The 115,343-nt window shown below is 50.1% G+C and carries 109 protein-coding genes, 5 tRNA genes and 1 riboswitch (2 of these 115 cut by a window edge); of the genes, 42 read left to right on the forward strand and 72 right to left on the reverse strand.

The features are described 5' to 3' along the window. On the reverse strand, window positions 1-331 hold the 5' portion of the coding sequence (locus tag BCF53_RS05485) for a secondary thiamine-phosphate synthase enzyme YjbQ (RefSeq protein ID WP_132700504.1). It extends 89 nt beyond the left edge of the window; the window shows 331 of its 420 coding nt (coding positions 1-331); it begins with the start codon at window positions 329-331; its stop codon lies beyond the left edge, outside the window. A gap of 22 nt (window positions 332-353) precedes the next feature. On the opposite strand from BCF53_RS05485, the gene BCF53_RS05490 reads away from it, so the two are divergent. Continuing rightward, window positions 354-1,418: a class I SAM-dependent methyltransferase gene (locus BCF53_RS05490; protein ID WP_132700505.1), complete on the forward strand. Its 1,065-nt coding sequence runs from the start codon at window positions 354-356 to the stop codon at window positions 1,416-1,418. A 9-nt stretch (window positions 1,419-1,427) separates the two neighbouring features. Here the strand turns inward: BCF53_RS05490 and rlmKL are convergent, their stop codons facing one another. After that, a complete protein-coding gene (rlmKL, locus tag BCF53_RS05495; protein ID WP_132700506.1) occupies window positions 1,428-3,581 on the reverse strand; it encodes a bifunctional 23S rRNA (guanine(2069)-N(7))-methyltransferase RlmK/23S rRNA (guanine(2445)-N(2))-methyltransferase RlmL in 2,154 nt (717 codons plus the stop codon). Window positions 3,582-3,864: 283 nt separating this feature from the next. On the opposite strand from rlmKL, the gene rmf reads away from it, so the two are divergent. Next, window positions 3,865-4,080 (forward strand): ribosome modulation factor, encoded by a 216-nt coding sequence (gene rmf, locus BCF53_RS05500; protein ID WP_132700507.1) that lies wholly within the window; start codon window positions 3,865-3,867, stop codon window positions 4,078-4,080. A gap of 57 nt (window positions 4,081-4,137) precedes the next feature. On the opposite strand, the gene BCF53_RS05505 is transcribed toward rmf, so the two are convergent. Further along, on the reverse strand, window positions 4,138-5,151 hold the full coding sequence (locus tag BCF53_RS05505; RefSeq protein WP_132700508.1) for a quinone-dependent dihydroorotate dehydrogenase: 1,014 nt from the start codon (window positions 5,149-5,151) through the stop codon (window positions 4,138-4,140). Window positions 5,152-5,218: 67 nt separating this feature from the next. Then, complete coding sequence (locus BCF53_RS05510; protein WP_132700509.1) at window positions 5,219-5,458, reverse strand: DUF2835 domain-containing protein; 240 nt, start codon at window positions 5,456-5,458, stop codon at window positions 5,219-5,221. A 289-nt stretch (window positions 5,459-5,747) separates the two neighbouring features. Here BCF53_RS05510 and BCF53_RS05515 point away from each other — a divergent pair, with 289 nt between their 5' ends. Continuing rightward, window positions 5,748-7,130, forward strand: a complete 1,383-nt coding sequence (locus BCF53_RS05515; protein ID WP_132700510.1) for an OmpP1/FadL family transporter — start codon at window positions 5,748-5,750, stop codon at window positions 7,128-7,130. Window positions 7,131-7,188: 58 nt separating this feature from the next. Here BCF53_RS05515 and BCF53_RS05520 read toward each other — a convergent pair whose 3' ends face one another. Then, window positions 7,189-12,003 (reverse strand): NAD-glutamate dehydrogenase, encoded by a 4,815-nt coding sequence (locus tag BCF53_RS05520; protein WP_132700511.1) that lies wholly within the window; start codon window positions 12,001-12,003, stop codon window positions 7,189-7,191. 345 nt (window positions 12,004-12,348) lie between these two features. Between BCF53_RS05520 and BCF53_RS05525 the strand changes: the two genes are divergently transcribed. The 3 genes from BCF53_RS05525 to BCF53_RS05535 all read left to right on the forward strand — a co-directional run bounded on the left by BCF53_RS05525 (window position 12,349) and on the right by BCF53_RS05535 (window position 15,037). After that, on the forward strand, window positions 12,349-14,010 hold the full coding sequence (locus BCF53_RS05525) for a nitrite/sulfite reductase (RefSeq protein ID WP_132700512.1): 1,662 nt from the start codon (window positions 12,349-12,351) through the stop codon (window positions 14,008-14,010). Beyond that, on the forward strand, window positions 13,994-14,479 hold the full coding sequence (locus BCF53_RS05530) for a DUF934 domain-containing protein (RefSeq protein ID WP_132700513.1): 486 nt from the start codon (window positions 13,994-13,996) through the stop codon (window positions 14,477-14,479). The genes BCF53_RS05525 and BCF53_RS05530 overlap by 17 nt, the downstream gene beginning before the upstream one ends. Window positions 14,480-14,590: 111 nt before the next feature. Continuing rightward, a complete protein-coding gene (locus BCF53_RS05535) occupies window positions 14,591-15,037 on the forward strand; it encodes a hypothetical protein (protein WP_132700514.1) in 447 nt (148 codons plus the stop codon). A gap of 92 nt (window positions 15,038-15,129) precedes the next feature. Here the strand turns inward: BCF53_RS05535 and BCF53_RS05540 are convergent. From BCF53_RS05540 to BCF53_RS05570, 7 genes are all read right to left on the reverse strand, one after another. Further along, a tRNA-Leu gene (locus BCF53_RS05540) sits at window positions 15,130-15,216 on the reverse strand. 52 nt (window positions 15,217-15,268) lie between these two features. Further along, window positions 15,269-15,342: transfer RNA gene (locus tag BCF53_RS05545), tRNA-Cys, on the reverse strand. Window positions 15,343-15,485: 143 nt separating this feature from the next. After that, window positions 15,486-15,560, reverse strand: a tRNA-Gly gene (locus BCF53_RS05550). Window positions 15,561-15,651: 91 nt separating this feature from the next. Then, complete coding sequence (gene pgsA / locus BCF53_RS05555; RefSeq protein WP_132700515.1) at window positions 15,652-16,203, reverse strand: CDP-diacylglycerol--glycerol-3-phosphate 3-phosphatidyltransferase; 552 nt, start codon at window positions 16,201-16,203, stop codon at window positions 15,652-15,654. Window positions 16,204-16,266: 63 nt separating this feature from the next. Next, a complete protein-coding gene (uvrC, locus tag BCF53_RS05560) occupies window positions 16,267-18,102 on the reverse strand; it encodes an excinuclease ABC subunit UvrC (protein WP_132700516.1) in 1,836 nt (611 codons plus the stop codon). A gap of 18 nt (window positions 18,103-18,120) precedes the next feature. Continuing rightward, window positions 18,121-18,765, reverse strand: coding sequence for a UvrY/SirA/GacA family response regulator transcription factor (gene uvrY / locus BCF53_RS05565; RefSeq protein ID WP_132700517.1), 645 nt, complete (start codon window positions 18,763-18,765; stop codon window positions 18,121-18,123). 78 nt (window positions 18,766-18,843) lie between these two features. Next, window positions 18,844-20,235, reverse strand: coding sequence for a PhoH family protein (locus tag BCF53_RS05570; RefSeq protein ID WP_132700518.1), 1,392 nt, complete (start codon window positions 20,233-20,235; stop codon window positions 18,844-18,846). A 444-nt stretch (window positions 20,236-20,679) separates the two neighbouring features. Here BCF53_RS05570 and pabB point away from each other — a divergent pair, with 444 nt between their 5' ends. After that, window positions 20,680-22,026 (forward strand): aminodeoxychorismate synthase component I, encoded by a 1,347-nt coding sequence (pabB, locus tag BCF53_RS05575; RefSeq protein WP_279389127.1) that lies wholly within the window; start codon window positions 20,680-20,682, stop codon window positions 22,024-22,026. Between the two features lie 17 nt (window positions 22,027-22,043). On the opposite strand, the gene thrH is transcribed toward pabB, so the two are convergent. Then, window positions 22,044-22,661 carry a bifunctional phosphoserine phosphatase/homoserine phosphotransferase ThrH gene (gene thrH / locus BCF53_RS05580; RefSeq protein WP_132700520.1) on the reverse strand — a complete coding sequence of 206 codons (618 nt, stop codon included), beginning with the start codon at window positions 22,659-22,661 and terminating at the stop codon, window positions 22,044-22,046. Between the two features lie 225 nt (window positions 22,662-22,886). On the opposite strand from thrH, the gene BCF53_RS05585 reads away from it, so the two are divergent. Continuing rightward, entirely contained in the window at window positions 22,887-23,603 is a 717-nt protein-coding gene (locus tag BCF53_RS05585) for a phosphoadenylyl-sulfate reductase (protein ID WP_132700521.1), read from the forward strand. Here BCF53_RS05585 and cysB read toward each other — a convergent pair whose 3' ends face one another. Continuing rightward, window positions 23,604-24,578 (reverse strand): HTH-type transcriptional regulator CysB, encoded by a 975-nt coding sequence (gene cysB / locus BCF53_RS05590; RefSeq protein ID WP_132700522.1) that lies wholly within the window; start codon window positions 24,576-24,578, stop codon window positions 23,604-23,606. Between the two features lie 227 nt (window positions 24,579-24,805). Here cysB and BCF53_RS05595 point away from each other — a divergent pair, with 227 nt between their 5' ends. The 4 genes from BCF53_RS05595 to lexA all read left to right on the forward strand — a co-directional run bounded on the left by BCF53_RS05595 (window position 24,806) and on the right by lexA (window position 28,815). Further along, the gene (locus BCF53_RS05595; protein WP_341539407.1) at window positions 24,806-25,579 is read left to right on the forward strand and encodes a sulfite exporter TauE/SafE family protein; all 774 of its coding nucleotides are present in this window, start codon (window positions 24,806-24,808) and stop codon (window positions 25,577-25,579) included. A 140-nt stretch (window positions 25,580-25,719) separates the two neighbouring features. Beyond that, a complete protein-coding gene (locus tag BCF53_RS05600; RefSeq protein WP_132700524.1) occupies window positions 25,720-26,787 on the forward strand; it encodes a 3-deoxy-7-phosphoheptulonate synthase in 1,068 nt (355 codons plus the stop codon). A 116-nt stretch (window positions 26,788-26,903) separates the two neighbouring features. Beyond that, window positions 26,904-28,058, forward strand: a complete 1,155-nt coding sequence (locus BCF53_RS05605; protein ID WP_132700525.1) for a cation:proton antiporter domain-containing protein — start codon at window positions 26,904-26,906, stop codon at window positions 28,056-28,058. 154 nt (window positions 28,059-28,212) lie between these two features. Continuing rightward, window positions 28,213-28,815 carry a transcriptional repressor LexA gene (gene lexA, locus BCF53_RS05610; protein WP_132700526.1) on the forward strand — a complete coding sequence of 201 codons (603 nt, stop codon included), beginning with the start codon at window positions 28,213-28,215 and terminating at the stop codon, window positions 28,813-28,815. Between the two features lie 72 nt (window positions 28,816-28,887). On the opposite strand, the gene dnaQ is transcribed toward lexA, so the two are convergent. From dnaQ to BCF53_RS05625, 3 genes are read right to left on the reverse strand one after another with little or no spacing between them, the layout of a single operon-like run. After that, a complete protein-coding gene (gene dnaQ / locus BCF53_RS05615) occupies window positions 28,888-29,610 on the reverse strand; it encodes a DNA polymerase III subunit epsilon (RefSeq protein ID WP_132700527.1) in 723 nt (240 codons plus the stop codon). Next, a complete protein-coding gene (rnhA, locus tag BCF53_RS05620) occupies window positions 29,607-30,050 on the reverse strand; it encodes a ribonuclease HI (protein ID WP_132700528.1) in 444 nt (147 codons plus the stop codon). The genes dnaQ and rnhA overlap by 4 nt, the downstream gene beginning before the upstream one ends. Beyond that, window positions 30,047-30,781 carry a class I SAM-dependent methyltransferase gene (locus tag BCF53_RS05625; protein WP_165901819.1) on the reverse strand — a complete coding sequence of 245 codons (735 nt, stop codon included), beginning with the start codon at window positions 30,779-30,781 and terminating at the stop codon, window positions 30,047-30,049. Before BCF53_RS05625 ends, rnhA begins: the two co-directional genes overlap by 4 nt. Window positions 30,782-31,032: 251 nt before the next feature. On the opposite strand from BCF53_RS05625, the gene BCF53_RS05630 reads away from it, so the two are divergent. Continuing rightward, window positions 31,033-32,667, forward strand: coding sequence for a lytic transglycosylase (locus BCF53_RS05630; RefSeq protein WP_243645773.1), 1,635 nt, complete (start codon window positions 31,033-31,035; stop codon window positions 32,665-32,667). A gap of 49 nt (window positions 32,668-32,716) precedes the next feature. Here the strand turns inward: BCF53_RS05630 and sohB are convergent, their stop codons facing one another. Then, on the reverse strand, window positions 32,717-33,733 hold the full coding sequence (gene sohB / locus BCF53_RS05635; RefSeq protein ID WP_132700531.1) for a protease SohB: 1,017 nt from the start codon (window positions 33,731-33,733) through the stop codon (window positions 32,717-32,719). Between the two features lie 131 nt (window positions 33,734-33,864). Here sohB and BCF53_RS05640 point away from each other — a divergent pair, with 131 nt between their 5' ends. After that, complete coding sequence (locus tag BCF53_RS05640) at window positions 33,865-34,176, forward strand: SCP2 sterol-binding domain-containing protein (protein ID WP_132700532.1); 312 nt, start codon at window positions 33,865-33,867, stop codon at window positions 34,174-34,176. 47 nt (window positions 34,177-34,223) lie between these two features. Here BCF53_RS05640 and BCF53_RS05645 read toward each other — a convergent pair whose 3' ends face one another. Beyond that, complete coding sequence (locus tag BCF53_RS05645; RefSeq protein ID WP_132700533.1) at window positions 34,224-35,876, reverse strand: FimL-related protein; 1,653 nt, start codon at window positions 35,874-35,876, stop codon at window positions 34,224-34,226. 304 nt (window positions 35,877-36,180) lie between these two features. Here BCF53_RS05645 and dusA point away from each other — a divergent pair, with 304 nt between their 5' ends. The 3 genes from dusA to BCF53_RS05660 all read left to right on the forward strand — a co-directional run bounded on the left by dusA (window position 36,181) and on the right by BCF53_RS05660 (window position 39,105). Next, entirely contained in the window at window positions 36,181-37,176 is a 996-nt protein-coding gene (gene dusA, locus BCF53_RS05650; RefSeq protein WP_132700534.1) for a tRNA dihydrouridine(20/20a) synthase DusA, read from the forward strand. Window positions 37,177-37,224: 48 nt separating this feature from the next. Further along, a complete protein-coding gene (gene tal / locus BCF53_RS05655; protein ID WP_132700535.1) occupies window positions 37,225-38,151 on the forward strand; it encodes a transaldolase in 927 nt (308 codons plus the stop codon). A gap of 129 nt (window positions 38,152-38,280) precedes the next feature. After that, window positions 38,281-39,105: a DNA replication terminus site-binding protein gene (locus BCF53_RS05660; RefSeq protein WP_132700536.1), complete on the forward strand. Its 825-nt coding sequence runs from the start codon at window positions 38,281-38,283 to the stop codon at window positions 39,103-39,105. 2 nt (window positions 39,106-39,107) lie between these two features. Here the strand turns inward: BCF53_RS05660 and sthA are convergent, their stop codons facing one another. The 9 genes from sthA to BCF53_RS05705 are packed head-to-tail and all read right to left on the reverse strand — an operon-like array spanning window position 39,108 to window position 47,635. Next, window positions 39,108-40,502: a Si-specific NAD(P)(+) transhydrogenase gene (gene sthA, locus BCF53_RS05665; RefSeq protein WP_132700537.1), complete on the reverse strand. Its 1,395-nt coding sequence runs from the start codon at window positions 40,500-40,502 to the stop codon at window positions 39,108-39,110. A 32-nt stretch (window positions 40,503-40,534) separates the two neighbouring features. Continuing rightward, complete coding sequence (nqrM, locus tag BCF53_RS05670; RefSeq protein WP_132700538.1) at window positions 40,535-40,732, reverse strand: (Na+)-NQR maturation NqrM; 198 nt, start codon at window positions 40,730-40,732, stop codon at window positions 40,535-40,537. Window positions 40,733-40,776: 44 nt separating this feature from the next. Next, a complete protein-coding gene (locus tag BCF53_RS05675; protein WP_165901820.1) occupies window positions 40,777-41,781 on the reverse strand; it encodes an FAD:protein FMN transferase in 1,005 nt (334 codons plus the stop codon). Window positions 41,782-41,818: 37 nt separating this feature from the next. After that, window positions 41,819-43,045, reverse strand: coding sequence for an NADH:ubiquinone reductase (Na(+)-transporting) subunit F (nqrF, locus tag BCF53_RS05680; RefSeq protein WP_132700539.1), 1,227 nt, complete (start codon window positions 43,043-43,045; stop codon window positions 41,819-41,821). A 12-nt stretch (window positions 43,046-43,057) separates the two neighbouring features. Then, window positions 43,058-43,666, reverse strand: coding sequence for an NADH:ubiquinone reductase (Na(+)-transporting) subunit E (nqrE, locus tag BCF53_RS05685; RefSeq protein WP_132700540.1), 609 nt, complete (start codon window positions 43,664-43,666; stop codon window positions 43,058-43,060). Continuing rightward, window positions 43,666-44,325, reverse strand: a complete 660-nt coding sequence (locus BCF53_RS05690) for an NADH:ubiquinone reductase (Na(+)-transporting) subunit D (RefSeq protein WP_132700541.1) — start codon at window positions 44,323-44,325, stop codon at window positions 43,666-43,668. Before BCF53_RS05690 ends, nqrE begins: the two co-directional genes overlap by 1 nt. Before the next feature lies 1 nt (window position 44,326). Continuing rightward, complete coding sequence (locus tag BCF53_RS05695; protein WP_132700542.1) at window positions 44,327-45,100, reverse strand: Na(+)-translocating NADH-quinone reductase subunit C; 774 nt, start codon at window positions 45,098-45,100, stop codon at window positions 44,327-44,329. Then, on the reverse strand, window positions 45,093-46,295 hold the full coding sequence (locus tag BCF53_RS05700) for an NADH:ubiquinone reductase (Na(+)-transporting) subunit B (RefSeq protein ID WP_132700543.1): 1,203 nt from the start codon (window positions 46,293-46,295) through the stop codon (window positions 45,093-45,095). Before BCF53_RS05700 ends, BCF53_RS05695 begins: the two co-directional genes overlap by 8 nt. Window positions 46,296-46,297: 2 nt before the next feature. Continuing rightward, window positions 46,298-47,635, reverse strand: coding sequence for a Na(+)-translocating NADH-quinone reductase subunit A (locus BCF53_RS05705; protein ID WP_132700544.1), 1,338 nt, complete (start codon window positions 47,633-47,635; stop codon window positions 46,298-46,300). Between the two features lie 337 nt (window positions 47,636-47,972). Between BCF53_RS05705 and mfd the strand changes: the two genes are divergently transcribed. Then, complete coding sequence (gene mfd, locus BCF53_RS05710; RefSeq protein ID WP_132700545.1) at window positions 47,973-51,422, forward strand: transcription-repair coupling factor; 3,450 nt, start codon at window positions 47,973-47,975, stop codon at window positions 51,420-51,422. Window positions 51,423-51,433: 11 nt separating this feature from the next. Continuing rightward, entirely contained in the window at window positions 51,434-52,258 is an 825-nt protein-coding gene (locus BCF53_RS05715; RefSeq protein WP_132700546.1) for a CsiV family protein, read from the forward strand. A gap of 235 nt (window positions 52,259-52,493) precedes the next feature. Here BCF53_RS05715 and BCF53_RS05725 read toward each other — a convergent pair whose 3' ends face one another. Both BCF53_RS05725 and BCF53_RS05730 read right to left on the reverse strand, forming a co-directional pair. Next, window positions 52,494-53,243 carry an S-methyl-5'-thioinosine phosphorylase gene (locus BCF53_RS05725; protein WP_132700548.1) on the reverse strand — a complete coding sequence of 250 codons (750 nt, stop codon included), beginning with the start codon at window positions 53,241-53,243 and terminating at the stop codon, window positions 52,494-52,496. A gap of 35 nt (window positions 53,244-53,278) precedes the next feature. After that, window positions 53,279-53,355: transfer RNA gene (locus BCF53_RS05730), tRNA-Arg, on the reverse strand. A gap of 118 nt (window positions 53,356-53,473) precedes the next feature. On the opposite strand from BCF53_RS05730, the gene BCF53_RS05735 reads away from it, so the two are divergent. Further along, window positions 53,474-54,019: a YecA/YgfB family protein gene (locus tag BCF53_RS05735; RefSeq protein WP_132700549.1), complete on the forward strand. Its 546-nt coding sequence runs from the start codon at window positions 53,474-53,476 to the stop codon at window positions 54,017-54,019. Between the two features lie 21 nt (window positions 54,020-54,040). On the opposite strand, the gene BCF53_RS05740 is transcribed toward BCF53_RS05735, so the two are convergent. The 3 genes from BCF53_RS05740 to BCF53_RS05750 all read right to left on the reverse strand — a co-directional run bounded on the left by BCF53_RS05740 (window position 54,041) and on the right by BCF53_RS05750 (window position 56,713). Beyond that, window positions 54,041-54,337 (reverse strand): BolA family protein, encoded by a 297-nt coding sequence (locus BCF53_RS05740; RefSeq protein WP_132700550.1) that lies wholly within the window; start codon window positions 54,335-54,337, stop codon window positions 54,041-54,043. Window positions 54,338-54,417: 80 nt separating this feature from the next. Beyond that, window positions 54,418-54,924, reverse strand: a complete 507-nt coding sequence (locus BCF53_RS05745; RefSeq protein ID WP_132700551.1) for a 3'-5' exonuclease — start codon at window positions 54,922-54,924, stop codon at window positions 54,418-54,420. 109 nt (window positions 54,925-55,033) lie between these two features. Further along, entirely contained in the window at window positions 55,034-56,713 is a 1,680-nt protein-coding gene (locus BCF53_RS05750; RefSeq protein WP_132700552.1) for a protein-disulfide reductase DsbD family protein, read from the reverse strand. A 130-nt stretch (window positions 56,714-56,843) separates the two neighbouring features. Between BCF53_RS05750 and BCF53_RS05755 the strand changes: the two genes are divergently transcribed. After that, window positions 56,844-57,191 (forward strand): hypothetical protein, encoded by a 348-nt coding sequence (locus BCF53_RS05755; RefSeq protein ID WP_132700553.1) that lies wholly within the window; start codon window positions 56,844-56,846, stop codon window positions 57,189-57,191. 5 nt (window positions 57,192-57,196) lie between these two features. Here the strand turns inward: BCF53_RS05755 and BCF53_RS05760 are convergent, their stop codons facing one another. Next, on the reverse strand, window positions 57,197-58,003 hold the full coding sequence (locus tag BCF53_RS05760; RefSeq protein ID WP_132700554.1) for a YihY family inner membrane protein: 807 nt from the start codon (window positions 58,001-58,003) through the stop codon (window positions 57,197-57,199). Window positions 58,004-58,053: 50 nt separating this feature from the next. Between BCF53_RS05760 and arsC the strand changes: the two genes are divergently transcribed. Together arsC and BCF53_RS05775 are read left to right on the forward strand one after the other, a co-directional pair. Then, window positions 58,054-58,398 (forward strand): arsenate reductase (glutaredoxin), encoded by a 345-nt coding sequence (arsC, locus tag BCF53_RS05765; RefSeq protein ID WP_132700555.1) that lies wholly within the window; start codon window positions 58,054-58,056, stop codon window positions 58,396-58,398. Between the two features lie 240 nt (window positions 58,399-58,638). Then, window positions 58,639-59,040: a DUF2069 domain-containing protein gene (locus BCF53_RS05775; protein WP_132700557.1), complete on the forward strand. Its 402-nt coding sequence runs from the start codon at window positions 58,639-58,641 to the stop codon at window positions 59,038-59,040. Window positions 59,041-59,042: 2 nt separating this feature from the next. On the opposite strand, the gene BCF53_RS05780 is transcribed toward BCF53_RS05775, so the two are convergent. Further along, window positions 59,043-60,017 (reverse strand): GlxA family transcriptional regulator, encoded by a 975-nt coding sequence (locus tag BCF53_RS05780; protein WP_132700558.1) that lies wholly within the window; start codon window positions 60,015-60,017, stop codon window positions 59,043-59,045. Between the two features lie 98 nt (window positions 60,018-60,115). On the opposite strand from BCF53_RS05780, the gene BCF53_RS05785 reads away from it, so the two are divergent. Then, window positions 60,116-61,954, forward strand: coding sequence for a beta-ketoacyl synthase (locus BCF53_RS05785; protein WP_132700559.1), 1,839 nt, complete (start codon window positions 60,116-60,118; stop codon window positions 61,952-61,954). Window positions 61,955-62,147: 193 nt separating this feature from the next. Next, complete coding sequence (locus BCF53_RS05790; protein ID WP_132700560.1) at window positions 62,148-62,888, forward strand: CAP domain-containing protein; 741 nt, start codon at window positions 62,148-62,150, stop codon at window positions 62,886-62,888. Window positions 62,889-62,898: 10 nt separating this feature from the next. Here BCF53_RS05790 and hda read toward each other — a convergent pair whose 3' ends face one another. From hda to BCF53_RS05805, 3 genes are read right to left on the reverse strand one after another with little or no spacing between them, the layout of a single operon-like run. Continuing rightward, window positions 62,899-63,606 (reverse strand): DnaA regulatory inactivator Hda, encoded by a 708-nt coding sequence (gene hda / locus BCF53_RS05795; protein ID WP_279389125.1) that lies wholly within the window; start codon window positions 63,604-63,606, stop codon window positions 62,899-62,901. A gap of 44 nt (window positions 63,607-63,650) precedes the next feature. Further along, on the reverse strand, window positions 63,651-64,784 hold the full coding sequence (locus BCF53_RS05800; RefSeq protein ID WP_207902659.1) for an AI-2E family transporter: 1,134 nt from the start codon (window positions 64,782-64,784) through the stop codon (window positions 63,651-63,653). Between the two features lie 28 nt (window positions 64,785-64,812). Continuing rightward, window positions 64,813-65,913 (reverse strand): DUF2066 domain-containing protein, encoded by a 1,101-nt coding sequence (locus BCF53_RS05805; protein ID WP_132700562.1) that lies wholly within the window; start codon window positions 65,911-65,913, stop codon window positions 64,813-64,815. Between the two features lie 258 nt (window positions 65,914-66,171). Here BCF53_RS05805 and purM point away from each other — a divergent pair, with 258 nt between their 5' ends. From purM to BCF53_RS19380, 4 genes are all read left to right on the forward strand, one after another. Then, complete coding sequence (gene purM / locus BCF53_RS05810; protein ID WP_132700563.1) at window positions 66,172-67,227, forward strand: phosphoribosylformylglycinamidine cyclo-ligase; 1,056 nt, start codon at window positions 66,172-66,174, stop codon at window positions 67,225-67,227. Further along, on the forward strand, window positions 67,227-67,877 hold the full coding sequence (purN, locus tag BCF53_RS05815; protein WP_132700564.1) for a phosphoribosylglycinamide formyltransferase: 651 nt from the start codon (window positions 67,227-67,229) through the stop codon (window positions 67,875-67,877). The genes purM and purN overlap by 1 nt, the downstream gene beginning before the upstream one ends. Before the next feature lie 25 nt (window positions 67,878-67,902). Beyond that, window positions 67,903-68,649, forward strand: coding sequence for a DUF3108 domain-containing protein (locus tag BCF53_RS05820; protein ID WP_132700565.1), 747 nt, complete (start codon window positions 67,903-67,905; stop codon window positions 68,647-68,649). An 83-nt stretch (window positions 68,650-68,732) separates the two neighbouring features. Beyond that, on the forward strand, window positions 68,733-68,906 hold the full coding sequence (locus tag BCF53_RS19380; protein WP_243645774.1) for a hypothetical protein: 174 nt from the start codon (window positions 68,733-68,735) through the stop codon (window positions 68,904-68,906). On the opposite strand, the gene BCF53_RS05830 is transcribed toward BCF53_RS19380, so the two are convergent. Beyond that, window positions 68,879-71,050, reverse strand: a complete 2,172-nt coding sequence (locus BCF53_RS05830; protein WP_132700566.1) for a malate synthase G — start codon at window positions 71,048-71,050, stop codon at window positions 68,879-68,881. The two genes, BCF53_RS19380 and BCF53_RS05830, sit on opposite strands and share 28 nt — an antisense overlap. A gap of 110 nt (window positions 71,051-71,160) precedes the next feature. Beyond that, complete coding sequence (locus BCF53_RS05835; RefSeq protein ID WP_132700567.1) at window positions 71,161-72,111, reverse strand: LysR family transcriptional regulator; 951 nt, start codon at window positions 72,109-72,111, stop codon at window positions 71,161-71,163. A gap of 206 nt (window positions 72,112-72,317) precedes the next feature. Between BCF53_RS05835 and BCF53_RS05840 the strand changes: the two genes are divergently transcribed. Beyond that, window positions 72,318-73,925: an isocitrate lyase gene (locus BCF53_RS05840; protein WP_132700568.1), complete on the forward strand. Its 1,608-nt coding sequence runs from the start codon at window positions 72,318-72,320 to the stop codon at window positions 73,923-73,925. Between the two features lie 63 nt (window positions 73,926-73,988). On the opposite strand, the gene BCF53_RS05845 is transcribed toward BCF53_RS05840, so the two are convergent. The 3 genes from BCF53_RS05845 to BCF53_RS05855 form a co-directional block, all read right to left on the reverse strand. Beyond that, complete coding sequence (locus BCF53_RS05845) at window positions 73,989-75,356, reverse strand: (Fe-S)-binding protein (RefSeq protein ID WP_132700569.1); 1,368 nt, start codon at window positions 75,354-75,356, stop codon at window positions 73,989-73,991. Window positions 75,357-75,524: 168 nt separating this feature from the next. Next, entirely contained in the window at window positions 75,525-76,064 is a 540-nt protein-coding gene (locus BCF53_RS05850; RefSeq protein ID WP_132700570.1) for an NUDIX hydrolase, read from the reverse strand. A 98-nt stretch (window positions 76,065-76,162) separates the two neighbouring features. Then, window positions 76,163-76,588, reverse strand: a complete 426-nt coding sequence (locus BCF53_RS05855) for an Hsp20/alpha crystallin family protein (protein ID WP_132700571.1) — start codon at window positions 76,586-76,588, stop codon at window positions 76,163-76,165. 303 nt (window positions 76,589-76,891) lie between these two features. On the opposite strand from BCF53_RS05855, the gene BCF53_RS05860 reads away from it, so the two are divergent. Then, window positions 76,892-77,527: a TetR family transcriptional regulator gene (locus BCF53_RS05860; protein WP_243645775.1), complete on the forward strand. Its 636-nt coding sequence runs from the start codon at window positions 76,892-76,894 to the stop codon at window positions 77,525-77,527. Here BCF53_RS05860 and BCF53_RS05865 read toward each other — a convergent pair. The 3 genes from BCF53_RS05865 to BCF53_RS05875 all read right to left on the reverse strand — a co-directional run bounded on the left by BCF53_RS05865 (window position 77,510) and on the right by BCF53_RS05875 (window position 81,768). Then, complete coding sequence (locus BCF53_RS05865) at window positions 77,510-78,265, reverse strand: TSUP family transporter (RefSeq protein ID WP_132700572.1); 756 nt, start codon at window positions 78,263-78,265, stop codon at window positions 77,510-77,512. The genes BCF53_RS05860 and BCF53_RS05865 overlap by 18 nt on opposite strands. A 73-nt stretch (window positions 78,266-78,338) precedes the next feature. Next, complete coding sequence (locus BCF53_RS05870) at window positions 78,339-80,096, reverse strand: hypothetical protein (RefSeq protein ID WP_132700573.1); 1,758 nt, start codon at window positions 80,094-80,096, stop codon at window positions 78,339-78,341. Window positions 80,097-80,823: 727 nt separating this feature from the next. Further along, window positions 80,824-81,768, reverse strand: coding sequence for a DMT family transporter (locus BCF53_RS05875; protein WP_132700574.1), 945 nt, complete (start codon window positions 81,766-81,768; stop codon window positions 80,824-80,826). 140 nt (window positions 81,769-81,908) lie between these two features. After that, window positions 81,909-82,078, reverse strand: a riboswitch (FMN riboswitch). A gap of 203 nt (window positions 82,079-82,281) precedes the next feature. Between BCF53_RS05875 and BCF53_RS05880 the strand changes: the two genes are divergently transcribed. Together BCF53_RS05880 and nspC are read left to right on the forward strand one after the other, a co-directional pair. Next, entirely contained in the window at window positions 82,282-83,478 is a 1,197-nt protein-coding gene (locus BCF53_RS05880) for a saccharopine dehydrogenase family protein (RefSeq protein WP_132700575.1), read from the forward strand. Between the two features lie 101 nt (window positions 83,479-83,579). Beyond that, on the forward strand, window positions 83,580-84,746 hold the full coding sequence (gene nspC / locus BCF53_RS05885; RefSeq protein ID WP_132700576.1) for a carboxynorspermidine decarboxylase: 1,167 nt from the start codon (window positions 83,580-83,582) through the stop codon (window positions 84,744-84,746). A 38-nt stretch (window positions 84,747-84,784) separates the two neighbouring features. On the opposite strand, the gene BCF53_RS05890 is transcribed toward nspC, so the two are convergent. From BCF53_RS05890 to BCF53_RS05960, 15 genes are all read right to left on the reverse strand, one after another. Continuing rightward, window positions 84,785-85,846, reverse strand: coding sequence for an ABC transporter ATP-binding protein (locus tag BCF53_RS05890; RefSeq protein ID WP_132700577.1), 1,062 nt, complete (start codon window positions 85,844-85,846; stop codon window positions 84,785-84,787). Between the two features lie 6 nt (window positions 85,847-85,852). Next, a complete protein-coding gene (locus BCF53_RS05895; RefSeq protein ID WP_243645776.1) occupies window positions 85,853-87,520 on the reverse strand; it encodes an ABC transporter permease in 1,668 nt (555 codons plus the stop codon). Between the two features lie 6 nt (window positions 87,521-87,526). Beyond that, window positions 87,527-88,480 carry a Fe(3+) ABC transporter substrate-binding protein gene (locus BCF53_RS05900; RefSeq protein WP_243645777.1) on the reverse strand — a complete coding sequence of 318 codons (954 nt, stop codon included), beginning with the start codon at window positions 88,478-88,480 and terminating at the stop codon, window positions 87,527-87,529. Window positions 88,481-88,636: 156 nt separating this feature from the next. Continuing rightward, window positions 88,637-89,230: a YitT family protein gene (locus tag BCF53_RS05905; protein WP_132700634.1), complete on the reverse strand. Its 594-nt coding sequence runs from the start codon at window positions 89,228-89,230 to the stop codon at window positions 88,637-88,639. A gap of 338 nt (window positions 89,231-89,568) precedes the next feature. Continuing rightward, window positions 89,569-90,012, reverse strand: coding sequence for a methylglyoxal synthase (locus BCF53_RS05910; protein WP_132700579.1), 444 nt, complete (start codon window positions 90,010-90,012; stop codon window positions 89,569-89,571). 2 nt (window positions 90,013-90,014) lie between these two features. Further along, window positions 90,015-90,371, reverse strand: a complete 357-nt coding sequence (locus BCF53_RS05915) for a VanZ family protein (protein WP_132700580.1) — start codon at window positions 90,369-90,371, stop codon at window positions 90,015-90,017. A 27-nt stretch (window positions 90,372-90,398) separates the two neighbouring features. Further along, a complete protein-coding gene (locus BCF53_RS05920) occupies window positions 90,399-91,115 on the reverse strand; it encodes a YebC/PmpR family DNA-binding transcriptional regulator (protein ID WP_132700581.1) in 717 nt (238 codons plus the stop codon). A gap of 107 nt (window positions 91,116-91,222) precedes the next feature. Continuing rightward, on the reverse strand, window positions 91,223-92,335 hold the full coding sequence (locus tag BCF53_RS05925; RefSeq protein WP_165901821.1) for a 1-acyl-sn-glycerol-3-phosphate acyltransferase: 1,113 nt from the start codon (window positions 92,333-92,335) through the stop codon (window positions 91,223-91,225). A 104-nt stretch (window positions 92,336-92,439) separates the two neighbouring features. Then, on the reverse strand, window positions 92,440-93,666 hold the full coding sequence (gene manD / locus BCF53_RS05930) for a D-mannonate dehydratase ManD (protein WP_132700583.1): 1,227 nt from the start codon (window positions 93,664-93,666) through the stop codon (window positions 92,440-92,442). 71 nt (window positions 93,667-93,737) lie between these two features. Then, entirely contained in the window at window positions 93,738-94,040 is a 303-nt protein-coding gene (locus BCF53_RS05935) for a hypothetical protein (protein ID WP_132700584.1), read from the reverse strand. A gap of 6 nt (window positions 94,041-94,046) precedes the next feature. After that, window positions 94,047-94,709 carry an HAD family hydrolase gene (locus BCF53_RS05940; RefSeq protein ID WP_132700585.1) on the reverse strand — a complete coding sequence of 221 codons (663 nt, stop codon included), beginning with the start codon at window positions 94,707-94,709 and terminating at the stop codon, window positions 94,047-94,049. 14 nt (window positions 94,710-94,723) lie between these two features. After that, the gene (locus BCF53_RS05945; RefSeq protein ID WP_132700586.1) at window positions 94,724-95,422 is read right to left on the reverse strand and encodes an aspartate/glutamate racemase family protein; all 699 of its coding nucleotides are present in this window, start codon (window positions 95,420-95,422) and stop codon (window positions 94,724-94,726) included. 19 nt (window positions 95,423-95,441) lie between these two features. Further along, the gene (locus BCF53_RS05950) at window positions 95,442-95,696 is read right to left on the reverse strand and encodes a hypothetical protein (RefSeq protein WP_207902660.1); all 255 of its coding nucleotides are present in this window, start codon (window positions 95,694-95,696) and stop codon (window positions 95,442-95,444) included. A gap of 39 nt (window positions 95,697-95,735) precedes the next feature. Then, window positions 95,736-96,398: a HEPN domain-containing protein gene (locus BCF53_RS05955; RefSeq protein ID WP_132700587.1), complete on the reverse strand. Its 663-nt coding sequence runs from the start codon at window positions 96,396-96,398 to the stop codon at window positions 95,736-95,738. 96 nt (window positions 96,399-96,494) lie between these two features. Further along, on the reverse strand, window positions 96,495-97,907 hold the full coding sequence (locus tag BCF53_RS05960) for an aminotransferase class V-fold PLP-dependent enzyme (protein WP_132700588.1): 1,413 nt from the start codon (window positions 97,905-97,907) through the stop codon (window positions 96,495-96,497). Window positions 97,908-98,033: 126 nt separating this feature from the next. Between BCF53_RS05960 and BCF53_RS05965 the strand changes: the two genes are divergently transcribed. After that, a complete protein-coding gene (locus tag BCF53_RS05965; protein WP_132700589.1) occupies window positions 98,034-98,489 on the forward strand; it encodes an Lrp/AsnC family transcriptional regulator in 456 nt (151 codons plus the stop codon). Window positions 98,490-98,529: 40 nt separating this feature from the next. On the opposite strand, the gene hemG is transcribed toward BCF53_RS05965, so the two are convergent. Next, complete coding sequence (gene hemG, locus BCF53_RS05970) at window positions 98,530-99,069, reverse strand: menaquinone-dependent protoporphyrinogen IX dehydrogenase (RefSeq protein WP_132700590.1); 540 nt, start codon at window positions 99,067-99,069, stop codon at window positions 98,530-98,532. A 147-nt stretch (window positions 99,070-99,216) separates the two neighbouring features. Next, window positions 99,217-99,546, reverse strand: a complete 330-nt coding sequence (locus tag BCF53_RS05975) for a YqfO family protein (RefSeq protein WP_132700591.1) — start codon at window positions 99,544-99,546, stop codon at window positions 99,217-99,219. 104 nt (window positions 99,547-99,650) lie between these two features. Here BCF53_RS05975 and BCF53_RS05980 point away from each other — a divergent pair. Next, window positions 99,651-99,742 (forward strand) — tRNA-Ser (locus BCF53_RS05980). Between the two features lie 330 nt (window positions 99,743-100,072). Here the strand turns inward: BCF53_RS05980 and BCF53_RS05985 are convergent. Next, on the reverse strand, window positions 100,073-100,807 hold the full coding sequence (locus BCF53_RS05985) for an XRE family transcriptional regulator (RefSeq protein ID WP_132700592.1): 735 nt from the start codon (window positions 100,805-100,807) through the stop codon (window positions 100,073-100,075). Window positions 100,808-100,954: 147 nt separating this feature from the next. On the opposite strand from BCF53_RS05985, the gene BCF53_RS05990 reads away from it, so the two are divergent. Beyond that, the gene (locus tag BCF53_RS05990) at window positions 100,955-104,449 is read left to right on the forward strand and encodes an acyl-[ACP]--phospholipid O-acyltransferase (RefSeq protein WP_132700593.1); all 3,495 of its coding nucleotides are present in this window, start codon (window positions 100,955-100,957) and stop codon (window positions 104,447-104,449) included. Between the two features lie 78 nt (window positions 104,450-104,527). Here the strand turns inward: BCF53_RS05990 and BCF53_RS05995 are convergent, their stop codons facing one another. Then, window positions 104,528-105,241 carry an aspartate/glutamate racemase family protein gene (locus BCF53_RS05995; RefSeq protein WP_132700594.1) on the reverse strand — a complete coding sequence of 238 codons (714 nt, stop codon included), beginning with the start codon at window positions 105,239-105,241 and terminating at the stop codon, window positions 104,528-104,530. A 28-nt stretch (window positions 105,242-105,269) separates the two neighbouring features. Continuing rightward, entirely contained in the window at window positions 105,270-106,709 is a 1,440-nt protein-coding gene (locus BCF53_RS06000) for a Na+/H+ antiporter NhaC family protein (RefSeq protein WP_132700595.1), read from the reverse strand. A 282-nt stretch (window positions 106,710-106,991) separates the two neighbouring features. Here BCF53_RS06000 and BCF53_RS06005 point away from each other — a divergent pair, with 282 nt between their 5' ends. After that, complete coding sequence (locus BCF53_RS06005; RefSeq protein WP_132700596.1) at window positions 106,992-107,801, forward strand: helix-turn-helix transcriptional regulator; 810 nt, start codon at window positions 106,992-106,994, stop codon at window positions 107,799-107,801. Window positions 107,802-107,898: 97 nt separating this feature from the next. Here BCF53_RS06005 and BCF53_RS06010 read toward each other — a convergent pair whose 3' ends face one another. Then, window positions 107,899-108,261 (reverse strand): nuclear transport factor 2 family protein, encoded by a 363-nt coding sequence (locus BCF53_RS06010; protein WP_132700597.1) that lies wholly within the window; start codon window positions 108,259-108,261, stop codon window positions 107,899-107,901. Between the two features lie 116 nt (window positions 108,262-108,377). Between BCF53_RS06010 and BCF53_RS06015 the strand changes: the two genes are divergently transcribed. After that, on the forward strand, window positions 108,378-108,806 hold the full coding sequence (locus tag BCF53_RS06015; protein ID WP_132700598.1) for a CBU_0592 family membrane protein: 429 nt from the start codon (window positions 108,378-108,380) through the stop codon (window positions 108,804-108,806). Between the two features lie 174 nt (window positions 108,807-108,980). After that, complete coding sequence (locus BCF53_RS06020) at window positions 108,981-109,340, forward strand: MaoP family protein (RefSeq protein WP_132700599.1); 360 nt, start codon at window positions 108,981-108,983, stop codon at window positions 109,338-109,340. A 31-nt stretch (window positions 109,341-109,371) separates the two neighbouring features. On the opposite strand, the gene BCF53_RS06025 is transcribed toward BCF53_RS06020, so the two are convergent. From BCF53_RS06025 to rimK, 4 genes are all read right to left on the reverse strand, one after another. Next, window positions 109,372-109,809, reverse strand: a complete 438-nt coding sequence (locus BCF53_RS06025; RefSeq protein ID WP_132700600.1) for an ATP-dependent zinc protease family protein — start codon at window positions 109,807-109,809, stop codon at window positions 109,372-109,374. After that, window positions 109,799-110,314 carry a mechanosensitive ion channel family protein gene (locus BCF53_RS06030; RefSeq protein WP_243645778.1) on the reverse strand — a complete coding sequence of 172 codons (516 nt, stop codon included), beginning with the start codon at window positions 110,312-110,314 and terminating at the stop codon, window positions 109,799-109,801. Before BCF53_RS06030 ends, BCF53_RS06025 begins: the two co-directional genes overlap by 11 nt. 9 nt (window positions 110,315-110,323) lie before the next feature. After that, window positions 110,324-111,238, reverse strand: coding sequence for a succinylglutamate desuccinylase/aspartoacylase family protein (locus BCF53_RS06035; protein ID WP_341539408.1), 915 nt, complete (start codon window positions 111,236-111,238; stop codon window positions 110,324-110,326). A 92-nt stretch (window positions 111,239-111,330) separates the two neighbouring features. Continuing rightward, complete coding sequence (gene rimK, locus BCF53_RS06040; RefSeq protein WP_132700602.1) at window positions 111,331-112,236, reverse strand: 30S ribosomal protein S6--L-glutamate ligase; 906 nt, start codon at window positions 112,234-112,236, stop codon at window positions 111,331-111,333. A gap of 161 nt (window positions 112,237-112,397) precedes the next feature. Here rimK and BCF53_RS06045 point away from each other — a divergent pair, with 161 nt between their 5' ends. From BCF53_RS06045 to BCF53_RS06055, 3 genes are read left to right on the forward strand one after another with little or no spacing between them, the layout of a single operon-like run. Next, window positions 112,398-113,003 (forward strand): hypothetical protein, encoded by a 606-nt coding sequence (locus BCF53_RS06045; protein WP_132700603.1) that lies wholly within the window; start codon window positions 112,398-112,400, stop codon window positions 113,001-113,003. Beyond that, window positions 112,984-113,844 carry a LysR family transcriptional regulator gene (locus tag BCF53_RS06050; RefSeq protein ID WP_132700604.1) on the forward strand — a complete coding sequence of 287 codons (861 nt, stop codon included), beginning with the start codon at window positions 112,984-112,986 and terminating at the stop codon, window positions 113,842-113,844. The genes BCF53_RS06045 and BCF53_RS06050 overlap by 20 nt, the downstream gene beginning before the upstream one ends. Next, the gene (locus BCF53_RS06055) at window positions 113,841-115,100 is read left to right on the forward strand and encodes a mechanosensitive ion channel family protein (protein WP_243645779.1); all 1,260 of its coding nucleotides are present in this window, start codon (window positions 113,841-113,843) and stop codon (window positions 115,098-115,100) included. Before BCF53_RS06050 ends, BCF53_RS06055 begins: the two co-directional genes overlap by 4 nt. 31 nt (window positions 115,101-115,131) lie before the next feature. On the opposite strand, the gene BCF53_RS06060 is transcribed toward BCF53_RS06055, so the two are convergent. Next, window positions 115,132-115,343, reverse strand: the 3' end of a protein-coding gene (locus tag BCF53_RS06060) for an ankyrin repeat domain-containing protein (protein ID WP_165901822.1). Its footprint extends 292 nt past the window's final position; 212 of the gene's 504 nt are visible here — the last part of the coding sequence; its start codon lies off the right edge, out of view; the stop codon is at window positions 115,132-115,134.

A 115,343-nucleotide genomic window follows, 5' to 3' on the forward strand; every position in this document is an offset into this window, starting at 1 on the left:
CTAAAGAGCCGCTGGCGATAGGAATCGTTAAACTGACACCGTATACCGCACTCTTAATATGGGCAGGCATATCATCCATACCTTCGTAATCATGCAGGTACAGATTGTGCCCTTCCGGCGCTATTCGGTTGCTGGCAGTTTCCAGATCGGCCCGAACTGTCGGGTCGGCATTTTCATTTAAACTGATCGAAGCAGAAGTATGCTGCAGGAACAAATGCAGCACACCAACGTTCAACTGATTTATTTCAGGCAATTGCTCAATAACTTTGATGGTAATTAAATGAAACCCGCGCTCATAAGACGGTAAAATCAGCTGTTTTTGAAACCACATAAAATACCCCGGAGAATTCAGCATGTTGCAAAACCTAAGGTTATCCAGAATACCGGCAGATGACCAATTACAAGCCTGGAATGCAGCAGATGAGTTACTCCTGAACCGGCAGGAAGAAGTTCAGGGCAACAGCCTGATCGTTAACGACAGCTTTGGCGCTATTGCTCTTTCGCTGAACAACAAGCAGGTAAGCTGCTGGCTGGATTCGGCAACATCCGCTGAAGCGCTGCAGCACAACGCAAATCAAAACAATCTAGTAGCACCACCTCTGGTGTTTCCGCCATTCACCGATGGTCAATTTGAGACAATCGTTATTCATATTCCCAAATCGGCCAGCTATTTTTCATGGTTGCTGGAAACACTGAAACCCAGCCTCACCGGAAATAGAACAGTTCTTGCGCTAGGCATGACCAAGCATATAAACAATGCGCACATTAAGGTAATGAATGAACAGTTCGCTAACGTAAACCCCGGCAGAGCGGAGAAAAAAGCACGGGTCATCAGACTTACGGAACCGAGAGAACCCGCCACAACCAATAAAACAAACTGCTATGCGAACCCTCTAACCCATGAAGACATTACCGTACTGCCCGGTTGCTTTGCAGAGAAATCCATCGACCCCGGTGCCAGAGTTTTTATTTCATACTTTAATCAATTGCCAGAGGCTAAAAAGGTACTCGACCTCGGCTGCGGCAATGGCGTTCTGACTCAGACGTTTTTATCTGTGCAGCCATCGTCTGAGGTTCACCTGGCCGACGACAGCCGACAAGCAATAGACTCTGCAAAACTGAACCTGCAGGGGCAGCACAATTGTTTTTTTCATCACAGCAATGGATTAAACAACCTTAAGGCTGAAAATTTCGACCTTATTCTCTGCAACCCGCCCTTCCACCAGAATTCAACCGTGACGCTAACCGTTGCAGAAAAACTGATCAGCGATGCCGCAAACGTATTGTCAAAAGAAGGTCAACTCTGGCTGGTTGCCAACCGGCATCTGGATTACAGAAAAACACTAAAAGAGCACTTCAATACCCTAAACATTGTATCGAAGGATGCTCGCTTTAACGTTATCTGCTGCACGAAATGATGGGGTTAATCAGCCTGAAAACTTGTGGCGAACCTCAAAACAGCGATGGGGTTTGCTTCGCTTAAAGTCTAATGGCACTGAGCGGTTCGTAATGTCTTTAACGTCGTATTTTTCATACAGACTGTCAGCCATATGGAAGCGCTTGTAGTTGTTGGAAAATATCAGCACACCCTCTGCCGTCAGGCAATTCATTGCACTGTTCACTAAAAACTCGTGGTCACGCTGAACATCCAGAGTATCTTTCATACGGGCAGAGTTACTGAATGTTGGCGGATCAAGAACGATAATATCAAACGAATCCTTACAGTCTGCCAGCCACTGCATGCAATCTGCATGAATAAACTGATGACTCGGGCCTTCTTTTCCGCCGTTAAGCTTCAGGTTATCCCGGCCCCATTTCAGGTAGGTTTTAGACAAATCTACGCTGACGGTTTTTACCGCCTTGCCCACGAAAGCATGAGAGGTAAAGGCCGCCGTGTAACAAAACAAGTTTAGCACTCGCTTGCCATTGCAGTTCTGTTGCACCCATTGCCGCGAATTACGGTGATCCAGAAACAGACCGGTATCCAAATAATCAAACAGGTTTACCTTCAGCTTTACGCCATGCTCGGTCACTTCAAAGAACTGCCCCTGACTGGCGTTGCGCTCATACTGGCTCTGGCCACGCTGGCGCTCACGACGCTTTACAGCAATGCGCGATACCGGCATTTCAAACATATCGGACAAGGCTTCCAGAGCCAGCATCAATCTCTGCTCGGCTTTTTGTACCGGAATCGTTTTAGGAGGCGCGTATTCCTGAACGTGCAGCCAATCGCCATACTTATCAACCGCGACCGCGAATTCCGGTATGTCGGCATCGTAGATGCGATAAGCTTCAATACCTTCTTTTTGCTGCCATTTCTTCAACTGCTTTAAGTTTTTGGTGATTCTGTTCTTAAAGCCCTGAACCTGTTCATTGGTCTTAGTTGAACTTTCAGCGGATGCTGCACGGTCTTCACCGGCATCATACAGATACAGCGTGGTTTCAAGCGGGCCGTTATGGAAACGCTTTTTATCATAGGGCCGCAGGCCCACTTCACGAGCCAGAACATCATCGGATGTTAAAATGCCGATTCGCCAGTCAGCGAGCTTTTCACGCGCCAGCTCACCAATCTTCCGGTAGGTTTTCAGCAGCAAAGGCTTATCGCCCAAACGCTCACCATAAGGTGGATTTGATAGCCACAACCCCGGCTTAACCGGTCGGTGGGTTGGCATTTCCCATTCATCCAGCGATTTGTGATAACAACGAACCTGTTTCGACAGGCCGAGGCTATCAAGCGTTTCATTGGCCGCAGCGATAACCCCGCCATCGGCATCGTAGCCAATGACCGCAGGCATGGTTTCAATACCCTTTTCACGGCGTTGACGCGCCTCGCGCAACAGTAGCTGCCAGGCAACGTTATCGTGCTGCAGCCAACGCTCAAAGGCGTACTCCACCCGGCCGAGTCCGGGCGCGTAGTCGGCGGCTATCATAGCCGCCTCTACCACCAGCGTACCCGAACCGCACATCAGATCAAAAAAGGACTTCCGCTCTTTTGCCATTTCCGGCCAGCCTGCGGCCATAAGCAGCGCAGACGCCAGGTTTTCTTTTATCGGTGCCGGGCCAGTAAATTGCCGGTAGCCGCGCTTATGCAACGATTCGGAGGTGAATTCGAGGCCAACAAACATCTTCTTTCGGGCTACCTGCGCAAAAATTGACACATCGGGGCTCTTGGCATCGACATTGGGCCGCGAACCATGCTTATCGCGAATCTGATCGACGACCCAATCCTTCACCTTCTGAGCACCAAAGCGGGTATCTCGGATTTCCGGAAGGTGCCCGCTGAATTTAACCCGAAGGGTGCCGGTCGGGCGCAGATGTTCATCCCACTGAACAGAAGTAACCAGTCTCTGCAGTTCATCAAAGGAAACTTCGCTGGTTTCACCCAAAGCAAGATAAACGCGGTTTGAAAGCCGGCTCCACAGACAAACCCGGTAAGCATCCGCCAGTGAGCCGCTAAAGGTCACGCCTTTATGCCAATCTCCAACCTCAACTTCGGCAATCTGAGTAATTTCCTGCTTTAAAAGCCCATGAACACCTTGAGGGCAAGTCACCCAAAATCTATAAGTTTGTTCTGGATTCATTTTTAGACAAATTCTCTATAAAAAATTAATGTTTCTGTAACAAAAGCCTATAAAGCCTGAAGTGCGTTGAAACCCACCTGCTCTGTAGGGCCCGCAATTAGCTGCATGCCAATGTTTCCGATTTCTTATTAATAATGTTCATTAAAAAAAGCATTAATAGAAGTTTTTAATAATCGACATGCCCGTCCGCAATTATGTACAACTAGCTTAATCTTTAGTTGTTTACTCGGAGCGGAGCCAGTTTCCGTTCCACTCTCTGGCACTATAAGTACGAGGAAGACGTATGAGAAGACAAAAAAGAGACAAAATGGAACGAGCATTTCAAAAAGGATATCAAGCTGGTGTAGAGGGCAAATCCAAGGACCAATGCCCTAAGAATGAAGGTCCTGAACATCAACAGTGGGTCAACGGCTGGCGCGAAGGACGCAGCGACCACTGGGACGGCTACACAGGGGTTAGCGGCATTCATCGGGTAAACGAAGTCGTCATTCATCATTAAACCAACGAATTCATGCAGAAAAGCCGGTTAATAGCCGGCTTTTCCGTTTTAAGGCCATTATATTTTGGCCAGTAATGCCGCAATTTTCTTAACCAGTGATGGCCCAGAATAGATAAAGCCTGAATAAATCTGAACCAGATCCGCCCCGAACTTCATTTTTTCTTCCGCATCGTGCGCGCTCATAATGCCGCCAACCCCCATAATGGGAATGCTTTCATCCAGCTGCTCACGGAATTGCTTCAATACTAAATTAGACTGCTCACGCACCGGCGCACCGGAAAGCCCACCGGCTTCATCGGCATGTTTACACCCTTCGACAGCTTCGCGTTCAATGGTGGTGTTGGTTGCGATAATGCCGTCGACCTTCATCTCGTTGAATACAGCAGCCAGGTCAGCGACCTCTTCTTCAGTCAGGTCTGGCGCGATCTTAATAAAGATGGGCTTGTGGTCGAACTCTTTGTCCAGCTCCTGCTGGCGATCTTTCAAAGCCTTGATCAGGTTCTTCAGGTTATCGCCAAACTGTAAATTACGAAGGCCGGGCGTATTAGGAGAAGAAAGGTTTACCGCGACATAACCGGCATGTTCATAAACTCTATCCAGGCAGTACAGATAGTCGTTTATCGCCTCGTCTTCCGGTGTGACCTTGTTTTTTCCGATATTAATACCGATCACACCTTCATAATTGCTGCGCTTTACCCGCTCAACCAGGTAATCGACCCCTTTATTGTTAAAGCCCATTCGGTTGATCAGCGCTTCTTTTTCCGGAATTCGAAAACAGCGTGGCTGAGGGTTACCAGGCTGAGGTTTGGGCGTTACAGTCCCAACCTCAATAAAGCCAAAGCCAAACGCACCCAAGGCATCAATACAGTCGCCGTTCTTATCCAACCCTGCTGCCAGACCGACGGCATTAGGAAATTCAATCCCGCACACCGTGACCGGCTTTTGCTTGGTCAACTTCGGCATAAGCGAAATTAACTTAAGGCGTTGCGCTGCAGCCAACGCGTCCATAGTTAGATCGTGTGCGGTTTCAGCTGAAAGCAAAAAGATTACCTTACGGAACACTTGGTACATTGAACTCTCCTGGCCAGAATTTGGGGCGCGATTATACGTTCTTTAGCCATGGTGGATAGCCATAAGATCAAGAGATTTTATCTATTCCTGAAAACTTGTGATGTTTATCGAACCGAATCGCGAAAGTACCCTGAATTCCCTCGTGGGTAACGAATGGCTGAAGGATGCTGCTGGGGAACTGCACACGGCGGCCATCCCGGGCAACGGCCGAAACCTGAGAGACCTGGCCCTGGTAATGACGCAGGTAATCATCTGCAGAGATAAAGATATCTACGATAATGGAGTCAGCGAACTCATTAGCACTCAAAATAACCTACCCTTTTACTGTGTTTTGCGAAACCAGCTGAACGAAAACAACTATAAACCCAACCACTTAAAAAACGCTGAATTTAGTGAATTACAGCCCTTATTATTTCTTACACCATTAGATCATGCTTTAAATCAATCATTTATTAGTTGATGGTTGGTTTTTACGAAAATAAGAAAAATCTGATTACATCTCAACTATTTACTTTACGGAAATTCACAATTAACCCGTAATTCCTACCCTTTATTTACACCAAATCATAAAATTCACAAATACAAAGCATTTCCCAATGCCTTACAAACAGCTTTGCCTATACTCGGTTTTCGGCACATTAGAAAAACTTAATTTGCCTATTCCGATAAAAAGAAAAAGAGAGAGAAGCATGAAACTAAATAAGATCACCCTTGCTATAGCTGCTGCCGGCAGCCTGGCTGCTACCCCCTATGTAACCGCCGCAGGCTTTCAGGTTACCAACCACTCGGCTTCAGGCTTAGGCCGCGCTAACGCAGGCGATGCTGTTATTGCTGATAACTCTAGCGTCATTGCGAATAATCCAGCTGCAATAATGTTACTTGATCAATGGGAAATTTCGTTCGGAACAAACGCTGTGGCACCAAATACAGATGTAACTGATGTAACACTAAACAGCGCTTTATCATTAGAAGATGACGAAGATGTAACCAATACATCTTATGTTCCTTATTTGTACCTCGTTCGCCCTGTTAATGATCAACTGTCATTTGGCTTCAGCGTATATTCTGATTTCGGCACTAATGTTGAGTATGATGATGAATTCAATGAACAAGCAAGCGGCGTTACTGGTCTATTCGCTGGTTACACCAAAATCTGGTCAATTAACTACAGTGGCACCGCGGGCTATCGCGTAAATGAATCCTTGAGTATTGGTGGCTCAGTAAAAGCTCTAAACGGTGGTGGCACATTTGAACGGCCTGGACCAGATGCCGGTGCGGGTGAGTCTGGCGTTGATTTTGAAGGCTCCGGCTGGACTTTCGGATGGGATATCGGTGCAGTATACGAGCTTAGTGAAGCCCATCGCTTTGGCTTAAGTTATAAGAGCGCGATGGACCTGGAAGTCGATGCACACGGCTCAAGTACATTCTCCACTTATCACCCAACTTATGGGTACTTAAGCTATGATATAGACAACTTAGATATTAGCTTACCATCAATTGCAGAATTTTCAGGTTACCACGAGTTAAACGATAGGCTGGCAGTGCACTACAGTGCTATGTATATCGGATGGGGGGTATTCGAAGATCTGGTCTTTAACTTAGACAGCGATACCTATACCGAATACACCAAAGAATATAACTGGAATGACTCTTGGCGTTTCTCTTTAGGTAGTACCTACAGCCTTAATGAGAAGATAACATTGCGTGCAGGTATCTCGTACGATGAAAGCCCAATCTCAGAAGATGACCGTCTGTTCTCTATCGTAGATTCAAACCGCATGTGGTATTCAACCGGTGCTACCTGGCAGGTAAACGAAAATGCATCTGTTGATCTTGGCTTAACTTATCTTGTTGGTGAAGAAATCGAAATTACAGAAAGCATCGATACAGACAGCGATGGTACGTCAGATTACACTTTAGAGGGTACATCAGAAACCACAGCTTGGTTAGCCGGCCTGCAGGTCAACTACAAATTCTAAATCACTTTATCTAAAGCAAATAAAACCAGCCACCGGCTGGTTTTTTCGTTTTTCGGTATCAGAACTCCGCAACAGTCGCCTGCGCCAAATCGAGCAACTCACGAATCGCTACACTGTATAGACTAAACTCCGGCTCATTCACCGAGCGCACCTCATTCATCATGCGCAGCCAGCGATCAACCAAATCTTTATTGGTTTCCAGCCATTGCTCAACCTGGGCATTGATATCCAGATCACTTTTATCGGTCAGTAAGCCCTGAATAATCTTTCTCTGCTGCCATTTAATGTCATCACGGAAAGACTCGCGCGCCATCGCCTGCCAGTGCGTACTGACGTTGATCGCATTAAGCGTGGATATAAAAGATTCCAGCCCAAGCGCCTCACCAATACAGAAGTAAGCCTGAGCTGCAAGGTTTACATCCTGATTCAGGTTTTGAGCCGCAGCGATTATACCCAGCGCAGAATAAAGCATATCGACGGAAGCAATCTTTTCCGCCAGTGCTTCCGGCACACCGGCATCCATCAAATCCTGTTTTTCCTGCAGCCAATCATGGCGGGCATGATCAGGCAGCATATCTTTAAGCTTGGATTCCAGCTCTGCCAGCGGCTTCTTAAACAGCTTGATAATCTGCTGGGTATCCAACCCGGACCGGAAGTTCTTTATCACCCAGCGCGTAGCACGCCGAACCATGCGAGATGTTTTCAGCATAATGCTGTTTTGCAACTCGGAAGAAATCTTATGGTCCAGTGCTTCTATCTGCTGCCAGATATCAACCAACCCATACACCTCACGGCAAGCCATAAAGGCCTTAGCAATTTCTACGGCAGAGGCACCGGTGCTTTCCTGCAGGCGAATAAAGGCTGTGATGCCCAGGTAATTTACCAATTCGTTTGCGGTAAGCGTGGCGATTATCTCTTTGCGCAACAGATGCTTGTGGATATCAACACCGGGCTTGGTAACCAGCGCCTTAGGAAACTCCGCCTTAATGATCTGACTGACTTCCGGGTCACCGGCAAGCTCATCAGTGGCCATCTGCTCTTTCAAGTCACCTTTTACGTAAGAAATAAGCACGGCCATTTCCGGCCGGGAAAGACCAATGCCATCCGCTTTGCGCTCAGAAATGATGTCATTGGATGGCAGGAATTCCAGTGCTCGGTCGAGCTTGCCTTCAGATTCCAGCATGTTCATTAAGCGACGATACTCTTCCACGCGACGGTAAGACTCTGAATACGCGATACCCAGCGCCTGAGTTTGCCGGTAGTTGTTCTTGAGTACCAACGCAGAGACATCTTCCGTTAAAGATTCCAGCGTTTGGTTGCGCTGCTTCACGGTTAAATCGCCATTAGTGACCATCTCATCAAGCAATACCTTGATATTCACTTCGTGGTCCGAGCAATCGACGCCACCGGCGTTATCGATGAAGTCGGTAAAGCAGGCGCCGCCATTGAGGCTGAACTCAATACGACCAAGCTGGCTCAAGCCCAGGTTGCCGCCCTCGCCCACAACCTTGCAGCGCAATTCATTACCGTTAATGCGCAGGGCATCGTTTGCTTTATCGCCAATATCAGAATTAACCTCGCGACTGCTTTTAACATAGGTGCCGATACCGCCATTCCAAAGCAGATCGACCTTCGCCTTCAGCATGGAAATGATCAACTCTGTTGGCGTCACCTTAGCTTTGGTGATGCCCAGCACCGACTTCATTTCTTTGGTGACGGTGATCGATTTAGCACTGCGCGAATAGACACCACCGCCCTGCGATATCAGCTTGGTATCATAATCCGCCCAGGATGACCGGGTCAGGTTGAACAGGCGCTTACGCTCTTTGAAGCTCTCTTTAGCATCCGGCTCAGGGTCAAAGAATATATGCATATGGTTAAAGGCACCGATCAGTTTCACGGAATCGGACAGCATCAGGCCGTTACCAAAGACATCACCGCCCATATCGCCAATGCCGATCACGGTGATCGGGTCTTTTTGCACATCCACGCCCTGTTCACGGAAGTGACGCTGTACACTCACCCAGGCACCGCGGGCAGTAATACCCATTTTCTTGTGGTCGTAACCATAAGAGCCACCCGATGCAAAGGCATCGCCCAGCCAGAAACCGTATTCTGCGGCAACGCTGTTGGCTATATCTGAGAATGTGGCCGTACCCTTATCGGCGGCCACAACCAGGTAGGGATCATCCTCGTCGTAGCGCACCACGCTTTTTGGTGCAGAGATTTTCTTTTCTACCAGGTTATCGGTGATATCGAGCAAGCCACGAATGAAGATCTTGTAACATTCAATACCTTCAGCCATGACCGCTTCACGATCATCGGCCGCCGGCAGGCATTTGGCCACAAAGCCGCCCTTAGCCCCAACGGGCACAATAACGGCATTCTTAACCTGCTGCGCCTTAACCAGGCCCAGTACTTCGGTACGAAAATCTTCATTGCGGTCGGACCAGCGCAGCCCCCCACGGCTGACACTGCCACCACGCAGGTGAACACCTTCCACTCTGGGCGAATAAACAAACACCTCATACTTCGGCTTCGGTAACGGCAGCTCCGTAATGACATGCGGATTCAGCTTAAAGCTGATGTAATCCTTGCGCTGACCGGATGCCTCTTCCTGGTAGAAATTGGTCCGCAGCGTTGCATTTATTAACTCAACATATCGGCGGAAAATCCGGTCTTCGTTGATGTTGTTGACGTCTTCAAGCTGATCAACAATTGCCTTTTCCCACTTTTCCGTGGTTGCTTTCGACTGTTTCTTCTGCGGGTTAAACCGGGCGGAAAACAACTCTGAAAGATCATTGGTAATGGCAGAATAATGAATCAGGGTTTGCGACAGGTACTCAGTACTCAGGCTGAATTGAATCTGCTTCAGATACTTGGCGTATGCGCGGAACATCGCCACTTCCCGCCAGGTCAGGCTGGCCTTCAGAATAAGCTGGTTAAAGGCATCGTTTTCTGCCCGGCCCTGCCAGATATTAATAAACGCATTAGAGAAGCGCTCGCGGTGCTTCACCGGGTCTAAATCCGGTATTGGCTCGTAAATCAGATTGAAATCGTAAATCCAGGTACAGCCGTATTGCGGGTGCTCAATCTCAAACGGAAACTCATCGACAACCTTCAGGCCAAAATTTTCCAGCACCGGAATTAGGTCTGAAAGCAGCAGCGCTTCACCCTTATTGAAGATCTTCAGTTTCAGAACACTGCCATTCGGCTCTATGGTTCTGAAGAAGCTCAACGACAGGTTGGTGTCTGAGCTCTGATGAAGTTTTTCTATACGCTGTACATCGGCAACACCGACGCGTGCGCTGTACTCTTCAATGTAACTCGGCGGAAAGGCATCCGCGTAGGATTGATACAGTGCAATCCCCTGCTCTTCGCCAAAGGTTTCAACCATGGCCGAACGCAGCTCTTCATTCCAACTGCGTGAAAACTGTTCAATACGGTTTTCAAACATTTCCGCCGGCGGCAGCTCTTCTATGGGGCTGGCCAGCTTGAACACAAACCTTGTTCGGGTGAGCACCGATTCGCTGAAGTAGGTTGTAAAGTCGGAGCCTTCCACATCGAAGTAATCGGCAAACATATCGTGCATCAGAATCCGAATTTGGGTATTGAAAATATCTCGCGGCGTGTACACCACTATATTCAGAAACTTTCCGTACGCATCGGTGCGCATAAACAAGCGAATCTGTTTACGTTCCTGAATGGACAGAACCTCATTGCCGACCGTCAACAACCGGTTAACGGAGCTTTGAATTAACTCATCTCTGGGGAAATTATAAAGAATGGCCGCCAGCTCTTTATAGGCATGATTGCCGGCAAGATAACCACTTTGTTCCAGAACCTGCGCCAGCTTTTTACGCAGCACCGGTATATTGGCCGGGGTTTCGTTGTACACGGAAGAGGTATATAGCCCCAGGAATCGACGACCACCAATGACTTCACCCTTGTCATTAAATTTCTTAACGACAACGTAATCTGAATAAGCGGAGCGATGCACCGTGGAGCGTCTGCCGGATTTGGTGAAAATAAGCAGCTCTTTCTTGAACACGTGCTCGCGGCGAGTTTCCGACATCTCATCAATCACTTCAGAGCGGCGGTTTGTCACCTTTTTAAACAGGCCCAGAGCGGTACCCGGCACCTGCACTACACAACCGTCTTTTACTTCGTATTCATCGTAGGCTAAAAAGCTGAAATGGTTATCGCCCAGCCATTCCATAAAAACGATGGCTTCTTTGGCATCATCCGCCGAAACCGGCAACGCACTGGTTTTCAGCTCTTCGACGACGTCCCTGGTTTTCTGGTGCATTACCGGGAAATCGTTCACGACATAAGAGACATCGCTTAAAACCTGCTTAAGAGACTGCTCCACCTCCCGCGTTTGGCTGGCATCGCTGGTGCGGTCCATCTCCATACACAGCACAAGCTCTTCGTTGCCTTTGGCGTCGAAGCGCTCAAACAGCCCTTCGGCGTTGCGCACCACATTAAAGACACCATAAAAAACAGCATGAATGTTAATGGCCTTTCTGTTCAGTGCTAACCGGGCAGAATCGATAATAAACGGCATGTCATCAGAAACAATGGCCACGATGGTGTGCTGACTCTGCCAGTCGTGCTCTTCAATATTCGGGTTCAGTACCTGAACACCCTTATGAGTGTCGCTTTTGCTTTGCAGAGCCCCCCATAGAGTAACAACCATGCCGGCCAGATCACTCTGCTCATAGTTGTTCAGATCGCGCATGGACGTGTGCTTGAGAAATTCGCTAATAAAGGTTTTCAGGTTTTGGTGATGTGTTCGGGCAAAGTGCGACTGCAGCCGCTGAAAAAGAGTGTCTACAAGTTCGTCGCGGTCTAACTGCAAGTGGGTGGTCATATCAGCCTCATTATTTTTTAGTTTGAGTAGAGTGATACAGGTCGGAAATCAAAACAAACACCAGTTACGTAAATGTTTAGCACCAATCAACTGAGTAGCTTCGAGCAGTAAAAAAGCTAAAGATTCCATAAACATAGAATATGTAATCGTTTTCAGAAAACACCGATCCAAAAATCTCTTCGATTAGCACCTGTACAGCTTTTGAAACAGCCTCTTTATAACCATTACATAGGGTTTTATGATTCTTTAATAATTCAGAGAATATCGCAGTTACGATATAGTGACCCTATGATTGGTGCGGATACACTCTATTCGCCAAACACCCACTTAAAGTAAGGTTAGAAAATGTACGTTTATGACTCGTACGACCAACAGATCGTTGATCAACGCGTGGTTCAATTCAAGGAACAGACGGAACGCTTCCTGGCAGGCCAACTGGCAGCGGAAGAGTTTTTGCCTTTACGACTGCAAAATGGACTTTATGTGCAAAGACATGCGCCAATGCTGCGCATTGCCGTTCCTTACGGGTTGATGACCTCTACCCAGCTGCGCAAAATTGCGGATGTCAGCCGACGCTTCGACAAAGGCTATGTCCACTTTACCACCCGCCAGAATATTCAGCTCAACTGGCCTGCGCTGGAAGATGTACCGGAAATCCTCAAAGAACTGGCCTCTGTGCAGATGCATGCCATTCAAACCTCCGGTAACTGTATCCGTAACACCACCACCGACCAGTTTGCCGGCGTGATTGCCGATGAAATTGAAGATCCACGCCCCTGGTGTGAGCTTATTCGTCAGTGGTCGACACTACACCCCGAATTCGCCTTCCTGCCGCGTAAATTCAAGATCGCCGTGAACGGCTCGCAAAGCGAAGACCGTGCAGCCATCCGCTTCCATGATATTGGCCTGCAGCTGGTTAAGAACGATGAAGGCAAAACTGGCTTTAAAGTTTATGTGGGCGGCGGCCTGGGCCGGACCCCATTAGCGGGCCAGGAGGTTCGTTCCTACCTTGAACAGGAAGATCTGATTACCTATCTCGAAGCCATTCTGCGTGTTTATAACGTTCATGGCCGTCGCGATAACAAATACAAAGCCCGAATTAAGATTCTGGTGAAAGCCCTTGGCGTTGATAAGTTCCGCGAACTGGTCGACGCGCAATGGCAGATGATTAAAGACAGCCCAAACCGCCTGACCGATGAAGAAATTAACCGGGTTAAATCTTACTTCACCGCGGTTGATTACCAACCGCTTGCCGATGAAACTGAAAAACTGGCCAGCCTGCGCTTTGAAAACGACCCGTTTGACAAGTGGATGACCAAGAATGTACAGGCCCATAAAGAAGCCGGTTACGCAGCGGTTACGCTTTCAGTTAAAAAAGTGGGACACCCACCGGGTGATGCCACCGATACCGAGCTGGAACAGATCGCAGACCTTGCCGATCAGTTCAGCCAGGGCGAGCTGCGCGTCAGCCACCAGCAGAACGTTGTATTCTCGGATGTTAAACAATCTGACCTGTTTGCCTTGTGGCAGGCTCTGGACGCTCTGGGCTTCGCAGACCCGACCGTTGGCACGCTGAACGATGTCATCTGCTGCCCCGGTGGCGATTACTGCGCACTGGCTAATGCCAAATCGATTCCGATTGCCGAAGCCATCCAGACAGAATTCAACGATCTCGACTACCTGTTCGACCTGGGCGATCTCGATCTGAACATTTCCGGCTGCATGAACGCCTGTGGTCACCACCACATTGGCCATATCGGTGTACTGGGTGTCGATAAGAAAGGTGAAGAGTTCTATCAGGTGTCTTTAGGTGGCGACAGCGGCGTAAACGCGCAGGTTGGTAAAATTCTTGGCCCTTCCTTCAAAGCTGAAGACATGCCGGGCGTTATCAAGAAGATTATCGATGTGTTTGTAGAAAGCCGGTCAGAAGAAGAACCCTTTATTTCTGTCGTTAACCGTCTGGGTCTGGAGCCATTTAAGGAGCGCGTATATGCCAAAGCTAGTTAAGAACAATCAGGCGGTTGAATCAGATGGCTGGATTGAGGTTGATTCATTAGAGGCCGCATCCGCTGCACTACAGCCCCTGATACCGCTCAGTTTAGTTACAGAGGCGCGTAATAACGGCCTGGCAGACAAGCAGTACGGCATTCTGTTCTCCGATCAGGATTCCTTTGAAGTACTGCTGGAAAGCCTGAGCGAACAACCCGTTATCGTCTTTAAATTCGGTAAATTTGCCGATGGCCGGTTCTTTACCTTTGCACGTGAGCTACGCGAACAGCATGCATACAGCGGTGACATACGCGCCGCTGGTGACTTCATGCCTGATCAGGTAGCCTTCCTGAGCCGCTGTGGCTTCACCAGCTTTGATTGCAGGAATGAAGCAGAAGCCGCCCTGATACCGGGTATTAAAGGCATTGTATCCAATGCCTATCAGGCAGATGCTCAGCAGCCGGAGCCGTTGTTCCGCCGCAAATAACCGAGCACCCCGCTAAAAAAGAAGAGCCAAAAACGGCTCTTTTTTTTTGACTTCAGCAAAACTACTGTATATAAATACAGATACTGTTTATTCATACAGATCGAGGTCAATATGCTTACTTCTGCCCAGAGCGTCAGTAATCCCTATCCACCTGTTCACCTTGTCACAGCAACGGGAGAACAACAGGTACACTCCATTTGCGCGCCACTGTTTACCCAGTGGCACAGGCTACTGGGCACTATCAAGAATACCGACCGCAAACAATGGATAACCCTGATCAACCCACCTTTCAAACCGGATGACCGGTTTCTTGAAGCCAGCGGGCTCGGTCATTGTTATTTCCGTATTGTGATACTCAAAGAACACAACCCGAGTACGCTTAAATACATTAGGCAAAGCATGCTGAACGGAAAGAGCTCGCTGGTTGCTGCATGGCTGAACAGCGAAGACATGGCCAGAGAGTTTCAGGATGTCAGTCACTGCAAATGCAAAACATTACTTTTTTGTCGTGATCAGGCTATAGGAGCGAAAGATCCGCAGCTGGAATTGGCGATATAACAGACAGAAAATTTTGAAGGAAACAGACTTACAGCGAAGAAAACGAAAGCCAGAAGCGAAGGAAATACACGAAACTAAAAAATATAACCAGATGGTGCGGGTGGCCGGACTTGAACCGGCACGATGTTTCCATCGCAAGATTTTAAGTCTTGTGTGTCTACCGATTCCACCACACCCGCAAAGACTTCGGGCTATTAACCCGATGCAGAAGAAGCCAGATTATCCTGAAAATGGAGGCGCGGGTCGGAATCGAACCGGCGTACACGGAGTTGCAGTCCGCTGCATGACCACTCTGCCACCGCGCCTTTAAGGAAAGCTTCTTTTCAATCACCTAATTACTTAGAATGACTGGAGCGGGAAAGAAGGCTCAACTGGCCGGTATCCCGGTCCTGACCCCTTGGGGTCGGAACACTACTCCGATTTCAATCACCTAATTTCTTAGAGTAATTGGAGCGGGAAAGGAGGCTCGAACTCCCGACCCCAACCTTGGCAAGGTTGTGCTCTACCACTGAGCTATTCCCGCTTTTTGTTAAGTATCTGTAGCAACTCAACGAGGGCGCATTTTAACTAAGCACCCATCAATGTCAAACATTTTCTTCTTTTATTTTAAGCACTTAGGACGCTTTTGGCTTTAAATCGCCCCACGCTGCTTTGAGATAAACGATCATCGACCAGAGCGTTAAAACCGAAGCAACCTGCAAAGAAACAAGCCCGACAGTGGATAACAATGTACCCGGAGCCTGACTCAACAAAACAACGATGGCGATCATTTGTACCGTGGTTTTAATTTTCCCCAGATTATTAACCGCCACACTGGAGCGACTGCCCAGTTCCGCCATCCACTCGCGTAAGGCGGAAATAACGATCTCCCGGCCGATAATAATCACCGCTGGAATAGTCAGCCAGATGGTGTGATGGCTTTCCACCAATATCACCAGAGCCGCGGCAACGATGAGTTTATCTGCCACCGGGTCTAAAAAGGCACCAAAAGGCGTGGTTTGGTCCCATTTACGCGCCAAATAGCCATCAAACCAATCGGTCACCGCAGCAACGGTAAACAATACGGCTGTGGTCATATAGGCCCAATCAAAAGGCAGATAATAAGTAATGACGCAGACAGGGATTAAAACAAGCCGAAGCAGCGTAAGTAGATTTGGGATATTCATGAGGCACCTGAAAAATTTATTAAAAGCATTATAACCACTATGACGACGCTTGAAACAACCTGCCTAGGTTGAGTGAAGGTAATCATAGATGCTTTGCGCAAGCGATTTGGAAATTCCGGAAACTTTTGCAATTTCTTCCACACTGGCAGATTTAACGGCCAAGGCGCTGCCAAAATGACGGATCAGCGATCTCCGCCTGCCCGGCCCCACCTGTGGTATATCATCCAGCACGGATCCGATTCTGGCTTTACCACGACGCGCCCTGTGGCCGGTAATTGCAAACCGGTGCGCCTCATCGCGAATGTGCTGAATTAAATGCAGCGCCTGCGAGTGATTTGGCAACAAGACAACGTTATCGGTGGTTTCAAAAAACAGGGTTTCCATGCCGGGCTTACGGGTTTCACCCTTCGCCACACCCAGCAGTGGAATACTGATGGCCAGGCCCTGCATTACATCCAGTGCCATATTCATCTGGCCTTTTCCGCCGTCTACGATCAGCAGATCCGGCAAGGCAGTACCTTCTTTCTGCAATCTGGAGTAACGGCGGTGAATAGCCTGAGACATGGCAGCATAGTCATCGCCTGCGGTCACATCTTCAATATTGAACTTACGGTACAGGCTTTTATTGGGCCCATCCTGATCAAAGACGACGCAAGACGCTGTGGTGGCTTCACCACTGGAATGCGAAATATCGAAACATTCAATGCGCTCCGGAATTTTTTCCAGCGACAAGGCTTCCTGAAGGGCTTCCAGGCGTGCCGTTATCTGCGCACCGTGAGACATTCGCAACTGCAGTTGCTCTGCTGCGTTGGTTTTTGCAAGCTCCAGCCACTTAGCGTTAGTGGAGCGCACAGCATGCTGCACAGTAACTGTTTTTGAATACTGCTCCTTCAGTGCCGCTTCCAGCCACCGGGCATCTTCCAGTGGCACATTGGATAAAATTTGCGACGGACAGTCACCGTGATGCTTCGCCAGGTAATACTGAGCAAGGAAGCCGGCCATAATCAGGCTTTCGTTCTCTTCAATACCCGGCTTGGGAAAGAAGCTGCGGCTACCGATCATGCGCCCGTCTCTCACCATCAGAAAATGAATGCAAACGCCGGCGGCCTGTTTAACCACGGCAAATACATCAACATTGCCCTTACCACCGGCAACGTATTGCTGCTCCTGCACCTTGCGCAGAAATAACAGCTGATCACGATACTCTGCCGCCTGCTCGTAGTTGTAGCTGGCGGCGGCTGAATCCATTTCTTTTTCAATTGTGTGGATCAGATCCTGACTCTTCCCCTTTAAAAAGGCCCGGGTTTTAGCCAGATCTTTATCGATCTCTTCCTTTGAAACGTACCCCACGCAAGGCGCTTTACAGCGCTTTATCTGGTATTGCAGGCAGGGTTTGTTACGGTTTTCAAAAACAGCGTCTTCACACTGACGAATACGGAAAGCCTTCTGCAACAGCACCAGGCTTTCGCGCACAGCGCTGGCGCTGGGGAAAGGGCCATAAAACTCATCTGAGTTGCTTCGCGCTCCACGGTGCAGGTACAGGCCCGGCCACTGATGCTGGCTGGTCAGTTTAATGTAGGGGTAAGACTTATCATCAACCAACAGAATGTTATAGGGCGGCCGGTGATTCTTAATCAACGTCTGCTCAAGCAGTAACGCCTCGGTTTCGCTGTGGGTAATGGTAATTTCGATTGAGTGGATACGGGAAACCAGCGCGACAGTTTTGTTCGTCAGCCCGCGGCTGCGAAAATAACTGGAAACCCTGTTCTTCAGGTTTTTCGCCTTACCCACGTACAGCAGTTCTTTATCGACGCTGTACATTCGATAAACACCGGGCCGGGTCGTAAGGTTTCTTAGAAAGGTTTTATGGTCAAAAACTTCTGGTGTGTTTTGTGTCATGAATACTAACTAATGTCTTCAGACCAGCTCTTGAGGTTCCAGCAAACCATGACGAATGGCCAGGTGCGTAAGCTCTACATCTGAAGAAACAGACAGCTTTTCAAATACACGATAACGATAGGTATTTACAGTTTTTGGGCTGAGACAGAGTTTATCTGAAATTTCCTGAACCTTTTTACAGGAGCAAATCATCGTCGCTATCTGCATCTCGCGGTCAGAAAGATCATTGAAAGGATTGCCGGAACCGGAAAAGCTTTGAAGAGCCAGCTTTTGCGCAATGCTTGGCGTCAGGTATTTCTGCCCGGCCATAACTGTTTTAATGGCCTTCAACATCTCATCCGTTGAAGCACCTTTGGTTAAATAGCCTGAAGCACCGGCCTGCAACAGCCGCGATGGAAAAGGGTCATCGCCACAGGCGGTCACTGCAATAATTTTAATATCGGGAAATTGCCTTAATATTTTCCTGGTCGCTTCAATGCCATCCATTCCCGGCATACGAACATCCATAAGGATGACATCGGGCTCATGTTTCTTGGCTAACTTAACTGCCGCTTCACCGCTATCGCCATCTGCGACCACCCGGATGCCTTCAACATCAGAAAGCAATCTCACCAGCCCAAAACGAACTAAGTCATGATCATCTACAACAATCAGCTCTACCACGATACACCCCAAGAAAATCAGCCCTCAGATAATACTTCGGGCTGATCGCATTAGAAAGTGATTTTCCTCAGTAGTTGGTCACAGGTGGGTTTCGGCAAATGCCGCCAAACGACTGCGAGCAACAGACTGCAGGGTGATGGAACCACCGTGGCTAAAGCCTTTAAAACGCTCACTCAGGTAGGTAAGGCCGGAACTGGTTGCGCCTAAATAAGGCGTATCAATCTGCGCCAGGTTACCCAAACAGACCACCTTGGTGCCCTCGCCGGCACGGGTGACTATTGTTTTCACCTGATGCGGTGTCAGGTTCTGAGCTTCGTCGACAATCAGAAACGTCTGCTGGAAGCTTCGACCACGCACAAAGTTAAGGCTCTTAAACTGCAGCGGAACTTTAGAGCCAACATAGTCTTCACTGCTGCCCGGGTCAAAATCTTCGGAATGCAGGGCCTCCAGGTTATCGGTAAAGGCGCCCAGCCATGGCTGCATCTTCTCAGCCTCGGTGCCGGGCAGGAAGCCAATGTCTTCATCCAGGCCGCGCGTACTGCGTGTTGCCAAAATGCGCTTGTAGTCTTTGGTTTCCATGGTCTGCTCCAAAGCACAGGCCAAGGCGAGAATTGTTTTACCGGAACCGGCAGCACCATTGAGGGCGACGAGGTCTATTTCGGGGTCAAACAACAAGTACATTGCCATTGCCTGGAACAGATCTCTCGGGCTCAGGCCCCAGGCTTTCTGCCGCATCAACAGGCCGGTGTTCAGCAATTCAATCGCGTAGTTTTCGCCATCTTCTTTGTAGATGCGACAAACAAACTCTTTGTCATCAAACACAAACTGATTCACATAGGCTTTTCGCGACAGGATTGCCTGCAGGGTTTCCTTCTTCAGTACATGATATTTTTTACCGGAGACATTCTGAGACTCGATGGCCTCTATTTTGTCCCAGAAGCTGCCTTCAACATGATGGTAACCAGTAGCGAGGGATTCCAGGTCTGAAATCAGCTGGTCGTTGTGGTAGTCCTCTGCAAGCAGACCACTGCCACGAGCCTTTAGGCGCATATTGATATCTTTGGTGACCAGTACCACCTCTTTTTTTTCGTCCTTTTTCTTGAGAGATATCAGATCATTGATAATCAGGTTATCGTTGCTGGTCGGGCTGAGTGAGCCCGTATCGTCGCGGGAAGCGACAAGAATGGTAATACTGCCCAGCGTAGAACCGTCGGGCCGGGGCAAGGGCACGCCCTTCATTACATCTGCAGGTGAGGCCGCGCCTAACAACTCATCAATGGTGCGCACCGCCTGTCGCGCATCGGCTGCAACTGCCGACGCTCCAACCTTTAGTTTATCCAGCTCCTCTAATACTGCCATGGGTATCAGAACCTGGTGTTCTTCAAATTTGAATACTGCATTTGGGTCGTGAATTAATACATTCGTATCCAGTGCATAAGTGCGAATTCCGGACGTCCCAACTTCTGTCATACGCAAATCCTCTAACGATTATTATTTCCGTAATGTCTCTGTCTTTTCGGCCTTAAATGCGAAACAACCTCCCTATCGATCGGTTTATAAGTCTTTGTCATGCTGGTCAGCGGCTCTGCGCTGCTGCGTTTCTGAGTATTACCTCAAGTCTGCGCTACTTGCCCTCTTACCGTGCCGACAAGTAACAAATACCATAAAAGATGCGCATTAATGTTATATATTCAGGTAAATCTTTGCTTCCTGACTATCAGAATAGGCCAATATCAGCGCGCCATCACTGTTTTGGCGAATAACACCGCTCAATCATTGGTACTGACAGCCCTGCTCCTCACCACTACGGAAAAGTTTATCGCCGGCGCCTGTACTTCCGGATATTAAGAGTTATCATCCACTTAAGAATCGCAATTTTCTTTTTGAAATCAAACAGGTAGCACCTTGCGGGTATTGCAGCTCCCCTATCTCAGACAGCCTCAACTTCTGATCAATCAAATTAAAGACGCATCAGGTTTAATCTGGTTTCACGAAGGCGGCAAACAAGGCCAGTGCGAATGGTTTTCCGCTTGGCCAGACAGAAACTTTGAGTATCTTGGCAACCACCAGACCAGGGTTACGGATGTGCACGGGCAACAACAAATGGTTAGCGGCGACTTTATTGAGCTGCTGAAAGCCACCGTTTGCCAATCCACCGCCTCAGCAAAACCCGGGTTTACATCTGGCCTGGCCGGTCATTTCAGCTATGACTTTGGACTGGAACGGCTCAATGTGCATTCAAAGTTTACTGCCACCAATACGCCACTGGCCGTCGTTGGCAACTACCGTTGGAGCTGCTACACCAATCACCACGAACAGAAAACCACGCTCTATATTCAGGATGATTGTGCTGCGGAGGTACAGCAACGCATCATCAGCCTTGCTGATAACGCGAAGCAAGCAAGCCTGAGTAATGCTAATGCCAGCAAGCCTGTTGTCGGCGAGTGGCAAAGCCAAATGTCGAAGACGGCATACAGCAAGTCATTTCAGGCTATTCAGAACTATCTGGTAGAAGGCGATATTTATCAGGCAAACCTAACCCGGCAATGGCTTTCTCAATCCGACGACACGGACTGGCAGCTTTACAGTGCGCTGGTTGCAGCCATGCCAGCACCCTTCTCGGTGTTTCACCGCTGCGCCACACTCTCGCTGCTCAGTGTTTCGCCCGAGCGCTTCATAGAGATCAAAAACCGAAAGATCACCACCCAGCCGATCAAAGGCACCCGCCCCAGGGGGGACACGCCGGAACAGGACTCAACACTCCGAACAGAGCTGCAGAACAGCGAGAAAGACCAAGCCGAAAACCTGATGATTGTCGACCTGCTGCGCAATGACATTGCCAAAAATGCCACCCCCGGCTCCGTTAAGGTTGAAAGACTATTCGAAATACAGAGTTTCAGGAATGTTCACCATCTGGTCAGTACAATTACAGCAGAGCTGCAAGAAGGCTCTCACCCGCTGGATGTATTAGCAGATGCCTTCCCCGGCGGCTCAATAACCGGCGCTCCCAAGAAGCGAGCGATGCAAATCATTGATGAACTGGAGACAGTCCGCCGTGGCGCTTACTGCGGTAGCGCTTTTTACCTTTCAGATAATGGCGATTTGGACAGCAACATCCTGATCAGGACCCTGACCCAGCAGGCAGACAAACTTAGTTGCCACGGTGGTGGTGGCATTGTGATCGACAGTAAGGAAGATGAAGAATACGAAGAAAGCGCGATTAAAGTATCGCGCATTCTCAAAGCGTTACGGCCCCACTGAAGGCAGGGCCAATACCACTAAAGCGACAACTTACGGTTGCTGGCCTTGATGAATTCCTGCTTCAGAGCGTCATAGCCGGTTACGGCCGGGAACTGAGGAAACTCTTCAATAACGTTGGCTGGCGCATTAAACAGGATGCCCGCGTCTGCTTCTGAGAGCATGGTGGTGTCATTGTAGGAATCACCCGCAGCAATGCAGCGGTAGTTCAGCGAGTGGAAAGCCTTAATTGATGTACGCTTAGGGTCTGCCTGACGCAATTTGTAGTCAGTAATTTCACCGGAATCGGCAACTTCCAGCTTGTGGCAGAACAGAGTCGGGTAACCCAGCTGACGCATCAGCGGAGCGGAGAACTCATAGAAGGTGTCCGATAAAATGATCACCTGGAAGCGTTCACGCAGCCAATTTACAAATTCCGCCGCGCCCGGCAGTGGAGAAAGCTCTGAAATAACCGCCTGAATTTCATTAATCCCCAGGTTATGCTGCTTCAGAATACCCAGTCGCTGACGCATTAAAACGTCATAGTCCGGAATATCACGAGTCGTTGCTTTTAGCTCTTCAATACCGGTTTTCTCGGCAAATGCGATCCAAATTTCAGGGATTAAAACACCTTCCAAATCAAGACAGGCCAGTTCCACAATTCACTCCATTATCTACTATTTAAAAAACGCAGCTAATGTATTGTTTGACTTGCCGTTAAGCAATACATTCTGGACAGCTTAAGGCCATATAAGCTCAAATTATTGCAAACAGGCCGAATAATTATATTCCTGACAGTTATGAAATAAGCTTATTTTATAATGTTATTTAACCCTATTATTCCTGCGTGATAAATTGAGCCAAAATCAGGACGCAGTGGAAACATGACAGATATAACATCTCTACAGCTGGAGCTCAGCAACATCTCCCCCAGAGAGATTTTAAAAAAAGCGATCTCAGCCCATGAAAACATCGCCATCTCATTCAGCGGTGCTGAAGACGTTGTGCTCATAGACATGATCGCCAAGATGCCCAACAAGCCGAAAATATTCACACTGGATACCGGCAGGCTTCACGCAGAAACATACCGCTTCATCGAAGACGTCAGGAAACACTATGGCGTGACCATTGAAGTCTATACACCTAACAACGAACAGCTGGAGCCTTTTGTTAAGCAGAAAGGCATGTTCAGTTTTTACGAAGACGGACACCAGGAGTGCTGTGGCATTCGTAAAATCGAGCCGCTGAGGCGAGCACTGAAGCCGCTCGACGCCTGGATTACCGGCCAACGTAAAGATCAGAGCCCTACCCGTAACACCGTGCCTCATGTGCAGAAAGACACAGCATTTGAGGGCCGTGCAGAGGTGCTTTACAAATATAACCCTCTGGCAGACTGGAGCTCAGAAGACGTATGGAACTACATCCGCATGATGGAGGTTCCGTTCAACCCGCTGCACCTGAAAGGCTTTAAAAGCATCGGTTGTGAACCCTGCACTAAAGCCACACTGCCTAATCAGCATGAACGGGAAGGACGCTGGTGGTGGGAAGAGGCCACACAAAAAGAATGTGGCCTGCACTCAGGTAACCTGGCAGCCAGCTAATCAATAGGTTGGCAATGGGGTGTTTTTAAACAACTCATCCAGCTCATGACGACTCGCACAATGCATCGCCTTTTCAACGACTTCTTTTGTTAAGTGCGGTGCAAACTTCTCAATAAACTGATACTGGTAACCCCGCAGGAAGGTCCCCTTTCTCATACCAATCTTGGTGATACTGGCTTCAAACAGATGGCTGGCATCCAGGGTAACCAGGTCTCTGTCCCGTTCCGGGTCAATTGCCATATGCGCCAGAATACCAACCCCCAAGCCGAGACGAACGTAGGTTTTGATAACATCCGCGTCTGTCGCGGTGAACACCACGTTAGGTACCAGCTCCTGATCCAGGAACGCCTCATCCAGCTTGGAACGGCCAGTGAAACCAAATACATAGGTAACGATCGGGTAATTGGCAATATCTTCCAGAGACACCGTACCCTTCGCAGCCAGTGGATGACCGCGCGGTACAACAATAGAGCGGTTCCATCGGTAACAGGGCATCATAATCAGGTCTGAAAAGTGTTCCATGCCCTCGGTGGCAATAGCCATATCGACCGTACCGTCAGCCGCCATTTCTGCGATCTGGGTCGGCGTACCCTGATGCATATGTAAAGAGACTTCAGGATAGGTCTGTATGAATTGCTCAATAATGCCCGGTAACGCATAGCGGGCCTGCGTATGCGTGGTTGCAATACTCAAGCTGCCCTTCTTGTTATTGCTGTACTCCTGAGCAATCTGCTTGATGGAATCCACCTTTCCAAGAATTTCACCGGCAACTTTTAACACGGCCTCTCCGGCTGGAGTAATTCGCGTCAAATGCTTTCCCGAGCGAGCGAAGATTTCAACGCCCAACTCATCTTCCAGCAGACGAATCTGTTTACTGATTCCAGGTTGAGAAGTGTATAGAACCTGCGCAGTCGCACTGACGTTTAAATCGTGATGGGCGACTTCCCAGATATATTTCAGTTGCTGAAGCTTCATTATTGATTCCTTGTTGGGAGCAATTTTCCGGAAATTCTTGTTGTTCGAACCAGTAATTATGAACTATAGCCCGAGTTTAATGTATTTAGTTGAGACATCTCACATCATTGTACCGAAAGCTAATCTTTACCTTCAATTAGGTTATATAAATATTAGTAACTATTCTTTTTAGAAATAGAGAATAAGCGTTAGATTAGCTGCATCTTCGTGACATTATGGAAATGGAAATGCTGCTATATACCGCAACTGGCGCACTGATCGGACTCATAGTCGGCATTACCGGTGTTGGCGGTGGAGCGCTGATGACGCCAGCCTTATTATTTTTTGGCTTTCCAGCCCATATCGCCATCGGCACCGACCTCTGGTATGCCGCTGTCACCAAAACCTCAGGCTTATTTGCCCACCACCGTAAAAAGCACATACGCTGGGATATTGCCTTAAATATGACCCTGGGCAGTATGCCTGCAGCTATCCTAACCGGCCTGGCGCTGTCTATCTGGTTTGAAAACCCGGAAAGCTACGCATCCGTACTCAAGACAGCCCTTGGATTCATGCTGATCATTACCGCAACGGCTCTGATATTCAGATCCCGCATCGTTAAAGCACTTGGCAAACGCAACCCGGGCAAAACAGAACGTAACCCGGCGTTTTCATTACGCTTGCTCCTAACCGGTGCCATTCTCGGGGTATTGGTTACCTTAAGCTCGGTCGGCGCCGGCGCGGTGGGCACTGCAGTACTGATGGTGCTTTACCCGCGTCTGTTGCCAAAACAGATCGTCGGCACGGACATCGCCCATGCGGTACCGCTGACGTTCATAGCCGGTGTCGTGCACCTTTATTTAGGCAACGTGGATTTTGCCCTGTTAGCAGCACTGTTATTAGGCTCTATTCCTGCTATTAACATTGGCGCGGCCATTTCCGGCAGCATCCCTTCAAAATATTTACATCCAACGCTTGCGGGACTCCTGCTTGTGTTAGGTATGAAGTACGCTATTTTTTAGTCTTTTACGCCTAAACAAAGGAATAAACACTATCTTTTCAATCAGATAGACATCAGATGTAAACATATATGTACGGGTTGTAATTATTATTTTACCTCTTTATTATCAGCGAACACTCACAGCTTGATAACGAATTCGCAATGTACAGTACAGAAAACTTAAACATTGAGAGCCAGGAAGTTCTCATCACGCCATCGGATATCAAAAAAGACATTCCGGTATCTGAATTAGCCAACACTGTTATCACTGAGGGCCGCAAGGCTGTCAGGGATATCCTCGACAGAAAAGACAACCGCCTTATCGTCGTCATTGGCCCCTGCTCTATTCACGACCCCAAGGCCGCACTGGACTATGCTCATCGCCTGAAAAAACTGAGCGAAGAGGTCAGCGATACACTTTTACTGGTTATGCGGGTCTACTTTGAAAAGCCGCGTACAACAACCGGCTGGAAAGGCCTGATTAACGACCCGTACATGGATGACTCCTTCAAGATTGCCGATGGCCTGCACATTGGCCGTAAGCTTCTGATGGATATTGCAGAAATTGGCCTGCCAACAGCCACTGAGGCGCTGGACCCGATCTCGCCGCAGTACATTCAAGACCTTATCAGCTGGTCCGCTATTGGCGCCCGTACCACTGAAAGCCAAACTCACCGTGAAATGGCCAGTGGCCTTTCCTCTGCTGTTGGCTTCAAAAACGGCACCGACGGCAGCCTGGATGTGGCGGTAAACGCACTGAAAAGCGTTTCTGCACCTCACAACTTCCTGGGCATCAATACCGAAGGTCAGGTTGCAATCACGTCTACCAAGGGCAACAAGTACGGCCATGTGGTTCTGCGCGGTGGCGATGGCAAGCCCAACTACGATTCGGTATCCGTTTCACTGTGTGAAGAGCAACTGGTTAAGGCAGGCATCACACCAAACATTATGGTCGATTGCTCACACGCCAACTCAAACAAAGATCATAACCTGCAGCCACTGGTTGCCGACAACGTCGCCAATCAAATTGCTGAAGGCAATGAGTCCATCATTGGCGTGATGATCGAAAGCAACATTGAAGCAGGCAATCAGAAAATCCCTGAAAACCTGGAAGAGCTGACATACGGCAAATCAGTGACCGATGCCTGTATTTCCTGGGATACAACTGAAGAGCTGCTTCGCTCCATGCGTGCTAAAGCGAAAGATGCTCTTGCCAAACGCTCCAGCTAATTTGGCAATCGCCGGCAGTGATAGGCTGCCGGCTCTCTCCTTCTAATCTAAAAAATTTATAGATTGCGCCTGCGGAATCACCTAAGCTTTCTGTAAGTTTTCAGCGCAATTCAATTATGGTTTTCTCTTTCTTTCTTATCTTTACCGGTGCGGCAATTTTAGCCACGGCAGCACTATATACACGCCAACCTCTTCTGATTGCATACATATTACTGGGTGTTCTCGTTGGGCCATTCGGTTTTTCCGTGATCGAAGACACGCACCTGCTCACCGATATTTCAGAGATCGGGATTATTTTCCTGCTCTTCCTGTTGGGCTTGGACATGCAGCTCGCCAACCTGCTGACCACACTGAGAAAAAGCCTGGTGGTGGGCCTACTCAGCTGCGCGCTGTTTGCCGGCGTCGGTTATTTAAGCAGCCGACTGATAGGATTTGACGCGATTGAATCGCTGATCATCGGCTTATGCCTGATGTTTTCTTCCACCATCATCGGCATTAAGCTACTGCCAACAACGGTACTGCATCATCGTCATGCTGGTGAATTGATGGTTGGCATCCTGCTCACGCAGGACTTTATCGCCATATTAGTGCTGCTTGCGCTTGAAAACCTGGGCGATGACTTTGTCTCAACCTGGACCTTCCTGAAACCTCTGCTGGTTTTACCTTTCCTGTTTATTGGCTCGCTGGGGGCAGTTAAGTATGTTGTGCTGCCGTTATTCACCCGCTTTGACCGCTTTCACGAATATATTTTCCTGCTGGCGATTGGCTGGTGTTTAGGCATGGGCGAAATCGCTGAAATTTTGGGCCTTTCTTATGAAATCGGTGCCTTCATTGCCGGCATCAGCCTAGCCAGCAGCCCAATCTCTCAATTTATAGCCCTGAACCTTCGCCCACTGCGCGATTTCTTTCTGATCCTATTCTTCTTCACGCTGGGTGCTCAGCTGAACCTTGGCGTGCTGTATACCATTCTGGTTCCGGTAGCGGCGCTCACGGTGATCGTACTTGCCGGAAAACCGATTTTATTCCGCTTCCTGCTTAACAGGCTTAGCGAGTCCAATAAGCTGGCCTGGGATATTGGCTTCAGGCTTGGGCAAATTTCAGAATTCTCACTTCTGGTGACCTTTCTGGCTCAAAGCAGCGGCCTTATTGGCGACAAGGCTTCAGTTCTGGTGCAATCAACGGCCATCGCTACTTTTGCGCTGTCGAGCTACATCATCGTCTTTAACTTCCAAAACCCGATAGCGGTCAAGGATTCGCTCAGAAGAGATTAACGGCGCATGCGCAAACATTAGCTAACGAATTTCATACGTTAGCCGCGCCCTGCCTCCTGCCTGCTACTAATAGTGCCCTTTTGAGCATTTACTTTACAGATTGCCTGAGCTGTATATAATCCCATGTACTGGACAAATCAACAGGCACAAGACTATGGAAAAGCTTACAGCTCGACAACAACAGGTACTGGATGTAATCAAGGATCACATTCAGGAAACCGGCTACCCACCTACGCGTGCAGAAATTGCCAAGTCTCTCGGCTTTAAATCACCCAATGCAGCCGAAGAACACATCAAAGCACTGGCCCGAAAAAAACACATTGAGATTGTCCAGGGTGCCAGCCGTGGCATCCGCCTGCCTGAATCCGAAACTGGTATTCCGGTTGTAGGGCGTGTAGCTGCTGGCTCACCAATCCTGGCAGAAGAGCAGATTGCCGAATATGTCGACTTACCACGCGGCCTCTTTCACCCCAGCGCTGATTTCATGCTGCAGGTTCAGGGCTTAAGTATGAAAGACATTGGCATTCTGGAAGACGACCTGATTGCCGTGCATAAAACCACTAGCGTGCGCAATGGTGACATTGTTGTTGCCCGTGTCGGTGATGACGTTACCGTTAAGCGCTATGAAAAAAAGGGCAAGCTAGTAACCCTGCACCCCGAAAACGAAGACTTCGAGCCAATCCTGGTGAACCTGGAAGAAGATGATTTTTCCATCGAGGGGCTATACGTTGGGGTTATTCGCCGGTCAATACACTGACGGTTTTGACTACCACATAGACAATTAAGGCCGCTACAGCGGCCTTAATTATATTTATAGAAAATTTCTGCTCTAAACCGCCGGCCAATCAATCTCCTTGCCAGACTTCTTGGCGAGCATTTCCATAAACAGCTTATGAGCTTCCAATTCATCATTGGACGGCTTCACCGTAATCAGGTTTGCCTTTACCTCCCCCAGGGCTGAGAAATCGAGATCAACATCACTAGTATCCTCTTCTTCATCTTCAGCCAGCATCAAGTCAGTTTGACCACCGGTGAGGTAAAGATAAACATCAGCCAGAATCTCGGAGTCGAGCAATGCGCCGTGTAAGGTTCGGTGAGAGTTATCAATATCGTAACGCTTACAGAGCGCATCCAGAGAAACCTTGGAGCCGGGGTGCTTTTCCCGTGCAATTTTCAGCGTATCGATAACGCCACAAACAGACTCCAGAGGCGCAAACGACTCACCCTGCTCATCAGCAAAACGCTGAAACTCAGCGTTCAAAAAGCCCATATCGAATGCTGCGTTGTGAATCACCAGGTCGGCACCTTCCAGCCAGGTCCACAGATCGACGGCTATATCTCTGAATTTTGGACAGTCTTTAACCCGCTCGTTATCGATCCCGTGAACCGCAACGACTTCATCGGGAATATCCCGCTCCGGATTGATGTATTCATGATAATGGCGGCCGGTTAACTTTCGCTCCACCATCTCCACACAACCGACCTCTACAATACGGTCACCCTTTTTAGGATTTAAGCCGGTGGTTTCTGTATCCAGTATTACTAATCTCATTTTATTGCCAACTCATCCATTGCCTGATTAGCCAACTGATCGGCTAATTCATTGTATTTGTCACCTGCGTGCCCTTTTACCCAATGCCAGGAGACATCGTGCAACCCCATAAGCTCATCCAGCCGCTGCCACAGATCCTGGTTTTTAACGGGCTTACGCCCCGCTGTTTTCCAGCCGTTTTTCTTCCAGCCATGAATCCACGTTGTGATGCCTTGTTGAACGTACTTGGAATCGGTGTACAACTCCACCGGAATGGCTCGCTTCAGAGCGTTCAAGCCTTCAATGGCAGCCAGCAGCTCCATACGATTATTGGTCGTGTTTTTCTCAGAGCCCTTTAACCGCTTCTCTTTTTCGCCCCATAACAGTACCGCCCCCCAACCACCGGGGCCGGGATTACCACGACAACCGCCATCGGTATAAATCTTTACTACTTCACTCATTCAAATGGTTGCCTTTTAGTTGAACCTACGCCTAAAGCGGTTTCCAGAAAGCTGGCCTTGGTTTTTCTGATACCCGGTGGAAGTTTGCCAAGCACCTGCTTGTAACCCACCAGTACATAGACTGCGCCCATAAAAGGCAGGAACTTACGGAAATACTTTTCACACAATCCCAGCTTCTGCAGCCAAAACGGCCGGCTGACTGGCGGCAGGAAGACATGTTTTTCGTGGCGCTCAATCTCAAAATCAAGCAAGTGCATCCAGTCTTCCACCCGGCCGCTGCGAATAAAACGGGAATGCCAGACACTGGTGCCATGCCGGCCGGCGTGAAATATTGAGCGCAAACCCCATAAGCTAATAGGGTTAAAGCCAATAACAATCATCAGCCCACCGGGCTTCAGCGCAATCGCGCCTTCACGCACAACCTGATAAGGGTTATTACACAAATCCAGAGAATGGTGCATCAGCAGCATATCGAGGCTTTCAGGCTCGAACGGCAATGACTCGGGCGATGCACAAACAACCGGGCACAGCGCCCTGTTCTCTAATTGAGAGACGATAACACCAGAGCCGAACAATCGTTTCTCAAACAGTGCTTCATGATAGCCGCTATCCAGCTGAACGATATTCGCAGCAAAGCGCCCGGAAATAGCCCTGGCGACAATACTCCTCTCCTGGTCTATTAATTCCTGCCCTAAAGGCGTTTTATACCAGTCAGAAAGCGCTGCTTCCAATGCCCGGGAGTCCTTAGGGCCTTTTCTATAGACCTGTTTGAACCTTTGCCTCAACCGCTTTACCAATGTAAATCCCGTAATATCAAGTTTGTAAAAAGTGTTATCCAGTCTTTGTTCTTGCTACATAGAGCTCAGAAAAATAGAATTATCGCCGATCTAATAACCACCTACAATTCATCAAGTGCGAGACTGTTATATTTATGTTTAGACTTACCCCATTGGCTGTCAGCTTGCTCTTAGTGGGCTGCAATGTGATACCTTCTAACAATTCATCCGCACTGTCTGCATCTACCGGGCAAGAGACTGAATCTAGCCAATCTGAAGATGACCTCATTTCAAATACCGCTGCCAACCCGAAAGATGAAGCCCTGGCGCTGCATATTAAAAACTCGAAGTCCGCAGATATCCTGGCAACAACCACCGAATCCAAAACCCACTGGAAGAGTACGCTTGATCTGAGCCGACCGAAGGATTCAGACCAGGACGATCTCTATCAGGTGCTGCGCAACAACCTGTCTTTTGATCTTGCAATCGAAGATGCGCGCATTACCAGTCAGCTTAACTGGTATGCCTCTCATCCAAGCTATATCGATCGAGTCAGTCAGCGTGCATCCCGCTACATGTACTATATCGTATCTGAAATTCAGGCCCGGGACTTACCCGTTGAGTTAGCACTGCTACCTATTGTGGAAAGCGCATTTGATCCATTTGCCTATTCCCATGGCAGCGCATCCGGGATGTGGCAGTTTATCTCCAGTACCGGGAAAATGTATGGACTGAAGCAGAACTGGTGGTATGACGGTCGCCGTGATGTGGTCGCCTCGACCGATGCCGCACTGAACTACCTTTCAGACCTCAACAGGATGTTTGATGGCGATTGGCTGCTGGCACTGGCTTCATACAACTCCGGGCCCGGCACCGTAATGAAGGCGCAGAAGAAAAACCGCGCCGCCGGTAAACCGACCGATTTCTGGCACCTGAGCCTGCCGAAAGAAACCGAAGCCTATGCTCCTAAACTCGTTGCCCTGGCCAAGCTGTTCAGCGACCCTGAAAAATACGGCATGGAAATGCCGGTTGTTGCCAACGAACCCTACTTTGAAATTGTAGAGACCGGAGGCCAAATTGACCTCGCTCAGGCAGCCACCCTGGCAGAAATGGAGTTGAGCGACCTGTACATACTGAACCCGGGCTTTAACCGCTGGGCTACCGATCCGGACGGCCCTCACCACCTACTGGTATTTGCCGACAAGGCAGAGGTATTCAAAAACAACATTTCCCAGCTGGCGGCAAACGAGCGGCTAACCTGGAAGCGATACACCATTCAATCGGGTGATTCACTGCTCACCATCGCACGCAAACACGATGTCACTGTGGATGTTTTAAGAGACGTCAACAACATTAAAGGCAACCTAATCAGGGCCGGCAAAACCCTGATGATTCCGGTGGCCAGTAAGAATGACCAGTATTATTCGATGTCTGCCGAAAACCGACTGAAGGTGAAGCAAAGCTCCCTGTCGAACAGCAGCAAACAGCGTGTTGATTATAAGGTTCAATCCGGTGATAGCTTCTGGACAATCGCCAGAAAATTCGATGTCAGCGTGGCTTCAATCGCCAAGTGGAATAACATGGCACCTAAAGATGTGATTCGCCCGGGCCAAACACTGGCAATCTGGGTAACGCCATCGAATACCGACAGCGCCAGCGACTCTCGCCAGGTTGTCCGCAAGGTTGGTTATGTTGTACGCAAAGGTGATTCACTGTATCGCATTGCAGATAAGTTCAATCTGAGCATCAGTGACATTGAAAAGTGGAACCAGATTTCCAGCAAATACCTGCAGCCGGGTGACAAACTAACGCTTTATGTGGATGTCACCCGAATTCAGTAAAGTATCTTACAGCCATATACAAAAAAGCCTCCAAACGGAGGCTTTTTGCTTAAGGCAAGCGTATCTTAGAAAGGAAGTTTTCAAAGGATGTGAGCAGCGCACTGCTCATCCCCTTAATACGCTCTTCAACACTCTTGTGCGGCACCCACTGAACCCGGAAGACATCAGCATTCTGCGTTAAATTAAACAGATAGGAATCACTGGTGCCAATCTCATCGACCAACTGCAATTCAAGGGCATCTGATGCCAGCCAGAAATCTCCCTCAGAAACCTCAGACATTTCCAGCTGCTCACGGTGCAGCTTAACCAACGACTTAAATCGATCATGAATGGCCGTCAGATCTTGTTTATGCTTTTCACGGCCCTCATCTGTATTTTCACCCAGCAAGGTTAACGGCGCTTTGTGTTTACCTGCAGTAATAACATCGACATCAATATCCACCCGTTTCAGCATGCGGTGAATATTCGGCACCTGTGAAATAACACCAATGGAGCCGATGATCGAGAACGGTGCAGCAATAATTTTATCGGCCACACATGCCATCATATAGCCACCACTGGCGGCAACCTTATCCACACAGGCAGTCACGGTTAACCCGGCGTCTTTCAGTCGGGTAAGCTGAGTCGCGGCCAAGCCATAGCCAGAAACCGCACCACCCGGGCTTTCAATCGCAACAACCACCTCATCTCCCGGGTTGGCGACGGTAAGGATCGCGGTAATCTCCTGACGCAGGTTTGTCACCTGAGAGGCCTGAATATCACCCTTAAAGCGAATGCTGAAACACTTGCTTGCAGGCTCAGCATGCTTTTCGGCCTTGTGCTTTTCTTTTTCAGCCGCTTTCTGGTCTTTATGTAACTTCTTTACCTGGTGCTTATTTAACACCTCGTGCTGCATCTTGTTCTTAACGGCATCCAGCGCCTTATTTAAGCTGGTAATTTCCAGCTTACCCTTACCGGAAGCTCCGCCGCCGGTCTTCGACAGCCTTGCCATCATGCCTATCAGAACACCGGCAACGATCAAAAAGGTGACGGACTTCATTAAAAATAAAAAATATTCAGACCACAAAATTGGCTTCCTCGCTAAATATACGGTTGTTTCAAACAAATGTTTGATCTATTTTTAAATACTCAACATACAATGCAATTTGGCATCAGCCTGTGTCAACTTGAATACATTGCTAAAGGAGCAATTTAAGAATGAGTGATATCGTAAAAATATTTGAAAAGATTGAATCTCAATTTAACCCGGATGCCGCAGGGGGACTGGATGTCGTATTTCAATTTGCCGTAGATGATGACAAACACTACATGGAAATCGCAGGCGGCAGCTGCGCGCTGAAAGAAGGTGAACATGAAGACCCGTCGGTTACGCTCATTATGGACGCAGACACCTTCCAGGACATTGTGAGCGGTGAAATTAATGGTATGCAGGCATTTATGGCAGGTAGGTTGCGAACAGAAGGCGACATGATGCTGGCCACGAAACTCTCAGATCTGTTCTCGTTATAAACAACAAAGGCTCACTGATAGCTTCAGTGAGCCTTCCTTCTTTGCAATTACACTTTCAATGAATTCAATGAATGAATGGCCAGCTTGAGAATATCGAGATTCTCATTGGCATTGAGCAGCCCTTCCAGATAGAACTCCAGACTAAACAGCGCATCTGCCAGCAACTCCAGCTGAGACGAATCAATCAAAGTACCTTTATCCAATAGCTCGCGGTCTACAAAGGTAATTATTCGGGTCACAATCTCTGCAGCCTGATTACTGCTTAAGAAGACCAGCGCGCCCTGAACACCCTGCAAGGTTGAATTCACCTTAGCCAGATGAAGTTTATCGCCACCCGAATCCATATAGGCAGAAATCGCACGCTTGGCCAATGCAAGACCACTTTCACACTCATCTATTAAGACAATCCGTGCTTCATGCAGCTGCGCCTTAAAGGCTTTATTGTCGCCATCCCGGTCATACTGAGATTGCCCCTGCAACAGGCGCGACAAGGCGCTTTCAGCGTACAGCACAACATCGGCTATCTTCAGCAGATCATCCTGCATTGGCGCAGCATTATCAGCCCATCGACCGACAACCTCCGCCTGGCCCTTGAGTACGTTCGATGCACTCTGCAAACCGAGCATTACGTAGACATCAGCGACCTTCAGCAGGCGGGAATGCAAATCTTTGGATGAAAAAGTACCGCCACGGGCAACCTGATCAACCGAATCTTTAATGGAATTAATATCTTCCTGCAACGCTTCCGATACGCTGGCAAGAACACCCTGACCCGGGCTGAACAGAATCTGACGTTGTTCTTTCAGCGTTTCTTCGGAGTAAGACAGCTCTGGCAACTTATAAAAGCGGCCAACCTGCTTTGCTTTATTACCCTGCTCTTTATTCAACGCCAATAAAAACAGGAATTCTTTTGTCAGTGCCGCGCTTGACGGCTTTCTGAGCGATTCCGGCGCACCTTTAATCAGATTTCTCAGCTCGCGGTCGAGCAGTGAGAACAGGCGTTTGCGTGTTGGTGTCATGCTGGCATCGTTTTGAATCATAGCTTCAAAAGCGGCAGCAGATACCCACCACAGTGGCGCACAGGGTGCATTACCCAGCAGTTGGTCGATTCGCGAAAGCGCCAGACCCATATAGCGCACAGCGCCGGAGGCTCGCTGATTGCGGATGAGGTGCAACAGGCCAGCCTGATACATATGCCGGAATTTTTTCAGGCGGATCAGCGTTTCACGAGTAATTCTTACAGGGCGGTTTACCGGAGGTTTAACCGGTTTAAAAGAAAAATCAAAAAAGTGCGCCTCACCGAGCACCGGTGCTTTGCGGGCCTGACGCAAGGTATTAATGGCAGGCAGCAACAGTGAAGGAACAGCTTTTTTGTTAAAGCTAATCAGGTCCAGAAAACGGGACAGTATGACCAAAGTCTGACTGAGGGCTTCGAGAATACTGTTAACCAGCTTTTCATTGTTGGCGACATCATCCGGTATTGAGTTCAGGGTGATGTTCATCTCATCACAGACGCTGACTGCACCACTTTCTTCCAGCACCTGAAAAATACCGCGGAGCTGGCGTACATAATCCTGAGTTTCACTTAATGGAGAGATATCAGAGGAATCGACGCTGTAGCTTTCAAGGCAACCCTGAGCCAGCTGAATGGTCGTTTCTAGCTCGCTTTTAATTGCATCCGCCGAAAATATAGCGCTCATACAAATTCCTTGAACGTTCAGTGTTGGCAACAAGGCCACTAAACTACTTTAATTTCCCGTTAGAAAACAAATGCTTCTTTCAAATTTTCCTTTTGTTCACTTAAGGTTAGCTTAAGAACTGAAAGGAAAGTATTAATACTCTTCAACATACTGCCTGAAGCTAAAACTGTCCAGATATGGACGGTAATCTAACGTAATTTAGGCTGAAAATGTGTTCAAACTCACTCTATAGAACAAAATTTAACTTATGTTTAACTAACTTCCACAGCGTATAATGCCGCAAAATCAACAATGCAGTAGATCTATGCTTTCTTATCCACACAAATTTTCAGTCGCGCCCATGATGGACTGGACGACCAGTGAATGTCGTCAATTTCACCGAATTCTCAGCAAAAATGCCCTTCTCTACACGGAAATGGTGACCACCGGTGCCATATTGAATGCCGGCCCGGAACGTTTTCTGCGGTATGAGCCAGGTGAACACCCCATCTCACTGCAGCTTGGTGGTTCCGACCCTAAGCAACTGGCGGAATGCGCAAAGCTGGGTGAAGACTATGGCTATGACGAAATAAACCTCAATGCCGGCTGCCCCAGTGACCGGGTTCAAAACGGCATGATCGGTGCGATCCTCATGGCCCACGGAGCCCTGGTAAAGGAATGCATGAAGGCCATGCTGGATAACGTATCCGTACCGGTCACCCTCAAGCACAGGATTGGCATCGATGATTTCGACAGCTATGAATTTATGCGTGATTTTGTCGGCGAGGTTAAGCAGTCTGGCTGCGATACCTTTATCGTACACGCACGCAAAGCCATCCTTCAGGGACTAAGCCCAAAAGAAAACAGAGACATTCCACCCCTGGATTATGAGCGGGTCCTGAAGCTGAAGTCGGATTTCCCGGAACTCAATATTATTATCAATGGCGGCATTAAAGAGCACAGCACCGCTCTTTCACTGATCGAACGCGGGCTCGACGGCGTCATGCTGGGCCGAGAAGCCTATCAGAACCCTCTTATTTTGCTGGATGTTGACCGGCTCTATTACGGTACTGAAGCTGCAGTAGCAGCAGGTACCGACCTAAACAACCGCCTGACCAACTGGGTCAAACAACGGGTTGATGACGGCATTCCAGCTAAATACCTGATTCGTCATATGCTTGGTTTATATTCCGGCTATCCGGGCTCAAAGAAGTACAGGCGACTGTTAAGTGAAAACATGACCAAGCCCGGCGCAGATGCATCGTTGTTTGAAGAAGCCCTAAATTTAATCAATACCACTAAAGCAGATCTTGCAAGTTGACGACAACAGAATAAACTTGACCGCATAGTCAAATACTAAGGAATTTCAATGAATCAACTGGAGCAACTGAAAGCGCTCACCACAATCGTTGCCGACACGGGAGACATCGATTCAATCAAAAAATACCAGCCCCAGGATGCAACGACCAACCCCTCGCTGGTACTGAAGGCAATTGAAAGTGGTAAGTTCGACTACAAACTGCAGGAACTTTCAGAGCTCAATCTGAGCCTGCCTGAGTTTATAGACCGAATCGCCGTGGAAATTGGCGATGAAATTCTCAAGATTGTTCCGGGATATGTATCTACCGAGGTTGATGCCCGCTTATCGTTCGATACCGAAAAAACAATCGAAAAGGCTCGCCAGCTGATAGCGCTGTATGAAGCGAAAGGTTGGGAAAAAAGCCGCATCCTGATCAAGATCGCCAGCACCTGGGAAGGCATTCAGGCAGCTAAGGTACTGGAATCCGAAGGCATTCGCTGCAACCTGACCTTGCTGTTCAGCCTGTGCCAGGCAAAAGCCTGCGCCGACGTAGACGCCACCCTTATATCGCCGTTTGTGGGCCGAATTCTGGACTGGTATAAGAAATCTACCGGAGAGGCCTACACGCCGGAAACTGACCCAGGCGTACTGAGCGTTCAGTCTATCTTCGACTACTACAAGCAGCATGGCTACAAAACCATCGTCATGGGTGCCAGCTTCCGCAATATCGGTGAGATTCAGCAGCTTGCCGGCTGTGACCGCCTCACCATTGCCCCGGCATTACTTGAAGAGCTGAAAAATACACAGGCGGATTTACCCGCGAAGCTGTTGATGCCCGAATCGACCACTGCAGCGCCGGCGCCAGTCAGTGAAGTGCAATTCCGTCTGGATATGAATGCAGATGCCATGGCAACAGAGAAACTTGCCGAAGGCATTCGCAACTTTATTGCCGATCAGGAAAAGCTGGAACAGCTCATCCAATCTAAATACTTCTGATTAACCGTTGAATACCCAAGGGGTAGCAATACCCCTGCTTTAGCCTCCTAACTGTAGCCTCTAACTATTATTTGAAACCGCAGCAACAGCCGATTAAGATTAAACACCCCACACAGATAACGGTATAAAATGAAGGCCGCACTGGACCTGTTTGAACAACTGACACATCAGCTCATTAACTTCAGCAATGACGTAAAAAAGAACCCGCACTGGCTGCTCGATTTACCGCATGTCGACAAGAAAAATGCACTGCCAAACGCACTGCTCGACCTCTGGTACCAAGGGGACCAGGATGGCAGGCAAACCCGAATCTATCCCGGATTGGTCGCGATCAATGAAACACAGAGCCAGTTGCTGAAATCAGTCAACGAACTGAAACAAGAATTCCGTGAATTGGTGGCACAGATTAAGGCAGACGACACCGCCGAGTGGAAAGAGATTCAATCGAAGCTGGGAAGGCGCAATGCCGTGTTGAACGAGCAACTCACCGACCAGGGACTTAACCGCGTACACCTTAAACAGGTTTTTCGCCTGCTGCCTTATATTGCCGAGCAACCGGTCAAGGCAGGGTTTAACTGGTACACAAGCGGCCGCTCGATTACCCGAATTAGCAAACAACAGGCTTATAAGTTACTGGCCGAGCTGAACACCGAAGCCGACCATATAAAGATTCAACTCAATCGACTCGCTGCAATCAGCGACGCTGAACCGCTTGCCAGGGTTCAGAAGCAAGCCCCGGTTCTGCGAACCAACCTGCTGTTTGCCAACGGCACGCGCAAAGCCATGAACGTGTCATTGCCTTTGTTTTTTAAGCAGTCCCATGCGGATGTCTTTCCGGAATTTAATGTGCCGCCTGCCTTGCCGCCAAAATCCCGAAGCAGACAGCTGCGAAGTGACAACAAGATAGAGGATGAACCTTTTTTAAGGTCCATCCGGGTGCACAGATACAGTTAGAATCAGAAAAGTCGGTTAATACCGTTCAGGGCGGCGACCCGATAGGCTTCTGCCATCGTCGGATAATTAAAGGTATGCTCGAGGAAGTATCTGATGGAGTTGCCACCGTTCGGTTGCGACATAATTGCCTGACCAATATGCAGAATTTCTGCAGCCTGATCACCAAAGCAATGAATCCCCAACAATTCAGTTGTGTCTCTGTGAAACAGCAGCTTAAGAACACCAGCTTCTTCACCGGTAATCTGAGCGCGCGCGGTATCTTTGAAGTAAGCCTTACCGACCTCGTAAGGCACCTTAGCAACGGTCAATTCACGCTCGGTTTTACCAATAGAGGATATTTCCGGAATGGTATAAATACCGGTGGGTATATCGTTTACATGCCGGTAGGTACCGTTATTGCTGATCACCCCGGAAATAGAACGCCCCTGGTCGTAAGCAGCGCTCGCCAGGCTTGGCCAGCCGATAACATCACCGGCGGCAAAAATATTGGCCTGCTTTGTTCGGTAGTGATCATCAACCGCAAGCTGGCCGCGGCTGTTTGGTTCTAAATCAACGGCTTCCAGGTTCAGCGAATCGGTATTACCGGTTCGGCCATTGGCCCACATAAAGGCTTCACACTTCACTCGCTTACCAGATTCAAGCGTCAAGACCACATGATCATCAAAGCCTTCAACCGATTTAAAGGATTCGTTATGGCGGATTAAAACACCATGACCCCGCAGGTGATAACTCAGTGCATCTGAAATTTCATCGTCCATAAAAGCCAGCAGGCGCTCGCCCGGGTTAATCAGATCAACCTTGGAACCTAAGCCGTTAAAAATAGAGGCATACTCACAACCAATCACACCCGCACCAAAAATGGCGATGTTACGCGGCGTGGTGGTCAGGGTAAGAATGGAGTCACTGTCGAAGATTCGAGGGTGGTCAAAGTCTATTTCCGGTGGCTGATAAGGCCGCGAGCCGGTAGCAATAACGAAATCTTTTGCCTTCAGAACATCGACTTTATTGTCATCCAGCTGCAGCTGAAGGCTATTGTTATCTTTGAAGGTTGCATGGCCGTGGAACAAATCAACGCGGTTGCGTGCATAAAAACGCGCACGCATAGCGACCTGCTTATTGATGACCCGGTCTGCAGTTTCAAGAACCTGAGGAAATGACAGCCACTTCTGCCCGGACATATGCCGGAACATCGGGTTACGGTTAAACTGCATAACCTGATGCACAGCATGACGTAAAGCTTTAGAGGGGATAGTGCCCTGGTGTGTACAATTTCCGCCGACGGTGCTTCTTTCATCTACAACAGCGACGCGCAAACCTGCTTTGGTTCCGTTCATTGCTGCACTTTCACCGGCGGGTCCCGCGCCGATCACTACCAGATCGTACTGATATTCTGCCATCGCTAACCCCTGCTATGCTTTTTTGAAACTTATTAGCTTTCGTTATTCTTTGTTTCTTTTTTGCACTTAGATTTATCGCCGCCACATACGTCGCATTCAGATTCCATTCCAACAGCAGCCATACCACCACAGGAGCCGGCAATTGGCTTTCTGCCGAAAATGACGCCTATTGCCATTGCAGCAATAATCAGGGCGAACACGAAAAACACAATTAAAAAAGTATTGAGCATTGTTCAGAGTCCTCTGTTAAATTTCAATTAGACTTAGGATCGAGTCAAACTTCGCCAAACTCTTCGGTGAACTGAGCGCTTTGTAAAACCTCGAAATCATCGTCCTGTTTAATAATAAATAGCGCAGCGATGTTATTGCTTTCCGCAAACTGCAGCGCCCTTTCGGCCCCCATCACCAGAAACGCTGTTGCGTAAGCATCGGCACTCATGCAGCTGTCCATAACCACGGTTACCGATGCAAGATTATGCTTAACAGGATAGCCGGTTGCAGGATTAATGGTATGACTATACCGGACACCGTCAGATTCAAAATAGTTGCGGTAATCACCACTGGTTGCCACAGCCGCACCGGAAACCTCAAGAATTTTAAAGACCGCGCGCTGTTCTACATCCGGTTTTTCAATCGCTATACGCCAGGATTCATTACCAGGCTTGGTACCGGAAAGCCGCATTTCGCCGCCCACCTCGACCAGATAATTGGTAATGCCGCGTTGTTCCAGGTGTTCCGCGATCAGATCAACGGCGTAGCCCTTGGCAATAGCAGAAAAATCGAGTTCTCTTGGTGCGTTTTTTTCAACCGTTTGCGTAATGCGGTCAACAGTAAGTGCCTGATAGCCGACTGAAGCAGCCAAGCGAGCGACCTCACTGGCTTCCGGTAACTTATTGTTTCTGGGCGTAGGGCCAAAACCCCACAGATTCACCAATGGCGCGACCGTTGGGTCAAAATTACCATCCGTCTGTTCGGCAATTGTTAAGGCCGCTTCCAGCACATTGATGGTCAATTCATCCACCGAAACCGGCTCATTTACTCCCGCTCTGGAGATTCGGGAGATGTCTGATCCGGGCAGGTATGTCGACATCAACTTATTGATATTACTGAGCACACCATCCACACCCAGTTGCAGTGTTTCAACTTCATTTGAAGCAGATACATATTTCACTGAATAGCTGGTGCCAATGGAAAAACCACTGAAGGAATAGGTTTGCTCTTTCTCAGAAAAAGAACAGCCCGTGAATAAGCTGATAATAATCAGGCTTATTACGGGCATAAATGGTTTGCTAAACACTTAAACGGAACCCTTTTGCCTAGCCGCCGAAATCATCAAGCAGGATGTTTTCGCTCTCTACGCCAAGGTCTTCAAGCATTTTAATCACCGCTGCGTTCATCATTGGTGGTCCACACATATAGTATTCACAGTCTTCCGGCGCTTCATGATCTTTGAGGTAGTTTTCATAAAGCACGTTGTGAATAAAGCCTGTGTAGCCGTCCCAGTTATCTTCCGGCAGTGGGTCGGATAGCGCCAGGTGCCATTTGAAGTTTTCGTTTTCTTCAGCCAGCTTGTCGTACTCATCCATATAGAATGCTTCGCGCATAGAACGGGCACCGTACCAGAAGCTCATCTTACGGGTACTGTGCAAACGCTTGAGCTGATCAAAGATGTGAGAACGCATTGGCGCCATACCGGCACCACCACCGATGAATACCATCTCCGCGTCGGTTTCCTTCGCAAAGAACTCACCAAATGGTCCGTAAACATCAATCTTGTCGCCCGGCTTCAGGCTGAATACAAAGGAAGACATCTGACCAGGCGGGTGATTAGTACCCGGAGGCGGTGTTGCAATACGAATATTGAACTTAACCAGGCCCTTCTCTTCCGGATAGTTAGCCATAGAGTAGGCACGGATAACCGGCTCAGTCACCTTAGAGGAATACTGCCAGATATTAAATTTATCCCAATCCGGGCGATATTCTTCTTCAATGTCGAAGTCTTTGTAGTGCACTTCATGTGGAGGGCATTCCAGCTGAACATAACCGCCAGCACGGAAGTCTACGTTTTCACCTTCAGGAAGCTTAAGCGTCAGCTCCTTAATAAAGGTGGCCACGTTCGGGTTCGATACAACTTCACAAGTCCACTTTTTAACGCCGAAGAACTCAGGTTCAACTTCAATCTTCATATCCTGCTTAACAGCAACCTGACAGGATAAACGCCAGCCTTCGCGCAGTTCACCTTTGGTGAAATGAGGCTCTTCGGTTGGCAGCGGGCTACCGCCACCGTCAAGAACCTTACACTTACACTGGGCACAGGTACCGCCGCCGCCACAGGCAGAAGACAGGAAGATTCCGTTTGCAGACAGGGTTTGCAGCAGTTTGCCGCCCGCTGCAACGGTAATGGTTTTGTCCGCATCTTCGTTTATCTCGATAGAGACATCACCGCTGTTAACCAACTTGGCGCGTGCAGACAAGATTACCGCCACCAGGGCAAGAACGATTACGGCAAAAAGTACAACGCCTAAAATAATTTCTGTAGCCATTTTCCTATCCTTTTATAGCGATACGCCGGAGAACGACATGAATCCGAGGGACATCAGGCCAACGGTAATAAAGGTAATACCCAAGCCTTCAAGGCCTTTAGGTACATCGCTGTACTTCAGTTTTTCGCGAATACCAGCCAGGGCAACAATGGCCAGAGCCCAACCAACGCCCGCACCGATGCCGTAAACAACACTCTCGCTAAAGTTATAATCCCGCTCCACCATGAACAAAGAAGCACCCAAAATAGCGCAGTTCACGGTAATCAGAGGCAGGAAAACACCCAAAGCGTTGTAAAGCGCCGGAAAGAAGCGGTCCAGAACCATTTCCATGATCTGTACGATCGCTGCAATAACGCCGATGTAGCTGAGCAGGCCAAGGAAGCTGAGATCGACATCCGGCAGGCCAGCCCATGCCAGCGCACCTTCGCGCAGCACATAAACGTACAACAGGTTGTTGACCGGCACGGTAATTGTCTGAACAACAATAACGGCGATACCCAAACCAATGGCAGCTGACACCTTCTTCGATATTGCCAGGAACGTACACATCCCCAGGAAGAATGCGAGCGCCATATTCTCAACGAATATCGCCTTAACCAGTAAGCTGATTAAACCTTCCATTAGAGCGCCTCCTTCTTGCTGTTACTGGCCAGTTTGTAATCGGCCTTTTCTTCCTGGCCTTTGTCGTATGTACGCAGCAACCAGATAAATACCGCAATCAGGAAGAATGCGCTTGGTGGCAACAACAGCAAGCCATTGGCCACATACCAGCCACCATCGGTTACCAGCGGCAGCACTTCAAAGCCAAACAGTTTGCCGGCGCCCAGAAGCTCTCGGATTGTGGCAACAAAGATCAGCACTACACTGTAACCCAAGCCGTTACCAATACCATCAAGGAAGCTTGGCACCGGAGGGTTCGACATGGCATAGGCTTCTGCTCGACCCATTACGATACAGTTAGTAATAATCAGACCAACAAACACAGAAAGCTGTTTGGAAATATCATAAGCAAAGGCTTTCAGTACCTGATCAACAACAATTACCAGTGACGCAATAATGGTCATCTGAACGATGATTCGAATATTGCTTGGAATGTAATTACGAATCATGGAAATAAACAGGTTTGAAAATGCAGTAACAGAGGTCAGTGCAATACACATCACCAGCGTTACGTTCAAACTTGTGGTTACTGCCAAGGCTGAACAAACACCCAGAATCTGAGAAGCAATCGGGTTATTGGTCAGTATTGGAGTTAATAAAACCTTACGGGCTTCAGACATATTAAGCACCTCCCGCCTTCAAATTGTTGATCAGTGGTTCAAAACCGTTTTCACCTAACCAGAACCGGACAAGATTGCTGACACCGTTGGTGGTCAGTGTTGCACCGGAAAGACCATCAACCTGATAGTCACTGTCAGGGTCGGCTTTACCGCCCTTGGTCACTTCAATCAGCAACTCGCCGTCATCGCCGGTAATCTTTTTACCCGACCATTGCGCCTTCCAGGAAGGGTTATCAACCTCGCCGCCCAGCCCGGGAGTTTCAGCATGAGAATAGAAGCCCAAGCCAACAACAGTATTGAAGTCTGATTCCAGAGCGACAAAGCCCCACAATGTCGACCACAATCCATAACCGCGGATAGGCAGGATCAAAGTTTCAATTTCACCAGCAGCGTCACGCACCAGATACACTTCAGTGTACTTTTCACGACGCTTCAGGCCGGCAATATCAACGCTTTTATCGAGTGTTTCGGTAATGGATGCATCACCGACGGCCTTAACCGGATCAAAGGTATCGACATCGAACGCATCAGAGAACATGCCGGTATCAATATCAACCAGACGGGTTTCGATCTGTGAGAAGGACTCTTCGACAGACTTGCCATCTTCCAGCAAACCCGCAGCAGCCAGAATATTACTCTTCAGGTCGACCTCTTTGTTTTTCTGCTGCAATGGACGCAGGCTAACAGCCGCCGTGGAGACGATGACTGCACATACCAGACAAACCAGGAACGCAACCGTGAAAATATAGGAAATGGAGTCTTTATTCTTAGCCACGAGCCATCCTCCGCTTAATGTTACGTTGAACGACAAAGTAATCGATTGTCGGTGCAAAAATGTTAGCGAACAGAATTGCCAGCATGATGCCTTCCGGGAACGCCGGGTTAATCACACGAATCAAAACCGCCATGACACCCACCAGCGCACCGAACCATAGTTTGCCGACGTTGGTCATCGAAGCGGAAACCGGGTCAGTCGCCATAAAGATGGTACCGAAGGCCAATCCACCCACAACAAAGTGCCAGTACCACGGCAATGCAAACATCGGGTTGGTATCAGAACCAACAACATTGAACAGCAGCGAAGTCGCAACTAAACCGGCCATAACACCGGCAACAATACGCCATTGCACAATGCCCATGTACATCAGCACGATGCCACCAAGAACAATCAGCAGGGTTGATACTTCACCAACAGAGCCCTGCTGCAAACCAAGGAATGCCTGCATCCAGGTAAGATCACCCAGCTTGCCGTCAACCAGACCCGTACTAAACGCATGACTTAATGCAGTTGCGCCAGAGAAGCCATCCACTGCAGTCCATACAGCATCACCCGACATAGAAGCCGGATAAGCAAAATACAGGAATGCACGGCCTGTCAGCGCCGGGTTCAGGAAGTTTTTACCGGTACCGCCAAAGACTTCTTTACCAAACACAATGCCGAAGCTAATGCCCAGAGCAACAGCCCACAGTGGCAGCGATGGCGGACAAATCAACGCAAACAGAATGGACGTAACAAAGAAGCCTTCATTGACTTCATGCCCACGAATGGACGCGAACAGGATTTCCCAGAATACACCCACTACAAACGTAACGATGTATATCGGCAAGAAAAACACAGCGCCATACCAGAAGTTATCCCACAGACTCTCCGGATTGTTACTGGAAAACAGACCAATCAGCCAGCCATGCCAATCGCTTGGCATTACACCCGCGCCACTGGCAATTGCGGTATTCGCCTGATAACCCAGGTTCCACATGCCAAAGAAGAAGGCAGGCAACACGAACAGCATAACCATGATCATCATACGCTTCAGGTCGACACCATCACGCACGTGAGCCGTAGATTTCGTTGTGTAATTCACCTTGTACAACGCTGTATCCAACGCTTCATAGAGCGGGAACAACGCTGCATATTTACCGTTTTTATGGAACAACGGCTCTATATCATCTAAAAATTTCCGAAGCCCCATCATTATCCCTCCGCCTCAATTTTTGTCAGAGCATCCCGAAGGATCGGACCATATTCGTACTTAGCGAAACAAACGTATGTGCAGAGTGCGAGATCTTCTTCATCCAGCTCCAGTGCACCAAGCTGCTCCGCAGATTCCAGATCACTGCAGACAATGGCCCGCAGCAGTTGAGTGGCCAGAATATCCAGCGGCATCACCTGCTCGTACTGACCGATTGGAATCATGCCACGCTCGGAACCATTGGTTGTGGTCGAAAAGTTGAACAGTTTGTTCTTGAAGAACGATGACAGGTAAGTCTTCTTAACCGAGTGAGACTCTCTGCCCAATTGCAGGAAGTGAACCATCGGCCGCGAGCTGTCATTGCGCAGAATACTGACTTGCGTGTGGTATCGGCCAAGAAACGCGAGCGGGCCTTCAGCTGTTCGGCCACCAAACACAGAGCCTGAAATGGTGCGAAAATCAGTCACATTCACTTCACCGGCAACCACGGTTTCAAGGTCGGCACCCACTTCTGTACGAACAAGACGAGGGTTTTTAACCTCAGGTCCGGCCAGAGAAATCACACGACTGGTATCAATTTGGCCGGTAGAAAACAGGTGACCAAAGGCAATCACATCCTGATATCCGATGGTCCAAACCGTTTTACTGGCAGTAACCGGATCCAGGAAATGAATGTGAGTACCCGGATTACCTGCCGGGTGAACACCGGCAAACTCTTCAACAGAGACACCATCAGTGGTCGCAATGTTTGCGCCCGGTGCCTTACAAAGCCAAACCTTACCTTCCGTCAGCTTCGTCAGAATCTGCAAACCGAGCTTAAACTCTTCACTGCGCTCAGCAATAATAACTTCAGGGTCGGCAGCCAATGGATTGGTATCCATCGCCTGAACAAAGATCGCTTTCGGCTTGGAATCAATGGCCGGAACTTTTGAGTAAGGGCGGGTTCGTAGCGCAGTCCACTGGCCCGACTGAACCAGCTGATCGACGACTGCATCCGCATTTAGCCCGGCAATCTCTTTGGCAGAAAAAGACTTAAACTCAACGGCTTCAGTACCTTCTTTTTCAATCACCAAAGACTGAAAAACCCGCTTGGCACCACGATTAATTTGCTTAACTGTGCCTGCAGCGGGTGAGGTATAAATGACGCCTTCGTTTTTCTTATCTGTAAATACCGGCTGGCCTTTTATTACTTTATCACCTTCACGAACCAACATGGTTGGCTTCATTCCGTGATAATCGTAACCAACCAAAGCGATAGAGCTGACTTGCTTACCTTCCAGAATCTCCTGACGCGGCGCACCGGAAATTGGCAGGTTGAGTCCTTTTTTGATGGTTATCATAATTTAGTTTCCGTTGACTTCGTAAAACAGCAATCTGGCAACGTTACCAGTCGAGCTAAAACTGCTTTAGGGTCAAATTTATTTCGGGCGATCTGATAGGGATTACCTTTTAGAGCCCACCTAAAAATCGTGCGATAGTATAAAGATCAATAAGTTATAAGGCTACAGATGAGCTTCCGCCCTCTGTAATACTTTTCTACTATGAACAGTCTATTCTGCTTTTTTCTGAGTGTAGACAGTACGCCTTAGATAACAAATGAAGGTTAGACTCGCGAAAAAAGCCGATATTGGCTAGGATGCGCCCTTTTCAACAGTCGTGTGAAGTAATACCAGTCTCATGGATCAAACAATATTTCCCATCCCTGCAACCTCCGGCGACCACCAGATACTAGGAAACCTGAAGGGTAGCGCCGCAGCCTACACCCTGGGTTTAATCATGGAACGCCATGAGAGCACGATGCTGTGTATCGTCAATTCACCCTCAGAATTGGAAACACTGTACACAGATATTCTGGCTTATCACCAGCAAAGAGACTGGCAAGTACTGCAGTTTCCCGACTGGGAAACACTTCCTTACGATAACTTTTCACCACATGAAGATATCATCTCTGAACGCCTCGGCTTACTCAGTCAATTAAAGAACGCACCGAGAGCGATCGTACTGACCACCGCAGCCAATATTATTCACCGGCTGGCCCCAACGTCGGCCATTCAGTCCGGACAAATTGACTGGTCGATCGGTCAGAAAATGCATCTGGATGACCAGCGAACCGCACTGGAAAAAGCTGGGTATCGCGCTACCGATACCGTGTATGAGCATGGCGAGTTCACAGTGCGCGGCTCATTGCTGGATGTCTACCCAATGGGGTCAGAATTTCCGGTCAGGATTGAGCTTTTCGATGATGAAATCGAATCCATCCGCGTATTCGACCCGGAAACCCAGCGCACCGCTGAAAAAATAGATGAAATAAAAATGTTGCCCGGCCGCGAAGTGCCGCTGAACGAAGCGGGCATCAACCTGTTCCGCAGTAATTTCCGCGAGCGCTTTGATACCGATTTCAGCAAGAACCCACTCTACAGGGATGTCAGCGAGGGCATCCCGTCGCCAGGTATCGAATACTATCTGCCGCTATTTTATCAGGAAACCTCATCGCTGTTTGAATACCTGACCAAAGATACTTTAGTCGCCCGGTTCGACAACCTGTCGGAAACAGTCGATCGCTACTGGCAGGAGATCAACAGCCGCTATGAAAACCGCCGCCACGATATCAGCAACCCGATTCTTTCCCCTAATGAGCTGTTCCTGGCTAAGGAAGAGTTTTTTCAGGCACTGAACCAGTTGCCCTCCCTGACGCTTACCGAGCAGGAAATCGAACCCGGCAAAGGCAAGCACCCACTGCCCTTTGCCAAACCATCGGCCTACCCCATTGACCATCGCGCGCAGGAACCACTCAACCGGCTCGAATGCTTTTTGAAAGAAACCGATCACCGGGTACTGTTCTGCTCAGAATCTGCAGGCCGACGGGAAGCCATGCGCGAATTACTGGCGCGCATCCGAATTCAACCGGAGGACTGCACCGGCATTCAGGGCTTCCTGGCAAGCCCAGGCAATAAACTTGGCATCACCAGCGCGCCAATTTCTTCCGGACTGATACTTACCGATGAAAAGGTCACGCTGATCAGTGAAACCCAACTGTTTGGCGAATACGTAGTACAGCGCAGACGCCGCCATAAACAAACCGGCGAGCAGGACGATCAGGTCATTAAAAGCCTGGCCGAGTTACACATTGGCGCGCCCGTGGTGCATCTGGACCATGGTATCGGCCGTTACCGGGGCCTGGAAACACTGGAAGTCGATGGCCATGCGCAGGAGTTTCTAAAACTGGAATACGCCGGCGAAAGCAACCTCTATGTACCGGTTTCCAACCTGCATTTGATCAGCCGCTATTCCGGTGCTGATGTCGACTACGCACCCATGCACAAGCTCGGTAACGACCGCTGGGTGAAAACCAAGCGCAAGGCAGCAGAGAAAATCCGTGATACCGCAGCAGAACTACTGGATATTTACGCCCGGCGAGAAGCTCAGAAAGGCTTTGGGTTTAAGTTCGACGAGGCAGACTATCAACAATTTGCCGCCGGCTTTGGCTTTGAAGAAACCGATGATCAGGCAACCGCTATTTCTGCGGTCATCAGCGATATGCGCCAGAAAAAACCCATGGATCGCCTGGTCTGTGGTGATGTGGGCTTTGGTAAAACCGAGGTCGCCATGCGCGCCGCCTTTATGGCCGCCATCAATGGCAAACAGGTGGCTGTTCTGGTGCCGACCACCCTACTGGCCCAGCAGCACTTCGATAACTTCCAGGATCGCTTCGCCGACTGGCCATTCTCGATTGAGGTACTTAGCCGCTTCAACAGCAGCAAACAGACACAATCCATCATAGATCGCCTGGCCGAAGGCAAGGTGGATATCATTGTCGGCACCCACAAGCTGCTGCAGAAATCGATTAAATTCAAAAACCTCGGCCTGCTGGTCATTGATGAAGAGCACCGCTTTGGTGTCGGCCAGAAAGAGACCATCAAAGCGCTGCGGGCGAACGTCGATATCCTCGCGCTGACGGCAACTCCTATTCCGCGGACGATGAATATGTCGATGTCTGGCGTACGCGATCTGAGCATTATCGCCACACCACCGGCGCGGCGCCTGTCGGTTAAAACCTTTGTTCGGGAGAAATCCGATGCACTGGTTAAGGAAGCGGTACTGCGTGAAATTCTGCGTGGTGGTCAGGTGTACTTCCTGCACAATGAAGTCAGCACCATTGAGAAAACCCAGAGCTGGCTCAGCGAGCTGATTCCTGAGGCCCGCGTTGTAGCAGCCCATGGCCAAATGCCGGAACGGCAGCTGGAACGCATCATGAGCGATTTCTACCACAAACGGTTCAATGTATTGCTGTGTACCACCATTATTGAAACCGGTATCGACGTACCAAGCGCCAACACCATCATTATTGAGCGAGCCGATAAGTTCGGCCTGGCGCAGTTGCACCAGTTGCGCGGTCGGGTCGGTCGCTCTCACCACCAGGCTTATGCCTACCTGATTACTCCGGGCTGGAAAACACTGACCAAAGACGCACAGAAGCGACTGGAAGCCATCGCTGAATCTCAGCATCTTGGCGCCGGCTTTACTCTGGCGACACACGATCTGGAGATTCGCGGTGCCGGTGAACTGCTCGGCGAAGAACAAAGCGGCCATATTGAAGGCATTGGCTTTGCACTCTACCTTGACCTGCTCAACAAGGCCGTCGCGGCGCTGAAGAAAGGTGAGAAGGTCTCGCTGGAAAGCCTTGAAGACAGCGGCCCGGATGTCAACCTGCGTATCCCGTCGATTATCCCGGACGATTATATTCACGACATCAACCTGCGATTATCGCAATATAAACGCATTGCCAGCGTTAAAGACGCCGACGAAATGCGCGACCTGCAAGTAGAGATGATCGATCGCTTTGGCCTTCTGCCAGAGCCAGTAAAAAACCTTTGCCAACAAACCCTGCTGCGCCTGGAGCTGGAGAAAATCGGTGTGGTCCGCGTTGATATGAACGCCAGGCAAGGCACCATCGAATTCGGCAACAACACCTCTGTCGACCCGGTGAAGATCGTTATGCTGGTTCAGCAGCAGCCACACCGCTACTCGCTGGCGAAGGGAACACAGCTTAAATTTACGTCTGAGACAGAGACAGCCGAGCAACGATTTGCGACCATAGAGCAAATTCTCAATAAGATTACGCAATAACCGGATAAGCAATGACAACCAAGACATCAGTTATTTCAAAAATTGCCGCACTGACACTGCTGATGCTTTCAGCCTTCTCAATAGCCAATACAGACGAGCGCTGGTTTCAGGTGGAGGTCATTCTGTTCAAAAATCCGGCATTAGAAACTGACAACCCCGAGATCTGGCCAACCTTCGCCAACATCGATCATCCGCTGTCTTTCATTGAACTGACCGGTATTGAGACTGAACCGGAAAGCCCGGAAGATGCCTTTTTTGCCAGCCAGGAACAAAACAATGAAGCCGAGACCGCACCAGCAGCGGACGGAACCCTGGTCCCCTTTCAGGTTCTGGGTGAAGAAGAATACAAACTGGCCGACGAATTAGCTGCCCTGACCCGCGGCACCCGCTATGAGCTGCTCTATCATCAGGTTTGGAACCAGCCGGTACCGGATCGTAACAGCGTTGTGCCCATTCACATTCAGGGCGGCGAAAAATTTGGCCGACAGTACGAGCTGCAGGGTTATATCAGCCTGTATGTTGAACGCTACCTGCACCTTTCAACCGATCTGCACCTGATTGAATACCAGATCAGTAATGATCCGTTCAGCGTTATCAAAGATGAAGAGTTCCAGCTGCCAACTCTGAACCTGCAAAGCCAGAATAGTTTTTCAAACTTGCTGCTGAACGACGATTCGCCCTTCAGCAACCAGATTAACCAGCAAACCAATGAGTTTTATATTTCAGTGAAAGACGCCCAGCTGAAGGAGCGTCGCCGCATGCGCAGCAAGGAAATTCATTACCTGGATAACCCGGAATTCGGAATGCTGGTGTTAATCACACCGATAGAACAGTAACAGTAAGCCAACAGTACCAAGCCCTTAGACATAAGGGCTTAAGTTGTTGATAAACCCCGCCGACAAAAAAGTATCACTTAAATGGACCGCTGCAAGTATCGTCCTGATACGCTCGACGAAAACATCCATGTTTTCGACGTCCATTTAAGTGATACTTTTTCATCGTCTCGAAGACTGTGGCAACTTTGTCATCAGCCTGAACCCTCAGCCATGAGAGCTCTTATTGCCTCAGCGACTATTGAGCAGAATCGCAAGCTAAGCGGGCAATGATGGCCCTGATACGCGACATACCGATGTTCAGCTGTACCTGCATCATCTCCAGCGTCAACTCATCCTCAGTTTTGCCCGCCGCCCAGTTCACCACCAGTGACAGGCTGACGTATCGCATATCCATTTCACACGCCAGCGCCGCTTCCGGCATGCCGGTCATACCAACGATGTCGCATCCATCACGCTCCATTCGGCTAATTTCTGCGGCTGTTTCCAGACGCGGACCCTGAGTAGCGCCATAGGTGCCACCGGTGATCAGCCGTTCCTGCACCGCGTTTGCAGCGCTTAATACCCGCTCTGCCAGTGCCGCACTGTATGGCTGGCTAAAGTCGATGTGATGCAGCGGCGCAAAACTGCCGTCAAAAAAGGTATGCTCGCGGCCGTAGGTGTAATCAATAAGCTGGTCAGGCAACACCAGTGCTCCGGGTACCATTTCCGGCGTAATACCACCCACCGCATTCACAGCCAGAATATCCGTCACACCGGAATTCTTCAGCGCCCAAATATTCGCCCGGTAATTAATCAGGTGCGGAGGGACCTTATGAGGGTGACCGTGGCGCGGCAGGAAAAACAGCCGCACACCATCGATCTCGCCTTCCAGAACCGGCGACGAGGTTTTACCAAAGGGAGTTTCGGTTTCGTGAAGATTACAAACGGAAAGACCGGCCAGCTCCGTTAAACCGGTGCCGCCGATAATTGCCAATGAAGCAGTCATGAAGACTCCAGACAGCTATCTGCTGAAATTTGAAATGGCGTCCCCTAGAGGATTCGAACCTCTGACCTACTCCTTAGGAGGGAGTCGCGCTATCCAGCTGTGCCAAGGGGACGTTGGGCAGCGATTGTAACGGCCAAACCTTTACATTTAAAGACCAACTTCCCAAATGAACTGCAGTATTTCTTGCGTAAAAAATTTATAATCGCGCTTTTATTTACGCCGGTAAGACGATGACAACTTTCGATATTGATGAAATGGCAGATTGGTTAGAAGCTGAAGAGCGCTCTGAAGACTGCTTTGATATTCACGGATTACACGGTTACCTGACCGCACTGTACCTTTGTGGCGAGCCACTCAGCGATGAATGGCTGAACTCCGCCATCGGACAGCCGCTAACAGACCTGCCGGAAGATGAAGCGACTGCGTTTGCTAACGGTTGCGTGGCCCTGAGCAAGCAAATTGGTGATGAACTCTATTCAGACGACACAACCTCGCTCACCTTTGAGCCAACCCTGGAATGGAAAGATTCCGATATGGAAGCCTGGTGTCAGGGCTTTATGGAAGTGGTATTTGAACTGCCCGACGCCTGGGAGCACCCGAACGAAGAGCAGTTATCATTACTGCTGTTGCCGATCGAAACCGCATCCGGCTATTTTGAAGATGAACCCGATTTCAAAAAGCTCTATCAGCAGCCAAAGCTGTTAAAGCAGATGTTCAATGACATTCCCGAAGTTCTCACCGACATCTACCTGCTGTTTAACGCACCCGCTAAATAAGCGGTTCTGGCAACGGGAGGCTTAATGCTTCCCGGCACAGCTCGGCGATTCCGGAGCTTCACCCTGCCACTCGGCCGGCGCATACAGATGCAGCGAAAGCGCATGCAGCCCGTCGCTGAACTCTTTTTCGAACAAGGCATAAATGTTCTGATGCCGCTTTACCCGGTTCAGCCCTTCAAAGGAATCTGAAACCATCACTACACGGAAGTGGGTTTCACGATTCGCAGGCCCGGAATGCATGTGGCTTTCGTTTTCTACGGTCAGATATTCCGGTGCAAATTTACTTAGTTTTTCGGTGATATTGTGCTGCAGGCTCACGGTTCCGCTCCTTTTTATAATTCATTCCGGAAGGTTAAACGGAACCGCGCGGGTTACTATTAAACTTTGGGATGAAGCGGTCAGCTCAGCTGCTCTTCAATAGCTGTTCGCTGAAAGGTCAGCTGCAGCAGATGGGCATCAATTTCAGCACGATGGTGGTTCCAGCCATACTTTTCGCGCAATTGAGCCTTGGTGTGATCCCAGTTTTCCAGCTGGAATTGAGTTAGGATGCGCGGCAGGGTTTCAAGCTTGAAGAACATTGAACACCCTGCGGTATAAAACAGCAGCGCCAGCCAGCCGGAGTCAAACCCCCAGCCATCACTGTAAAGGATTTGACCTTCAAACTTCTCGTTCAGCTCGTCCGCGATCTGCTTGCAGGAAAGGCCCTTTTCGAACAGTTCTTCACGGCTGATTTTATGCAGTGCAGCGGCCTCTTCCTGCCAGTGAGTCCAGTCCGGTTCTGGCTTAACCAACCACGAATAGGTTTCACCGGTTTCACAGGCAACACCGATTTCAATAGGATAACTACCCCGCCCAAAACCAGAAGCTTCTATATCCAGAATGGCGGGAATACGGACTCGAGGCAAAGTAAAAACCTTTTGATGATGAATTAAAAATAAATCAGGTAGCTAAAAAACTACTCAAATCAGCTACTTAGCAAAACAACCATGATAGATGATTCTATAGCATTAGGCATTAGCTGCCTCCGGTAAATACTTCCTCAATTAAACCTAAGGTAAGCAGTTGCGGCAAAATATCCGCCTGTTGCTGACCGGCCGGATAATAAAGATAGAGTGGCACACCCTGCCGGTTATATTGTGCGATCAGCTGATCAATACTTGCAGAAGGCTCTGTCCAATCGGCACGCACCAGCAGCACGTTATGTTCAGCCACCAGCGTTTCGAAACGACTGCCGGATAGCGCTATTTTTTCGTTGACCTTACAGGTAATACACCAGTCGGCAGTGACATCGATAAACACAGGTCTGTCCTTGTTTAATGCCTCACTGACTATCTCCTCACTATAGTCGACCCAGAGCTGATCGGGCTTCGTTGTACTGAAAATAGACCAGGCAGCCGCCACTACGAGCAATAACTGAGCACCGCGTTTGGCCAGCGTACCTTGCGCAGTGCGCCCGGCTGACGAAAGCACCGGCCATACCGCCATGGCAATCAGCACCAGCCCTGTTCCAACCTTCAGCAACGCCAGCGAGCCATCCAGCTGAACCAGCAGCCACAACAGCCAAAGCGAGGTTAAAAACAGCGGGAATGCGAGGAATTGCTGAAAGCTGTGCATCCACTTGCCGGGCTTCGGTAAATAGCCAGCAAGCCGGGGCAGAAAACCGATGGCGAGCACGGGCAGTGAAAGCCCCAGGCCCATAAAGGCAAATATGAGCAGGCCAATCAACGGCGATTGCGCCAGGGCAAAACCAATTGCCGTCCCCATAAATGGGGCGGTACAGGGCGTGGCCACGACAGTGGCCAGCACCCCGGTAAAGAACGAGCCGGTTAAGCCGGCTTTAGAGCTCAGGCTATCGCCCAGCCCCATCCAGCGGGAACTGACGGTCACGTAACCGCTCATGGTCAATGCCATCAGGAAGAACAACACCACCAGAAATGAAACGAAAGCCGGCGATTGCAGCTGAAAACCCCAGCCAACCCAATCGCCAAAGCCACGGATCACCAGCAGCATCAGTGCCACCAGCACAAAACTTAAAATGACGCCGGCACTGTAGGCCAAGGCATTGCTTCGCGACTCTGCAGCACTGTGGGAATGCCTGGCAATACTGAATGCCTTTATCGACAGTACCGGAAACACACAGGGCATCAGGTTGAGAATAAACCCACCCAGCAGCGCAAATGCCGCCGCCGTAAGCGCCGTTGCGTAATTCAGCGGCTGATCGGCAGGGCCAGCCTGGCCAACATTGACCACCGGCCCGGCAGCGGCTGTAGCCGGCTTGTTGTAAGGCATGCCATCCAGCCCAAACAGTCGCTTCTGCGGGGCGTAACATAGGCCCGCATCTGCACAGCCCTGATACGTCACCTCGAAGTAACCGGATTCAGCCGTAACCTGATGCGTGACTTCCATATAGCCATAAAACACGGCCAGATCTTCATTGAAGTTAGGGTCAAAGGTGATGATTTCATTCAGGCTGAATTTCGGCTCGGTCGCCTTCAAGCCATCAAAAGCCGTTAATTTGTATTTGTCTCTGTACAGGTAGTACCCGTCGCGAATTTCAAAATCGACATACAGCTCGGCACCGTTTCTGGAAACATTAACCTGAAACGCCTGATCGACCGGAACAAACTCCTCTTCTGCAGCAACAAAAGAGCAAAGGGCCAGCGCAAAAAGAAATAGCCCGCACAACTGCTTCATAAATAAACAACCTGAAAATATAATTTTAGTAAAGACGGCGCATGTTACTGAGGCCAGACGATAATTCCATGCTCGGGTTTAAATTTTGCTAACCTCGCAGCATTAAACCCCCTTACCAGGAAACTACCGAATGTCCCGCCAGCCAGACACCAATGATTTACGCAAAGTACTTATCGCACATGCTCAACAACAACAAACCCTCGATTACAAAAGCTTGACCAAGCTGCTTGGCATTACCCCGCCAAACAGCATTCATCAAACCACGCAATTACTGGAGGCCTGCCAGCAGGATGATGCCCTGCTGCACCAGCCACAACTGGCCGCCATTGTTATCAGCAAGGCGTCAGACCCGATTCCGCGCCCGGGGTTCTTCCAAACCTTAAAAAATTTAGGTATTTACTCCGGCAGCGAACAAGGCGCCGAGGCACAGATGTGGCACCAGAACGAACTGGAGAAGGTATTTGAGTTCTATCGATAGCCCCGTCAGCTTCTGGCTGAACTCCACCAGCGCAACAACAGAGCCCCGTATAGCAGCAGGCTCCAGGCGGTTTGACACCATAATAAAAATAACGGAATCGCCGAAAACATACCGTATACCAGAGACCAATTGGGCAACGAGGTATACAACCAGGCAAACATCACCTTGAGCAAATAAAAGGCAGCCGTCACCAGAATAGAAACCGTCATATTGACCCTGATAGAAACCGTACCGCGACTGGCCAGCTGATAAACCGCCACCAACAGCAACCACATGATCGGAATAGAGGTAAAGTGAATGCCCGGCAGCAGCTTCAGCAAGCCGGTGCCCAAAGCGATCTGCAGCAACACGATGACGGTCATCAGCAGGGTCAGCGCGCCCACCAGCACAGGCATCACCCACAGGTAATGCAGCCAGCGCAGGGTTCCGCGGTGCTTTTCAACCTGAAACACAACGTAAAGCGAGCTGTCTATACGGTTTACCAGAAACAATATGGAGCTGAAAAACATCAGCGCCGAAATAGCTTTCAGGTTTTCCGCCTCTACACTCCAGGTGGCAATATAGCTGCGCCAGACAATGGCCTGATTGGGTATCAGATAAGACAGCAGCTCATCGAGCATGCCAGAAATTTGTACCTGAAAGCTGGGCACCTGACTGAGCAGCAGCCCAACACCACTGACAATGGGCACCAGCGCGAACAACGTTGTCAGCGTCAGTACCGAAGCGCGCTGCCCTATCAGGTTCACCATTGGCATTTCAGCCTTCAGGAAATTGCGTACCTGTTTTTGAATCTCATACAATGGCGGTTTCATCCAAAACTATTCATTAACGATCAATATAACAATCAGATACCGGAGAGCACATGAAAGCAACCATTTACCACAACCCGCGTTGTTCCAAATCCCGCCAGGCGCTGGCCCTGCTGGCCGATAAGCAAATTGAAACAGAAGTACATGAATATTTAAAATCCCCCCTGAACAGTAGTGAACTTACCGAGCTAATCAAGCTATTGGGGGTTAACGCCCACGATCTGCTGCGCACCAAAGAGGCGGAATACAAAGAGGCTGGCCTTTCCAAAGACTCTTCTGAGTCAGAAATTATTGCAGCCCTGTGCAACACACCTAAGCTAATGGAAAGACCCATCGTGGTGACTGAAAAAGGCGCCCGTATTGGCCGCCCGACCGAAGCGATTGAAGAAATCCTGTAAACCATGCCAGCTGCTTAGCTGGCTCAGACTGATGATAAAGCTTCCACAGCCTTCGAGCCGGTGAAAAGGTATCACTTAAATGGACGTCGAAAACATGGATGTTTTCGTCGAGCGTATCAGGACGATACTTGCAGCGCTCCATTTAAGTGATACCTTTTCGGCGGCGGGGGTTTATCGACAACCTGTGCCAGCTGCTTAGCTGGCTGTTCAACTTACAATTATTAATGGCACCTTAAACGAATGAGCAATGCGCAGCTAAACCTGAACAAACAAATACGCTTACACTTCTTTCTGTTGATGGCAGCCGCCATTGCAGGCACCTTTCTATCGGGCCCATCCATCAACAGCATGCCAACGCTGCAATGGGTGGTATCGGGATTGCTGTTCGGCTTTATGGCCGTGCTGCCACTGCTGTTCTTCATCCCCACGGTATTAAAGCCGACGGTTCGCAGCCTTAGCTGGATGGGCTTTATGCTGTTGGCTTATCTGGTATGGGGCATAGTGAAAACCTTCACACCGGGCGGACTGATTGGCGGGCTGCTCATCTGCACCTTCAACATCACCACCTTTTTCTACATCATCCTCTGGCTGAGGCCCTTTAAGAAACAGGCCAAAGCCAGGAAAAAAGCCGAAAACCGCTAACCCTACTCTTCAGAAAAGCGCTTTTTACGCACAACCTTGCGGTAATCACTGGGTGAAAGACTGGTTTGTTTTTTAAACAGCCGGGAGAAATACGCCACATTGTGATAACCGCAGGCGCTGGCGATATCAGCAACCGCCAGATTGGTTTCGCGCAACAGGCTTTGAGACTCCTCTACCCTAACCCGGCTTAAAAACTGCTGTGGTGATTCATCGGTGGCCACCTTAAAGCGCCGCCGTAACTGGCGTTCAGACTGACCCACATAGCTGGCCGCATCGGCCACCGTCACATCTCCGGAAAGATTAGAGCGCAGCCAGCTCTGCGCCAGACTGACCACCTCATCCGGGTGAACACCGCCACCCGGTTCGTAAAATGGGGTTGAGAAAGATCGCTTCAGCTCATGCATAAACTGCTGCTCAACCAGCGCCAGAGACTTTTCCCCAAACTGCAGCCGTATGAAGTACAAAACCAGATCGGTCTGCGAGTTAATTGAACCCGCGCAGTAAATGCCATCCTGGTGGGTGATGAAATGCTCCTGCTGAAACTCCACCTGCGGATAGCGCTTTTGAAAGCGCGGCAGGTAATACCAGTGCGTGGTGGCGACACGCTTATCGAGCAGGCCGGCGGCCGCCAAATGGGCAACACCAGAGCCTGTGGCGACAATCCGGCTGCCCTGCTGGTACTGATTGACGACCCAGCTCTGTAAAGCCCGGCTTTGCTGAACCACCTTCCAGGGTGTGCCCCACATCGGCGGAATAAACACCCAATCGAACAGCTGTCGGCTGCTAAAAGCGCTGTCAGCAACCAGCTGAACGCCACCGGTTGCCGGCACAGCGCCTTTGCGTTCGGCGACATAACTCAGGCTCAAGCTTTTGCCCTGGAAATCGCCCTGCGCCTGCGCGGCGGCATTGTACATTTCTGCCGGAATAGAAATTCCGGTCGCCAGGACCTGCGGATAGAGAACAAAGGCTATTTTCATCAGTGGCCGATTTTAAACATTATATGTCCGATAAGTTATAACGCATTTAGCGCGAAATGCCTATATTGCGCCTTAACGAATCATTACCGGAATTAAGCATGAAGAAACTGCCCGTTATTGTTGGATTTGGCGGCATCAACGCTGCTGGACGAACATCTATGCATCATGGCCACAAACGCATGGTGCACGAAGCGCTTTCAGAGCAAAAAATGCAATCGACCTGGCAAGATCTGGCCACGCTGATGCAGCTCGATATAAACGATGCAGCCACTAAAGATGCCATTCTGGCCGGTACCCTGGTCCGCCGTATCGAAAAGACCCATTACGATGTCGACGCTGTACCAACCGGCAAGCAAGCCAAACTGGCGAAAGCCGAAGCGATGCAGTTTCAGATTAAAAAGATTCACATGCCGCAAACGCTGCCAGAAAACTGGAAAATAATCAGCGAACAGGGCCGTGAAGTGACCGTTGAGGTAACCGACGCGCTGGATGTCATTCTGCCCGACAGCTATGCCTCCAAGGTAACCTCTGCCGGTCAGTTGCCGGCCGGCTTCGACCCCGGCGCGCTGTATAAATCAGCGCACCATCCACGCGGCCTGCAGATGACGGTATACGGCGCCTCTGATGCCGTTGAATCCATCGGTATTGACTGGCAAACCATTCTCAGCAACATCTCGCCGGAACAGATTTCTGTTTATGCCGGTTCCGCGGTTGGCCAGGCCGATCAGTTCGGTTTGCGCGGTCTTTATCAGGCCGGCTACAACGGCAAGCGCACCACCTCCAAGATGATGCCACTGGCACTGCCGGAAATGGCCGCCGATTTCGTCAACAGCTACATCATCAACAGCGTTGGCAACACTGGCTCCAATGCCGGTGCCTGTGCGACCTTCCTGTACAACCTGCGTCAGGGCTTAATTGATATTCAAGCCGGTCACTGTCGCGTTGCTATCGTCGGCAATGCTGAAGCACCGATTAATCCGGAAATCATTGAAGGCTTCCGGGTCATGGGCGCGCTGGCAGAAGACGATCAGCTAAACGCTCTGGATGGCGTTGAACAGGTCGATAACACCCGAGCGTGCCGTCCATTTTCTGCCAATGCCGGCTTTACCATGGCCGAATCTGCGCAGTTTATGGTGCTCATGGACGATGAACTGGCCATGCAGCTGGGCGCAACGGTATTTGGTTCAGTAGCAGACGTATTTGTGAATGCCGATGCCAACAAGAAGTCGATTTCCGGCCCGGGTGTTGGCAACTATGTCACCATGGCGCGCACCACTGCGCTTGCCAAAGCCATTCTGCAGGACGACGTCAACAAAACCTTTGTCATGGCGCATGGCACCGGCACCCCACAAAACCGGGTAACCGAGTCACACATTCTGAATGAAGTTGCGAAAACCTTTGAAATTGATAACTGGGCGGTCTCGGCGATTAAATCCTACCTTGGTCACTCACTGGGGCCGGCTGCCGGCGACCAGATCACGGCCGCGCTTGGTGTATGGCACACCGGTGTGATTCCCGGCATTAAAACCATCGACCACATCGCAGACGACGTTGAAACCAGTAACCTGTCTATTCTGATGGACCACCAACAGGTCGGTGACTATGGCCAGCAGATGATGGGAGCGGTTATTAACTCGAAGGGCTTTGGTGGCAATAACGCCAGCGCGCTAATTCTGTCTCCGGAAAAAACCCGTGAGCTGATGGAACAGCGCTTCGGCAAGCATCAGATGACCCAATACCTGCAGCTCAACGAACCCGTCGTAGAAAAACAGGCTGAGTTCGATGCCAAAGCCTGTACCAAGGGCATTGATGCGATCTACTCATTTGGTACGGCCGTTATGACCGATCAGGACATTGAGATGACTCAAAGCCGCCTGAAGCTGAGCGAATTCAGCAATTCAATTTCGTTACCGGCGACCAATCCCTACCTGAAGTAAAACTTCAGCGCACCCTTCAGGGGGCTCTGTTCGGCTTTCGCCAACGGAGCCTCTAGCGCTATTTATGCACTCACGCGCCAACCAATCTTCAATTTATCGACCCACTCCCCACTTCCAGTGTGCGCGGTGCACTGGGCTTGCTTTCAGTGATCACCGATAATTTAGGCTCTCTCCCATCGATCTGAACCTTGTCATGAATCAGCAAGTTATTGCGTTATTTACCACCCTGATATTAATTACCGCCTGCAGCCCTTCAACGGAAGAGGACGCGCTGATCACTTTTTATGAAGAGGATACCGAAACGGCAGATGAAATAACTGCCAGCACGGAAAGCTCTGATGAGAGTGAAGCTGTTGCAGACGAAGACGAAGGCGAAGAAGACGAGACTGAAAACGAGTCCACTGAATCTACCGATAGCGAAGCAGAACAAACCAGTTCCATCGATTGTACCAGCTATAGCGATTTCGAAGACCGAATGCTTTGTCAGCACAATTACATTCGTGCTTATGGTACTGACCCGGAGCCGGCGACGGCGCTGGAGTCGCTAACCTGGAGTACCGACCTGGAAGACGTTGCCCGCGGCCATGCGGAAGCCTGCGTTTATGAACACAATGCAGAGCGCAGCGATACCATCAGTGGCTATGTCGGTGAAAACATCGCAGCCGCCACCTGGGAAGCCGGCGCTATCTATGTGGTGAATATGTGGGCGGCAGAGGTTGAATACTACGACTACGAAACCAACAGCTGCGATGATGGAGAACAATGCGGTCATTACACTCAGATTGTCTGGAGCGATACCACCGAAGTAGGCTGTGCAGTGAGCTACTGCAGCTCATTGGAAAACACCGGCTGGAGCAATGGCGGCTATTTTTACGTCTGTAATTATTCACCCGGCGGAAACTACGTTGGCCAACAGCCTTATTCTGTGGAATAAGGCCTTTTCATCACCAGCCTAACACCTGCTTAACGAAAGGTATGGTCAGGCGTCGCTGCTCTGCCAGCGATGCTTCATCGAGCAGATCAAAGGTATTAACCATCTCGTGCATGTTTTGGTTGTGGCGCAAAATTAGGAACTCGGCAACATCGCGCTCAATCACCAAACCCCGTTTACGCCCCTTCCAAACCACCCAGTCGGTGCGCTCTTCATCGCTCATCGCAACCAGCTGCAGCGTTAAACCGGAACTCAAGCGTGACTTGAGGTCGGCCAGTGTCAGCGTCATCTGCAGAGGGCTGCATTGACCACCCACCAGAATCAGCCGGCCGGAATCGCGCATGCGGTTATAGAAATGAAACAGACCTTCAGCCCATTCAGGGTTATCCGCAATCATGTCGATATCATCGATAGCGACGGCATCGAGCACATCCAGGCCTTCCAGCGCTTCCGGGCCAAAGTCATAACACTCACTTAACGGCAGATAAGCAGCATCCAAACCCTGCAGCTGTAAATCATTGACGGAGGCCTGCAGCAGGTGACTGACACCACAGCCCTTAGCACCCCATAAAAAAACCAGGTGCTCACTTAAATTCGCCAGACTCTGACGCAACATACCGACCGCCACAGCATTCTGCCCGGGTAAATAATCCTCAAAAACCGCATCTTCACGAAAACTCATATGCAAAGGTATTTGCGGGCTAATACGACCAGATGACACTTATTATCCTCTTTATAAAATTCTGTTTTTTTATTTCAGCCTGATTATTCTTCAGGCTTTTCAGTGGGTTCAGCAGGGCTGGCGATGTCAGTTTGTTCATCCTGCGGCTCAACAACCGCCTTCGCGGCCTGCCCATACAAACTGCTGCCGCGGTAACTGTTATGGATGCGTCGTAACAGTACGTTCAGTACCGCGGCCGCTGGCAAGGCCAGTAAAATACCGACAAAACCAAACAGCTGACCACCCGCCAGCACCGCAAAAATCACCGCAACCGGGTGCAAACCAATGCGATCACCGACCAATTTCGGCGTTAACACCGTACCTTCCAGCGCCTGGCCAATGCCGAACACCGCCAAAACCAGCAGCAGGTGAACCCAATCACCAAACTGGAAAAATGCAGCAATCAGGCCGGCTGAAATACCGACAATAGAGCCGAGGTACGGCACAATCGACACCAGCCCGGCGAGCATGCCAATCAGCAAACCCAAATCCAGCCCGATCAGCATCAGGCCAACGGAATACATAACGCCCTGCGCCGCCATCACCAATAGCTGGCCACGGAAAAATGCACCGAGCATTTCATGGCATTCAGAAGCCACACCGGAAATGGTACCGATATAGTAGCGCGGCATCAGCTCAGCCAGGCGCTCGACCAGTAAATCCCAGTCACGCAACAGATAAAAGGTGACCACTGGCACCAGCACCAGGTTGCCGATCGCCCCAAGCACGGCAAAACTGGATTGGGTAACATTAGAAAGAATGGTTTTAACGACGTTACTGGTGGCCGCCCAGTCGAGATTTTGGGTCAGCTCGGCCCAGTCATATTCAATTAAATCGATATCTAACTGCGACTCCAGATAAGGCACTGCAACGGTGGTAATCCAGTTGGCGATCACGGGGATATTGTTGATCAGATGTTCAATCTGCTGAAGCACCGCCGGTATGATCAACAGCACAGACAGAACGATCACCAGTGTCAGCACGAGAAAGGTAATAATGACGCCGTTGGTACGCGAAACCTTCCAGCTTTCGAGCCTGTCGACCAGAGGATCACCCAAATAAGCCAGCAAAATGGCGGTTAAGAACGGACTGAGAATCGGGGACAAGGCAACCAGCAACCAACCCAACAAAACAACGGCTGCCAACAGCAGCCACTTTTGCGAATCTGAAATATGCATTGGTGAATCCTTTATGTTTTTCGGAAGGCTAGTTTGCAACCCAGCGATATACCAGCATCGAATCGAGCTGCTCTTCAAGGGTCAGTTCAGGCACCGGCACCAGCTTGCCATCCAGCTCTAGGGAGTCGACCAACTGCATCTGATCGCCACTTACCTGCACATTGAAGGTGACGTTGCCACCGCTCAGCGAGCTCAGCGTCAACTGTGAAATCAGGTTCACGCTTTCCAGATAACCTTCAATCCTTGCAAAGGTGACCGCATCCGGCACATTCAACACCTGCACCTGCAGGTTATCAACCGACGATGGATCCAGCACATAGGCATACTGCGCAGATAAACGGCCAGAAACCGCAGCAAGACCCGCAGCCACAACTTCATTCAGAGAGCCCTGCACCGTAGGGACACGAATACGCTCACCTTTAAACAGTACCAGCCAATCGGCCTGATAGGCGTTACCGTTTTTATCGATGCGCCCGGCGAGCACGGAATCGGCCTGATAGCGGGCCGAAGCGGATTCAATATCCGCCGAGAACAAGCCGTACAGATCGCCAAATTTAATGTTCAGGGTGTCGGTTAAATCCATAATCGGCAGCAGATAAGGCAGGCCACGCAACTGCGCCTCTGCCTCCAGGGTGTCGGCCAGCTCAGAGCTTTCAGATTCACCGGGAATGTTATCAGGCCCGGCACTGCGGTCGGCAATCCAAACCAGAATCTCCGGCCGGCGACTGCCCCAAACCGGCAGACCGCTGCGCACCAGCAATGAATTCACAGAGTTTTCGTCAAACTCCAGAATCATTGCCTTGGTAGCTACCTTTTCGCCCAGGATGTTCGTAAAGAATTCATCTGAAGGTTCAAACCGGAATGAGGTTAAATACTTGCTGCCACTGTCGAGCTGCTGACGCACCGAAGCATTCTGCAGGGTTTCCTGCTGACCAGTCACCCGGGCCAGCACCCGCTCAAACGCCTGCCTGATGGCATCATTCTGTTCTTTCTGGTTTGCATTCTGGCTGATTACCACTCGCTCGTTATAAAGCTGAACATCGGTTGCGGCGTAACTAAAAGAATAAACACCAACAACGGCCATCAAACCAACGAACCGGAATAACTGCTTAATAAATGTAAGACCCATAGCTTTTCCCAAAGAACAGAATCGTAAACAAAAGTGAATCAACTAACTGATTTTAAAAGCCTATTGTGACAGAGCCAAAGCCAAAAAACAGACCTAATTAGAATCCGTCTCACAATTGAGCAATCTTTTACCTTCATTTTGCGGCCATCACAGAACCACAAAAACCTGACCGATTGAACATGCTGATCTGGCGTTATTAGCCTGCTACAATCCGCGCGCGTCGCAACAGCCAGACTTTTACTATTTCGGAGCCTTATCATGACAGACCAAAACAAGCCTTCTCTCAGCTATAAAGATGCCGGTGTAGACATTGATGCCGGAAACGCTTTAGTGGAGCGAATCAAAGGCACCGTAAAAGCCACCCGTCGCCCGGAAGTACTGGGTGGCATCGGCGGTTTCGGCGCACTGTGCCGCATTCCATCAAATTATAAAAACCCGATTCTGGTCTCCGGCACCGATGGTGTAGGCACCAAACTGAAGCTGGCGATGGAGCTGGACCACCACGACACCATCGGTATCGATCTGGTTGCCATGTGCGTGAACGACCTGATCGTTCTGGGCGCAGAGCCACTTTACTTCCTCGACTACTACGCCACCGGCAAGTTGAGCGTAGACATCGCCAGCCGTGTCGTTGCCGGTATTGGTGAAGGCTGCCAGCAATCCAACTGCGCGTTGGTAGGTGGTGAAACAGCGGAAATGCCAGGCATGTACGAAGGCGAAGATTACGATCTGGCCGGCTTCTGTACCGGCGTCGTAGAAGAAGAAAACATTATTGATGGTAGCAAAGTCGCTGCAGGCGACGTTGTTATCGGCCTGACCTCCAGCGGCCCGCATTCCAACGGCTACTCGCTGATCCGTAAGGTTATTGAAGTTTCCGGTGTCAACCCGGCTGAAGAACAGCTTGAAGGCAAGCCACTGGCCAACGCACTGATGGCACCAACACGCATCTACGTTAAACCGATTCTGGAGCTGCTTAAAACCCAGACCGTTCATGCTATTTCCCACATCACCGGTGGTGGCTTCTGGGAAAACCTGCCTCGCGTACTGCCGGAAAACCTGGCTGTTTCAATTGATTCGTCCGCTTGGCAGCGCCCGGCCGTATTCGGCTGGCTACAGCAACAGGGCAACATCTCTGAAACCGAAATGCTGCGCACCTTTAACTGCGGTATTGGCCTGGTTCTGGTGGTACCGGCAGAAGAGGCCGACGCCACACTGGCCATGCTGACCAAACTGGGCGAAACAGCTCATAAGATCGGCGCTATCGAAGAAAGAAAGCAGGCTCCGGTAATTATTGACGGAAAGACTGACGCCTGATGAAAAATCTGGTTGTTCTCGTCAGTGGCAGTGGCAGTAACCTACAGGCGATCCTGGATGCCTGCGAGCAAGGTAAGATAAATGGCCGCGTTTCTGCGGTCATTTCCAATCGCCCCGGCGTTCGCGGCCTGATCCGGGCTGTGCAAGCGGGTGCCGATGCCATCACCATTGATCATAAGCTATATGCCAGCCGCGCGGAATTTGATGCCGAACTGAGCCGAAGAATCGATCAGTACCAGCCAGACTTCTTAGTTCTGGCCGGCTTCATGCGTATTCTGACGGATGAGTTTGTAAACCGCTATGTCGGTAAAATGGTCAACATCCACCCTTCCCTGCTGCCAAAATACACCGGCTTACAGACCCATCAGCGCGCTATTGATGCCGGCGATACATTTGCCGGCGCTACGGTTCACTATGTAACACCAGAACTCGATGGCGGCCCGCTAATTATGCAGATCCAGGTCGCCATTGCTGCAAATGACGATGCACTTGCACTATCGAAGCGGGTATTGGCTGCCGAGCACGCGCTTTATCCGCAGGTAATACAATGGCTGTGCGAAGGTCGCTTAACGCTGGCTGAAGGCATTGCCCACCTGGATCAAAAGCCCCTTCACCTTCCTGTGCAAATGAACAATACTAGCACCTGCTAATCATAACCAACGGAAGCCCAACAACATGCGTGCATTAAGGCAGTTTGTTTACAGCCTAACGTTAGTTCTGTTGCCTCCTCTGTTAGCTGCCGAGATTACCGCAGCCGACATTTCGGATTACAGAGCCGAAGTCAAAGCCATTCGCCATGGCACTATCGACCTTAAAGCCAGTGGCGATCTGGTATTTGAACTCACTGAAAGTGGCCTTTGGAGCTTGCAGATCGACATCTCCGGCGGCCCGCTGAAATCACATGAACGCTCTGTCGGTGAACTCATCGACAACCAGTTCCGACCACTGAACTTCGAGCGTGATACTAAATTCCTGCTGATCAAAGAAAAAATCCGCTGGAACTTCGACTGGACCAATCAGGTGGTTGCCGGCAAGGTGCAAAAGAAAGAGTACGAGCACCCATTGACGGAGCTAATCCACGACCCGATCAGCTTTCAGGTTTCCATGCGCCAGGCTTTTTTAAACGGCAGCAGCGCTTATGAAACCCCCTATTTACGATATTCACGCCCCGATTCCCTGGCATTTGAGGTTATCGGCGAAGAACTGCTGAGCGTCGGCGACGACCGCGTTCATACACTGATCGTTAAGCAGACCGAGCCTGAGAAAAAGGAAGAGCGCAAACTGATTTGGGTCGCACCGGAATACGATTTTGTTCCGCTGCGCTTCGCCACCTTTAAAGAAAATAAGATCAAGGAAGAGTTTTTCGTTGAAAAGCTTTGGATTGATGATGTTCGGGTCGATTTCAGTAAAGCGGCCCAATGAGTAAGCAAAAGAGCCGGGTCACCCGGCTCAGACCGATAACAAAGATTCCACAGCCTTCGAGGCGGTGAAAAGGTATCACTTAAATGGACGTCGAAAACATGGATGTTTTCGTCGAGCGTATCAGGACGATACTTGCAGCGGTCCATTTAAGTGATACCTTTTCGGCGACGGGGTTTATCGACAACCCGAGCCAGGGTCACCCGGCTCAGGTTTTCACACCCATCATTGCTTACTGGTTTTTTGCCTCCGCGCGATAAGCATGCAGCAATGGCTCGGTATAACCACTGGGCTGCTCAACCCCCTTCAGCACCAGATCCATCGCAGCTTTAAAAGCCACACTCCGGTCAAAGTTCGAGCTCATAGCCCGATAGCCGGCCTCACCTTCGTTCTGCTGATCCACGACTGCCGCCATCTTCTTCATCACCTGCTCAACCTGATCTTGACTGACCACGCCGTGCAATAGCCAGTTGGCCATATGCTGGCTGGAAATCCTTAAGGTGGCGCGGTCTTCCATCAAGCCAACGTTATGGATATCTGGCACTTTCGAACAACCAACACCCTGCTCAACCCAGCGCACTACATAACCCAGAATCCCCTGGGCATTATTCTCCAGCTCGTTCCGGATTTGCTCTGCCGTCAATTGCTCAGGGTCAGTCATCAGCGGAATCTGCAGAATATCATCGATGGAAGCAGGCGTTCGCTGCCGCAGCTCCTGCTGCAGAGCAAAAACATCCACCTGATGGTAATGAATACTGTGCAGTGTCGCGCCATTTGGCGATGGCACCCAGGCCGTTGTCGCACCGGATTTTGGATGGGCAATTTTCTGCTCCAGCATCGCTGCCATTTCATCAGGCATCGCCCACATCCCCTTACCAATCTGCGCCTTGCCGGGCAAACCACAGGCCAAACCTACATCCACGTTATTGTTTTCATAGGCGGCAATCCACTTAGTTTGCTTCATCTGCGCCTTGGGAATGAACACACCCGCATGCATACTGGTATGCATTTCATCACCGGTTCTGTCCAGGAAGCCGGTATTAATAAACACCGCTCTCTCTTTCGCGGCGTGAATGCAGTTTTTGAGGTTCAGAGAGGTTCGGCGCTCTTCATCCATAATGCCAATTTTCAGCGTGTTCGGTGCCATACCCAACGCGTTCTCAACCATTTCAAACAAGCGAACGGTAAAGGCCACTTCTTCAGAGCCATGCATTTTCGGCTTCACAATATAAACGCTGCCGGTGCGTGAATTCCGCAATTGGCCCAGCTGTTTCAAATCGTGCAGAGCGATAAAGGCGGTCATCATGGCATCCAGAATACCTTCGGGAATTTCCTCTCCCTGCGCATTCAATACCGCATTATTGGTCATCAGGTGGCCAACATTGCGCACAAACATCAGGCTTCGGCCATGCAGGCGAACCAATTCGCCATTGGTGCCAGTGTATTCACGGTCTGGCTGCAGAGACCGGGTCATTTCTTTACCGCCCTTCTCGAAGGTTTCCGTCAGATCCCCGCGCATCAGCCCCAGCCAATTCGCATAAACCTCGGCCTTATCTTCAGCGTCGACGGCAGCGATGGAATCCTCACAATCCATAATGGTCGTGAGCGCCGCTTCAACAATAATGTCTTCCATGCCGGCCGAATCCCCGGCACCAATCAAGCTGTCACGATTAATCACCAGCTCCAGATGCAGCCCATTCTGCTTCAGCAGAACCCTTTCCGGGCCTTGTTCATCGCCGGTATAGCCAACGAATGCGATCACATCCTGCAACCCCACCTGCGCCCCGCTTTTCAGCTCAGCTTTCAATACGCCCTGGTCGATCCAATACTTCACTACATCAGCATGACTGTTGCCAACCAGAGGCACGGTTTCATCCAGGTATTGTTTAGCGAAGGCGATAACTTTGGCACCGCGGGCCGGGTTATATTCGCGCCCGGCTTCTGCTCCACCCTCATTAGAGATCGCATCCGTCCCGTACAGTGCATCATACAAGCTGCCCCAACGGGCATTGGCGGCATTCAGTGCAAAGCGAGCATTCTTTACCGGAACCACCAGCTGTGGGCCAGCCTGAACGGAAATCTCATCATCCACGCCAGTGGTGGTTATTTCAAAGTCGCCAACTTCCGGCTCCAGATAACCAATTTCATACAAGTATTCTTTATAGGCTGCAGCATCATGCGGCTGCCCCTTGCGGTCTAAGTGCCACCGGTCAATCTGCTGCTGCAACTGTTGACGCTTTTCCAACAGCGCCCTGTTTACCGGTGTCAACTGAGCAAACACTTCTGAAAGAGATTGCCAGAATTGAGCCACCCCGATTCCGGTTCCCGGAGCAATTCGGCTTTCAACGAGATCAGACAATTCTGTGGCAACTTGCAGATCACCTATTGTTTTGTAATCAGTCATCTTCTTATTCTCCTTCATGATCGTTTTTTAACCTGCCCAACTAGCATAAGGCCTTAAAATAAATTTCGTAAATATATTTTTATTATCCGCTTCATTCACGATATGAATAATTAAAAATAAGGCGCGACAACCTCTTCACCGACATCAACGATCAGGCGGCGTATCCAGCGGTGCGCCGGGTCATGATGCAGCAGAGGGCTCCAGACCATTTTCAGCAGAAAAGATGGCAATTCAAAAGGCGGCGCCTTTACGGCAACCCGGTCATTCCGCACCTGAATATGCGCGGCCCGCGCCGGCAGCGTCACAACCAGGTCATTCTCCTGCGCCAGCATCATGGCGGCCTGATAATGCCGGGTAAAGACCGCAATTTCGCGCTTCTTGCCCATCTGATGCAAAACCTCATCCACAAAGCCGAGCTTCTGAACATCATCCGGGTCAACACCAACACCGACCCCATAACCGGTTTTACTCACCCAGACATGACGGGCTTTGAGGTAATTGCTGAGGCTGAAATTCTCCAGGATTGGATTATCAACACTGAGCATGCAGCAGAAATTATCGTGCCAGACGGTCATCTGATGAAACGACTGCGGTAAGGTATCGAAGCGGTTAATGGCCATATCCACCCGACCCTGCTCTACATCGGTAAAGCTGACGTCACTGGGCGTCATAATATCGAGCGAAACATGCGGTGCTTCTACAGAAAGCCGCTTCAACAGTGCCGGCATCAGCGTCGACTCGGCATAGTCACTGGCCATAATCCTGAACACCCGATGACTCTCACGGGCATCAAAATGCGCCCTGGGCTGAACCACCTTTTCAAGCGATTGCAGTGCCATGCGCAGCATCGGCTCTAACTCGCGCGCACGCTCGGTCGGCGTCATACCGTCACTGGTGCGTATCAACAGCGGGTCCTCGAATAAATCCCGCAGGCGCCTCAAGCCATTGCTCATCGCCGGCTGACTGATACCCAACTTAACAGCAGCCTTGGTTACACTGCGCTCACGCAGCAAGGCATCCAAATAGACCAGTAAATTCATATCTACCCTGTTCAGCAGCATCTCCCCTCCATAAGCGAAATTTCGCTATTAAATGCGTTTTCTCAGACGCTCATTCATAGTAATTATGATGAGAATTATACATATAAATTAGGCGAATCAAACTCGCCTGCCTAATATTTGAGCATACCCAGCGGATACCCGACTTACCGCAAAGCGACAGCCTGTTTGATACCGGCAGCTTCATACAACAAAAAAAGGTGATGAACATGACGACTACCAACGCTTCAACTTACGCCACTGAATGCAAATCTGCAGCCGTTGCTACCGATGCCGGCGGACCTTCCTGGAACGCCATAGACCCGGAGTCTGTTGCACGCATGCGACTGCAGAACCGCTTTAAAACAGGCTTGGATATTGCCAAGTACACCGCAAAAATAATGCGTAAAGACATGGCCGCCTACGATGAAGACAACAGCCAATACACCCAATCACTGGGATGCTGGCATGGCTTTATCGGTCAACAAAAGATGATTTCCATTAAGAAGCACTTTGGCAGCACGAAAGGTAAGTATCTGTACCTGTCCGGCTGGATGGTAGCGGCACTGAGATCGGAATTTGGCCCTTTGCCGGATCAGTCCATGCACGAAAAAACCACAGTACCAATGCTGATTGAAGAGCTGTACACCTTCCTGCGCCAGGCGGATGCCCGTGAACTGGGCGGTCTGTTTCGGCAGCTGGATGCAGCCAAGCAATCCGGCAACAGCACGCTTGCCGCTGAGATTCAGCAACAAATCGACAACCACGAGACACACGTTGTGCCGATTATTGCCGATATCGACGCCGGCTTCGGTAACGAAGAAGCCACCTACCTGCTGGCGAAGAAGATGATTGAGGCCGGTGCCTGCTGCATTCAAATTGAGAATCAGGTTGCGGATGAAAAACAATGCGGCCATCAGGACGGCAAAGTGACCGTACCGCACGATGACTTCCATGCAAAAATCCGTGCTGTTCGCTATGCGTTCCTTGAGATGGGTGTTGATGACGGCATCATCGTTGCCCGAACAGATTCACTGGGTGCAGGACTCACCAAACAGATAGCCGTAGTAAACGAACCCGGCGATCAGGGCGATATCTACAACAGCTTCCTGGATGTTGAAGAAGTTTCCCCGGCGACCATGAAACAGGGTGACGTCATCATCAAGCGCGACGACAAGCTACTGCGACCCAAGCGCTTGCCTTCCGGGCTTTACCAGTTCCGCGCTGGCACCGGTGAAGACCGCTGTGTTTTTGACTGCATTGAAGCTATGAAAGCCGGCGCAGATTTGCTGTGGATTGAAACCGAAAAACCTCATGTAGGCCAGATTGGCGGCATGGTTGACCGTATTCGGGCTGCAATTCCCAATGCCAAGCTGGTCTACAACAACTCACCGTCATTCAACTGGACGACCAACTTCCGCCAGCAGGTATTTGATGCCTGGCTGGAGCAAGGCAAGGATGTCTCCCGTTACAGCCGCGATGATCTGATGAGCGCGGAGTACGATGAGACCGAACTGGGTATCGAGGCAGACCGCCGTATTCAGAGCTTCCAGTTGGATGCTGCGCAAAATGCCGGCATCTTCCACCACCTGATTACCCTGCCGACCTACCATACGGCAGCGCTATCTACGGATAATCTGGCGAAAGAATACTTCGGCGACCAGGGCATGCTCGGCTATGTGAGCAATGTTCAGCGTAAAGAGATTCGTCAGGCAATTGCCTGTGTGAAGCATCAGAATATGTCTGGATCGGATATCGGTGACGACCACAAGGGCTACTTCTCTGGCGAGAACGCTCTGAAAGCAGCAGGTAAAGATAATACGATGAACCAGTTCTGAACTAAGATTCTGTTACACACCTACTTTCTTTCCGGCGGTCTTCAGACCGCCTTTTTTTTGTCTTCAGGCAGCAGCCAGCTGGCTTGCCAGCAAAGAAACCACATGCACAGCTTTACGCTCACGCAACGCGAAAATCTGGTGACTGCAGGAAAAGCCATTACAAACCACCAGCGCAGCCTGGTCCTCATCAAGCGCCGGCAGCAAGCCCTGGTCGGCCATGGCGACAGATTCTGAAGCATGCTCCGCCTCCAAACCAAAACTGCCTGCCATGCCACAGCAACTTGCTTCAATGAAGGAGAACGGCAAACCCGGAACCAAACGCAGCACCTTCCTCATCGATTTCATCGCACCCACCGCCTTCTGATGGCAATGACCATGAATCAACACATTGCGACCCGACTCAGCTGCGTTGAAACTCGCGTCAAAGCGCCCTGCCGTGGTTTCACGGGCAATAAACTCTTCAATCAGCAAGGTATTCTTTGCCAAAAGCTCAGCATCATCACCCAGATTCATCATCAGAAACTCATCGCGCAACATCAGCAACGCCGAAGGCTCCAGTCCGACAATACGGCGGCCCGCCAGCAGATGCGGCTTTAATGTACGTAGCAACGCCGCAGCCTGACTCCTAGCCCGATCACTGTAGCCCTGCGAGAACAGGCTTCGGCCGCTGTCCAGTATTTTGCCATCACTCAACGATTTAGGGTGCAGGGTTATAACCTGATACCCGCCGGCTTTTAACACCGTTAAAGCATCATTAACCACACTCGGGGTGAACAACGCAGTAAATGAATCGATCAGCAACACCACGGTGCGGGTGTTGTCGCTGTTCATCTGATACTCGTCATTCAGAATTTTTTGCTCGCGAGAGTCCTGATACGGGTTCTTCGCGGGTTCCGGCAATGCAATAGAACCATTTACACCAAACAGCAGCGCCCCCAGCTTCATCAACACGCGGCTGTTGTTGCGCATGCGAATCAGAGAAGCCAGCACAGGGTAGCGATACAGCAGAAACGGAAACTCCGCAAACAGCCGGCTGCGTATAGTGATATGCCCCGCCGCCCTTTTTTGCGCCAGATACTCCGCCTTAATGGCGGCCATATCCAGGTTGCTTTCACATTCGCGTTTACAACCTTTACAGGAAACACAGCTGTCGATGGACTGAGCAAGAAGCTTATCATTCAAAAAAGACTTGTCGTCTTCGTTCAGCAGGCTTTTGAACAGCTGCACACGGCCGCCAGGCGACAGCAGATTGTCTTCACTGATACGGTAACTTGGGCACATCACCCCACGATTGTCTTGTTTCTGACAAAGCCCGGAACGAATGCAAACCGAGATAGCTTTGGCGAAATTGCCGCCATGTTTTGGGATATCGGCATAGGCATCGCCCATGCCCTGATCATGATAATCGGACCAATCCAGTTGGTGTTTCATTGGCTGATGACCTTTTCATTACATCCACCGGCACAGCACTGCCCCGGTGTGAAACGGATAAATACTGGTCAACGCATTGTTTTATAAGTCTAAATTGCTGACCTCTGAATACCCTTGTTTCAAGAAAGATGCCAACGAACCACCAAACGATTGTGGCTTTGCAATTGCCTACGCCAGGCTTTTGCGAACCATGCGCAAAACTGACTCCTCCTGGGTTTTCTGCTCTATCTGCGCTTTGCTCAGCCAGGCTAACTCGTGCGACTCATCACTGAGGGTCAGCTCTTCATTGCCGGCAATAAACCAGAAGCGGATATCCAGATGATTATGCTCCGGCTCGCCCTTACGCGCGGGAATAGCATGAACATCCACATCAAATATGCCGTCACTAACGGGCTGCAGGCCCTGCAGGCCGGTTTCTTCTTCAGCCTCACGCAAACTGGCCAACAGAAGGCTTTCATCTTCATCATCGACATGACCACCCGGCTGCACCCAAATATCCAGCTTGCCATGATGCAGCAGCACTGCCCGGGTCTTTTCCTTGTTAGTGATCCATGCACTGGCGGTAAGATGCCCAGCCAGGGTCTGACGGGACCAGTAACGAGTATTTGACTCAACAAAGTTCTTGATGAATTCCAGTGATTGCTGCTCAACAGTACCTTCTGCCGCGTATTGATTCAGCAAAACTAAAACAGACTTCTGATCTTGCATATTCTCCTGCCCGGAAAGTAATTTTGGCTGGGCACTATAACAACCGGAAAGAAAAACGTCCGCAGTTGCGGACGTTAATAATGGTGGCTAAGCATTAATTATTTGATTGTAATTTTCTGATGGCTGTCATCTTCACCCACTTTTGGAAGTTTCAGCGTCAATAAGCCATCTACAAACTTCGCTTCACAGTGCTCTGCGTCTACATTGGCAGGTAATTGGAAACTACGACTGACCTGACCAAAATACCGTTCGCTGCGCAGTACCCGGTCGTCTTTCGCTTGCTGATCCAACTGCTTAATCTCCGCACTGATCGAAACGACGTTATCTTTTAACTGAACATCAATGTCATCCTTATTCACACCGGGCAAATCGGCCTCTACAGTGTAGAATTCATCGCCTTCTGTCAGGTTAATGCGAATCTGTGAAGGCAAGCCTTCGCCATGCAATGGTCGAATTAAATAGCCCGGATTCCATTCAGGAAACAAATCGTCCATCCATTTTGATTTAGGAGTCAGAAAGTTCATACCATTCCTCCTCTGCTACCCAACATTCAGGCGTACAACTCAACCTAATTACCGATGTAGCCGAGCTGTACTCCTGCGTATTCATATTAGCCCGCCATGATGCGTCAGCAACCACTGTTGCAGGCAATGCTGATGCAGGTCAGAGCGCAATTGAATGTCATATTCGGCAATTTGAAAAGGTGCGTTTTATGCTTAATTTTTACCCCTGAACACGGCTGAAGAGAGCAACAAGCACCCTCACTTAAGAGACAGGCTTAAGCAATATAAGTTACACTGCGACCATCCCTTCTACAGGAAACATCAGTGACCGAAACCCCAAACAAAAAGCCTGCCGGCCGAAAGGCAACGATCAGTCGCGAAGATATTATGGATGCAGCGCTGCGCCTTGTTGGCCCCAACCGCTCTATCTCTACCCTGAGTTTAAGGGAAATTACCCGTGAGGCCGGCATTGCGCCAAACAGCTTTTACCGCCATTTTGAAAGCACCGAGGAACTGGCTGTAACCATCATTGATCTGGCGGGTTCGACACTGAGAACAGTCGTCGGTCAGGCTCGATTCAAAACACAGGAACTGAACAAAGGCATCGTTCGTAAATCCGTTGAAACCTTCATCGAGCAACTTTACGCCGATGGCCATTACCTGCCCATCCTGCTCAGAGAAGGCATTGTCGGTACTGACCGTTACAAAGACGCCGTTCGACAGCAGCTCGCCTTCTTTGAACAGGAGTTGACTGACGACATCATCAGCATCGGTAAAAGAGCCGGTAAAGTGCCTATGCGGCCAGAGCTAATCGCCCGCGGAATTACCCGGTTGGTGTTTGCAATGGGCGCTGATGCTTTGGAAATGCCAAAAGAAAAGCACCCAGAGATTATCGATCAGATGGTCATCATCATTAAAATGCTGTTCGCCGGCGCTCATGTATTAAACGATGAGCCATAACTGCCGCACCGACATTGCAATGCACATAAAGATAACGATCGGCCGGATTAACTTCGCGCCCCCCCAATAAATTGAGTGCGCTCCAAGCACCGCGCCAAGCATCTGCCCGACCATCATCACTACGCCGATCAGCCAGATCACCTGGCCGCCAGCTGCAAAGAGCAGCAAAGACGTAATGTTGGAAACAAAGTTCAAAGGTTTGGCAACGACAGTCGCCTCGATCAGCTTTTTACCGCGCAATGCCACCTGACTGGCCGCGAAGAAAGACCCCGTTCCCGGGCCAAAGAAACCATCGTAAAAGCCGATAACCGGAACAACATAGCGGGCCCAGGTTTTTTCCTGCATCTTAGGTACGCCCTCTTCAGCACCGACAGCAGGCACCAGCCAAAAATAGCCGGCTATAGACAGCAACAACACCGGAACAAACCACTGCAGCCAGTCGGTATTAATCTGCTGGATCAACCAGGTTCCGGTCAACGCACCAATGGCGGTATAGAACATCAGCACCGGAAGCTTACGAACGCTTAACTTCCTTTTAACAATCAGTGTCATCGTCGCGGTGAGAGTCCCCACAAACCCCTGGCACTTATTGGTTGCCAAAGCCTGAACCGGCGTTAAACCACAAAACAGTAAAACCGGTAAAACGATCAGGCCACCGCCACCGGCAAGGGTATCCACCCAGGCGGCGATAACAGCAACGATAAAAAGAAGACCCAGCAACTCAACAGTAATTTCCATACGCACTCCTTGATACAGCTGCGTATGGTATCAGCGGAACTCTGTTCAGGCGACTGCCAGATACAGGCAGAACTCAGGGCTCTGCCAGTGACGGCAACAAACCAACGGCGGTAAGGTCACCCCAGATGTCGGCCTGCTCGGCAGCAGAAGCGACATTAATCACAATCAGGTGATAGCGCTCGTCGGCATTAGACCAGTTTAGAGACGTCAGCACCGGCTGATCGTTGATCCTCTGGAAGGCATGAAACCACAGAACCTCTGCTGAACGCATGCGGCTGAGAATCGCCGAGACGGATTCACTGCGGTCAATTTCTACGCTGAACTCCTGTAACGGCTCAGCCAATTGGAAGTGATAGACATCGCCCATCGGCACAAATGCCTTGGACACCGGCTCTGCAACGTAACCGGCAGATTCCAACCACGCCTGCCATTCATCCGCGTGCTGCTCACTGGCAAAGCCGGTGAAGCTCAGCCACGCCTCCTGCTTGCCTTCATCCCAGACAAGATTAAGCCGCTCCGGCGCCTTCTGGTGCCCGGAAGAAGACAGAACTGATTTGAATTCACGGCCGGAAAGCAGAGATTCCAGTGACGACTGACTCATAGGCCCCATCTGATAGGTAATGCCAATGCTCATAGCACCCGACTCATTCACCTGATTCTGTGCAGCCTGCATGGCCTGCAGCTCCTGCTGGTAGGCTTCTTTTTCCGCAATCAGCTGATCGCTATCAGCGCTCTCTGCAGCTGACTTAGTACTGTCATCCGGCAACGAGTTCATGCGCCGAATTTCTTCTTCGCTGTAAAGAGGCTGCTGTTCCACTTCAACATCGACCAGTTTGACGCTGGCATTACTCTGCCGATCACCACCATTGATCACCTTGCGCATACGGGCATTGAGTGCGTTCTTTTTCAGCTCATGCTGCCAGTAGGCCAGCTTGTCTAATGTCTCTATCTCACCAATGTACAATCCCACCGGGCCGTTTTCTTCTGTCTGCGACAGGAACACCGCCAGTGGCTCACGCTGATAGGCGTAGGAATTAAAGAACTGCCTCAAGCCCCGGTATTCCAGCCCACGAATGGCTTGCTGCATATTGCTGAACTCGCCTAACTGCAGGGTGTATGGCCCGGCCGGAAAACATTTACACAGTTCAGAAAAAGCAACGATAGGTGGTAATGACTCTGACATATGGCCGGGAATATACTTGGGCACACCGGCATTAATGGTCGTTGGCGGATTTTCTCTCAGTATCCGCGCCTGTTCAGCGGCCTCGGCCTGTTCGGCCAACCGCAATGCCCGCTCTTTTTCGGCCGGGCTCTGACCAAACATCATTCTGATGCCGTAGCGCCAACGCAGGTGAAATGGCACCTCGGCATTGATCCATCCCTGATAACCCGCTTCAACGAAGGCTCTGAAGTTACTGTATATCGGCGCACTTAAACCCACACCCAGCTGGTAACCGGTCTGGTAGCGAGCAATAACCTCACTGCCCTCGTAGTCGACTTCAGTGAGAGACATCACTGTGCTGCCTTTAAACTGCATCCGGATACCCTGATCACCCACCTGATAGATCATTCCGGCCTCAAGCTGCCTCATCTCATGGCTGATAGAGGCATCCAGCGCTTCATACTCAATCTCATCCAGATATTCATAGCCGAAATCGAACCCCAGCCCCTCAGCTCCAATAATTTGGTAGTGGCTTGCCAGGCCCAGGCCTTCTGACTGAGTGGTCGTGCTGATACCTATATCCACCGCGCCCTGGGCACCCAGCACAGTAACCGGCAGGAACAAGAAAGCACTAAGCAGAGCTTTATTAAACTTTCTCAACTGAAGCATATTAACGATTCCGAGCTATCTCAGAAGTATTATCGCCCGGCAGTTTGAAATATTTAGGTTTTTATCGGGTTTCGGGAAATAAGGAGAGAGGATGATTGAAATAGACTGGTCTGAGACAAAAAACACCGACTACGCTTGCCGGTGTTTAAATATTGATTGAAAAGCTTTAACGCTTTTCGCACAGATTGTGCAGATGGATAAGTATGGAATCAGTTATTACTTAGAATTGCCACACCCTGTACCGTAACTTCTTCTGAAGTGTCCGTTCGCCATGTTTGTTTGTTAGAGATCGTCTGAGCCTGGCGATTTGATTTGTTGCTGTCATTTACAACTTTAACAAATGCGGTTAAGGACGGTCGGTCGGGTTCGTTTCGTTCCATTAGTGATTCCTCGATATACAAAAATAAAATACAAAATTGACTGATGAAAAATTAGATCGGTCAGTTCAACTATACGACAGTGTGTGATCAAAAATTAGACGGCTCTTTTTAAAACATTTATGAGCCAAACGAATCAATGAATCTATGCACCAGGTTGGTTGCGGCTGCTCAAATCCGGTTCAATAACTCAGGCCATTTCCTAGCGTTATTCAACTGGTGCAAAGGATACCAAAACCCAGCAGGAATCATATGATTCAGGGCATCTATACATAAAGTTTAAAGAAGAAAATAGAACTTTTAGCTAACTAACCCCTTGTCTTTGACAGGGGGTTAAATTAGACGCTGAATTAGCTGACGATAGACTGACGTTTTGTAAACTTCTGCTGCGCAGTCAGCGCATCAAAATGAACCGCAAAGCTCGCCAGAACCAGAATTACCCCGCCGGCAATTTGCAGTGGTGCAAGGGTGATTCCCAGAACCGCCCAGTTGATAATTCCAGCCATAACCGGAAACGCCATTTCCGCTAATGCACTGTGTTTGGAATCGACCTTCTTCAAGCCCTGATAATAAAGCAGCATCCCCAACGCGCCAGACATTAAAACCATCAGCAGAATTTTTCCGGCAAAGCCGACATTGACGGCTTGCTCAAATGGCAGCCCGGAAAACAGAAATGGCATCAGTACAACCAAGCCAACGGTAAACCGGCCATTCATAATTTGCCCGCTGCTGTAACCTTTCAATGCCAGCTTTTTACCGAAGACCGTACTGGCACCCCAGCTTATAACAGCAATAAAGGTAAAGCCGTAACCGATCAACCGGGTTAGCAATTCCGGTGAGTAATGCCAGCCGTTACTTGAGAGCAGCGCAACGATATCGGCATACATCAGCATAAAGCTGCCGCTGAATGCCAGCAGCACACAGAGCAGATACCCCAGGTTGAGCTTTTCTTTCAACAACAGAGCCGCCAGACTGATGGCCACAACCGGCTGCAGCTTCTGCAGCAAAATAACCAGAGTTGGGTTCATGTAAGAAAACGCCTGGGTAAAGGCGAGCGTTCCTATAGCAGACCCCAAACCACCAATCACCAGCAGAGAAGGTATATCCTTGCGGGAAAAACCCCACAGCTTTTGCCGCGTGATCAGCAGCCAGCACCACAGGCCTGCAACCAGAATCAGATGTTCTACAAACACGATCTGAATTGCGGCAAGGCCGGCATTAAGCAATGGATAGCGAATGAGCGTATCTAGCGCCCAGAAAAAGGTAGCAAAAATAATAAAAACAGTACCTGTCACAATTGTGTCCTCAAAAAATTTACAAGGGTGACAGAGCTTCTTTGGAAGGATTGAAAATATCAGCAGCGTAGACCGACGAAACCATGCCTAACGAGTCATTACGACAACATTAAAAGCCGGGCCGAATAAGGCACATCAATTTTCGACTTCTTCCGTCCGGACTGTAACCGTCGGCTCAGGAATTCAACCTGATCTGCTGACCTTACACCTACTATATATAGGTGAAGCGCTCGTGGGCTTCTGCATGGTTTTGTGTCAACCGGGTGCAGTTACCACCGGTGGGGAATTTCGCCCCGCCCTGAAGTCGAGATAAATCATACCTTTCAAATAGAAAAATAAAAGTGACATAGATACTAATGCTTGTAATTTAGCTAACTAAAACTAAAATTCCGCCTCCAAAAAAATAGCCTGAGCTGCTCAGGTGTATTTGTAGTTTCAACCCTTAATGCTAAAGTTAGCGGATTATTTAAACACCCTTTGCGCCTGGTCGCGCGTTATCCTGGAAGGAAGAAAATGGCAAAAGTAATGATTATCGGCGCCGGTGGCGTAGGAAATGTAGTTGCTCACAAGGTTGCGCAACTTTCATCTGTCTTTACTGAAATTGTTCTGGCAAGCCGTACATTGGCCAAGTGCGATGCAATTGCCGCTTCTATCGATCACCCGATAAGAACTGTTGCAGTAGATGCCGATAACGTGGAAGAGCTGACTGCCCTGCTTAAACAAGAGCAGCCAGAGCTGGTGATCAATGTTGCCCTTCCGTATCAGGATCTGAGCATTATGGATGCGTGCCTGGCCGCAGGTGTTCACTACATGGATACCGCCAACTACGAGCCACCAGAAACGGCAAAGTTTGAATACAGCTGGCAGTGGGCCTACCAGGAACGCTTCGAGAAGGCCGGCTTAACAGCATTGCTGGGCAGTGGCTTCGACCCGGGTGCCACTAACATGTTCACAGCCTACCTGGCCAAGCATTACTTCGATGAAATCCACGAGCTGGACATCATCGACGTCAATGGCGGCGACCACGGCTATCCGTTTGCCACCAACTTCAACCCGGAGATCAACATTCGCGAAGTAACCGCCGAATGCCGTCACTGGGAAGGTGGTCAGTTCGTTACAACCGATGCCATGTCTGAAAAGGCGGAGTTCACCTGCCCGGATGAAGTTGGCACCTACAATATTTACCGCATGTACCATGAGGAACTGGAATCGCTTACTAAGCACTTCCCAAGCCTGAAACGTGCTCAGTTCTGGATGAGCTTCGGCGACAGCTACCTGAAGCACCTTGAAGTACTGCAAAATGTGGGCATGACGGGTATTGAACCGGTCAACTTCAATGGCACAGAGATCATTCCGATCCAGTTCCTGCGTCAACTGCTGCCAGAACCGGCAACGCTTGGCCCGCGTACTCATGGTAAAACCTGCATTGGTTGCGTCGTCACCGGCGTTAAAGATGGCGAACAGAAAACCATGTACTTGTATCAGGTAAAAGACCACCAGGATTGCTACAAAGAAGTGCAGTCACAGGCCATTTCCTACACCACCGGTGTTCCTGCCATGATCGGCGCTAAGATGATCGTGGAAGGTCACTGGAAGAAGCCTGGCGTTTGGAACATGGAACAAATGGACCCGGATCTGTTCATGGAAGACATGAACAAATATGGCCTGCCATGGAACGTTATTGAGTTGAAAGACTTCAAACTCAACTGATCCTGTAAATCCGTCACCGGCAAGGGCTCTTGCCGGTGACTCTCACCTGCTCTGCCATCCCCAATACGCTCACTACCTTTTTCATTTTCAGGGTCTACCTAATGCAATTTACTGATTTCAAAAAGCTCGATCTTTCTCAATTGCCCTCCCCTTGCTTTGTCGTTGATGAAGTTGCGGTTGAACGTAATCTGAAAATCCTGAATGACGTTGCGTATCGCAGCGGTGCAAAAGTACTGGCGGCACTGAAGGCTTTCTCTATGTGGCATTTCGGTGAATTGACCGGCAAATATCTTTCCGGCACCTGCGCCAGTGGCCTGCATGAAGCAAAGCTGGGCAAAGAGTTTTACCCCGGTGAGGTGCACGTTTTTTCCGCCGCCTACCGCAAGGCAGACTTACAGCAACTGTTCCAGATTGCCGACCACATTCTGTTTAACAGCAGCGGGCAATGGAAAAAGTTTCAGCCTGAGATACAACAAGCGCTTCAGGCGCGCCCGGAGCTGGATTTTGGCCTCCGCCTGAACCCTGAGCATTCTGAGGGTGATGTCCCAATCTATGACCCCTGTGCGCCGGGCTCGCGGCTGGGTATTCCACTTTCGGAGTTGGATCAGAGTGCACTGGATGGCATTTCCGGTTTTCACTTCCATACCCTTTGCGAGCAGGGTTTTGAGCCACTGGAAAGAACACTCGACGCCGTTGAAGAAAAGTTCGGCCACCTGTTTCACAACATCAAATGGGTTAACTTTGGTGGCGGCCACCACATTACTGCGCCCGGCTATAACATCGATGGCCTGGTTGAGCGCATTAAAGCGTTCCGTAACAAGTATAATGTTGAGGTTTATCTGGAGCCCGGAGAGGCCGTAGCCATCGGTACCGGCGTTCTGGTGAGCGAAGTACTGGATATCACCTTCAATGCGCTACCGCAAGCGATTCTCGATACCTCCGCCACCTGCCACATGCCGGACACACTGGAAATGCCCTATCGGGCTGATATTACCGGTGCCGGTGAAGCCAATGAGAAAGCGCACACCTATCGCTTGGGTGGCATGACCTGCCTGGCCGGCGATGTAATGGGAGACTACAGCTTTGATAAGCCGCTGGAAATTGGCCAGCGATTGACCTTTGAAGATATGTCTCACTACACCATGGTGAAAACATCCACATTCAACGGCACACCGCTGCCGGCGCTGGCGGTATGGAACTCAGATACCGGCAAACTGGATGTTATTCGCGAATTTTCGTATCAGGATTTCAGAAACCGCCTTTCTTAACAGCACCCTGCCCTTGGGCTGCCCATCTGCGCAGCCCATTAATTCTCAAACAATACGATGTGCTCAAGCTCCATTTTAATACCGATGCGCTGACCAATGGCGTGGTTGTGATGGCTTGAAGCCAAACACACCAGGCTGCGCCCGTTACTGAGCTCTACATCATATTGAAAGTAGCTGCCGCGGAACTGCTTGCCGGTAATCACCGCCTGATAGTTGCTTTGATCATCGTGAACGATGTCATCCGGTCGCAACAGCAGGCTCATGGATGCCCCTTCCGGCTGGGAAAGCGTAAAGCCGGTATTTAGCACTCCCAGTTCGGTATTAATCTGATGGCTGGCCAACACCTCTGCCGGAATAAAATAACCCTTACCTATGAAATCAGCGACATAACGGGTCTTAGGTTTGTGATACATATCGTATGGCGTCGCCAGCTGCTCAATAGCGCCGTTATGCATCAGCGCGACCTTATCGGCCAGAGTAAAGGCTTCCATCTGATCATGGGTCACAAACAGCGCGGTAATTTGCTGCTCGAGCAAAATATTACGCACCTCGGTTAACAGAGAGTCGCGCAACATGGTATCCAAACCGGAAAAGGGCTCATCCAGCAGCAGCAGATCGGGTCTGGGCGCCAGCGCCCGGGCCAGTGCAATACGCTGTTGCTGCCCGCCGGAAAGTGAATTCGGGTAACGCTTTTCGTAGCCACTCAAACCCACTGCGGCCAGCAGCTCGGCAACCCTCGATTGCTGCTCTGCCCGCCTTAAGGCACCGATGCCGAAGGCAATGTTCTGCTCAACACTTAAATGCGGGAACAGCGCAACATCCTGAAAAACCAGGCCAACCTTACGCTGCTCCGCCGGCATGGTATAGCCACGCTCGCTCAGCAACCGCTCTCCCAACAGAATACGCCCCTCTGCCAGGTCACCAAAGCCGGAGATAGCCCGTAACAGAGTCGACTTGCCACAGCCACTGGCGCCAAGCAAACAACCGATTTCACCGGCTTTCAACTGCATATTCAGCCGGGTCACCACCTCGTTATCGCCGTAGCGAATAGAAACATCGTTAATGGTGAGTGATTTGTTGTTCAGTTCTTTTATGGGCATCAGTAATTAACTTCTTCGAACAATAGACGAGGTCAGCAGGTATACCGGAATCAGCCCGACGACCACAATCATCAGTGAAGCCGGTGCTGCTTCAAACAGCCGCTCATCGCTGGCCAGCTCGTATGCGCGCACAGCCAGGGTGTTAAAATTAAAGGGGCGCAGAATCAGCGTCGCCGGTAATTCCTTCAGCACATCAACAAAAACCATCAGGAACGCGGTTAACAGGCTGCCACGCAACAGCGGCACATGTATCAGGCGAATGGTTTGCAGCGGGGTCTTACCGAGCGAGCGCGCAGACTGATCGACCGAAGGTTTAATCTGGGCCAGCGCATTACGGCAGGCACCCAACGGCATGGCCATAAAGCGCACCGAGTAGGCAAAAATCAGCGCCACCAGTGTGCCTGAAAACAACAGACCAAAATCGACACCGATCAGATCACCAACAGCGGAGACGACCCGATGATCAAACCAGGCCAGGCTAATCATGACGCCAATAGCAATGATAACACCGGGCAAGGCGTAACCGGTCGAAACCGTCTGAATAGCCACGCGTGACCACAGAGTTGAATTTAAACGGTTCGAATAGGCCAGCGCTAACGACATCACAATAGCGACCACCGCGGCGATGGCGGCAAGCGAAAATGAATTCCAGGCCAATGAAACAAAGGCGGCATCAAACTGAGCCAGGTTCTGAAAACACCAGATCAACAGCATTAGCACTGGAATAATAAAACCAAGCAAGACCGGCACAGCACAGCACAGGAATGCAGCCAGCGCTTTCATCCCGCCCAGCCTGGTGAGCTCTGCACGCTGCCGGCTTTCAGATTTATTGAAGTACTGCTGCTTACGCCGGGAGTACTTTTCCAGCACGATCAACAGAACGACAAAGCCCAGCAGCAGCGTAGCCAGTTGCGCAGCGGCAGCGGCATTACCAAGGCCGTAAAAGGTACGGAAAATTCCGGTGGTAAAGGTAGGCACACCAAAGTACTGAACGGTGCCGTAATCGGCCAGGGTTTCCATCAACACCAGCGACAGCCCCGTGACTATGGCCGGCCGGGCAATAGGCAGGTTCACTTTCCAGAAGGTTTTAAAGCCATTGAGCCCTAAACTTCGGCTGGCTGCAGAAAGATTGGCGGATTGCTCCAGAAAGGCCGCCCGGGTCATCAGAAAAACGTACGGGTACAGCACAAAGATCAGCATCCATACCGCACCGCCCAGCGACCGGATTTCCGGGAACCAGTATTGACCGTAACGCAGGTTAAAGGCCGAGCGAATCCAGCTCTGCACCGGTCCGGCAAAATCCAGCAGCCCGGTATAGCTGTAGGCAATGATATAGGCAGGAAACGCCATCGGCAGCATCAGCAGAACGGAGAAAACCCGACTACCGGGAAACGAATATTGAGTGGTGATCCAGGCCGTAGAAACACCGATCACCAGTACGCCAGCACTGACGCCTGCCGCCAGCCCAAAAGAATTCTTCAGATATTCCGGCAGAACAGTTTTAGACAGGTGCACCCAAACATCGGCATTACCGGTAAAAACATGCGCCACGATGACCAGAATAGGAATAGCCAGCAGACCGGCAGTAATTGCCGAAGCTGCGGCCAGAGAGTTCACCGGCAGACGCTTACGCGATTGTCCGCCGCGAACCTTTTGCTTTACTGCTAAAGACAACAAGTACTATCGCCAGCCAGCCTGATCCATCAGTTCAACGGCACGCTGGTTGTTTTCACCCAGCGCAGTCAAATTTACCGAATCTGCCTTAAACGACCCAAGGCTCTGCAATGCCTGCGACGGCTCAATACCTTCAACCACCGGGTATTCATTATTTACTTCGGAATACCAGGTTTGGGCTTCCGGAGTCAGCATAAACTCGATCAGCTGAACGGCTTCATCCGCGTTTTTGGAAGCCTTGGTTAAACCAATGCCACTGATGTTCACATGGGTGCCGCGACCCTGCTGATTTGGCCAGATCACACCTAAACTTTCAGCGACTTTCTGATCAGACTCTTTGTCACTGGTCATCAGGCGACCAAAGTAATAGGTATTGGCTACGGCAATATCACACACGCCCGCTGCGGCAGCTTTAAGCTGATCGGTATCGCCACCGGCTGGAGGTCGAGCGAGGTTCGCAACCAGCCCCTCAGCAAAAGCCAGAGCGCTCGCTTCACCTTCGGTCTCGACCATGGAGGCAATCAGGGATTGGTTATAAATATTACTTGAAGAACGAATACAGATACGTCCCGCCCATTTGCTGTCTGTTAAATCGCTGTAGCTGTCAATTTCGTCCGGGTTCACCCGGCCTTTGGCATAAAAAATCGGTCGTGCACGCTGGGTCAGGCCAACCCACTGATCATCAACATCACGCAAATTAGCAGGTACCAATTCATTCACTGCATCCGATTGCAAAGCCGCAAATAAACCCGCGTCTTTGGCGCGGTGCAAGCGACCGGCATCGGCGGTAATTAACAGGTCTGCCGGTGATTTATCACCCTCCAACTGCAATCGGCTGATAAGGGCATCATCTGCCCCCGTTACCAGATTAACCTGAATCCCGGTTTGCTCACTGAACTGGTCCAGCAAGGGCTTTATCAGAGCTTCCTGGCGTGAAGAATAAACATTCACATCTGCCATGACAGATACTGACGCTGTTAATAAAACACCTGATGCCAGGGCATTAAACTTCTTGGACGGCATACCAAACCTTTTTATTTATGAGTTTGGTAAGAGGATAATATCGAATCAGCCCTAATACAAACAATTCTCATTTGCACTTTGGTTGGAGAAGCATCAGGTAATCTGATAGCGACCGGGCTTGTGGTTAATAGCAATCACCACGTTGAGCGCAATTGCGCCAAGGATAGACAGCAGCAATACATCAAACGGAACCAGGAAATAACCGACGGTAACAATGCACACATCGACCGCCATCATGAACCGACCGGCATTCATAATTTCACGTTCCTGCAGATATTTACCCAGCACCCCAAGACCACCCAGGCTCGACACATGGCGAAACATGATAAGAATACCCATGCCCACCAGCAGCCCTGCCGCAATAGCCGCAAAGACCCGATTGACGGAAGAGATAGTTATGACTGCAGGCAGCCAATCACTCACGAAAGAAACAACAGTGACGGTAACGAAGGTATTCAACGTGAAACGCTTACCCATGCGGGTCCAGGCCAAATAATAGAACGGCAGATTCACCAGGAAGAACGCCTGACCGAAACTCAGCATGGTCAGCTTGGTTAAAATCAATGCAATCCCGGCGGTCCCACCGGTCAGAAAGCCACACATCTTAAACAGGTAGACACCCAACGAAACAAAAACACAGGCGGTAAATAACGCAATAATATCTTCAAAAAACGAGTGCCTTTGCATCTGTTTCACAGGGATCTCCAAGGTAAATTTAAGAAAGGCGCTATCCTACTGATTCATGAAAACAGTTGAAGGCCATGTAACATATTTTTTAGAGATACCATTTAGAAAAAGCTGTAAATGAATTGCTACAGCTGCACCTTAAGGGGGCGTTTGGGGGTGAGGTGCGAGATGCGAGATGCGAGATGCGAGATGCGAGATGCGAGATGCGAGATGCGAGATGCGAGATGCGAGATGCGAGATGCGAGATGCGAGATGCGAGACAAAATTAAAGTTGAGGCACGAACCTGTGTCAACCTGAACATCTTACGTCTTACATCTCACGTCTTACATCCTACCCATCACTTAAGCTGCTTCACCTGACGCTCAGTATAGGCCGTGAAATCTGGCGCTTCTGTCTTATAGTCATTGTGCAGCAATGGCGAATGGATCATATAGTCTGCACTGGCTTTGTTACAGGCCACCGGGATGTTATACAGCGCGGCGATTCGCAGTAAGGCTTTAATATCCGGGTCGTGAGGTTGCGGCTCAAGCGGGTCCCAGAAGAAGATCAGCAGATCAATCTCACCTTCGGCGATTTTGGCACCGATTTGTTGATCACCACCCAGCGGGCCGCTGAGCAGTTTTTGAACCGGGCGGTTAATCGCAGCTTCAATCAGGCGGCCGGTTGTGCCGGTTGCGAAAATGCCGATGGTTTCAAACAACGCCTGCTTTTCTTTCGACCATTCAACCAATTCTTTCTTTTTATTATCGTGTGCAACCAGCGCAATATTACGCTTAACCATATTCAAATTCCTGTGTTGTTATATTTTTTAATTGGGGTGAAACGGACCAGTAAATACCCGGCCAATACACCACAACTGTTGGCGACGATATCCAGCAAGCTGAACAGCCGGTAACCCGTCAGCCCCTGGAGCAACTCAATTAAAACACCGAAAAGCACTACTTTCAAAGCAGTAATGCCTGGCTTGCGGTGTGCCAGAAAGCCTAAAACCATAAGCACCAGGTATGCAAACAGGTGGTTAACCTTATCGTTTGGCGAAAAATCCGGATGCCCAACAGGCAACAGAGAAAGGATAAAGACGGTCAGCAACGCAGCATAAAAAACAGCTTGGTAAACTGGCTGAGGTACTGACCGGAGCATGAAGGGTTTCAAAACGGGCCGCGCCGCTTACAGCTCAGCGTTGTGGTAAACGTTTTGAACATCATCGAGGAAATTCAGTAAATCGAGGAACTTATCGAAAAGCTCTTTATCTTCGTCACTGATCTCCACGGTGGCTTGCGGAACAAACTGAACCTCATCAACATCAAACTCGATGCCTTCAAAGGCAGCCAGCAATGCCTGACGGGTTTTTGCGTACTCGGTGTTTGGCGTGAACACAGTGACCTTGCCGTCTTCACATTCAATATCGGACACATCCACATCGGCTTCCATGAGTGCTTCCAGAACCGCTTCTTCATCGTCGCCATTGAACACAAAGATGGCCGAGTGATCGAACATGTGGCTGACGGAGCCCTGCCCACCGATTTTGGTTTTTACCTTGTTAAAGCATGAGCGCACGTCACCGAAAGTCCGGTTCGGGTTGTCCGTCAGGCAGTCAACAATAATCATCGTATTACCCGGGCCGAAACCTTCGTAGCGGGCAACATCGAAATCTTCACCGCCGCCGCCTTTGGCTTTATCCAGCGCTTTATCGATGACGTGTGCCGGTACCTGATCTTTTTTTGCACGCTCAACCAATGAGGCCAGCGCCAGGTTACCATCCAATTCAACGCCACCAGATTTGGCGCAAACATAAATTTCCCGGCTGTATTTACTGTAGATTTTGGCCTTCATATCTGAAGTTTTTGCCATAGACTCTTTGCGGTTCTGGTAGGCGCGACCCATGAGAAATTCCTGTATATATTTAAAAATGACGGCGGATTTTATAAAGAAATCCGCTCTCAAACCAGCCTCAACAGCCGGATTTCCTGACTTGAGTTAGCCTCAGGCGATTACAACGGCTCTTCACCACGCTGCATTCGCATACCGTTTGCATACTGCTTGAGTATGTAAGGCTTAATGTCATCGCGGGCAGACGTGACCCGCTTCACCAACTCTTCGACATTGCTATTGGCAACCGCTGGCGATTCACCTTTAAGTGTTTTTTCTGCCCATTCGTTGGTTTCAAACGGCTTGTAGATGCCATGAATCTGCTCATCAATCGCCTTGGCGACGTCTTCATCCGATTCGAAATCACCGGTCAGCACATCACCGAACTCCAGATGCACCCGCCCTTTCCAGCCGGTCATACCGCGAGCAATGGAGTTTAAATCTTCATGCTTACTTTTTTTGTACTCGCCCTTGGTGTGCTGAGCATGCAGTTCACGCGCCTTGGCGACATCCAACGGGTCGAGCTCATAGCTGATGGCCACAGGCACGATATTCAGCTCGTTAATGTAATCGGAATAGCTGCGGGATTTAGGCCGGCTTAGACTGAACATACCGATAACGGCACTGTTGGTGCGGTCGTAACCGTCTTTTGCACGCCCTTCACGCTGGGCAATCCAGATGTTGGCCTTTTCATCCAGAATAGAAAAATGAATATATTTTGAAAGCTGCTGTGCTGCCCGCAGGCGCTCCTTCATGCCTTTTAAGCCACGTTTAACGATGAAGCTTTTGTTCAGCCGCATCAGGTTAGACGAAAAGGGTTTGGTGAGCAGATTGTCACCGACGGCAATCCGTACGGTCTGAAAACCATTCAGGTACAGAGCCCAGTTAAGCATGGCCGGGTCCATGACAATATCGCGATGGTTGGAAACAAACAGATAGGCTTTGTTTTTATCGAGGTTGTCCAGGCCATGCACAGAAAACTCTTCGACGGATTTTTTCAACAGCCGGCGAACCACAAAGGCCACCTTGCGCTGGAAATCATCGATTGAGTTTACGTTCCATGTGAAGGCTTTGAATGCCCATTTAACCAGCGGGCGAACAAGCCAGGGCGCTTTTATATTCAAGCCGGGGGCAAGCCAGGCGGCAATGGTTTTACTGAATTCAGGGTCATTCAACGTTTCGGTTAAAACGCTTCGGGCTTCGTCATCGTGGTATGGGCGTATATCGTCAAACACCGGTAAGGATCTCAAGGTTGAAAAACGCGCATAGAGTAGTGGAACAACAAAGGCTTTGCAGCCTTTATTGCCCTTTTCTGCGCATTACATTGACAAACACACTGTTAATAATTCCAAACAGTACCGTCCTGCAGGCGCGTTACCGGATGATAACCACGCTGAAATTCATAACGCGCGGCTTCTTTCTCGTCAAAATCGACACCCAGGCCCGGCTCATCGCTGACGAAGAACATACCATCTTTCACGGTATGGTTCGACGGGAACAGAGCATCGCATTCCGGCGTGCCCAGCACCAGATACTCCTGGATACCGAAGTTGGGTGCCCAGGCATTCAGGTGCGCCTGCGCCGCCATACACAGCGGTGAATGGCTTGGTGCGCCGTGGAAGCCCGTCCGTACATTGTGCAGGCCGGCTAAGTCCACAATACGCTTCACATGAGTAATACCACCGGCGTAAGTACAGCAAACACGAATGAAGTCGATCAGGTTCTGCTGAATCAGGTGGTTGCAGTCGTAGATCGAGTTAAACACCTCGCCAATCGCGACTGGCACCGTAGAGTGCTGACGCAGAAACTTCAGCGCATCCTGATCTTCCGCCGGTGTTGGGTCTTCCAGCCAGAACAGCTTGTACTGTTCTACTTCTTTGGCAAACTCCGCCGCTTCACGCGGTAACAGCCGGTGGTGAACATCGTGCAGAATCTTCAGATCAAAACCGAACTTATCCCGCAAGCGGTCCAGCGCCTTCGGCATGTAACGCATGTATTTTTCGGTATCCCAGATTTCCTCAGCGGGTACGTTGGTTACGAAGTTGGTGATGTAGTTTTTCACATCGCCCTTGGTTTCGCTTACGCCATAGCTGGAGGTGGGCATATCCGGAATGCCACATTGAACGCGAACGGCCTTGTAGCCCTGATCCAGGTAAAAGGCGATGGAGTCTTCCAGGTCGGCAATGTCTTTACCGGTGGCATGGGCGTACAGCAAGGCGCCCTCACGGCTTTTACCGCCAAAGAGCTGATACAAGGGCATTCCGGCCAATTTGGCTTTGATGTCCCAAAGCGCCATATCGATAGCGCCAAACGCGGCCATGGCGATTGGACCGCGACGGAAATAAGCACCCCGGTAGAAATACTGCCAGATATCTTCGCTGTTACGCGGGTCTTTGCCGATTAAACAGGGGATCAGGTATTCCTGCAGGTAATGAGCCGGCAATGTTTCGCGACAGTTGAGTGTGGCATCACCCAAGCCATAGACGCCCTCATCGGTCATAATCTTTAGCGTGACATAGTTCTTTTTAGGCCCGCCAACAAACACTTTCGCACTCGTTATTTTCATTACTCGCCTCTTCGTAGTTTTGTTATTAGTAGTTTTGTTATTAGTTTTTTTGCTTCGGCTTTCGCTTTGCCTTAAATAGTCCACAACAGATTGGGCTGATGTGCCTTTACAGCAAAGGACGGGTGAAGCGCCCGTATGTAATCCGCTCCGGTCAGTAACGCAAACAGGTGATCGCGGTTGTGAAGTTGATACTCTGTTGCGTGTTCGCTTTGTACAAAATCTGCAAACCGGGCCGTGCCAAGCGTGTTCCAAAGCTCTGAAAATTCATTCTGTAGCCTTGTAGAAATCAGAAATTCTATTTCGCGGTGCTGCTCAATCCATTTCAGCTGAACGGTCGGCTGAATCAGTAGCCGGTTTAACGGGACCTTCTGCATACAACCTCAGCCCCGAAACTGGTGGTCAAACCAGCCGGGAAAGTGCTCCAGGGACGCCAGTGCGCAGATCAGTTGCTCGCGCCACTCATCCGAGGTGGGCAGTAAATCCGGCACATGCACAACCTTCGCACCTGCCGCCAACCCTGCCTGAACACCGCTGGGGCTATCTTCTACAACAAGGCAGTTTTCCGGCGAAACATCCAGATGCGCACAGGCGGTTAAATAGGGTTCTGCATTAGGCTTGCCGTTTGTCACCTGATCGCCACCGACGATACCTTCAAAAAATGACACGATGCCGGCGCGGGTCAGTTTATCCTGCGCGGTCGCGTAGGCCGAACTGGTGACCACCATTTGCGGTATTTGACGTTGCGCCAGAAAGGCCAGGGTTTCCTGTGCGCCGTTTTTAAGCACCAGGTCCGTTTCAATCAATTCCAAATAGCGGTCACGAACCGCCAGGTGCATGGCTTCGCAGGCCTGTTGCGAGCCCATCACCCGGCTGTACCATTCAAGCGTACTTTTACGGTTGAGGCCCACTGTTTCCAGATAGGCCTCGGCAGGGTTTTCAAATAAACCGGACGGCCCATTCACATCAACAAAGGCCTGCTGACACAAACGCTCTGAGTCGAGCAACACGCCATCCATATCCCACAATACTGCCTGAATTGTCATTCTCACCTTCTGTTTTATCTGTTTCCCAGCATCCACTCTGCGGCCTGCTGTGCGTGTACCTGTGTTGTATCGACCAATGGCACATCCGTCACGTCATCGCTTAAAAGCATGCCAATTTCCGTACAGCCGAGAATGACCGCTTCGGCGCCCTGCCCGGCCAGTGCTTCGGTAATTTCAATATAGCGCTGCCGTGACGATGCCAGCGTTTTACCCAGGCACAACTCGTTGTAAATGATGGCGTGCACTTCCTGCCGTTCAGACTCACCCGGTACTAAGACCTCTAAATCAAATTTTTCGGCCAGTCTTTGCTTATAAAAATCCTGCTCCATGGTAAAGGCCGTTCCCAGCAGGCCAACGGTCGTCACACCATGCTGTTTCAGCACGGCGCCGGTGCAATCGGCAATGTGAATCAGCTCCAAGCCTGAAGCCTGTTCAACCCTATCTGCCACCTTATGCATGGTGTTGGTCGCAATTACCAGGCCCTCGGCACCGCCCAGCTTTAAACCTGCGGCGCACTCAGCCAGATAATCACCGGCGGCCTGCCAGTCACCCTTGCGCTGCATCTGCTCAATAATGGCGAAATCAACCGAGCGCATCAAAATATCTGCCGAATGCAGCCCGCCAAGCTGCTGCTTAACGCGTTCGTTGATCAACTGATAGTAGTGGCCGCTGCTTTCCCAGCTCATACCACCCAATATTCCGAGACATTTCATCAGAGGCTCTTTTATAGCCTTAAGCACCCACCAGGAAGTACTTGGTGATGCCATAGGCGTACAGGATAAGAAAAATAATATTGATGTACTTTAGCTGACGCTCGGTATGCAACCAGGCGCAATAAATCCAGATTAAGCAGAACGGCACACTGATAAACATCGTGTAGGGGTACCAGTTTTGAACAATGGCGATAGTACTCAGAATACCCAGAACCAATGCCAGCCATTTCAAATGCTGCTCGTATCTGGCAAAACTCATTAAGAATGCGGTCATTTCACTCCTGTTGTGTAAGAAAGATTAAATAATAGCGGATCAGCCGTTAATAACCGGGTAAGCAACCTCACCCCAATCTTCATCGGCAGCCTTTAACATAATTTTGATGATAACCGGCATCAGCGAACCCAGCAGACCGGCACCGTCTTCAACCTGTTGCCGGTTCACCTTGCCTTTATAGGTAGCGCCGCCGTAGATCAGTTGGTTGCGCAGGACAAAAAGGCGATCCAGCACAATGGTGCATAAATCAGCAACCCGTTGGCGGCTCAGGGCATTCAGCGCCTGCAGTGAAGAGCGATCAAACTCGCCTTGCCAGTTGTCATCGCCGTTACGCTTGGATTGCCAGAAGGCATGGAACACATAGGGGTTCTTAATGAGCGCCTTTACATGGCCGGAGTATTCTTCCCACAAGCAGCTGTAGATTTCACTGCCGGTATCGTGAAGTGCCAGCAGCTCAATAAAATGATGGAACTGGTCGTGATCGCTTAACGGCTGATCACCATAGCGGTCGATGGCAAAGCAGGCGTTCAGTGAGATCCACAGGGAAATAAATTCAAGATCGGCATTATCGGCCTCTTCAGCACACTTTAACCAGCTGATGGCGCGATGCAGACGGGTGGCATGATTAGGGTCGAGCTGATCCTGCCGGGCTTTGAGTTCGGCCTTGAGCGCAGAAACGGTTTCCAGAGTAAAGGAGCTCATTCAGGGTTCCGTAATAACCTAGGTGCATAGAAAGTATCACATTTTGCACTGACGGAACCATGAGCGAGCCGTATTGAAATTTAATTTACGGGGCTGTTATACCAGCGGGCGCCACATTTTCAGCCCGGACGAAGTCGGTTTTAGCTCCGGCTTACCCTGCATTTCTGAAACCGCCTCGATGGCATCCGCAATGCGCTGAACATCGGCCTCGGTCATTGAAGGGTGAAGACTGACCCGAACCCAGCCCGGCTTGAGGTCCTGGTGTTCGTCATCGAGCTGATCGGTAATCTGGCAGGACATCGGCTGGTCAATATTCAGCAGGTGATGACCGTAAGTGCCGGCACAGGCACAGCCACCGCGGGTTTCAACCCGGTACTGATCACTGAGAACCGCCACTGCATCGCGATAGTCCAGATTGTTAAACAGAATCGAGAAGATGCTCAACCGCTCGCGGTGGTGGCCGGACAGCACCCGTACATTCGGCATGGCATCCAGACGCTTGAATAACTGCGCGTTGAGCCAGTCTTCGCGTTCAGCAATATTTGCCGCCCCCATTTCTTCCTTCAGCTGAATAGCCAGGGCAGCCTTCAGGGTTTGCAGAATACCGGGCGTACCGCCGGCTTCACGCTGCTCAATATCGGCAATAAAGCGGTGTTTGCCCCAGGGGTTGGTCCACACCACCGTGCCGCCGCCGGGTACATCCGGCACTCGGTTATGGTACAGCTCGCTGCTGAAAATCAGCACGCCACCAGAGCCCGGCCCACCCAAAAATTTATGCGGTGAAAAATAGATGGCATCGAGCCGTTCTTCATCATTAGGGTGCATATCGATATCTACATAGGGCGCAGAGGCAGCAAAATCGACAAAGCACTTACCACCGTACTGGTGCATCAGCCGAGCGATTTCATGGTAAGGCGTTTTAATACCGGTCACATTTGAGGCAGCCGTTACCGAGGCAATTTTTAATCGCTGCGGCTCATTGGCCAGATCACGTTCCAGCCAGCCCAAATCGATCTCATCCCCTTCCAGCGCAGGGATAATACGTACATCCGCCAGACTCTCCAGCCACATGGTCTGATTGCTGTGGTGCTCACGATGAGTGATGTAAATCAGCGGCCGGTTACGCAGGTGCATGCGGATTAGCGAGCGGTGCGATTCATGGCACCACCAGCCCAGAATACGGATCAACCGCGCCAAAGCACCGGTCATACCGGTACCCACATTGATCAGTACATCGGAATCCTGCGCATTAACGTGACGCTTAATTTTTTGATTCGCCTGGTGAAGCATGGCCGTCATCTCACGACCACTGTAGCTGTCTTCGGTATGGGTATTGGCCATCAGGCTGCCGGCCACTTCAGTGAGCCGTTTTTCAATGGGTGCATACAGGCGACCACTGGCGGTCCAGTCGGCATAGATACGGTCCGGGTGTTCTGCATCGGCAATGATGTTGCTGCGAATGCTGGACCAGAATTCTTCACTTGAATTAGAGCATGGCTGGCGGGTCATCAGGGGTCACTCCCGTTATTAATTGGCGAAAATTCTATGCTTAATACCCGCCGATTATTTTTTATTATTTGCCTTATAAGCGCTACTATTTAGAAATATTTTCTAACCATACAGCTTTTTACGAAAATGATTGATTCCACCGACAAAAAAATTCTCGATCTACTGCAAAGCGATGCAACCTTATCTGTGCAGCAGATTGCCGAAACCATCCACCTGACCGTCAGCCCGTGCTGGCGGCGTATTCAGAATTTGGAAGCAAAAGGCATTATTGAAAAGCGGGTCGCCCTGCTGAACCGGGCGCAACTGGATTTAGGCATCGATGTATTCGTGTTTGTTCGCGCCAAAGCCCACAACGAAGCCTGGCTGGAACAGTTCAGCGCTGCAGTAGATTCCCTGCCGGAAGTCTGTGAGGCCTACCGCATGAGCGGCGAAGTGGATTACTTGTTAAGAGTGGTCGTGAAAGATATTCAGGCTTACGACCGCTTTTACAAGCGATTGGTCAACCGTGTGGAACTGGCCGATGTCAGCTCCAGCTTTGCTATGGAACGGATGAAGTACACAACAAAGCTGCCGCTGGAATAGCATTGTTTCTAGTGGGCCATGCGTAAAGTTCGGTCACTGGTTAGCCTGAACGTTTTTTACTGCTCAGCCCGGAAATAGTTTTGGCAAACCGAGCAACCTCGTTCCAATCGGTGTATTCAATGGTACTGACCCCATCGGTACAGCCGCCGGTAATCTTCATGATAAAGCGGATCATCTGCTTATCAATAAACCGATACTTCGGGTAAGCAAGCTGGCCGGCAAACATGGCGATATGGTCCGGCACCCAGCCCGTGCGCTTGAGGAATTTTTGAACATAAGGGCTGTTGGCCGGGTCGCTTTTACCCGGTTTACGGGCTGTCAGGTTCACCGAGAAGAAAGACGAGTCGATCGATGCCAGCCAGTCCCGATTACGCTTGATCAGCTCAATCAGCTCTTTATTGTAGTGGCCATAGCGGATCGAACTGCCAATGACCATACAGCTGACCTGATCACGCCGCGGGTAGGTTTCAAACTCCTGAAACGGAATGACATCTACCTCGCCCTGCCAGTCCCGGGCGATTGTTTCGGCTATCTTTTTGGTTTGCCCATCTACCGTTGCATAGATGATGAGTGTGAGCATGCTGACCTCTACTACTTAATATTTTGGATGTATTTTAGCAGTGAACGCTGTTTCAGTTTCACTTCAATGTTGAAAAAACTGAACTTATTTATAAGAACCCCGGCGACACCTGTACAACGAAAGGTACAGCGTGACGGCCCTGCACATTCAGCGCTCGCTGAAATCGTTCAGCGTCTTCACTTCATAGGCATGATAGGCCGGAGTCTCATAAGGGTGGGCATTTATCAGTGCGGTTAATACCGCCTTAATGCTATCTGGTTTACAGACCATCTCCACGCGTGCTTCCGCGACCTTCTCTAACCTGCCGGTTTCACCAATGAAAGGGGTGGCACCCGCCTTCGGTTCAAACTGCCCGGTTCCGGTAGTCACAAATGCACAGTTTCGATAATCACCAATCTCACCCGCCCCGGCAGCAGACATTGCCTCAATAACATTGTCTACAAAATCAACGGGAACGTAAGCCACAATTGCAAACATGGTTAAAACCTCACCAATTTAAACTTTTTTGTTAATTTTCAGCAGCTTAGCAAGATTTTTTGTTGACACAAAAAGTTAAGCCGGTATTATGCGCCTCACTCAACGGAGAGTTGGCAGAGTCCGGCTGAATGCACCTGACTTGAAATCAGACGTACACGAAAGTGTACCGGGGGTTCGAATCCCTCACTCTCCGCCATATTCCAAATAAAAAAGGCCACCCCAACGGGGTGGCCTTTTTTATTTGTGGTGCGATAAGGGGTTTGTTCGTGGCTCCCGCCGGGTTCGACCCGCAGGGCCGCGACCAAAGGGAGCGCATCCCGAACGACCTTACTTCAGCACCGCCCTACTGCAGAAACCCCAACCGTGTGGCCTTTTTTACTTGTGGTGCGATAAAGGGTTTGTTCGTGGCTCCCGCCGGGTTCGACCCGCAGGGCCGCGACCAAAGGGAGCGCATCCCGAACGACCTTAATTCAGCACTACCCTACTTCAGCACCACCCTACTGCAGAACCCCTCCCCCTCTTCACCTCAATCACGAGCCCGCTGCACAAATGGTTTATATTTCCATCGCCGCAACGCAACCACCAGCGTATTCCCTTTCTTGGTATGCAGTGGCAAGGCAGACTCCCTTTGCATCGTCTGGCTCATCTCTGAAGCCAGCTTATCCATGCTTTGCTGCATTTGCTGATGGGCAGCGTCGGTTAACAGTGCATTCATCACAATGAGCTTCTCTTCATCGCCGGCAAAGCTGGTATCAAAAAACTCATGCACCACGACATCCAAAAAATACTTCTGAATTGGTCCACGAGGGTTCCAGCGAAAATTGGTGGAGATTTTCAGGCGAATCCGGTTACCCGGCAGCAGTTCGATCAGGTTCAGTTTATCGAGCCTGGCAAGCTTGCGTATGCACTGGGCTTCACTGAACTGATACTGGGAAATCAGATCCTGAAAGGTGAAGCCATTGATAACGCTGACGGCGACGAGCAGAAGCTCGATATCTTCAGCGATTTCCTTTTCCTGCTCTACAGAAAGGTGATCGAGCATTTTCTCGTTGTTTCGGGCTGCATCAATCAGGTCTGTCCAATCCCACTTCACCATTGAACAGATCGCACTTAGACGGTCCAGCGTAAACTGGCCTTTCGCGAACATGCGCTTCACGCTGGTCTCACTCAGCTGCAGGTGCGCACCCACCTGGCTGTAGGTGATGTGATTGCGCCGCAATTCCCGTTTTAAGGTATTTACCAGCTGCTCGGTACTTGCCATAACCATTCCCTGAATTATTTAAACCAACGATAAAGTACCATATTTAGATACTATGAAGGACAATAAATGTAGCCTTAGCATTATAAATTGCACATAGCGATACCAGCTTAAATAATCGGCGCACATCTTCAGCATGGAATAAGCAAAATGAAGCCTCTTTTAAAAACCCTGGGTGCACTGCCCTTTTTCTTATCGGTTTTTCTGAATGCCTTTGTAGACCTGGGCCATAAGATCACCATTCAGAACACCATTTTTAAACTCTATTCTGAACAACAGCAGATTATTGCCACGGCCATTCTGAATGCGCTGATCCTGCTGCCGTTCATTATTTTATTAAGCCCGGCCGGCTACATCTCGGATCGATTCAGGCGCGTTAAGGTTATGAGGGTTTCAGCGTGGGCCGTGTTGGTGCTGTGCGGCCTAATCTGGCTCAGCTACATGAACGGCTGGTTCTGGGTTTCATTTGCCGCCACCTTTGCCCTGGCGGTGCAATCGGCTATTTATTCACCGGCAAAACTTTCCTTTGTGAAAGAGATGTTTGGGAAAGAGCGCCTGGCAGAAGCCAACGGTGTCATGGCCTCTCTTGCAATTCTGGCCATCCTGATCAGCACGTTCGCCTTTTCAATCACCTTTGAAAGCTTCTACGGCAGCCATTTACTCAGCGAGGCTGAAATCCTCAGGGCCGTCACCCCTATTGGCATGCTGCTTACGATGACCGCAGCACTGGAATTGATTTGTATGTACAAACTGCCGCTACGCCCTGAGTTTGCTCAACCGTTGAAAACAAACAGCTTTAACTGGAAAGCCTTTCGCAAAGGCCAGTTGTTCAGCCGCGATCTGCAGCCATTGAAAGAGCAGAAATCGGTTCGTTTATCCATTATTGGCCTGGCCACTTTCTGGGGCATTGGCCAGGTGATGCTGGCGGCCTTCCCCGCTTATTTTAAAAGCGCGACCGCGATTGATAACACCATTGTTATTCAGGGGATTCTCGCCTGTTCCGGCGTGGGTATAGCCATCGGTGCTTATCTGGCAGGCAAAATGTCTAAAAACAAGATTGAGCTGGGCATATTGCCGGCGGCAGCGCTTGGTATCGCCATTGGCCTTTTGTATCTTCCGCATATTACCCATACCACAACGGCCGCGTTAGATTTCTTCCTGATCGGCATCTGCGGTGGCTTATTTATTGTACCGCTGAATTCTCTGATCCAATTTCAGGCGAAAAGTGGTGAACTGGGCAGAACGCTGGCGGCCAGCAACTGGGTACAGAACGTAACTATGTTCAGTTTCCTGATTGTGACGGTCAGCTTTGCGCTGCTGAAACTTTCCAGCCAGACGCTGTTAATTGCCATCGCCATTGTCGCGTCGCTGGGCTTTGCCTACACGCTTTATCAACTGCCTCAAAGTTTCTTACGGCTGATCGTGACGGGCATTATGCGCAACCGCTACCGCGTTAATGTGCAGGGGCTGAAGCATCTGCCAGCCGAAGGCGGCGCACTGCTGCTGGGGAACCACGTCACCTGGATCGACTGGGCCATTGTGCAAATGGCCTCACCTCGCCCGATTCGATTCGTTATGGCCCGCAATATCTATAGTTTATGGTACCTGAAGTGGTTTTTTGACCTGGCCGGCTGCATCCCTATTGAACCGGGCCCTCGCAGTCGTAAAGCGCTGGATGAAATACGCCACCTTTTAGAAGCTGGTGAAGTGGTGTGCTTGTTCCCGGAAGGTGCCTTAAGCCGCACCGGCCATCTGGGTGAGTTTAAGCGTGGCTTTGAACGCGCCTGCCAGGGCCTGAGCGACACCATTCCGGTCATCCCTTTTTATTTGCATGGCCTTTGGGGCAGTCAGTTCTCCTATTCAACTGACCTGCTGAAACAACGGCCGATTAATGGCGTTCGCCGAAAAATCGCCATTGCTTTTGGTGCCCCACTGCCCAACACCATTACCGCACCCGAGCTGAAACAGCAGATCTTCGATATGTCGATTCACTCCTGGCAGCACGATGTCAGTGACTGTGAAAATTTGGGGCGTCAATGGGTACAAACGGCTAAACAACAAAAACAGGACATGTGTTTAGCCGACAGTACCGGGGTTAAACTCAGCCCTACTCAGGCTCTTATTGCCAGCACAACGCTCAAGTTTGCGCTGAAAAAGCAGCTAAGTGGCCAAAACATCGGAGTACTGCTGCCGGCCAGTGCAGGCGGTGCTTTAACCAACATGGCGTTGCTTCAGGCGGGTAAAACGATCGTTAACCTGAATTACAGTGTCGGCCCGGATGCGCTGAATGCGGCAATACAGAATGCCGAAATTTCCACGGTGATTACATCAGGTAAATTCCTTAACAAATTAAAGGCCAAGGGCTTTGATATTGAATCGTCCTTATCTGCCGTAACTGTTATTGAACTTGAAACCTTTAAACAGAGTATTTCGAGCTTTCATAAACTGCTGGCGTTTACGCTTTGCCATAGCCTGCCAGCCGAATTGCTCAAGAGAGCGATTGCCAAACCGGTACCGGCTGAAACCACCGCCTGTATTTTGTTTTCCAGCGGCAGCGAAGGCACACCTAAAGGCATTTGTCTGAGCCATAAAAATATTCAGGCGAATATTCAACAAACGCTGCAGGTACTTAACCCCGGCAAAGACGACCTTATTCTCGGCAACCTGCCCCTGTTTCACGCATTTGGCTTAACCGTCACTCAGTTTTTACCGCTGCTTCACGGCGTACCGGTGGTCTTTGCAGCCGACCCGACCGATGCAGTCGGCAATGCAAAACTGGTTGCCCGATTCCAGGCATCGATAATGTTCGGGACATCTACGTTTTTCCGGCTCTACACCCAGAACCGCAAGGTGCACCCGCTCATGCTGAGCAGCCTTCGGTTTGCCGTCAGTGGTGCTGAAAAACTCAACGCTGCGACCCAACAGGCTTTTTTCGACAAGTTCGGCAAAACCATTTACGAAGGTTACGGCGCGACAGAAGCGACACCTGTCATCAGCGTCAACCTGCCCGACTATCTGGATAGAAAAACCTTCAAGGTTCAGAGTGGCCAGAAAGCAGGCACCGTCGGTATGCCATTGCCAGGCACCAGCCTTCGTATTGTGAACCCGGAAACCTTTGAACCCTTACCCACTGGCGAGGCAGGCATGATTTTGATTGGTGGTGTCCAGATTATGCAAGGCTACCTGAATGACCCGGCAAGGACCGAACAGGTTATTCATACCGAAGGCAATGACCGCTGGTACATTACCGGCGATAAAGGAAAAATCGACGAAGATGGTTTTTTAAGCATTGTTGACCGCTACTCGCGATTTGCCAAAATCGGTGGCGAGATGATCAGCCTGGGGAAGGTAGAGGAAGTCATCTATGAGCTAAACGCAGAGAATCCCGCTCCACAGGTCAACAACCAGGAACTGGAGGTGACCGTGGTCAACATTCCGGATGAAAAACGCGGTGAAAAATTGGTGGCCCTGGCGAATCAGGAACTCGCCGAACGACTTTCTGCCAAGAATTTCAGTGAAAAAGGACTCAGCAACCTTGCCCTACCTTCATCGGTATTTCAGGTAGCCGAAATACCTAAGCTGGCCAGTGGCAAAGTAAACTTTACTGAAGCTAAAAAGTTGGCACTCAATCTGGTCAACAGCTGATTGTGATTGACGCAGAAACCACCCTGCAGACACAGTCTGTCCAGGGTGGTTTTTCAGACCACATACCAACAAACGAGGCTAATTAATGGCCAGACTTCTTTCGGCAAGAACCGCAGCCACCAAATCGGTCACATCGATCAGGTCCTTCGTGCTCACCACTGGTATCAGCGGCAATTCTGTACAGGCCAGCAACACGACATCGGCCTCTAAATTGCTCAGTAATTCTGTGAATTGCTCGATGACAGCAGGATGATCTCCACCATAGGCTTTGACATCGTAAATAAGCTGATGGAGCTTTTCCGGTTGCACCGGGGTTTCCAGCTCAACGGCATCGAGCAGCTTACGATATGGCGACCAGTCACCCAGATCGGTTACCGGCTTTGCGCCAAGCAACGCCACTTTCTTCAGACCGCTGTTCAGCACCCTATCACTGACAACATCGGGGAAGGAAACCAAGGTAGACTTAAGCCCCAACCCTTCCAGCTGCGGTTGATAGTAGTTCAGCGTGTTACAGGCTATGGCGTAGTAATCGGTATGCTCGGCCAGTTTCGATGCGGTCTGCGAAAGCGAATGCCAAACCTCATCGTTGTTTTTCTCCAGCTCCATTGAAAGGCCCAATGCCGGAATGGACATAATCACCACCTCCGGTGCATCCAGGTCTCCCGTGTAGCGATCGCCCTGTATGGCCTTGTTCGCCTTAAGAATTTTCTGCCACATGTCCAGGCCGGCATCCGGCCCGGAGCCGGTGATAATGCCGATACGCTTGCGCGTATCGTTAACGTGATTTGCCATCAAGATTGGTCTCTTTATGTATCCATAATTAGTTTGCCTGGGCAGAAGGCTGAGCAGGCGCCGATGGAGCCTTTTTCGACGTTGCTTCATCGTCATAGCTACCACCCCAACCAGTCAAAATCGCGAAGGTCATTACACCCAGCAGAACCCACGCATAGATCACCCATGGCGTAATTTGCAGTGGCGCTAACACCGGCACGCCCGGAAATGATTCTGCCGCTTTAGACGCCAGCCCAGCGGCATAAAGCACAGCAGCAGACCACGGCAACGAGTAAACAAGGGTACAGGCCATGCTGTCGATAATGTTCGCCCTGCGATACTTGCCAATGCCGAAGTGTTCACCCACGGGCTTCGCATAAGACAGCCCCACAGCAAGAATTGCCGGCGCATTAATACTCATCAGCGAAGACAGCAACAACGACAGCCCCGCAGAAGAAGCTTCGGCACCTCGTGGCGTACGAACCACGCCTTTAAGCATGTTAATCAGCTTGTCACTACCGCCACCATCGAGCATCAGGCGAATACCGCCAGAAAGCAGTAACACCAGAATTGACAGATCGGCCATCCACCCGGCCACACCGTTAATTAATACGCTGTCCTGAACTGAGATAAAGGCTTCAACGGTGTTCAAACCCGTTACGGTTGCGATAACCATGCCGGATAAAATGCCGACCGACGTTGCATAAACCACATCGCCTTTTTTCATGGCAATAACAATGGCGGCAATGGCCGGCAGCAGCATAATTAGGCCTTTAGGGTCCATATAGTCGGCCAGCTGCTCATAAGGAACCACTGTACTGTGACCGCCTTTAACCAGACTTAAAATAATCAGTATTGCTAACGTTATCGTACCGGCGGTGATCGAGTATTTTAAGCGTGAGCGAACGACCCCGCCGACATCGGCATCCTGACTGGCCGCAGAAGATATTGTGGTGTCGGAGATGGGTGCCAGGTTGTCGCCAAAAGCGCCACCACTGATTACTGCACCGGCCATCAACAGAGGGTCAGCACCCAACAGTACACCGGCCGGGTACAGCACACCCATTCCCGCGGCAATGGTGCCAAAACCTGTTCCTGCGGCCGTTGCAAACAGCGCACTCGATAAGAAGGTCACGGCAATAAACGCTGTACCGGTGGCACCGGTGTGATACGCCGCCCATAAAATACCGTCAACAAGGCCAGATGAGCGCAGTACCGTGGCGAAAATACCGGCGAATATCCATGCGGCAACCGGCGCAATGGCAACTTTACTGGCCATACCATTCAACACCGCGTCACTGTACTGGCTTCGATCTTTGGCGAACAGAAAAGTTACCAGCAAACCAATCAATATTCCGACCCACATCCCCTGAATACTGGCTTCTTCCGTTGAGGTCGCCACATAAATAGCGACTGCAACAAAACTGAGAATCGGCAGGAAGGACACCCAGGGTCCACCATAAAACTCGACTTTATTTGACTTCATCATCCATTAGCTCCCTAAAGCTATTCTGGGTCTTATGACCCTGTTTTTATGTGGCTTGCGTATCGGGTTGCTTCTGTATCGGTGATCAGGCCTTTGAGCAGGCCCTTGTTTTGGTTAGGACGAGTAGATCAAACAGGGGGTGCGCCATTGCAGTTGATAAGCTGACTCAAATTGGCGCAACTAAGCGCTATATGCGCGCCACCCTGCGCCAAATATGTTGAAATAAGCTCTACTGCGTATGAAAAAATTGCTATAAATCACCGGCATAACAAGCGGGCAGGACAAATGAACGAAGATTTTGCGCAAAACCTAAGGCTGCTGTGCAGCTACTATAAATCGATCACTGAGGTCACTAACCGATTGGGTATCAGCCGACCACAGTTCAACCGCTATTTAAGTGGCAAGCATCGGCCGGCAGCCGGCACCCTGCGGAAAATCTGTGAATTCTTTGATATTGAAATTCATGAAATTTACCTGCCGCACAGCCAGTTTCAGCGCATAGTTCAGGTCAGACCACAAACGCCCACGGTGGAACCTGATTCACCAATTCAGCAGCATCTTGCCCGCCTACAGCAACGCAGCAGCCCGGAGCTTGATAAGTATCTTGGCTATTACTTTGAGTATTACCTGTCGATGGCAGTGCCGGGCAAAATTCTGCGCACACTGGTTTGCATAGAGCGCCAGGGTAACGGTGTGTTTTATCAGCGCACTGAGCGCCTGACCGAAGGCTCCGGTGAACCGATATGCCACTGCAAATATCTGGGCACGGCCTATATGCTTAACGACCGGATTTTTCTGCAGGATTATGAATCGCTGACGGCAAACGAAATCACTCAGACGATTCTTTACCCGACATTCACTAACCGGCTTTCCCGGTTGCACGGGTTAAGGCTGGGTGTGTCATCTAACAGCGAACGCCTGCCCTGCTGCGCGCGCATTGTGTTTGAATATTTAGGTGCCAATGTCAATCTGAAAAAATCGCTGAGTTTTTGCCGCCTTTACGATTTTGACTCAGAAGAGATTGATCGCTCAATACGGGATGCCATCTTGAATGATTGCGGTACTGATGGCACTCATTTCAGGGCGCGGCAGTAGTGTTGCTTTCAATATCAGAAAACAGCCATATCAACAGGATGTAACAGCCGCGCCCCCAAGCAACAGCGCACGGCTCAAGCCGCATAACCAGCCCACACTAAAACCCCGTCACCGCCGTCGCCTGATGAAACCGCAACTGCCATTGATCACCCACTTTCTGCCATAAAGATGACCGCCTGGCGTGCTTCTGCAAGCTTCCATCCGCGCCCAACTCTGCTGAGTTATAGATTAGTAGCACCAAGCCTTCGGCCACAACCGAGCAGTCAAAATCCTGCGACCAAATCTCGCTACCGGACGGAGCATCTGAATCCAACCAGCCTGCGGCATCCTGGTAGCCGACTCTGGCTCCCGAGCGACCGATTTCAAAAAAATCATTGTGCAGCATGGCACTGAGCGGTGTTTCTCCGGTATGCGGTTGTTTCTTGTGCAGTGCAATTTCCAACGCAATCAGTTCTTTCATGACAGTCCATTCCAAAGATGTACAGCGAGCAGAAACGCCAAGCTTAATGCGGCCCGCTCAAAACCGCCACCAACATCCGCCGTACTCAATCAGCTATTTGTTCAATCCGGCCAGGCGTGACTTCGACAACAAAAACTTATCGAAACAATAAAAATTTTTCGCTACTCGGTTTTGGCCTTCTGGTTTATAAAGCCGGCTTAAATTTCAACGCTTTTTCGGAGGAAAGCCAGGTGGACTTATTTGATGCTGCCGGGATAGTCGGCGCCGGTTTATATCTGGCGTCATACGCACTTTTGAGCACTGACCGTATTTCGGCCAATGGTGCCAAATACATCGGGATGAACCTTGCAGCAGCGGTCTGCATGCTTATTTCGCTAACCGCGAACTGGAACGCACCATCGTTCTTTGTTCAGGTGTGTTGGGTCATCTTCTCGCTGAATGGATTGTTCAATTGCTACAAGACCCAAAACCAGCAACGCAGCGTTCAACTTGCCACCCTGGGTACTGCAACCCCGAATGGGACTTTCGTTTCTCCTGCTAATTAGTGATGTCACCACTAACTGGCATTTTTTCTGCCGGACGAGTGCCGGCGTCTTTTTAAAGAGGCCTTTGGAGCGCCGGATAAACAAAAACTATTTGTTTTAAAGACAAAATAATTTTTGTTTTTAAATGGCTTGCAATAAAGATAATTCAATTCGTAAACATTGGAGTATTGAAGCATGTCTAGTCAGTCCTTTCTCAGTCAACGGGTTTTTCTGGATAGGAAAAACTTTCCTTACGGCTTCGCCAGAAGCGGCGTATTCTCAAACAGACAAGCAGCACTGCTGGAAAAAAACGGCCAGGCCTATTCAAACCTGGATGCCGGCATTCGAACCCCATTGGGCAGCGACGAGGTGAATTTTGTAGCCTTTTGCCAGGGGCTGAAAGAGCCCACCAGCGAACACGAAAAAGTATGGGATTTGTACCGCCGCACCGTGGGTGCGAAACAAGTGGCCTATGTCTCAATGAGCTTCAAATCTGACAAGCAGGACTCCAGTCACAGCGCAGATTACGAAGACGGCGATTACGAGATGGCCTGACAGCAAAAAGCCTGCATAACGCAGGCTTTTTTTAGTTATTCTGAACCAGAAAGGTTTCTGATGGGTCTACCAGTATGCGGCGGCCCATTCCCTGACGCCCCAGCAACATCAGGTAAGTCATTTCGCTGCGGTCGGTGAGCGAAAGCTGAATAGTCCAGGAATGCTCACCCAGTTTCAGCGTGGTTTTTACAATAAAGCGCTCATCGCTGCTGCCGTTAGAGCTTTTAATGGTACGAATGTCGTGAACCTTTGCTTCACAAGCGATGGTCTCTTCAACATTGTGTACGTTCGGGTGAATGTTAAAGCTCACCCACGGGCTGCCATCGCGCCGGAACTGTTTAATGCCGTCTACATGCAGCGATGATGTCTTCGCACCGGTGTCGATCCTTACCGGCAAATTCTCAATGCCGAACTCCGGCAAGCCGCACTCTTCAATAGCGCCTACGATGATCTTTTCTTTAGAGTTCATAGTCTTTCTCTACAACAGAAGCGGGCTCTACGGTGACCGCTTTTTGAAATATCAGTGACGTGGGAAAGGTAATCATTTTCCCGGCGTCACCCGTCAATATCACATGAAACAGGGCAATCTCCTTGATCGTTCCGGCAACCGTGTTATCGCCATCCAGTATGGTAATGCTGTCTCCTACCCGATAAGGAAAGAAAAAGAAAATCAGCACACTGGCGGTCGCATTGCTGAGAATGGACCACTGAGCAAATAACGTGACACCCAATACGGCGACAAACGAGCCGAGAAATACGCCTAAATCATCTATGTTGATCCCTGAATAGCTGAGAAACAAAATAAAACAGCCCATCAGGAACAACGTCTCCAAACTTCTGGAGACGTAAAACAACCTTTTTTCATTAACCGACTTTTTACCGGCCGAGCGCCTTATCAGTTTCTGCAGCCAAATACGGCCAACAAAGGCACCTACAATAATTACGACCGGCATCAATAAGCCAGAAACACTCACACCTTTCCCCTAAATAACAATGCCATTCTGTTGTATCGCGTCGACAGAACTAGCTACTTCTGCATTTTCATCAAAAAACGCGATGTGGTACATCGCCTCACCTTCATAGGTCAGCGGAATATTCTGCTTACCAATGACGATACCATCGCGACTGGCACGGACCTCTTCCAGTACGTCGCCCATTGGGCTGCGAATCATCGCCAGCAGCTCACCGGCCTTCACATGATCGCCAAGCTGCGCATGGTGGCTGACGATACCGCTGTCGCTGGATCGCACCCACGAACTGTTGTTGGCAATATAGGGCGTGGTGACCTCGGCTTTTGCCTTTGCCTTCGCCGGTTTTTTCATATCCAGCGCAACAAGCACATTGAGCACACCGCGTACACCGGCTCGAATCGACATTTCATCAAATCGCAGTGCCTGCCCTGCTTCATACACCAGGAAGCGAATACCCTTTTCACTGCCCGCCTGACGCAACGAGCCATCCCGCAGTTCGGCATTAAGAATAACCGGCACACCAAAGCTGCGGGCAACCCTGAGCGTTTCCTCATCTTTCAAATTCGCCCGAATCTGTGGCAGATTACTGCGGTGAATGGCACCGGTATGCAGGTCGATGCCGTAATCACATACCTCTACGATTTCGGTCATGAACTGCTCTGCCACCCTACCGGCAAACGAGCCTTTAGCCGAGCCGGGAAAGGCCCGGTTCAGGTCCCTTCGGTCCGGCAGGTAACGGCTTTGGTCGAGCACGCCATAAACGTTGACCATCGGCACCAAAACCAAGCTGCCGCAGGTTAAGCGCAGCGACTTCATATGGATCAGGCGGCGAACAATATCGATACCGTTAAGCTCATCGCCATGAATTGCAGCGCAAACCAAAACCGTTGGCCCCGGCTTTTTCGACCGAATAACGTGCACGGGCATATTCACTTCCGTGTTGGTATAAAGACTTACCACCGGAACGTTCACACTCCGGCGAGTCCCCGGTTTTATTTCTTGCCCTGCAATGATCATCGTTAGCCCCTGCCTTTGGTACGGGTGTTGTTAGGTTTTGCGTTTTCTTCAATGAAATCAAAAATCAAACCTGCGACATCTTTATTCGTGGCCAGCTCAATGCCTTCCAGGCCCGGAGAAGAGTTCACTTCCATCACCACCGGCCCATTGTTGGATTGCAGAATATCAACGCCACAGACATTCAGACCCAGCACTCGTGCGGCCTTAACCGCCGTTGCCCGCTCTTCACGCGACAGCCGCACCAGTGTGGCGTTACCACCGCGGTGCAGATTGGAGCGGAATTCACCTTCCGATGCCTGGCGCTTCATAGCCGCCACAACCTTGCCACCGACAACGAAGCAACGAATATCCGCACCGTTTGCTTCGCGGATGTATTCCTGAACCAGAATATTGGCTTTCAAACCCATAAAGGCTTCGATAATGCTTTCTGCAGCCTTATTGGTATCGGCCAGTACAACGCCAATGCCCTGAGTGCCTTCCAGAAGTTTAATGACCAGTGGCGCACCACCGACATTCTTGATCAGGTCTTTCACGTTATCCGGTTTGCTGGCAAAGCCAGTGCGCGGCAAGCCCACATCTTTGCGGGAAAGCAGCTGCAGAGAGCGCAACTTATCGCGTGAACGCGAAATAGCTACCGACTCATTCACGCAAAAGGTGCCCATCATTTCGAACTGACGCACTACCGCCGTTCCATAAAAAGTAATTGAAGCCCCGATTCTTGGAATCACCGCATCGTAAAACGGCAACACTTCACCGTGATAACGCACAGCCGGCCGGGCTCGCGTAATATCCATGTAGCAATGCAATGTATCGATCACATCAACAGTGTGGCCACGCGCCTCACCTGCTTCTTTCAGGCGCTTGGTTGAGTAAAGGGTTTCGTTTCGGGAAAGCACTGCAATTCGCATGTGCAGTCTCCTTCTTGTCAGATTGAATTTGACGCGCATCTTGCTGTCTATGCACTGTGGTGTCGATCAAATATTGTTTGTGGTAAACACAAAAAAAGCTTGTTAGATCTACGCTTAATTATAGGTACTGTTTACTGGCGGAACTGAATGAGAGCAAAAAAATGCCAGCAATCGATACCAACCAGCCATCATCGGCCTTCTACCACAGTGAATATCGCAATTGTGAAATTGTCATTAATTACGTCGGTGAACAGTATTCAGGAGAGTTCAGGGTTCACGGTAAAACGATGGGCAGCAATACGGCTGAGACGTTTGAGGCAACCCTGCAGTCATTGCGTAGCAGTGCCGACCAATACCATTATATGCGTCAGCAGAACCGGGAAGATGGCGTACTTTCCCCTGCGGACTATATTTCAGCAGTGCAGGCTATCTGGAGGCTGCTGAAGCCTTCGCAGCGGCGGCTCTTGCTTTTTCATATGAGTGCAGCAGACTACCAGTGTGAGGTCGATCAGCTGCTGGAAGTCGCGGAATTACATTCAACCATTCAGCTGCTTTTAAGTTATGCTGACATCGCCAGAAAACTCAGCGATGAACTGGCGTATATTCCGCCCACATCGCCGGCGGTGATCGACCCGATCATTTGCGTGTTGATGACGCCTACCGGCGTTCTGACAAACCGCTCTGACTATGACGATATGAGAACGCTACAACTCAGACCAGAGGTTGCAAAAGCACTGGAAAGTATTAATGGATATAGACCTACTTAAGACATTTTTAGAAGTACAACAAATACGCCACTTCGGGCGTGCGGCAGAAAACCTGTTCCTGACTCAAGCTGCAGTCAGCGCCCGAATCAAACAATTAGAGAACATTGTCGGTAGCCCGGTCTTCACCCGCTACCGCAACAATTTGCAGCTTACCGAAACCGGCAGAAGGCTGGTACCGCATGCACAGGCTATTGTCATTGCCTGGGACCGCGCCAAGCAGGAGGTCTCTCTCGACCGCAGCAACGATATTATTCTTGGGGTCGGTGCTATTTCCGGCCTGTGGGATCTGTTCCTGCAGGACTCCCTGAACGAGAGCTACCGAGAGCAGCAAGGCATTGTCTGGCGGGCCGAAGCGCAACCGCAGGATATTCTTGTACGCCGCTTACTCGACCGCACCATGGATGTCGCCTACCTTTATGAGAGCGCGAAACATTCAGATATAAAATCCAAAGCTGTACAGGATATCGACCTGGTTCTGGTTTCCACACCCGGCGTCATCGGTTCTATTGAAGAGGCCCTGAAGCACTATGTGGCTGTCGACTGGGGCACGACCTTCAATATTCAGTTTGCGAAAACCTTCGGCAATGTGCCGGTGTTAATGCATACCCATCTTTCCAGAATTGCCCTTAACTTTCTGCTGATCAATGAAGGCTCGGCCTACCTGCCTTATGAATTGATCAATGACTACCTGGGCGAGCGCTTCCATATCAACCAGGATGCACCCCGGATATGTCGCAGAATTTATGCCTGCTATCATGAAGAAAACAAATACGAAAAACAGATTAGAAAGTTCATCTCGCTTTCAGAGCAACAACTTGAAGAGCAAGGTTCGCACGAATGATTGAATGGCTACTGAGTTTTGAAGAGGTTGACGGCTGGCTAAATATTGGCCACATCATCGCCTGGCTGGCGATCAGCCTGGTGTTTTCTCTGCTGGCACGCCAAGCCGTTTTCATGGCCTGGAGAAGCGCTGTTGCCAATGATCGCATTCTCAGCAACCGCCATATAAAACTCGCGATTCTTCTTTTAATCTGGTTTACCTGCCTGATGATCCTGGGTGGAAAGTATGCCGATGACCCTATGCGTCAGCGGCTGGTCGTTGCGTTTCAATCGCTGGCGTTTTTGTCTGTCGCCATTAACCTGGCGCTGTACATCTTCCCGTCCAAAAAGATAGAACGGCTGCTGCTGTATTCGATAGCGCCGCTCATTGTGCTGAACTTCCTCGATCTGCTCGACCCAATTATTCAGAGCCTCGACAGCTACGCTATCAATACCGGCGAAACGACCATCAGCCTTTACGACATCGTTCGGGTTCTGTACTTCACCGGCATTCTGCTGTGGTTTGGCCGTGAATCCAACCGGGTGGTAAAACAGAAGATCCGAACCCAAAATAATCTGGATTCCAGCACCAAAGAGATTATTGCCAAGCTCTTTGAGGTGGGCTTTATCACCGCCATGCTGATGCTGATGCTCAACATCATTGGGGTCAACATTGCCACACTGGCGCTGCTTGGAGGCGCACTGGGTGTAGGGCTGGGTTTTGGCCTGCAGTCTATTGCCTCCAATTTTGTTTCCGGACTGATTATTCTTATGGACCGCTCACTGTCGATCGGCGACTACATAGAGCTCGATAGTGGCATGAACGGTATTATCCGCGAGCTGAACCTGCGCGCCGTTACCCTTGAAACCTACGACGGTAAAGATGTGGTCGTACCCAACGATGTATTCTTCAGTGAAACCTTCACCAACTGGACGCATAAAAACAACCGCCAGCGTTACGCGATTGAATTCTCCGTCGCCTACAGTACCGATCTGGACCGGCTGTTCCCTTTGGTGAAAGAAATGCTCTGCGAGAACCCCGAGGTATTGTCCGGCCCGGACTATTCAATTGCCGAACAACCGGATATTGAAATCAGCAGCTTTGGCGACAACGGAATTGAGCTGTTGATTGAATTCTGGATGGATGCAGTCGACGATGGCGACAAGCGGGTGGGTGCAGACATCAACTACGCGCTCTGGAAGCTGATTAACAGTCATGGCTTTGAGTTCCCGTTCCCTCAGCGGGAGGTGCGTATTCTCAATCAGGGTGGCAACTGACCCGCACAAAACGTGCAGGCTGGCATAGCAATCAGCCGGGTTTGAACCTGGATTTCAGCATCATCAGGCTCAGGTTTATGAATCTGAGCAGGCTCTTCACTTTAGAGCCTTGATCAACCTGAGGGGACAGCCCGTTCAGGTACGCCAGCGCCTGTTCACGACCAAACATTAACGCCCAATCCCTTGTGTCCATATTGCTTTTGTTTTTTCGGCCGGTATCTGCGCCGAACTGAATAAGCAACT

This window comes from Reinekea marinisedimentorum, assembly GCF_004341165.1.
Taxonomy (GTDB): domain Bacteria; phylum Pseudomonadota; class Gammaproteobacteria; order Pseudomonadales; family Natronospirillaceae; genus Reinekea; species Reinekea marinisedimentorum.

Bases quoted from the DNA above. Each gene is read 5' to 3' on its own strand.
- BCF53_RS05490 (WP_132700505.1), top strand. From the start codon at position 354: ATGTTGCAAAACCTAAGGTTATCCAGAATACCGGCAGATGACCAATTA.
- rlmKL (WP_132700506.1), bottom strand. From the start codon at position 3,581: ATGAATCCAGAACAAACTTATAGATTTTGGGTGACTTGCCCTCAAGGT.
- rmf (WP_132700507.1), top strand. From the start codon at position 3,865: ATGAGAAGACAAAAAAGAGACAAAATGGAACGAGCATTTCAAAAAGGA.
- BCF53_RS05505 (WP_132700508.1), bottom strand. From the start codon at position 5,151: ATGTACCAAGTGTTCCGTAAGGTAATCTTTTTGCTTTCAGCTGAAACC.
- BCF53_RS05515 (WP_132700510.1), top strand. From the start codon at position 5,748: ATGCCTTACAAACAGCTTTGCCTATACTCGGTTTTCGGCACATTAGAA.
- BCF53_RS05520 (WP_132700511.1), bottom strand. From the start codon at position 12,003: ATGACCACCCACTTGCAGTTAGACCGCGACGAACTTGTAGACACTCTT.
- BCF53_RS05525 (WP_132700512.1), top strand. From the start codon at position 12,349: ATGTACGTTTATGACTCGTACGACCAACAGATCGTTGATCAACGCGTG.
- BCF53_RS05530 (WP_132700513.1), top strand. From the start codon at position 13,994: ATGCCAAAGCTAGTTAAGAACAATCAGGCGGTTGAATCAGATGGCTGG.
- BCF53_RS05535 (WP_132700514.1), top strand. From the start codon at position 14,591: ATGCTTACTTCTGCCCAGAGCGTCAGTAATCCCTATCCACCTGTTCAC.
- pgsA (WP_132700515.1), bottom strand. From the start codon at position 16,203: ATGAATATCCCAAATCTACTTACGCTGCTTCGGCTTGTTTTAATCCCT.
- uvrC (WP_132700516.1), bottom strand. From the start codon at position 18,102: ATGACACAAAACACACCAGAAGTTTTTGACCATAAAACCTTTCTAAGA.
- BCF53_RS05570 (WP_132700518.1), bottom strand. From the start codon at position 20,235: ATGACAGAAGTTGGGACGTCCGGAATTCGCACTTATGCACTGGATACG.
- BCF53_RS05585 (WP_132700521.1), top strand. From the start codon at position 22,887: ATGACAGATATAACATCTCTACAGCTGGAGCTCAGCAACATCTCCCCC.
- cysB (WP_132700522.1), bottom strand. From the start codon at position 24,578: ATGAAGCTTCAGCAACTGAAATATATCTGGGAAGTCGCCCATCACGAT.
- BCF53_RS05595 (WP_341539407.1), top strand. From the start codon at position 24,806: ATGCTGCTATATACCGCAACTGGCGCACTGATCGGACTCATAGTCGGC.
- BCF53_RS05600 (WP_132700524.1), top strand. From the start codon at position 25,720: ATGTACAGTACAGAAAACTTAAACATTGAGAGCCAGGAAGTTCTCATC.
- BCF53_RS05605 (WP_132700525.1), top strand. From the start codon at position 26,904: ATGGTTTTCTCTTTCTTTCTTATCTTTACCGGTGCGGCAATTTTAGCC.
- lexA (WP_132700526.1), top strand. From the start codon at position 28,213: ATGGAAAAGCTTACAGCTCGACAACAACAGGTACTGGATGTAATCAAG.
- dnaQ (WP_132700527.1), bottom strand. From the start codon at position 29,610: ATGAGATTAGTAATACTGGATACAGAAACCACCGGCTTAAATCCTAAA.
- rnhA (WP_132700528.1), bottom strand. From the start codon at position 30,050: ATGAGTGAAGTAGTAAAGATTTATACCGATGGCGGTTGTCGTGGTAAT.
- BCF53_RS05640 (WP_132700532.1), top strand. From the start codon at position 33,865: ATGAGTGATATCGTAAAAATATTTGAAAAGATTGAATCTCAATTTAAC.
- BCF53_RS05645 (WP_132700533.1), bottom strand. From the start codon at position 35,876: ATGAGCGCTATATTTTCGGCGGATGCAATTAAAAGCGAGCTAGAAACG.
- dusA (WP_132700534.1), top strand. From the start codon at position 36,181: ATGCTTTCTTATCCACACAAATTTTCAGTCGCGCCCATGATGGACTGG.
- tal (WP_132700535.1), top strand. From the start codon at position 37,225: ATGAATCAACTGGAGCAACTGAAAGCGCTCACCACAATCGTTGCCGAC.
- BCF53_RS05660 (WP_132700536.1), top strand. From the start codon at position 38,281: ATGAAGGCCGCACTGGACCTGTTTGAACAACTGACACATCAGCTCATT.
- sthA (WP_132700537.1), bottom strand. From the start codon at position 40,502: ATGGCAGAATATCAGTACGATCTGGTAGTGATCGGCGCGGGACCCGCC.
- nqrM (WP_132700538.1), bottom strand. From the start codon at position 40,732: ATGCTCAATACTTTTTTAATTGTGTTTTTCGTGTTCGCCCTGATTATT.
- BCF53_RS05675 (WP_165901820.1), bottom strand. From the start codon at position 41,781: ATGCCCGTAATAAGCCTGATTATTATCAGCTTATTCACGGGCTGTTCT.
- nqrF (WP_132700539.1), bottom strand. From the start codon at position 43,045: ATGGCTACAGAAATTATTTTAGGCGTTGTACTTTTTGCCGTAATCGTT.
- nqrE (WP_132700540.1), bottom strand. From the start codon at position 43,666: ATGGAAGGTTTAATCAGCTTACTGGTTAAGGCGATATTCGTTGAGAAT.
- BCF53_RS05690 (WP_132700541.1), bottom strand. From the start codon at position 44,325: ATGTCTGAAGCCCGTAAGGTTTTATTAACTCCAATACTGACCAATAAC.
- BCF53_RS05700 (WP_132700543.1), bottom strand. From the start codon at position 46,295: ATGGGGCTTCGGAAATTTTTAGATGATATAGAGCCGTTGTTCCATAAA.
- BCF53_RS05705 (WP_132700544.1), bottom strand. From the start codon at position 47,635: ATGATAACCATCAAAAAAGGACTCAACCTGCCAATTTCCGGTGCGCCG.
- mfd (WP_132700545.1), top strand. From the start codon at position 47,973: ATGGATCAAACAATATTTCCCATCCCTGCAACCTCCGGCGACCACCAG.
- BCF53_RS05715 (WP_132700546.1), top strand. From the start codon at position 51,434: ATGACAACCAAGACATCAGTTATTTCAAAAATTGCCGCACTGACACTG.
- BCF53_RS05725 (WP_132700548.1), bottom strand. From the start codon at position 53,243: ATGACTGCTTCATTGGCAATTATCGGCGGCACCGGTTTAACGGAGCTG.
- BCF53_RS05735 (WP_132700549.1), top strand. From the start codon at position 53,474: ATGACAACTTTCGATATTGATGAAATGGCAGATTGGTTAGAAGCTGAA.
- BCF53_RS05750 (WP_132700552.1), bottom strand. From the start codon at position 56,713: ATGAAGCAGTTGTGCGGGCTATTTCTTTTTGCGCTGGCCCTTTGCTCT.
- BCF53_RS05755 (WP_132700553.1), top strand. From the start codon at position 56,844: ATGTCCCGCCAGCCAGACACCAATGATTTACGCAAAGTACTTATCGCA.
- BCF53_RS05760 (WP_132700554.1), bottom strand. From the start codon at position 58,003: ATGAAACCGCCATTGTATGAGATTCAAAAACAGGTACGCAATTTCCTG.
- arsC (WP_132700555.1), top strand. From the start codon at position 58,054: ATGAAAGCAACCATTTACCACAACCCGCGTTGTTCCAAATCCCGCCAG.
- BCF53_RS05775 (WP_132700557.1), top strand. From the start codon at position 58,639: ATGAGCAATGCGCAGCTAAACCTGAACAAACAAATACGCTTACACTTC.
- BCF53_RS05780 (WP_132700558.1), bottom strand. From the start codon at position 60,017: ATGAAAATAGCCTTTGTTCTCTATCCGCAGGTCCTGGCGACCGGAATT.
- BCF53_RS05785 (WP_132700559.1), top strand. From the start codon at position 60,116: ATGAAGAAACTGCCCGTTATTGTTGGATTTGGCGGCATCAACGCTGCT.
- BCF53_RS05790 (WP_132700560.1), top strand. From the start codon at position 62,148: ATGAATCAGCAAGTTATTGCGTTATTTACCACCCTGATATTAATTACC.
- BCF53_RS05800 (WP_207902659.1), bottom strand. From the start codon at position 64,784: ATGCATATTTCAGATTCGCAAAAGTGGCTGCTGTTGGCAGCCGTTGTT.
- BCF53_RS05805 (WP_132700562.1), bottom strand. From the start codon at position 65,913: ATGGGTCTTACATTTATTAAGCAGTTATTCCGGTTCGTTGGTTTGATG.
- purM (WP_132700563.1), top strand. From the start codon at position 66,172: ATGACAGACCAAAACAAGCCTTCTCTCAGCTATAAAGATGCCGGTGTA.
- purN (WP_132700564.1), top strand. From the start codon at position 67,227: ATGAAAAATCTGGTTGTTCTCGTCAGTGGCAGTGGCAGTAACCTACAG.
- BCF53_RS05820 (WP_132700565.1), top strand. From the start codon at position 67,903: ATGCGTGCATTAAGGCAGTTTGTTTACAGCCTAACGTTAGTTCTGTTG.
- BCF53_RS19380 (WP_243645774.1), top strand. From the start codon at position 68,733: ATGGACGTCGAAAACATGGATGTTTTCGTCGAGCGTATCAGGACGATA.
- BCF53_RS05830 (WP_132700566.1), bottom strand. From the start codon at position 71,050: ATGACTGATTACAAAACAATAGGTGATCTGCAAGTTGCCACAGAATTG.
- BCF53_RS05835 (WP_132700567.1), bottom strand. From the start codon at position 72,111: ATGCTGCTGAACAGGGTAGATATGAATTTACTGGTCTATTTGGATGCC.
- BCF53_RS05840 (WP_132700568.1), top strand. From the start codon at position 72,318: ATGACGACTACCAACGCTTCAACTTACGCCACTGAATGCAAATCTGCA.
- BCF53_RS05845 (WP_132700569.1), bottom strand. From the start codon at position 75,356: ATGAAACACCAACTGGATTGGTCCGATTATCATGATCAGGGCATGGGC.
- BCF53_RS05850 (WP_132700570.1), bottom strand. From the start codon at position 76,064: ATGCAAGATCAGAAGTCTGTTTTAGTTTTGCTGAATCAATACGCGGCA.
- BCF53_RS05855 (WP_132700571.1), bottom strand. From the start codon at position 76,588: ATGAACTTTCTGACTCCTAAATCAAAATGGATGGACGATTTGTTTCCT.
- BCF53_RS05865 (WP_132700572.1), bottom strand. From the start codon at position 78,265: ATGGAAATTACTGTTGAGTTGCTGGGTCTTCTTTTTATCGTTGCTGTT.
- BCF53_RS05870 (WP_132700573.1), bottom strand. From the start codon at position 80,096: ATGCTTCAGTTGAGAAAGTTTAATAAAGCTCTGCTTAGTGCTTTCTTG.
- BCF53_RS05880 (WP_132700575.1), top strand. From the start codon at position 82,282: ATGGCAAAAGTAATGATTATCGGCGCCGGTGGCGTAGGAAATGTAGTT.
- nspC (WP_132700576.1), top strand. From the start codon at position 83,580: ATGCAATTTACTGATTTCAAAAAGCTCGATCTTTCTCAATTGCCCTCC.
- BCF53_RS05890 (WP_132700577.1), bottom strand. From the start codon at position 85,846: ATGCCCATAAAAGAACTGAACAACAAATCACTCACCATTAACGATGTT.
- BCF53_RS05900 (WP_243645777.1), bottom strand. From the start codon at position 88,480: ATGGCAGATGTGAATGTTTATTCTTCACGCCAGGAAGCTCTGATAAAG.
- BCF53_RS05905 (WP_132700634.1), bottom strand. From the start codon at position 89,230: ATGCAAAGGCACTCGTTTTTTGAAGATATTATTGCGTTATTTACCGCC.
- BCF53_RS05910 (WP_132700579.1), bottom strand. From the start codon at position 90,012: ATGGTTAAGCGTAATATTGCGCTGGTTGCACACGATAATAAAAAGAAA.
- BCF53_RS05915 (WP_132700580.1), bottom strand. From the start codon at position 90,371: ATGCTCCGGTCAGTACCTCAGCCAGTTTACCAAGCTGTTTTTTATGCT.
- BCF53_RS05920 (WP_132700581.1), bottom strand. From the start codon at position 91,115: ATGGGTCGCGCCTACCAGAACCGCAAAGAGTCTATGGCAAAAACTTCA.
- manD (WP_132700583.1), bottom strand. From the start codon at position 93,666: ATGAAAATAACGAGTGCGAAAGTGTTTGTTGGCGGGCCTAAAAAGAAC.
- BCF53_RS05935 (WP_132700584.1), bottom strand. From the start codon at position 94,040: ATGCAGAAGGTCCCGTTAAACCGGCTACTGATTCAGCCGACCGTTCAG.
- BCF53_RS05940 (WP_132700585.1), bottom strand. From the start codon at position 94,709: ATGACAATTCAGGCAGTATTGTGGGATATGGATGGCGTGTTGCTCGAC.
- BCF53_RS05945 (WP_132700586.1), bottom strand. From the start codon at position 95,422: ATGAAATGTCTCGGAATATTGGGTGGTATGAGCTGGGAAAGCAGCGGC.
- BCF53_RS05950 (WP_207902660.1), bottom strand. From the start codon at position 95,696: ATGACCGCATTCTTAATGAGTTTTGCCAGATACGAGCAGCATTTGAAA.
- BCF53_RS05955 (WP_132700587.1), bottom strand. From the start codon at position 96,398: ATGAGCTCCTTTACTCTGGAAACCGTTTCTGCGCTCAAGGCCGAACTC.
- BCF53_RS05960 (WP_132700588.1), bottom strand. From the start codon at position 97,907: ATGACCCGCCAGCCATGCTCTAATTCAAGTGAAGAATTCTGGTCCAGC.
- BCF53_RS05965 (WP_132700589.1), top strand. From the start codon at position 98,034: ATGATTGATTCCACCGACAAAAAAATTCTCGATCTACTGCAAAGCGAT.
- hemG (WP_132700590.1), bottom strand. From the start codon at position 99,069: ATGCTCACACTCATCATCTATGCAACGGTAGATGGGCAAACCAAAAAG.
- BCF53_RS05975 (WP_132700591.1), bottom strand. From the start codon at position 99,546: ATGTTTGCAATTGTGGCTTACGTTCCCGTTGATTTTGTAGACAATGTT.
- BCF53_RS05985 (WP_132700592.1), bottom strand. From the start codon at position 100,807: ATGGCAAGTACCGAGCAGCTGGTAAATACCTTAAAACGGGAATTGCGG.
- BCF53_RS05990 (WP_132700593.1), top strand. From the start codon at position 100,955: ATGAAGCCTCTTTTAAAAACCCTGGGTGCACTGCCCTTTTTCTTATCG.
- BCF53_RS05995 (WP_132700594.1), bottom strand. From the start codon at position 105,241: ATGGCAAATCACGTTAACGATACGCGCAAGCGTATCGGCATTATCACC.
- BCF53_RS06000 (WP_132700595.1), bottom strand. From the start codon at position 106,709: ATGATGAAGTCAAATAAAGTCGAGTTTTATGGTGGACCCTGGGTGTCC.
- BCF53_RS06005 (WP_132700596.1), top strand. From the start codon at position 106,992: ATGAACGAAGATTTTGCGCAAAACCTAAGGCTGCTGTGCAGCTACTAT.
- BCF53_RS06010 (WP_132700597.1), bottom strand. From the start codon at position 108,261: ATGAAAGAACTGATTGCGTTGGAAATTGCACTGCACAAGAAACAACCG.
- BCF53_RS06020 (WP_132700599.1), top strand. From the start codon at position 108,981: ATGTCTAGTCAGTCCTTTCTCAGTCAACGGGTTTTTCTGGATAGGAAA.
- BCF53_RS06025 (WP_132700600.1), bottom strand. From the start codon at position 109,809: ATGAACTCTAAAGAAAAGATCATCGTAGGCGCTATTGAAGAGTGCGGC.
- BCF53_RS06035 (WP_341539408.1), bottom strand. From the start codon at position 111,238: ATGCCCGTGCACGTTATTCGGTCGAAAAAGCCGGGGCCAACGGTTTTG.
- rimK (WP_132700602.1), bottom strand. From the start codon at position 112,236: ATGCGAATTGCAGTGCTTTCCCGAAACGAAACCCTTTACTCAACCAAG.
- BCF53_RS06045 (WP_132700603.1), top strand. From the start codon at position 112,398: ATGCCAGCAATCGATACCAACCAGCCATCATCGGCCTTCTACCACAGT.
- BCF53_RS06050 (WP_132700604.1), top strand. From the start codon at position 112,984: ATGGATATAGACCTACTTAAGACATTTTTAGAAGTACAACAAATACGC.
- BCF53_RS06055 (WP_243645779.1), top strand. From the start codon at position 113,841: ATGATTGAATGGCTACTGAGTTTTGAAGAGGTTGACGGCTGGCTAAAT.